Genomic DNA, 115,343 nt, shown 5'->3' with positions numbered 1-115,343 from the left:
TGGGTGGGCACTCGAATCCTCAACCACCGCCTCTCAAAGTGCTCGAAGACCGGACTGGAACGCTACCGAGACAGGCACCAGGCTCGCGATGGGGCGAGGGCGATCTGCGCAGGTGCGACGCGGAAGCGAGCAAGCGTCTTCGCGTGTCCCGACTGTCAGGGGTTTCACCTGGAGGTGTCCTTTCCCGTACATGATGATGGGGCTGCCGAGCAGCTGGGCTACAACACGCCGCGTAACGGTAGTACTTCGCGGCGGTACGTCCTCGTCGACGTCGAGAACATAACCCACGGGGCAGTGGTGGATGGTGCGCAGTTGCGGCGAATCTGGGCGAAATTGGAGAAGGAGCTCGGCGGTCTCACCCCTAACGACCACGTCGTCATCGGCGCATCCAGGGGGGTCGCGGTCCGCTACAGGAAAGAGCTCGCTCACGTGAATGCCAAGTGGGTTATCGGTGCGAACGCGCCGGATGCGGCTGACGCGGCGCTGCTGAGGGCGATCGACATGCGCAGGGTACCCGGTGAGTTTGATGAACTGGTGATTGTTTCAGGGGACCACGCATTTGCGGGACTGGCGCGCCTCGCATCGGACCGCGGGCTGGAGGTGCATGCGGTCGTTGTTGAGCGGGTGGGTTTCCGTTCTCCGCTTTCAGGGGAGCTGCGACGGGCAGCTGCTCGGGTTTCCCGGATCGCTTGGCCTGCGGGGCAGATGGGCGTGGTTGCGGCGTCCTCGGGCTGTGAAGTTGAGAAGGGCGGTCCTGTGCCCGAGTGCCCGGGCGGGAGTGTCCCCGGTGTCGGGTCGCTGATCGCAGCGGCGTAGAAGTCAACGACGATTTTGAGAGGAGGTGAAATGCATGTCTAAGTCAAAGTCATCCCGGAGCAGCGGTTCAGGTAAGTCCTCAAGCCGCGGTGTGAGCGCAAGCCGACTTCACCAGAAGTCGGGCGCGAGCAACTCGTTTGGCGGGTACACGAAGGTCCAGAACTCGAATGGATCGTTCCGTATGCGTCCCAGCGGTAAGTAGGGCCTGAAGGCACCCCGTCCCCAGCTAACGTGTGGGGGCGGGGTGTTTTGGCAATCTCCGTGGCTGCTCCCGCGGTCAGGAAGACTATCGAGAGGCAGGCGTGTTGAAGGGGGTGACCGCCGGTCATGGGTGGGTGCGATGGAGAATTCGGACGTTTGCCGTCTATAAACACTATATACAGTATCTATCAGCGTGTCGCACCACTATATGTTGGATCTATCGCTAAGTTAGTCCCGGTTCCCACGAGCGGAACGCGTGTTGAAAGGAGGTGAAGATGGCTAAAGGTAGCTACCGGTCTGCGAAGACCGGTCGATACGTGACCCGGAAGTATGGAAAGGGCCACCCTGACACCACAGTCAAGGAATCAAAGTAGCGCTTGGATTCTGTTGTCAGTGGTATGGGCGGCCCCGTGGCTGTAACTATAGCTGCGGGGCCGCCGTGCGGAGGCCGTAATGCGTCGCAGGTTGCCCGTTTTTCTCGCATGAGCACGTTGGGAAGCCCAGCGGATCGCTGACGATCTGCGCCATTCCGATGTGAAGAAAGGATAGGCACCTCCCTGCATCCAGGTGGCAAACGCAATGGTCCACTCAAGTGAACTGGTGGTTCGCACCACGCATACAACCGAACAGGTGTATGAATGAGGGATCAGTTCCATCGTCGCGATATCTTCCAAAGGTGATGCCGAATGCCGAATGAGCAAGCAAAGAAGTCCAAAAAGTCCCTGTGGTGGTTGGTTGCGCTAGTGGCGATTGCGCTAGCAGTTGGCGGTGGGGTGCTCTGGTACACGCAGGTAAAGGTGCCCCACGACTTGGAAGTAGCCGAACACGAAGCGGCCGTGGCAGAGTTCAATTCTGCGGCCGAGGGACTGGAAGCGAAGAATGATGCGCTGGCCAAGAGCATTAGTGAGCTCGAGGCTACGATTAACTCCGAGAATCCTCCGCTGGATCCCGAGCTGATCCAGAGCTCTGGGGCCCTGATCGGACAGGCTCAGGCGGAGTTGGTCTCCGTGCCGGCGATGCCAGCGGAGACTGACGAGATTCTGGCCGCTGCCTCGAAGATGAACGAAGTCCCGCCGTTTGATACGCAGATCGCCAAGCTCGAGGAAGCACTCGATGTATTTGAGCAGAGCGTGGCTCAGATGGAGCAGGTGACAAACCCTCCAGAACAGTTCGTCATCGAGCGCATCACAGGTCTACCGAACATAGTTGGCGTGCAGGCAGCAACCGAGGAGAACGATCCCAACGGGAAACTTAACAAGCAAGGCGGATACACCGCAGCCGTGTTCTTCACCTCCGACTTGGTGGACCGCAGCCTGATCTACGAGGAAGGGGATATTGTCTCCGTTGGAACTGAAGGCGGAGGGGCCGTTGAGGTGTTCTCAACAGTCGAGGATGCTGAGAGTAGAAATGAGTACTTGGCAGCGTTTGACGGCACGATTCTTGGGCCGGGATCCCATTCGGTCGTTGGGACCTGCATTATTCGCACATCTGATCATCTGACTGCATCTCAACAAGAGGCATTGACAGCGTCGATTCGGGACTCACTGGTGCGATTGGACTGAGCGGACCTAGAGGTGGCCGTCTACCTGCGTCCTCGTTCATCCAGTCTAGAAGTCTCCGGGTGCCACCTGGAAACAGGTCAGTCCGTTGCGGCGCCACATATCGACGACTTTCTGGCGATCGTCCAAGACGCCCACGACCTCGTACCGCGGGAGTAGTTGAACGTCGAGGATTTCTTCCTTGATCATCTGGTCGGGTCGGTTGTCTCCGGTTGGCCGCATATGCAGCTCGTTGAAGGGGATGCCATGATCTTCCAACCAATCTAAGGTCACCTTGCGTGAGTGTTCCTGGCGACCTGAGACAACCACGATCGCGTCAACATCCGGGTGGCAAGCGAGTGCGCGGACGACCTGGATTACTGGCTGATTGGGGACGTCATCGTTCAGTGCGACCGTTTCGTAGGGGTCGCGCCCATTTAGGAGCGCGAGTGTCCCATCGACGTCGACGATCCAGCATGTTGGCTTCTGGGGTCCTGCGATCGTGTCTCCGTTGCCTCGGTACTTTGGTGACTTCACGGGACTAGTCGGTTTCTGGGTGGATGGCTCGTAGCCATGCGAGGCACCGTTCCACTGTAGGTTCGTCCTCTTCATTTGAGGGCTCCTGCCGGAAGTGCATAAGGTTGTTTCGTACGTCTACGACCTTCAGAAGACTTCCTATGCAGACTGAGCGGTCGAGCTCTAGCCCCAGGATCTCCCAGTTTTTGGTGCCGAGAATACTGACGTAATCACTGAGGGATAAGTCTCTGACACCTGTGTAGTCGTTGCGTGCGTGTTCGGGAAGGCACTTGATAACGTTCTGATCATCTAGTTTGTAGACTAGGGATCTCAGGCGCCCTTCGATCTCAGCCAGTGAGAGGAAAATGCCCGTTGCGGATCGAAACGATGCCGCGAGATCACTCGCAGTTGCGATACCCACGATGAAGCCATGGGCGTTTCGATAGTAGATGAACTCATCTTTGAGGATATGGGGAACGAGATCCATGAGATCGTCAGAAGACTGTGCAATATAGCCTCCCGGTATCATCCATTTCTTGGCTTCTGTCGACTTTGTGTGACCCATACGGCTGGCGATCGACTGCCACGTTATGCTACCTAGCAGCTCTTTTCCGTTGGAGGCGATCACGGGAATTTGAGAGAAGTTGTACTTTAGCATCAAGGTTCGGGCTTTTGTGATGGTCTCGTTCGGCAGAACTGAGGTGAAGACCAAGTCCTCATCACTCAACGCGGATACAGGTAGACGGACAGTTTGCGCTTGCTCGGGAGTCCACTGGCCCTTGGACCGGAGTGTGATCTCACCCCAACGGTCCGCGCTCTCGAAGGGAGGGGTGGGGATGATGTCGCGCCGCTCCAGCTCCTCAGCAACACGGGCCTTGATCCGCCGACCGCGTTTCTTGTGTCCGAAGTAGTGCAGGAGATCGCCAACTGGCAATTTCGCGGTTGAACCGCCCTGAACTTCAGCCAGAATTCTTTCGACGCGCTCGCGGAGCTCCTCATCGGACTCGAGGCTTGGTTCGTTCGAAGTGGGTGAATCCTGTGCGCTGTCGGTCGCGCTAAGGGGATCGTACTCGTCCACGTGCTGGTCTACGGTCATGCGAGGTGTTCCTTGTCTTGCGGGATCCCACGGTTGACTTCTGTGGCAACGTGAGTGTCGCTGAATACCACTCTAGTTGTTGGGTGGTGTGGGTGTTGGGAGACAAGTGGGCTAGCTACTGTCCGTGGCATTCGCTACGCCAAAGGGGATGTGCACGCTGGGGATCTCTTCTGCGGCCTCAATCAAGTTCTTTGTCTGGTCGTCAAAGAAGATGTGGGGGAGCAGAACCTTCAAGAATGGGCCTTTGTCGATCCCGCCGAGGAACTCGGAAAGTCGGCCTGCCGGCAACGGCTCATACAGGTTGACGCTCTCGTGCGCCCTGAATGCATCGAGGCCCTCGTTTTGCATGATTCGCTCAGACGAGTCATCGGCGAGTACACCGTCGGAGTCGAACGCAATGCGTAAATCGGTACCTTTTGCATCTGCTGCCGGGTTTCCCAAGACCTGCCCAGCCGCGAAGCCCAGGTTGGTCGCGGTGCGAGAGGTTCATCAATCAGCTTGGCTTGGTACTCCCGATATGGGTCTTCACCCTTGTCACGAAAGACTCGATCGGAGTCTGTCAGGTCAAAGAGAGCGCTTGATGCGATGCCAACAACCAATCCCTGACGGTGCTGCGCCATTTCGAAATCTCCATCTCGTGATCGTCCTTGATCCTATGGTCATCCTTGCACTGTTGGCCGGAGACCGTGGAAGCTTGTAACTTGGAGGCCGGTGGTGAATCTGACTGAATGAGAGAAAGAGTCAATGTGAACCCAAAAATTCGCCACTTCCTCCCTACCTACGACCATCATGAGGATGGACTCTGAGGGTGCGCGAGCCCCGGACTCTCTGGTACGCCCGCGTGCTCGGATGCCTATCGTGGCTGCCTGCTCAGGGTGTTATATCCCCGAAGTTGTCGCCGAACTCCACTGTCACCTCGGCGTCAGGAACGATGCCTTGGATCAGCGAGGTGTAGTAGTTGGTGGTCTGGTCCTTGAGGAGGTCAACGTTCTTGACAACAAGTTCCTGCTGGGAGTCGTCGCTGAGGATTTCGGTGGCGACAGCCGCCGTATCGACCTCGGGTGTTACCCACGAGAGCACTCCGTTCTGATCCACTGCGGTCTGAAAACTAACGTTGCTGTGACCGATGAAGATGAACTCCGGGACCTCAACGGTGAAGGCATTCTCTCCCGTTTCTTTCAGGACCACGTCCTCGCCATTTACCCCAAGCTTCGCGTCGAAGTTGTATTGGAGGAAACGTGTGCGGGTTGTGCCTGGGATGGTGAACCCGAAGACCTGTGATTGGCCGTTCGTTTCGGCGATACCTTGGATGGAGACGCTCAAGAGGGCGATCTCTTCCTTACGTTCGATAGCCTTGACGACCTGCGTGTTTGTCGTCTCTGCCGAGGCGCCAAAGATGGGGGTCCCTAGGATTGCCGAGCTGCCCCAGATTGCGGCACCAGCAATCACCAACACGCCAGCGACTGCCGCGACGATTTTCATGAGGAGCTTCATGTTGTTCCCTCCCAAGGGACTGCGCGCCGCATTCAGGACCACGCAATAAAAACGGTTTTCAAATAACCATAGAGTTATATTTGCTTCCGTGCGCAGGCTTGGGAGCCTGATTTATACGTCCTTGGCCCGACCTAACCACTCTCGGTGAGGCCGGCCTGCTAAGCATGGACCAAGGACCCAAACTGCTGGCGGCTCCCTGTTTGGGTCCGTCTATAACGAGATCAGAGTTTCTGACATGGTGTGCTGTCCACGCGGCTGTAACAAGCTCCGATGGAGATAGGGAGAACTGAGGAAACATGGAACCTGCCCATGTTCCCACGATCACTGGGATGGTCAATTACCCTCTCACAGCGGGCGGTTCGGGTGGCAGAAGGTCTCCGTGTCGGGGGTGTCGGATGCAATCTCTCTTAGGAGCGTGAGCCTATCTTTGGAAACCTGTTCTTGGTAGTCGAGCAAGTCGCTGAGCTGCACGCGGCGGTGTATCCATTGATCATGAACACAGTCTGACAACTAATCGAAATAGTCGAAAGGTGTCAACAAGGGTCGATGGCTGGATTCTGCGCGCCTCGTCTTGGGTCTACTGGTTGCAGGAGGTGTAGGTATGAATCAGGCTCAGGTGGGGAACCGATAGTTGCTGCACGGAAGTTGGATGGTCTGGACCAGGTGATCCTTGCGGAGCTCTCGTCGACAAGTGCTCGCACACCCAGTGTGGGCTGCCTTGCTAGCGCGCGGGGCCGACGGGGGCGCCCTCGCTCAGGTTTCGAATGAACAGTTGGATGCTGCTTTGCAACTCGGGGTATGCGCCGGGCAGAGCTACCTCGTCACTGTTTGCGCGTGCCAACTGGTCAAGGGTTTCATCGATGATGGCTTGGGGGTCTGGCAACCGCCAAGCTCTGAACTCTTCGATCAGGTCTGTGCGTGTGATGTCGCGATGACGGTATTTGCCGTTGACAGCCATCGCTAAACGCCCATCGTTTGGCATGTGAGCTTGCGGAACGACGTCGTAGCTGGGAGCCAGTTCGATTGTTCCATCACGGTGATGGAGTAGGGCGAGGTTCTTTGTGTGCATGTCCAGGTCACCGAGGGCGACGCACGTGACGACCCGCCGTGCGAAAGTGCGCAGATCCGCGTTCGTTGTGAAAACTTTGAGGGCGTCTGCGACCCGGGGGAGGCTAACGACACCGCCAAGTTCCTGGTACTTCTGGTTTCGTGATGCCCCTAATGCCTGACTGAAGTCCTCCTGGTGGATCCGGTCCCCATTGCCGCGATCGTACCTTTCAACGACGAGCGTTGGAAGGCCATCGAAGACGTCGATCTGGGTTGCATAGTTCGATAGGCCAAGGAGGCGAGCAAGGCGTGCGCCGTATTCCTCGTCGAAGATGGTGGTGCTCCGTGGACCAGGAAGTTTTGGTTTCAGAATGTGTGTCGTCGGGTAGCCGCCCAACGATTGGGCCCACCCCTTTTCGGTGCGGACCAGGACGATCTTGGGTTGCACGCCGCCAAGTGAAGACTTGCCGAGGCCCGGTTCGTTCGCTAAGGGAAAGTTGATGGGGTCCTGTAGTAACCCGCGAACTTCTGTGTTGCTTCGGGGTCGCAGGTCAGGTGTGAGGGGCTCGGTTGGATCATCCTGATCCCAGATCTGCAGTGCACCGGCCACGTCGCGCCCATACCGGGCAAGGAACGCAGGGGTGTCACCCCGGCGAAGTCCTGCTTGAGCAAGCATGTACTCGTATTGATCACCTTCCGGAAGCAGCTCCTCAAACCAGTTGCGCCTGCGTGCCGCCCGGTGACGGACCTGCTGGTGGGTGAGCGGGATCGCCACTGAGAGGATATTGCTGTTTGCTCCGAAGTGGTTAAGTGCATCATCGGTCGGCGTGAAGTCGAAGCTCCGCGCGTCCCCTTCGAGAGTGCCAACCACCGTGGCATAGAGTTCAACTGCGAGGAGCATCAGCGCCGTCCCAGGAGGCAGTCAGCTCAAGGCCAAGTTCGCGTGACATTGCAAGGATCCTGCGTAGGTAGATAGTGGAGCTGCCGTTTTCAATTGTGCTGACTGTGCTTTGTGTCAGGCCCAGGTTGTGGGCCAGCTCCGCTTGGGTCATGCCGCGCTCTAGGCGAGCCTGTTGGATCGCAAGCCCAACGTCCGCTGGAACTCTGAGCCGCGCCGTTCGCTTCGCCATAGGACCTCCTTTATGTAAATATCAAGATACCAAATCGGTATCTGAATATCTAGATGGCGGCTAGCTTCATGCAAGAACCCGCGACACCTTGCGCAAGATTGAGTCCGGGAACCCGGGCGTGGGTTTCGGCAATGTCGCCCAGGTCCTGCGTGCCCTAGGCGTACTCGATTTGGTAGTTACTGCGGCTGATCCTCTTGAGAGTGATATTGGCCGATTGTGTGCGCGCGAACGGGATTGCTTTACACGAAATCACGATGATGACGGCGTCGATAGGTCCCAGGCTGGGCCCGGCAACAGAGTTCTCGGCCACAACAATGGTTAGGCCTATCGAACCAAGAATATGCACCATGTTGCGTATTGGATGATTTTAGCTTCCTAAACGCTTACGTACTAGATTGATATGCAGTATATTGCGATCTAGGTACAGGCGGTGCTATTCCGGGTGTCAAACGTGCATTGCATGCAATATGTTGCGGGAGGTGTGGGCGTGAATCAGGCTCAGGTGGGGGAAGCGATAGTTGCTGCACGGAAGTTGGATGCTCTGGACCAGGTGACGCTTGCGGAGCTCTCGTCGATTAGTGCGCGCACTCTCAGTGACTTGGAAAGGGGGAGCGGGAACCCTACGCTGGCCTCACTACTCAGGGTGCTGGACACATTGGGATTGGAGTTGACGGTCAAGTGAGCCCCTCCAAGTCCGTGGTCGACCTCGACGGTATCCGCAAGACGAAGGTTGCGAATGTCTTCAAAGGTGGCCTTCTTGCAGGGACACTGCGCAGAACTAGTTCTGGAGTTGTGGAGTTTCGCTATGACGAGAGCTACGTGAGTGCGGGCGTCCCCATTGCTTTCTCTTTGCCTATAACCCCAGAGCCTGTAATCACCCCGGGCGGAGGAGTCCCAGCCTTCTTCGCCGGTCTATTGCCAGAAGGGTACCGGTTAACGTCTCTTCGTGAGCGGCTCAAGGTCAGTGCAAGTGATGAGCTTTCGCTGCTATTGGCCGTGGGTGCGGACACTCCGGGAGATATCCAGATACTTCCCGAGGGAGTGTCTGTTTCCCATGCCGACGCTGTGGAGGCTCCGGTCATTGTGGATGAGGAGGGCGCCCTCGACTTCTCCGGCCTGCATAGCGCCTTGGATCTGCATGCCTTACCTGGGGTGCAAGACAAAGTCAGTTCGCAGATGATCACGGCTCCCGTGGGAGGTCGCCTGCCGCAGTCCATTCTCAAACTGAACCCGCCTCGCTACCCGGGGCTGGTTGAGAATGAGTTCGCCCATCTGAATGCCGCAAGCGCCCTCGGCCTGCCAGTGGCGAGTGCCAAACTCCTGCGGGATAGGCACGGCGAAGCCGGGCTTTTGGTGCGGCGGTTCGATCGAGTGGACCACGGTGAAAACGGCGGCGTCACTCGCCTTGCCCTCGAGGACGCGACCCAAATCATGGGGCTCACCCCGGCTCAGAAATACAATGTCGCGGCGGAAGAAGTCGTCCATGCGCTTGCAGAACATTGCGCGGCTGGGATGGTGGTGAGGCGGAATCTGTTCATGCAGTTTCTCTTCGCTTGGCTTACAGGCAACGGTGATCTGCATGCCAAGAATGTGGCGTTGCTGCAGGCGGGGGACCGTTGGCAAGTTTCGCCGATGTACGACGTGGCGAGCACTCTTGTTTATGGGGACACCACGATGGCGCTAGATATCGACGGGCGCAGGAACAAGTTGAGGTGGAGGAACTGGATGCATTTTGGCGAGAGCATCGGCCTTCCGGAACGTGCAGTGTTGTCCGCTGCCAAGAAGGCGGGCGATGCTGCGGCCGGAGTGGATTGGGAAGACCTGCCATTCGAAGGGTCGCCGCGCAATGGGGCGCTGCGGGAACTTCGCTTCCGGCGGGCGCAGTTGCCGACGGCCTGACGGGCGAGGGCATTCGGTTGGCTCAGATTGAGTCGATCGTGGCTGCTTGCTCAGACAGATGTGTCCGCGTCCTCGCCCGGACCGGGTCCATCGCTGGTGTCGACCTCGTCCTCGTCGGGTCCCGCCAGCGCTGCTGCCTTGGCCGATACCTTGCGCAGGAAGGCGGAGCGGCTGACGCGGGCTTTGCCTTGTGTTTCCTCGCCGAACTCCTTGAGGGTCTGGGCGTGGTCGAGCGTGGTGTCCACAACCGCATCTTTGGCTTCTGCGACAGCTTGCAACCATCGCTTGGCGTCGATGGCTTCGCGGCTCAACTCCGCGCCGAGCAGGCGTTGGAAGTCGATGATCTGCTCGGCCGAATCGTTGGCAGGCACAATCACCGCCTTCGCCTGGATGGGTTGCAGGAGCACCCGGGTGTTGGCTTTCCTAGCAGTCGCTTCAATCTGGGTCAGAAGGCTGGTGGTGGTGTGCATGATGAGGGCACGACGCTTCTCCCGGGCAGCCCGCAAGCCGGTCTTGTGCTGTTCGAGCTCTTCAAGGGAGGCATCCATAGCCCTGTCCAACTCAAGAATGCCGATTGCGTCTTGCAGTTGGTCGCACTGGGCGAGGACGGCCAACCACTCCTGAATCGCAGTGCGGATCTTGGGGGCGTTCTTCGCGAGGTCACCCAGCCGGGCCTTCTTGGTGACCTTCTCGGAGATCGCATCCAGTTGACGGAGCGCGTAGGCCTGGGTTGTGGCGATCGGGAGACCAGCATTTTGGATCTTGGACCAAGAGACCTCGGAGACATTCCCGGTGTGGGAGCGAATCGTCATGGCCTCGTCGAGGACCAGGGCGACGCCGATCATCTCGGCTAGGGCGGAGTCCTTTTGGGCGCGTAGGACGTCCTCGACCTTCTCATCAATCGCGGCGAGGTAGTCGGCTATCTCCTTCAGGCTCTGCTCAAGCGCCAGTTGGAACATCATTCCAGACATTCCCGCCAGCATTGCAGGGTTCGCTAGTTCGACTGCTGCCGTTGGAACGAACTGGAGGTTCTTGGCGAACTTGCCATCAGCTGCGCGCAGTATTGCGTGCGAGGCGCCCGACGTGGAGTTCATGACCATTGGGAGCGTCTTCGCTGCCTCTGCAGACTCCACGGTGAGCTTCATCCAGCGGCCCGAATTTGCGGCCAGTTCTGAGCCTTGTGCCAGGACACCAGCGGAAGTGTTGAGGTTAGTGCTGAGCTTGGGGAGATCGAGGTCGGTTCCCGGAACGCCCTCTAGCCCATATGCGGTCAGGAAGCTTGCTACTAGATCCGTATTTCCGAGGACCGCGAGGCCGTCTTCGGTTTGAACCAGCTCGATTTCGTCATGCATCGTTGCGCCCTTAATACGTGGTGGAGTTACTTCCAGACTACCGCGGAGCGGTGCGGGCCGCCTGACTTGATGGAAGCGGCGGTGGCCTACGTATCAAGAAATCGGACCTCCCGGGGCTGACGAAAGAGGGGGTCTACCTGGCCGCTCCGCAGAAATGCTACTTATGGAGCCGATGGACAAGCAGAATGCATCAGAATAAGCGCCGAGAGGTAGTTATTCTGCGGGGCAGTGCTCGGCACGTTTGTGTTTGGGGCTCGAGAGGTAGTTATTCTGCTGGAGACTGCTGATCTCGCGGGGGGCCGGAGGATGCCTGACGTTGCGGGTGGGGTCTGGGACGATGGCGGCATGACTCATCTCAACGTTGTCCTGGGCGATATTACGACGCAGCATGTTGACGCGATTGTCAATGCTGCCAACCGGCAGATGCGCGGGGGCGGTGGAGTTGATGGGGCGATTCACGCGGCTCTTACCGTAACTGCTTGCGGGTCGGGGCCGAGGGTTAGAACGTGGCAACATCCTTACGATGACAACCTCACTTACCCACAAAACTGCGCAGCGTATCCAGGAGGACACCGGTCATGCCACGTTCGTCGCCGATCGTCTCCCTGCTCGCCAGCGCCCAGTCTGGATGATCAGTGATCATCGCGTCGATGTGCCGCTCCAGATATTCCCGCTGAGGTTCCATCTCATTCACCGTCCAAACGAAGAATCCCAGGCCGGTGCCGGAGACGTCTTGCTGGAAGTCCGTGCTTGCGCTTTCCTCTTCGATCACGATGAAATCGGCGGTAGTCTCCGGGGCGCCTTCCCCGGCGACGGGCATGATGTATCCGACTGTCAGGCCGGGTCGCATTGCCTTTAGCTTCTTGGCGGAATCTGCATCAAGCGTGTGGTAAATGTTGTTTTCGAGGGCGCCCAGGCGTTCCATTTCTGCCACGAACAGTTCCACATGGTCGTCAGAATCTAACCCGCCCATCTTGATTTCCATCAGGAGTGGTAGGTCGAGTTCCTGTGCTTTCGTCACGTACTCTTCTAGCGAGGGGATCGCGCCTTCATGTCCGCGCTCATCGTGAACGGTCATCGCAGTTGGTTCCTCTTGAGTGAGGTCCTTGACGTTGACGTCCTGCCCGGAGAGGCGCTCCAGGTTGGGGTCATGCATGACGATGAACTTCCCGTCCTTGGTCTGCATGACATCCATCTCGACCAGGTCGGTTCCCACAGCCTTGGCTGCCTCCAGGGCCTCGATTGTGTTTTCTACTCCGCCATCAACGAAACCGCGGTGGCTAGTGACGAGGGTCGTTGGATGCTCGTTCATTGCCTGCATCACGGGAACCCAAGTTATCCCGAGGACGACCGCGGCTACTGTGCTGAGGCCGACCAGTGTCCAGCCGGTCTTCCTGTGACGTTCGGGGGTCTTCGTCGCTAAGTCAGGCACTGTGGTCCCAGCGAACTTTTCCGTCAGAACAAGCAGCAGTGCCACCAATAGTGCGGTGGCGGCGGCTGCGCCAAAGACAACCAGAACTTCCCCGGCTCCCGCGGTGAGCCCCGCGACAGTGGCTGATGCTCCTGGCGTGAATCGGTCCGATAGCGCCGTCGGAACCAACAGGAGAGCAGCGCCGACAACAGTGGCCGCGAACATCTGCACAGCGATCAGCAGCACGCCACCCAATACGATCAACCAGTTCCAACCAGCAGTGAGGCGCCAGCTGGTCTTCATTGCGTCCCACCCAGATTCGGACGTGCGCACGAAGACTGCAACAGCCAAAGAAAGGCGTAAAGCCACGTAAAGGGCGATGAGGTGGAGAGCCCTGATAATCAACGCCAGGGCCGGTGTCTTCATGAGCTCACCGGTGATGAATGGGGGAATGGCGATTCCCAGTTCCAAGACAGAGATAAGACCCGCACCCAGCAGCGGAAGAAGAATCAGCAGGTATGCGAGCAGCGCATAGGAAGATGGCTTCCAGAGCCGTTTCCAAGCATCCTTGAGGGGTGCGGCCAGGGCGCGCAGGTGGATGGCCCCGGTTTCCTGAATCTGGCGGAGCGCCAGGGTGACCAAAGCCAGCTGAATCGCGACGACCCATGCCGCAACCAACATGAGGACCAGTAGCAAGACGCCGGTTAGCACAAGTGACGGACCCAGCCGGATCGTTTGAATGTCTAGGGTGACCATTCCGGCACTGCGAAGGGCCTCTTCGAAAATCCAGTTGAGTACCGGCATCACGATGAGCATTATCAGAGCATTGAACGCCAAGATCAACGCAAACAGTGGGGCTCCGGCGCGTATTACCAGCCGCCATGGGTTCGGGAATCTCTCCGGGTGTTACCTTGGCTGTGTATGAGGACATGGCCGGGAAGATATTCTCTGTGGGTGAGGCCTTTGTTCTTCTTGGCTTTGCTTCCATCCTCATCCCCATATTCATGGCTGAGCCCGGAGTCCGTGGTTGGTTTGCCCGTACCAACAACCGCTTGGCTGAGCTGGTCGGGCTGCCCGTGGTGGCCAGCAATTGGCAGCTCTCGATGAGAAAAGCCCAGCCGGTGATCCGGGTTGCGTTGGGCGCCGTCTTTACTGCTCTGATCATGTTCCTGCCCATCCATATTTGGGGGATGATCGGGATCGTTGTGGGTGGGCTGCTGGTGTGGTGGGTGACCGCAATCCTGGAAACTAATCCAACGTCCGTAGAGATCCGCGTTGACATTGATGCAGCGAACGTCGGGACGGACCCGGCATTTGCGGGATAAGAGGCGCTGCTAAGGTGTGCGCGAAGTGGCTCTCTTCGCTTCGGCTGGAGGCGCCACTTGCGTCACAATCCCGCTGGTTATGAGGTCGCTCGAGGACGGAACCAGCGAGATTGCGCCGATCAAGCTTGCCGACCCCCAGACAGTAGTTCTGAATGGGGGTGGCGGCGCGCCTGTACAATCTGAAAGTGGAGCGACGTGATTGCGTCTCGCCTTTAGAGAGTAGGAGGTCGTATGGCAACCCGCCTGACCCCACAAGCGCGCCGCGCGTACATCCTCACAAGAACCCGAGAGATGATCGCACGGGAAGGTCCAGAAGGCCTGAGCATGCGCAAGGTGGCTCGAGAGTGTGAGATGACTGCGCCCGGAGTTATGCACCACTTCGAGACGCTAGAAGATCTGATGACAGAAGTCCTCACCGTGCGTCGGGAAGAGGAGGCCAGCCGTTATCAGGAGCTTCTCCTTGAGGTTGGAGCGGGGGCAACGTTGCGCGATCTGACAGATATTACGGTCCGCGTTGCTTCGGAAAACCCGGTTGAGGCGCAGAATTTTGATCGACTCGAAGCTCTAGCACGGGTCGATCCGACCCATCCCGCGCACAGGTACTACAAAGGAAACTCGGTGGTGGGCGAGGTTGGTCCGCTTAGCTCGTACCTGGCGCAACTTGAGTACCGTGAGCCGTTAGCAGTCCTGAATGTGCTCAGTCTTGTCGCCGAAGGGCTACGTGCCAGATGGACGCGATCTGAAGCGGTGCCCGATTTTGAAGCCGATTGGCTTGCTGTTGCCGACGACGTCTTTGCTGGATTCGAGCATTTGCGCAGGGATCCAGACAGTTCCTGAGGCACGGCCACGATGGGCCATACGGGTCACAAAGTCCGCTGCGATACTTGGTCTCCAAGTCCCCTGAAAGTTACCAGGCTGTCAAAGTGCTGCTGGATGCACACAGTCGCATGGTCGACGCTGTCCACGCTGGGAACAAAGATGCCGAAGTTGGCGTGACAATTTCGATGCAAGAGCATGTCGCAGAGCCCGGTGGGGAAGAGTTCGCCAAGGCAGCAAACGAGAAGCTGAACTTGAGCTGGCTACGCTCGGCGGGAGCCGTCGGCGATTTTGTCGCTGTGCAAAATTACACGAGGCACCGTTACAACTCCCAGGGGCGCATTACTGAAACTGAGAACATGGAGGACGCCGGCTACACCATGGCTCCAGGGTCTCTCGGTGCCACAGTACGTCTGGCGCATGATGTGACCGGGAAGCCGATCTGGGTCACCGAACACGGAGCCGACTTGCCCACAGCCCGGGACGCGGAACGGGCCGCATTTATTACCGCTTCACTAGGCGGGTTGCACGACGCTATTAGCGATGGGGTGCCAGTTACAGGCTATGTGCACTGGTCCTTGACCGACAACTGGGAGTGGGGAGGCAGGCGCCGCAGCGCGTACGCCCAATCCAACCTCTCCTGCTCCAAACGCAGTGCCGGGGCGTAGCGCCCGGTGACAAGGTCCTCGTACAGTGCGGCCTCGTCCTCGTCCAAATGGGGAAGATACGCGCTGGTCGGAGAGGGTTCACTACCCCAGCGGGCCTCGTGACGCAGCAGTGTCTCCCGGTCCATCAACACCGACCGCACGCCGGGCAGGTGCGAGCGCACGCGGTTCAAAATCGCGAACCCGTGCGTGTCCAAATCACCCCAGTAGAGGACATCGCCACGCGCGGCCACCTCGGCCAACCAGGTCAGGGAAGCGGGCGTGGAGGCATCAAACCCCTTGCCCCAAATCACCATGCCCCCGGCAGGCACTGGAGCGCTGAGGTACGTCACCTCATTCTCAATGATCAGGGCCTGTTTGATACGAGGGCGTAGGGCCGCCAGTTCGGTGGTGCGCAGCGATGCCTCAGTAATGCCTGCCGGGAAACCGAGAACCTGCGGGTCAAAACGCAGGCGCACGAACGTGGGTTTGTGAGCCAAGCCCAGGTCGGCCGCAAACGCTGCCTCACCGGGGCGAACCCCCAGCAAGCTAGCGAGCACAGACCGGTGGCGTTCCACGAACTTTGTATCGACACCGGGCTCATCTATTTCCCGCAGATACCGGGCTGAGTCGCGGTTGCGCTCCAACCACTCCAGCGCTGCCAGGATAGTAGGCCACTGTTCGGCTAGGCCCAATGCGGTTAGAGGGTGTGCCACCACCCAGTCCCACACCTGCGGCACATGGCTTGATGCCGCCAAGACCTCGTCAAAACGCTGCACCTGCGGCGCCTTGCCCAAGAGGTAGATGGCCTGGTCAAACGTCTCGATCATCGCGCGCGCCGGCAGCTCTGTCCTGCCCAGATGGCGCCCACCCACACTCTTGGTGTGGATCCGGAAGGCTCTGCCGTCTTTACTGGCGCGGTCGAGTGTCGCCACCCAACCGCGAGCCTCCTCAAGGTGCTCGGCCAGGTCGGCGGCCTTCGGGCCGCGGAGCGGAACCGCGATCGGCTCGAAGGGCTCCCCGGAGGCGCGCCCTCGCAAGAGTGCGCCGTTGTCCCACCGCTTGGCAACGCGTGCGGTAATAGCCGCGGGGGTGGTCCACGCCGCAGGCCGGGGCGCCGTGGCGGGTGTCACGACCTGCGCTCCCGGAACTCCTCCACGGTCAGAGTATGAACGCGTGAGGCCGAGCCATCCGGATTATCCACGTAACCAATCGAGGAAACGTAAGGCTCAATGACATGCACCTTCTGCAGCGGGGTGATGATCAGCAACTGCAATCCCAGTTTCGCAAACAGCTCCAGCGCATACCGCGTCGACTGGTCCGAACCGCGCCCGAAAGCCTCATCAATGACGGCGAAGCGGAAGTCCTTCGACTTCTCCACACCCCATTCCAAACCAAACTGGTACGCGAGCGAGGCCGCCAGGATCGTGTACGCCAACTTTTCCTTCTGCCCGCCTGATTTCCCATCAGAGTCGGTGTAGTGCTCGTACTCCTCCCCGCTGTCCCGGTCGCGTTCCGAGGCCGCGAAACTGTACCAGTTGCGAACGTCGGTGACCCGCGCCGTCCAGGTCTTATCCGCCTCGCTGCTGCCCTCGCGACCGCGGAACCGGCTGATGATCTGCCGCACCCGCTCGAAGCGCTCATTCTTATCGTCGGAGTCACCAAGCAGGTCCCCGGTTGCGGCCCGCATCTGCCTACGAAACTCCTTGATGTCAGTGTTAGGGGTGGGTTCAGCAACCAGCTCGATGATGCGCCCGGGGTTGTAGTCAATGGCGCTGAGCGCCTCATTGATGGTGGCGACGCGCCCGCGGATCTGCTCAGACTGCTGACCCAACCACTGGTTGAACCCAGCCAACTCCTTGATTGTCTCCGAGTTTAACTGGCGCTTGAATTCGGCATCAAACCGCGGGAGATCATCAGTTTTCACCCGTTCGTGAAGAGTGCGGAACTCGCCGATTGAGCCGATACTGGCATCCATTTCCGAAGTGAACTCCGGCCAACGCCGCAGCACCTCACCCATCTGCTGCACAGTCGCGGTGGTGTAACCATTGGCCTCGCGTTGGGCGCCCTCGATCGCATTCGTCAACTCATCGCCCAGGGTGGCCCGCAGCCGGTCCAGCTCATCAGCGCTACCAGTTGGGCGCCTGCCGATGCGCGCTGTAATCGGTTGGGATTGTTCGAGGGCGGCCGCCCGCTCCTCCCGCGAGGCTGCTGCCACGGTCTCCGCTTCCCGGTCGGCACGCTGGGTCAAGGCATCGGCCTCGCTCTCCAAACGCCCGATCTTCTTCACCGCGGCCTCGTACTCAACATCGAGTTGCCTCTGCTGCGAGGCCAGTTCACCCAGGCGGCGGTCAATCTCTGCCAAGTGCGTTGACCCCGCCAGTATCCGGTCCCGCTCACGCACCAGTTCCGCCCTCAGTTTGGCAGCGGAATCGCGATCAATTTCCGTCCACGAAGAATACTCCTCCACGCGACCCAACGCAGCAGCCCGACCCCGCAGTGCATCCATTTTTCGGTCGAGGGCGGCCAGGTCAGCCTCGAGGGCTGAGATGCGCTCCGCATGCTCCGTGGCCTCGCTGCTGAGAGCCTGTATCTTCCTCCTGGTTGAACGGCCAAGAATCCAGTGCCTCGCGTCGTTCACCTCGTGCCTGTCGTCCTTGACGTGCCGATCCCGGTCACGCACCAGGCCCTCGCGGGTGACGGCGCGCTCCTCGCGGGCCAATTCCTTCGGACCTGCAACCAGGTGGTGTTCGGCGCGTCGCGCCAGCTCTGCTACCAGGTACCTCTCGAAGGGGCCGGGCTCAATCTGCAAGATGTCGCGCAGACGCAACACCCCTGGGGAGTCCAGTGGGCTGGCTTGCACGCGCCGCTCAGAGACACGCAAATACACCAGTCGGGCTCGGAGGTGATGCGCGTTCACCCACGCTGTGACCTGCGGGTAGTGAACCTCAGGGACCAGCAGACTGGTTGCAAAAGGGCCAAGAACGCGCTCTGCGGCCCCACGCCACTGTGCGTGGCGTTCATCCACCTCAAGGAGTTCGGCGGCAAACGGCAGATCGTCCTCGGACAAACCCAACTCCGAACACAGGTTGGCGCGCACCTCCACCAGCTGTGGCGGCAAGTTGTTGCGACGGCCCTGCAGGCTGCTAATCTCTGCTGCCAACCTGCGGGCCTGTTGCTTCTCGGCGCCCAGTTCGAGGACGAGGGGGTCGCGTTGCGTGGCGAGGGTGATCCGCTCAGCCTCAACCACGGGTTGAGCGGCGCGCGCCGAGCCGACCCTGTCACGGAACTCCTCCTCCGTCTTCACGCCAGGAAGGCCGGCAGCCGCCAGGTGCGCCACGAAACGCCCGTACTTGTCAGAACGTAACTGCACGGCGCTGGAAGCCTCGATGATCTCCCTGTCAATCTGGCTGATGCGGTCGCCGCCGGCAGCGCGACGTTCATCTTGGAGGGCGTCACGCGCCGCCACAAGATTGGCGCGGCCGCTATCCAAGGTCGCCCTGGCCTGTATCGCCTCATGGACGCGGGCCTCCATTTCGCGGCGGGCATCCTCCAAGACCCGTTGCGTACGCTCGGCGAAGTAGAGGGGCAGTGCGCCGCGTTCGCCCTCGTACTGTCTGCGACGCGAGGTGGCGTCCTCGTACTTGTTGGCGCTAGCCACCAGAGGGTCAAGAAGCGACAGCTGCTCTTTCGCGCGCTGCACCGCCTCATACGAGCGCGTCAGATTCTCAAAGTGGTCGACAATCTTCGCTACGCGACCTGTCGCATCGGCCGGTTCCAACATGTGGCTGCGAACAAAATCGTTGAGATTCCCCACCGACTTCAAGGAAACCGTCTGGTGGAACAACTCCATCGCCTGCGCCGACGTGATCCCCAGCAGGCGGCGCATGTGGCGAGCGTACTCGGGGAAAGCCGTATAAATGCCGAACCCGCGCTTCCTCAGGCGGGCGCGCAACGCCTTGAGATCATCCCCAAAATCACTGAAATCCGCTGCAATACTGAGGCGCTCGGAACTGGTGACATAGAAGCGCTCCGGCTGCCCGACGCGGTCCTTCTGGTGGAAAACCTGCGCCACCGTCACCGTCTCCCCAAACCCCTCATTGACGAAAACCCCCAGAATCACCGAGTATGAACGGTCATCCCGCAACGCCACGGGGCGGGAATCGCCAGTCGCCTCGTTGCGCTCCGAACGGTAGTGCCCCTCAACGTAACTGCGCAGCGTCCGCTCCCGCGTCGCCGCCCCCGCAGCCTTGTTGTAAGAAATCTTGTGGGCAGGAAGCAGCAGGGTCGTAATCGCATCAACCAGTGTCGACTTCCCACTGCCTATATCCCCGGTTAGCAGCGCGGTCGTCCCCGCCGGGTTCAACTCCCAGACGTGACGGTCAAACGTGCCCCAGTTGTAAACCTCAAGAGTGTGCAAGCGGTAGCCCGAACGCGTCGAGGACGGAACATCAAGTTCGAGGGCGGAAAACAACGCGTCACTCATCGCCGGCCTCCACTGCAGCGTAGGCAGCGAGCTTGCGCGCAAAATCCGCCATCGTCTCCGCGTCAACGTACGCCTTGATGATGCGCTTCACCTCCCAGGACGGCTGGTGAGCGCCGCGCAGTTCCTCCAAGAAACCCAACTTCACCACCTGCGTAATTGAAGCATCCACGCGCTTGACAATGCGGACCTCATCTGTGGAATCAGGGAGGAAGAGACGCAGCATCTCCGTGATGGCATCCCGCTCCAAAACCAGTTTGCCCTCCTCACCCCCGGCCTCGAACTCCGCGAGACGCTTGCGGAGAAGCAGCAGAAGGAGGCTCGCGTTGTAGGAAAGTTCGCGGCGTTGAACCAGGCGGGGGAGGGGATCCTCGCCCTCCTCCGGAGCACTGGTTTTCAGGTAGGCGTAGCCCTCGACCTCGTCGATGATGACCCGCACGCCGATTCTGGCGAAGTGGTCCAGAACCGGGGCGCCATTGCGCTCCAGGGTGCGCCAGACGTCCTCGTTCGTCTCCCTGTAGATGACACCCTGCATGAGTTTGATGATGGCGGTCGAGGACGCCTGCTCCTCCGGGGTCCTCATTTGCGGGCCACCGTGGTGTGGGGCAGGCGGACGCGGCGCATGGTGCCGGCCGGGTCCTTGTAGTCCATCGTCATCTCTTGATCATCGTCCATTTCAACGTCGATTTCCTCCCCGGAAAGAGAGAGGTAGCCGAGGATCTCGGCGACGCCGTCCTCGACCGGGAACAGGGTGAGAATTTCGGCAAGGTCGACCCGGGACCTGGGTGGGACGACGGCGCGAATGTTGCTGGCCAGGGCGGCGGTGTCGATGAAGCGCTGGGAGAAGAGGGCCTCGTAGTCGGCGGGTTCGACCTCGGCGGGAGCGATCAGGCTGTCGACTCGGGCGGGAGGCTGTGAACTGTGAAGCGGGCGTTCGAAAGGCAAGTTGATCGGCAATCCCGGCAGATCAATTGTCAGGAAGAGGTCTGGTGGGTTGGAGCGGACGCGCAGAGCCGCCTGCTCGACGGTGCGGACCAGGTCGAGGACGCGCCGGTTCTCAATCCACGCCTTATCTTCCAGGAAGCGGCGCAGCTGTTCACTCAGGTTGCGGACAGTTTGCTGGGTGCGTTCGGCCGCGTCCGCCCAGTCATGGTGGATGTAACGCAGTCGCTTGTCGGCCATGACCGCGGGCATGGCTTGGACGGCGGCGACCAGGTTTGCGAGGTCTGTCTGCTGTGTTTCTGAAAGGAGGAAATCGTAGAAGGCCTGGAAGCTGCGGCCCTGGTCAGAAGAAGAAATGTCGGTGCGGCTGGCGACCAGGGCGTCCAAGAGTTCGCCTTTACTGCCGTCCCACCCGGCGATTTGTTCGCGTGCGGAACGGTCAAGGCTGCGGAAGTTCTCCTCGACCTCCCGGAAGTCAGAGATCAGTTCGCGGGCGTTGGAAGAGAAGTGTTGGTAGCGGTCGCGCAGGGCGGTTTCATCAAGGAGTTCGGCGCGGCCCTCGAGGACGGCCTCGATCTCTAAGTCGATCTCGTCGCGGCGGCGCTGCAGTTCGGCGATGCGGGCGTCGGGGTCCGTCTCACTACCGTGAACGATTTGGCGCAGCAGCTCAAGGAGGGTGTGGAGGCGGGATTCGGTGCCGACAAAACTGCGTTGCTGGAGGCTCTCAACCCAGCGGTAGGCCTTCTCAACGGCGGGGGTTGCGTCATAGTGCACCTCGTCCGCATCGACGGGGTAGAACTTGCGCAGCCAGCCGCGAGCCGGATCCGCCCAGTCATCCAGGTAGGCCCGGGGCTCGCGCGCGTACGCGTCAGGGTCGGAGAGTCGCACCGTATAGAGGTGGTCGTCGAGGGCGTCGATGAGGACGCTTGCGGGGGTTGCGCCCTGGTTGTCCTCAATGAAGTGCTTGCCCAGAAAAGACAGGATCAGGGGTGCATTGTCGGCACGCAACAGCTTCCACGCCGGGCTGAGGTCGCGCAAGGAGACGATTGTGTCGAGGTCCACGGGGACAGCCTAGGCGATGTGGAGGTCCTGGTTGGATTCTCAGGAAATCTGGAGAAAGTGATCTAGGCCGTAACCATTTCGTTATAAAGCATTGTGGTTTAGGCTGTGCGGTGACTGAATATCCGGCGTGCGCTCTGGTGGGCGCGCGCCGCAGACTAGGCGAGTATGCAGAGGATCGGACCAGAGTAGATGAGAGTATCCCAAGCGACCCGGATGGCGGCCACCCTAATTGGCGGTGTCGTCGGGGTTGGAGCTCTAGTAGGAGTCTCCGCACCGCAGGTTTACAACGACCCGTCCTCGTCATCCCTGGAACGCAGGGCCACTTCAATCCTCAAGGACGCTACGCGCGGCACTGCCACCATCGTCTCACTGGATGTGCCGTGGGAGCCGGGGGACACGGTTGGGGCCGTCGCCGAGGCGCCGGTCGCCGCAACTGTGGATGAGGGCGCTCCTGCTAGCGAGGCGACAGCATCACGCAGCGCCAGTGTGGCAGCGGCGGGGGTCGGGCAGTGCGGGACGGGCGATACGTGGCCGAACCAGGTGCGCTCCATGATTACCTCACAGTTTGGCATCAGCGACATCGGCGGGTACCGGCCGGGAGATCCGGGAGATCACGGGAGCGGGCTGGCGCTTGACGTGATGGTGCCTGGTAACTCTGGTCTGGGCGACAGTGTTGCTGCATGGGCCGTTGCCAACAGGGGCAGTTTGAACGTGTCGTACGTGATCTGGAAGCAGCAAATCAACATGGGTGGCGGATGGTCAGGCATGGAAGACCGGGGGAGCATCACGGCAAACCACTACGACCACGTACACATCAGCCTCAACCCCGGGTGGGGATCCTGCGGTTAGGGTGAGGCTTCGAGCCCTGCGGCTGGGTTGGGGCTTCGAGTCCTGCGGCTAGGTTGCACCCACGTCCTGCGAGGTCTTTGGTTGCTGAGTAGGCTTGATCCATGCCTACTCCAAGAGAAATTGCTGCAGCGGCGCAGCGCGAAACTCCTCTTCCCAACGTCCCCCAGGATATTGACACCCTGCTAACTTCGGCTGCGGCCTTCCTGGTTGTCTCCATCAAAGATGGGCCTGAGAATGTGGCGGCCGTGCAGGCTACCCTCGGCGACGTGGCCAACCTAGTCAAGGCGGTGGCGTTCCGTGACCTCACCGCGCAGGTGAGTTGCAGCGCGGCCGTTGGATCGCGTGTGTGGGATGAAGTCATGGCACCCGCCGTTACCCCTGGCGCGGTCCCAGCAGAGCTGAAGCCCTTCACAGAGATTAAAGGCAGCAAACACACCGCTATCTCCACTCCGGGAGACCTCCTTTTCCACATTAGGGCCAACCGCCCCGACCTCGTCTTCGAACTGGAGAAGCTCATCGTTGATTCGCTGGGCTCCTCTGTGACCGTCGAGGACGAGGTAAGTGGGTTCCGCTACTTCGATGACAGGGACCTGCTGGGCTTTGTCGACGGCACGGCAAACCCCGTGGGCGCGCACCTGACCCAAGCGAGCCTTGTCGGCCCGGAAGATCCCGAGTTCGCCGGGGGTGCCTACGTGGTTGTGCAGAACTACCAGCACAACCTGGGGGCCTGGAACCGACTCACTGTCGAGAACCAGGAGGCCATTGTCGGTCACCGCAAGCTCGACAACGTTGAGCTCCCCGACGCCGTCGAGGGGCAAAAATCCCACAAGACTCTCAACACCATAACGCTAGATGGGGTGGAGTTCGACATCCTGCGCGACAACATGCCCTTCGGCGCACCGGGTGAGGCGCTGTACGGCACGTACTTCATTGGCTACACCAGGTACCTGTGGGTGCTAGAGAAGATGCTTGAGAACATGTACCTGGGGGACCCGCCTCCGCTGTACGACAAGATCCTCGACTTCTCGACGCCGACGACGGGGACGACGTTCTTCGCGCCTCCGGCGTCCATGTTGGCGGCGTTGGGGGACTAGGCGGGGCATGTCCCGGATGCTACCGGTGCTAACTACACTGTTGTGGCTCACAAAATGCTGTTACGGACGGCTTTTCGTGCCACAACAGTGAAGTTAGCCTAGGCAGAGGCCACCGAGTACGTCACACTCATCGCGTGCTGCTCGCCAGGTGCCAGCGTGACGGCGTTGGCGTGCGCATTGCCGCTTTCAACGCAGACGAACTGCTTCCATTCGCACGTCGACAAATCGGGGAGGTCATGCGACGCGGCCTCACCCGGATTCCACACGATTGTGGAGGCCGCATTCTCCGGGTCAATGCGGATGGCTCTGCCCAGCGTGGGGTCGACAATCCGCGGCCGGGCCGGGGTGGAGTAGACACGGTCAACCATCCCGTCAAAACGCAGCGGGACATGCTCCGTCTCCACCTCAGGCGAGGGCGGGGCCGCGTTGAGGTACTCGATACCCTTCAAACCTTCGATGCGGATCTGTGTAACATCCCCGACTCGGAAATAGGTGTGAAGTGCGGTTTCGTAGCGGAAGGCCTCGGGCCCGGTGTTAACAACCCGGAACTGTAGCCGCAACGTATCGCCTGTGTAGTCGACCTGGTAGAACGCCTCGAACGGATGAACGAGGGCGACGCTTGCGGGCACGTCCTCGCCCGTCAGGCGGTAGGTCGCGGTGCCGCCGTCGTCGTCTTGGTTCCCGAGGATCCGGGCCCAGGGGAGAAGGTTCGCGAAGCCGTGCTTGGCGTCGCCGGCGTCGGAGGCGAGGAAGGGTGGCGTGGTGGCCTCGTTGCCACCGGGCAGGCCCGCCGGGGAGCCTTCGGGGGCTTCACTGTGATCGCCGGATAAGGTGGCGCTGGGGTTTTCGGAGAGGGCGGCGAGGGCGCCCGTGCGCAGGTCAGGGGCCACTCCGAACCAGGGGAAGCAAATGGGGATACCGCCGTGGGGGCACTTACCGACGGCGTAATCAGCGTTCTCGGGACTGAAGATCAGGGAGCCAAACCGGGCAGAGTCCCACTGGGAGATCTGCGCGCCACCACGGTGGATGCTCAGGGTTGTCACGCTGTCTGTCATGGTGTCACTTTCGTCAGGAGGGCCTGGGAGCAATCCTTCCATGCCAGTCGCCCGAGGGCGCGCCGAGCCAGCGCAATTTTCGGGCCCCAAACGCGCCGAGCCGACGTGATTCTCGGGCCCCAACGCGAAATGTATACGTGGGGACGACGGATGCGTCTGGGGTAGGGACCCCAGAGGCACATTTCGCCCCCACGTATACATTTCAGCGGGTGGTTGCTTGCAGTGGGTGGGTGCCGGCAGCGGGTGGGTGCCGGCAGTGGGTGGGTGCTACTTCCTTGTTGCCGCGTCCTTCGCCGCCAGGTGCCCGAACACCAAACCCTGGGAGATGGTTGCCCCCGCACCCGGGTAGACATGCCCGAAGGTGTTGCCAGCCGTGTTACCGATCGCGTAGAGCCCGGGGATAACCTCCCCGTCCTCGCGCTGCACGCGCGCCGCACCGTCCGCCATCAGCCCGCCACAAGTTCCCAGGTCAGACAGGGAAACGTGAACGGCGTACAACTTGCCCTCGATGGGACGCAAGTTGGGGTTGGGCTTCACGGTGGGGTCACCGTAGTAGCGGTCGTACGCGGAATCCCCGCGGTGGAAGTCGCCGTCGATGCCAGCCTCAGCCATCTGGTTGAACTCGCGCAGTTCAGTCGTGAAGGCCTGCACCGGCACGCCCATCTTCTCAGCAAGCTCACGCGGGTTGTCGCCACGCACCACAATCCCCGCGTCGTACCACTCCTTGGGGAACGGCATGGTCGGGAACACGGCCCCGGCAAAGACGTAGCGGTTGCGGTACTTCTGGTCCATGACCAGCCACATGTCATTGATCTCGCGGCCATTCGCCCTGTTCTCGAGGACGGTCTGCCCGAAGCCCATGTAGCCGGTGGCTTCGTTCACGAAGCGCGTGCCGGTCTCGTCAACAATAATCGAGCCGGGAAGGGCGCGCTCCGACAGCAGCACCATGGGTGCCCCGCCCTCGGTGAGCGGCGTGACCGACGGGAACCACCATGCTTCGTGCATGAGGCGCAGTCCCGCGCCGACCTTCTCAGCCGCAACAATCGCGTCGCCTTCGTTCGTTTCCGCACCGAGGGAGATGTCCTTCTTGAGGGTTTCCGACTGGTACTTGCGACGCATCTCCATGTTGTGGTCGAAGCCGCCTGCCGCCAGCACCACGCCCTTGCGGGCCTTGACGGTAACGCGCTTGCCGTCCTGTTCAAGGATGGCGCCCTTGACTTCGCCGTCTTCCTCGATGAGTTCGACCAGCTTCGTCGTCGTCCAAATCGGGATGCCTGCGTCGATTGTGCCGGCAAAGAGACCCGCGGCGAGCGCCTGGCCGCCCGCGGTGTACTCACGCTTGATCGCCAGTCCACCGACGCCCTGGACGACACGTTTGATGATCTTGGGGAATGAAGTCAGCGGCGTGCGGGTCATCAGGTTCATCCACTTGTAGTCCGCGCCGGTGACGGGCATTGGAATCGGTGCGGCCATGCTGGTTGCGCGCAGACGACCTCGTTCTTCGCCGAGGACGGAGGCATCAAGCGGCTTGGACTCGCAGGTGCGGCCGATTGCGGCACCACCTGGGTTTTCGGGATGGTAGTCCGAGTAGCCTTCCGCCCAGAAGAACTCCAGGGGAGTGGTGCGCTCTACCATCGCGATGGCTTCGGGGCCGTTCTCAAGGAAGGAGTTCCAGCGGTCGGTGGGGGAATCCTCAACGATTGCGCCCAGGTATTCGCGTCCGCTTTCCACGGTGTCTTTGAAGCCGTCACGGATCAGCGCGGGGTTCGCCGGAACCCAGTAGGCGCCGCCGGAAAGTGCGGTGGAACCCCCAATGACGTTCGCCTTTTCTGCGACGAGGACGTCCAGTCCCAGCTCCTCGGCGGACAGGGCTGCTGCTAGGCCAGTTCCTGATCCGATGACTAGTAGGTCGACTTCGGTGTCATGTGCAACCGGGCCGGCTGGGATTTCTGCTTTGCTCATTCTTTGGCTCCAGATGTGTAGTGAGAGGTTGGTGGCGGTCGTCTTCGACGCCCTCATCTATTCTGACGCCTTACTAGCCAATCGGCAAGTAGGGAAGATAGGTTGTGACCATGAGCCAGAGAATGCCGTGTAGGTTGTCACCATGAGTCGAGGAAAATCGAGCCCCGTCCAGATCACGAGCGCAGCCCTGAGGCTCTTTGGTGAGTATGGAGTGCACGGCACTTCGTTGCAGATGATTGCCGACGAGCTCGGCGTAAGTAAGGCCGCGGTCTACTATCACTTTCGCTCCAAGCACGACATTGTTGCCGCGGTACTGAAGCCAGCCATGGACGGTCTGGCCGACCTAGTGGTGTCGGCGCGTGAATGCGCTGATCAGCAGTGCCGGGTTGAGACCGTTGTCGAGGGGCTCGCGGATGGCGCCATCGCACACCGTGAGGTGTATTCCGTGGTGCTTCGAGATGTGGCGGCGCTGTCGGTGGTCAGCGCAGAGGGGGATTTGCTGGGGGAACTGCACTCCCACCTGCTTGGGGACAGTGAAGATCCGGTGCGGCAGATGAAGGTGGCGATGTTCCTCTCCGGACTGGTTGCGCCCGCGGTCGACCAGAATGTCAGTCGCATGGCGGATGGGGAGATGCGCGACGCGATTGTTGCGGTGGGGATGGAGTTGGCCGGGTAGCCTATTCAAGGCATTTTGAACACGAGGAGACCTGGCATGCAGATATGGCTTCCGCCCTCTGAAAGTAAGGCGGCGGCGACGGTAGGTCCGCGGCTCGAGTTGGGTACGCTGGTGTTTCCCGAGTTGGCGGGCGCTCGGTCCGCCGTGATCGCGGCGCTTCAAGAGTTGGGAGCGGGGGAGGACGCTGCGCGGGTCCTTAAGCTGGGCGCCAAATCTGCCGCCGATGCTGATGCGAATCTCCGGTTGTTCGAGGACGGCTGCGCGCCCGCCCTCGACCTCTATACGGGAGTGCTTTTTGAGGCGTTGGATGTGGGTTCTCTGACTGATACGCAGGCGCGAAAACTCAACAGTGTCACGCTGGTCTCTTCGGGCCTGTTTGGGTTTGTTCGTCCCGGGGACTTTATTCCGGGTCACCGGCTGGCAATGGGGGTGAACCTACCGCCGTTGGGGCCGCTGGCGACGTGGTGGCGTCCTCGGCTTGAGGCTGCGGTGGGGGACTTGGCCGGTGAAGTGGTGTTTGATGTCCGCTCAGGTCCCTACCGGGCAGCGTGTCCTGCGAAGTCCGCCAGCGTCGTGGAGTTGGGGGTTGTGAGGGAGAGCGGCGGAGAGCGCAAAGTTGTCAGCCACATGGCGAAGAAGTGGCGGGGTCTGGCGGTGCGGCACCTGGTGCGTGACCGGTTGGTGACGGAGGACGCGGACTTGGCCGAGGTGCTGACCTCCCTGGAGGTTTTGGGCGCGAACTTGGAGGGGCGGCTCGAAGTTGATGCTCCGGTGGCCAGCCGAGGGGGCGGGGCCGTCACGCGGGCAACGCTGGTCTTTCCCTCAGCGTGAACCCCAGATGTCGGAGGTGGCAAGTAGGCTGTGAGGTATGACAGACGACACTTTCGACGAACTCGACCTCGTACGCAACTTGCGTCGCGACCTCGACGCAGACACGCCAATGCACCTGCTCTACTCGGCTGCCATGATCTCGGAAATGGCGGAGTCTGGGGAAGAGCCGAACGTCAGGGTTAGAGATCTGGCGAACTCGATGATTGAGGTTGCGGAACCTGAGACGGACGCGCTGCTCCTGGTGTGGGCCGAAATGCTGGGTGATGATCTGCTGAAGAGGCGCATCCATCGGGTCGTGAAGCCCAGAGCGGAAGTGCTGCCCGCGTGGCTGGCTGAAATCGCGCGGCTGCGACCCGTGAAGGCAGTGTCGCTACGCAGTCCGGTGGATACTGAAGAGACGATCGTGGTTGAGGTGCGGGGGCCTCGGGGGCATTTTTCGATCATGGCGGGCCTGGATCTGATGGGCATTCCCTTTCTTGAAGATGCGTACCCTTTGGAGGACGACATTGAGCAGATCAGGGCTCGGGTCCACGCCATGGCGATCCCGGCAGGGTTGCGTCCGAGGATCGTTGAGTTGAGTTTGGCGGATGCCCGCGCGCGTTTAGACTCTGCCGTTGAACATGCCGGACGCATGTTTCCCCCCGTTGAAACCGATACGTGGCCGGCCATGCAGCCGCTCTTGGAATGGCAGTTGAGGCTCATGCCGACTGGTGGCAGGAGTTTTGAATTGGATGAGTGGGACGATGAGCGAAGGGATGCGCTGGAGCAGACGTTCCTAGATTCCCCTCACGCTGCTGGCCTTGATGCTGAGAGTGCGAGCATGCATGTCTCCTTACTTATCGACTTCGCATGTAACTACGGTACGGGTGACCCCAGGCAGTGGAGCAACGTGTTGGTTCAGAGGATGCTCTTGGAGCTCATCCCTCGCAAGGTCCTTTATCCATTCGAAGATATGGTGGGGATCCCGGCGACCATGTCAAGATTCATCGACTTTGCCCACGGGGAGCTTGGTGTGCCACCAGACTTCACCGAGCACACCCAGCATGCCCTGGAGGAGGCAGCGCCTCAGTATCTCAGTGCAATCGCCCGGGACGCCAATGCTCAATCTGAGAGGGGCCAGCGGATGCGGCTTGTGTCTGAGATGTGGCCGGAGGGGTTCGAGGTGGCTGGACAAGCTGCCTCCGGGTTTCCTGAGCCAACGTATGAAGAGCTGGCACTGCGCACTCGCGAAGGTATGGCTGTCGAGGTTGGGGGCGTGGAAGCCTTTGAGAGCCTCGGTGTGGAGCCTTTGCCCAGCGGGGAAGACGTTGCGCTGGAGCTGGTTAGTGATGACATTGTCGAGCGGGTGAAGGCAGTCGCACAAATGATTACCGACGTGGCAGGCGACTTTTTCCAAGACCCGGAGATGGTCACGGCAAGCCTGCGCACGCTCACTCTGGTTGCGGCAAGTAACCCGGCTAGCATTCTCAGGGGTGCAAACGATGCCAATACTGCCGCAACCGTGTGTTGGATCAGTGGTCGGAACAATGAATGGTTTGACCGCAGTGTCAAGGGCCGCACCATCAATGCAATGAAGGAAGCATTTGGAACCAGAGCGGACCTGCCCGCCCGTGCAGTGACGATGCTGAAGTACTACGATACGGCGCTAAACACCACTCACAGGCTGGCGCTGGGGGATCCCCAGCTGCTTACCTCGACCCGCAGGATGATGCTGGTGGACTGGCGGGAGAAGTCAGATTTGTTGCTGTCTCTCTCCAGGCAAGCAGACGGGGAGCAGCGGTAGCGGCCCGCAGGGGCTACCGGGGGCGTGGGTCTGCGATGGAGCCCCGTTCTACCGGGGGCGTAGGTCTGCGACAGAGCCGCGCTCGACGAGGGGCATGGGGATGAGGAACTCGGGGTCGGCCTCGGGGTTAGCTTTGGCGCTGGCACGGCCATCGCCGACGGGGTTGGCTCCGGGCTCGCCCTCGCCCTCGCCTTCGTCCTCGTCGTTGGGTTCTGAGGCTTTGTGCCGCGCCGACACCTGCTCGCCGACCCAGTTGGCGGCGAACCGTCCCATCTCTTCATACGGGAGGCGCATTGTGGTGAGATCCAGGTACTCCGCCAACTGTTCGTCGTCAAAGGACATGATCGAAAGGTCTTTCGGGACACTCAAGCCCAGCTCAGTTGCGGCCTGGTAGACACCAAAGGCAAGGCGATCATTTGCGGTCACCACCGCGGTTAGTTCGGTCGTGCGCAGCAGTTCTAGGGCTGCGATCCTGCCGGGAGCAGGGTCCCAGTAGCGGACATGCTGTTCGGCTACGAAAGAGAGGCCGGCTTGCGCCATCGCGTCGTCGAGGCCGGCGAAGCGGCGCCCAATAGACACCGACCGGGTCGGATCCAGAAGGTCCTCATGGCGGCCAATCAACCCGATACGGGTGTGGCCGTGGTCAATAAGGTATTGGGCGGCGTCGCGGCCGGCCGCGAACTCGTCGGGAAGTACGGACGCTAGTCCGTCACTTGATCCATTGACGATGATGGCGGGAACAGACTTGGCCGAGGGTGGAAGCTCGATACGGCGCGCTGCCATCAAGCCGACAAGTAGGCCATCGACCCGCCGGTTGAGCAGGTCGGCGAGGGCTTCGTCTCGACTTTCGGCGTGGCCTGCCGATTCACTGATGAGGACGACGCGCCCGTCTGCCTGAGCTTGATTGACCGCGCCGGCGATCATGGCGGAGGCGTACCTGGTGATGGTGACCTCATCCGAGATGAAGCCCAGAGTTTCACTGCGCCCCGTACGTAACGATCGTGCCCTAGGGTCTGCTGAGTACCCCATCTCGGCAGCGGTCGCGCGGATCTTCTCGGCGGTAGCTTCGGCAATGCGCGTGCCGGGGCGGTCCGCAAGGACAAGGGAGACAGTGGTTGGTGAGTAGCCGGAACGTTTTGCAACCTGGGCAAGGGTGACGCGCTTCTTCATTGCTTTGCCCGCCTCTCGGTAAAACGCCTACTTGGGACAACATCCTATGCGCACGAGGCGTGTGGAGCCGTAGCGCGCGATCGCCACCGCACTCGCTCTACCACCGCCCCCGCCGCAGCTCCAGCCGTCTCTTCATCGCTCCCGCCGTGAAATGTTCACGTTGGGATCAAATACATGCTTGGGGTCGATACCCGCGACCCACCTTGCGCCCCAACGTATACATTTCGTGCTTGGGGGTGGGGCGGCTGCCTGCAAGCGCGGGTTGCCAGGCTCTTTGGAGTCGGTGGGTTGTTGTTGGCTTGTTGTTGAGGTTGGTACCGGCGCTACCCGTGTCATAAGGGAGCGAGTTATGCCTAACGGAGCGGGTTTGGCGTGCATAACACTGTGATTCCAAGGAAAATGGGACCAAACTCGCTCCGTTAGGCATTACTCGCTCCGTAAGGCGTAACCGGCACCGTACGGCGTAGCAGTCATCGCTTCCCATTTCCCAACCCAGGCTCACAGGCAGCTTGACACAGGCGGTCTTGAGGGTACTTGTGGTGGTTTTTGGCTCGTTTGCCGTTCCAGAAGTAGCAAATTTGCGAAAGGTGGCGTGAGACCGAGGCGCAAGACGTGACCTCAAGCCCCGCAACGGTGAACCGCATAGGACCAAAGGGCCTCCCGAGGTCGCGAGAGCCGCTCGTAGCACACGAGTGTGACCTACTGCACACAAATGCATGTTGAGAAGCTGTTGGAACGGGGCTCCGAGCGCCATTCTGAAAGCGCAAAAACGATTTAGCAAATAACTTCTGAATCCTTGATCCTTCAGTCGGGCTTTCGGATCCAGGGGTTGCGGGCTTTCACAACATAGGCGTTAGAAGAGACACCTCAACAAGGAGAGGGGCAAAGATGGCCCAGATAGCGTCCAACCTCAAGAACAGGTCCTACCTGCAGAACTCGGTAGCGATTCTGCTGTTTTTCGCATCGTGGGGGATCTGGTGGTCCTTCTTCCAGCTCTGGCTCACCAAACCCGCAGCCGAAGGCGGCCTAGGTTTCGACGGCGGCCAGGTCGGCACGATCTACTCCATTAACTCGGCCGCAACCCTGGTCATCATGTTCTTCTACGGGACCATGCAGGACCGCCTAGGAACTAAGCGCCACCTGGCAATCCTCCTCGGAGTGATCGCCACTTGCATCGGCCCCTTCGTCAACTTCGTGTACCGCCCTCTCCTTGAGTCCAACTTCTGGCTCGGTACCATCGTCGGTGCGATCGTCCTCTCCGCCGGGTTTATGGCAGGCGCGGGCCTCATGGAAGCCATTGCAGAACGCATGAGCCGCCTGCACAACTTCGAGTACGGCCAAGCCCGCATGTGGGGTTCGTTCGGCTACGCCCTCGTCGCTCTCGTTGCAGGATTCCTCTTCGTGGTGAACCCTGCCCTCAACTTCTGGGTTGGTTCCGCATTCGGTTTGGCGCTGCTTCTCGTCCAACTGCTGTGGAAGGTGAAGGAACCCGTCCACGTTGTGGATGGCATCGAAGAAGCCCCCTCCGTTCCTGGCATCCGGGAAATGCTCGGCCTGCTGAAGATGCCGACACTGTGGGCAGTGATCCTCTTCGTCATCGGGTCGTGGACGTTCTACAACCTCTTTGACCAGCAGATGTTCCCCGACTTCTACACCGGCCTCTTCGAAAGCAAGGCCCGCGGCGAGCAGGTCTACGGCATCCTCAACTCCGTGCAGGTCTTCGCTGAAGCGATCATGATGGGTCTGATCCCCATCCTCATGCGCAAAGTTGGCGTCAAGACCTCCCTGATGATGGGTGTAACCGTCATGGCGCTGCGCATCCTGGGTTGCGCGGTGTTCACGGACCCGGTCATCGTCTCCGGCGTCAAGATGCTCCACGCCATCGAGGTCCCGCTGTTCATCCTGCCGATCTTCCGCTACTTCACCTTGCACTTCAACCCGCTGCTGTCCGCGACCCTCTACATGGTTGGCTTCCAAATCGCCTCGCAGATCGGCTCTGTAATCCTCTCCCCGCCCATGGGTGCGTTACGTGACTCCATTGGCTACCAGCCCACCTTCTTTGTCATCTCCGCAATCGTTGCCGTTGCAGGCGTGTACGCCTTCTTCGTCCTCAAACCGGATGACAAAGACGTCCTCGGCGACCCGTTCATTCGGGATGGCGCCAAGACCGACCCCGTCACGATCGCAGTCAACTAACTCCACTCAACGAAGAAGGGAAACGCCATGAAAGAACAGATCGAAAAAGCCGAGGCCGCAGTTCACGAGCTACTTGAGAACAGGAAGGACCGCTGGTACCCGAACTTCCACATCGCACCCCTCGCCGGGTGGATGAATGACCCCAACGGCCTGTCATTCTTCAACGACCGCTACCAGGTGTACTTCCAGCACAACCCGTACTCACCGGTTTGGGGGCCGATGCACTGGGGTCATGTCTCCTCTTCCGACTTGGTGACGTGGCGCCGCGAACCGATCGCGTTTGCGCCCTCGGTCGAAGAGGATAAGGACGGCGTCTTCTCCGGCTCCGCCGTCGTCAATGACGACAAGCTCTACACCTATTACACCGGCCACCGCTGGCGCAACGGTGTGAACGAGGACGAGGGCAACCTTCAAGTCCAGATGATGGCCACCTCCAAAGACGGCATCACCTTTGACGACAAGAAGATGATCGTTGACTCGCCGGAGGGTCTGCTGCACTTCCGCGACCCTAAGGTGTGGAAGATGGGTGAGACCTGGTACATGGTCTTTGGTGCCTGTTCTGCGGAGAATCGTGGTCAGGTGTGGCTATACGCCTCCGATGACATGGAGAAATGGAGTTTTGACAGGATCCTTTTCCAGGATCCCGATCCCAAGGTCTTCATGCTGGAGTGCCCCGACCTCTTCCCCGTCGGTGACAAGTGGATCCTCATGTACGGGCCGATGGGGCCCGACCCCGTTGGTTATGGTTCCCGCAACGGCCACAACGCCGGCTACGTCGTTGGGAACTGGGCGCCGGGGGAGGACTTTGAGCCCCTCACCAACTACCGCCCCGGGGACTGGGGGCACAACTTCTACGCCCCGCAGTCTTTTGAGGCCCCCGATGGGCGGCGGATTCTGTTCGGGTGGATGGGCGCCTTCACGCTTCCCATCGTTTCCCAGAACGAGGACGGATGGAGCGGCCAGCTAACCGTTCCACGCGAGGTGTCACTGAATGAGGACCTGACCTGGAACACCAAGCCAATCGCTGAACTTGAGTCGCTGCGGGTCAGTACCGAGGACTTGGGTTCCTTCGTCGTCCCGACCAACACCACCCAGATTCTCGTCGAGGACGCGGGGCCCATGGAGATTGAACTGCAGGTCGACCTCGAACAAACCACTTCGGAACGCGTTGGTCTGCTGATCCACAAGACCGAGTCTGGCGCCCACACCTTTGTCGGGTACGACGACCTCGCCCAGCGTGTCTTCATCGACAGGCGCCTCGCCGGCCATTGTGACCGTGGCTACCGCGCCGCGCCGTACCGTGGTGGACGCAAGCTGAACCTGCGGATTTTTGTCGACAACGGTTCGATTGAGGTGTTCGTGGATGGGGGAGTCGAGGCCGTGACCTCTTTCAGTTTCCCCCTCGATGGGCCGCGCTCCCTGGAGATCTCTAGCGAGTCGGGTCCGATCCAAGTTGACTCGTTGAAGATTCACCGTCTGCGCTCAATCTGGGAGACGCCAGACAAGTAAGTACGAGGGCGGAGCGCCGTGGCTGCACGTTGTTGTGGCCACGGCGTTCCCCGTTTAAGGGCGTCCCGCTTCCTGCATTGTCACCCGCAGCGACTGCTCTAGGAGCTCCCGCAAAACCTCCCGATCGACTTTTTCGAGACGCGTGATGTACAGGCAGGCTTTGCTCGCCCTGTGGGGGCCGAGGGCGGCAAGGAGCTCCGGCCACCGCTCTGCGAACCCGCTGACTAGGTAGATGGTGTGGTTGCTGGGCCCGGGCGCGAATGCCAGCAGGGGAGCGGTGCCGCCATGACCGCTGGGGTAGCGGTATTCGTACTCACCGAAGCCAATGATGCGGCCAGCCCAAACCCGGGGCTCTTCTCCGGTGATCTGTTGGTGCAGGGCTATCAACTCGTCGACCTCGGCGCGTCTGGGACCGCTGGCCCGGTCGGCCACGTCCTCGACAGACATGTTGGAGGGAACCATTGCAGGTGCTTTCTTTGCCATCATTTCCTCCCGAGTTGAGTTCAGCTCGCCCCTGTTCAGCGCGTCGCCGCGTGTCACAAGGTTAGTTGTAATGCCACGTGAGGGTCGCCGCGTCGTACAAGTGGCCGCGCAACCCCCGATGGGGCGCCGTAGACTTGATACTGGTGGCATTGGGGCCCCACGAGTGAGCGGAGTAGTGGTGAAACGCAACAGGCAGTCAACGGGTATGCCGCAGTTCGCCACGGCAGCTTTTGCGGATGCCGCAACGGAGAACCGGCGGCGCTTTGGACGCTTCAACCTGGGGATTGTGGGTGAGACCGGAGTGGGGAAATCCTCCCTGGTCAACGCAGTGTTTGGGGAGGCCCGGGCGAGGGTCGGAGTTGGCCTACCGGTGACGCGAGGAGTGAACTATTATCACGAGGGCGCCCTCGGAATCTGGGACTTCGAAGGGTTCGAAATCGGTGGCGGCGCGCCCCAACTGCTCCGGGAAAACCTGCGGAAAATCGCTGAACGCCCCGCTGACGAGCAGATCTCAGTTGTTTGGTACTGCGTCCTCTCGAGCGCCGGAAGGCTCACCCGTACCGACATCGCGATGATCAACGAACTGGAGGCCGCGGGCCTGCCCGTCATCATCGTCCTCACCAAAGTCGATTGGGACCGCAACCCGGTGACCGGCAAGATGGCGCCCTCGTACGCTGCAGAAACACTGAAGCAGTGGATTGAGAATCCGCGGGACGAGGTCGGAAGACCCATCACCATACACAATCGGGGAGTCGTCCTGACCTCCGCCGTGAACAGCAAGGGGAAGGGCGTGGGGTACGGCCTCAGTGATCTCGTAGAAAGAACGCTGGAGCTTTCGCCCGCAAGCGAGAAGGATGCCTTTCGCATCGTCCAAACGCTCAACCTGGGGTGGAAAAGGGACATGGCGCGGCGCGATGTCACAGCCGCTACAGCGAGTGCTGCAGCTGCGGCCGCGGTTCCCATTCCCATCGCGACGGCCGCGGTCCTAGCACCCATCCAGTTGGCGATGATGGGGCGGGTTGCGGTGGTTTACAACCTCGAACTCAGGTCGGTGTTTTCCGTATCCGCCCTCGCGCAACTGGCGACCCAGATGACGGGGAGGGCGCTTGCGGCGAGTCTGGTCAAGTTCATCCCCGGGGCGGGCAGCGTCATTGACGCGGCAGTGGCCTCCGCGCTGACGGCGGCGACGGGTGAGGGGTGGACCCGGTTCTGCGAAGCGATCTACACCGGGAAGGTGGACCTGCGTTCAGCCGAGGCCGTGTGGCAACGGTACGCACCGACTGCGGCCAGTGTGTTCGCGCAGTGGGCGGCAGCGAAGCGGACGAAGGCGGCGCGGCAGTAGATCTGGGGCAACCCGGAGAGCTACCGGTTGGCGGTCTAGTCCTCCCGGTCGATGAGCGCAGTCTCGAGGCGTTCGATCTTGTTGTCGATTTCGCCCTCGTACCCGGGGCGGATGTCAGCTTTGAGGACCAGGGAAACGCGGCTGCCAAACGGTTCTACGGCTTCGGTGGCGGCCTTGACGACGGCGAAGACTTCGTCCCAGGTGCCCTCCAGCTCTGTGAACATGCTGGTGGTGCGGTTGAGCAGGCCCGAATCCCGGACCACCTGCACGGCTGCTGCGACGGCGTCGTGGACGGAGGCGTCCTTGCGGCCGGTTCCTGACGGGGCGACCGAGAATGCGACGATCATGTTGTGGGGCCTTTCGGGTGGGGTGCGGTTCTTACCACCAGGGTAGCTGGAGGCGCCAGGAGCTGTGGCAATCGGACTTTCTAGAGCGCGACGTTCCCGTTTATTCAATAGGGCCGCTCGCACCTGGGCGGCATACTCGCGCATTGCGTCCTCATCGTCCAGGAACTCTTGTGCAACCACAGCGTCAAGACGGTTTCCGTGTGTTCCTTTACCTTCGTATGTAGGCAGTGAGGTAATGATATTGGAGGACTTCAATGCAATGGAGCTGGTGTTGCGGAAGCTGTCCGGCAGCTCACTTGGGTGATTGACGCGATCGCCGTGCAGGATCCCATCCCGAAGGAGAGTCGAAAGCTGTAGAGCCGCTTCGCTGGTGGGCTCGATGTACTTCCAGTTGTTACGGCTCAGGACGTCCGCTACCAGGACGATCTCGTCGTAGATCCAGTTCACTCTCGTCAGTTTCTGCTTCGCAGCCATCACGCACACTGTCCCTTGATCTCTATCGGGCGAGTCTTTCCCCGCCGCGCTAACTCCTAGGACCCCTTGGCTCCGCCCCGAGTTTCTTGAGAGTCTGGGGACCGCGAAGTGCCAACCTCCGGTCCTGGGACCTCAACTGGAAACCGTAATTGTCGGAACCATGATTCACAATGTTGAGGACAAGCCCCGCTCACGCGGGGAGCAGCTTTCTTCTGTATCTTCCGTATCTGAGTAACGGATCATCCCGACCGGAGGTCGGCATACTCGAGAGTCTAGCTTCTGGACTCTGGCAAATCCGCTGTCGTTGATTTGGTCGCTTACATATCTTAGTAAGTTGCAGATTCTGAGTACCACGTGTACTCTCCTAGTCAGCAGCCGGCTTTGGTTTTTCGGACGGTTACAGGAAATAGGTTTACGCTTAAAAAGTTGGCGTGTTGCTACGCCAGCCAACTGAACGAAGAGGTTCATTGAAATGAAGGAACAGGCGGCTCCCCAGGATCGCTTAGTGCGCGCGGCGTGGGCGAAATCGGATCGTTTGACCGATGACTGGTACCCGCTCTGGGCTCACCTGCAGGACGCCGCAGCGGTGGCAGACCTGTTGTTCCCACAGTTTCTTTCGGAGTCTCAACGTACACTTCTTGCCGAGACGTTCGGGTCGGAGGAACGTGCCCGCAAGCTAGCGGTGTGGCTTGGGGCAGTTCACGATACTGGTAAAGCCACATCGGCCTTCGCTATGCAGGTGGACCCACTTCGCACTCGAATGGAAGAAGCTGGGTTTGAGTTCCCTAATGATCCTAGCCCACAAGAGCGTCGATCTTACCCGCACGGTCTCGCTGGGCAGCGGGCAATTGTGCAGTATCTTGCCCCCTGGGTTGAAGAGTCTCGCAGCAATCGGACGAAGATTCGAGCTCTTGCGGAGATTGTCGGAGGACACCACGGTGTCTTTCCGCAGCAGACGGTAATTCCCCCTGCTTTTGACTTATGGGAGCCGCCCCAGTGGTCGCCGGTCCGCAAAGCGCTGCTGCAACGAGCGGATCAGCTGGCTGAGCTCGACGAGGACGATTGGGTGCAGATCCTTGCTGCCAGGATCACCGAACCAGTCCAGGCCCTACTTGGCGGGTTTCTTATTGTGTGCGATTGGATTGCCTCAGACACCAGATTCTTCCCTACGTCGCCACTGGGGGCGGAGCCGGGCTACTCACCGCTGGTGAGCGCCCAGCGAGCAGTACAGACTTTGAACTTTGGAGAGGGTTGGGCTCCAGCACTTGTCGCTGACTATTCCGACTACTACGAAGATCGTTTTGCGATTGCTACACCTCATCCCGTACAGACGGATGCACTAAGGGTCGTGAATGATCTACGCGAGCCATCCCTGGTGCTCGTCGAAGCCCCGACGGGGGAAGGAAAGACTGAGATCGGTCTGTCGTGCGCAGAAGCGATGGCTCAGCAGTTTGGAATGAACGGTCTACTAGTAGTGCTGCCAACGAGGGCGACCACCAACGCAATGTTCGGAAGGGTTCTGACCTGGCTGAAGCGCACGATTCCCGAGGGTGGATCCGCCACCGCAACGCTAGCCCATGGCAAGGCTGAGTTCGATGAGGACTTCCAAGAACTTCGGCGAGCGGGATACCGGGCGCAGATGTTTGACGAGGACGGAAGCCCACGCGGTGTTCATGATCCTGGCAATGCCAGCGTGACAGCCAACCAGTGGTTTCAAGGCCGCAAGAAGAACGTGTTCTCAAACTTTGTGGTCGGCACCGTCGACCAACTGCTCTTCACCGCACTCAAGTCGAAGCACCTCACGCTGCGCCATCTCGGGTTCGGCTCAAAGGTAGTGGTCATTGATGAGGTTCACGCTGCTGATACCTTTATGCAGACCTACCTGCATCGCACCCTGGAATGGCTTGGTGCCTATGGAGTCCCAGTGGTGGCACTCTCAGCAACACTGCCGCCGATGCAGCGTCAAGCACTGCTTGCCTCCTATCGGCGTGGCGCAAGAACCCGAATGGGTCAGCGCCCCACCGACGAACAGTCGACTGCGCAGATCGTGGGCGCAGCCAAAGCACCGCAGTATCCTCTGCTCACGGCGATTGGGGCCACTCGCCTGGCGCAGGTTGCTCCTGAGCAATCGGGGCGCGTGACGACCTACCGGATCTCAGAGGTCGATGAGGATGACCGTGTGGACGCAGTTATCCGGGCGGCAGGCCGTGGCGGCTGCATTGCAGTCGTCCTCGACACCGTTGACAGAGCACAGAGAACCTTCGAGGAGTTGGCGCTGCGAAGTGGATGCGAGGTCGAGTTGTTCCATTCCCGCTTCACTGCAGAGTCGAGAGGCATCCGCGAAAAGGAGCTGGTGCGCAGACTTGGCAAGGACGCGAGCGACCGTCCCAAAGCAATGATTGTGGTCGCCACACAAGTTATCGAAGCTTCGCTGGATGTCGACTTCGACATGATGTTCACAGATTTTGCACCCACTGATCTCTTGCTACAGCGCATAGGCCGAGTCCATCGTCACGCTCGAGCCTCAAGTCAGCGCCCCGCGAACATGGGTGAGGCACAGATCGTCTTGACCGGTGGGAGCGGCATCCTTCACGGCGAAGAAGCGCCGAAGTTTGAGAAGGGCGTGCGTAGCGTATATGGGGACTCTCTTTTACTCCGCTCAGCTGCAGTCCTGCGCGCGCTGTTTGCCGAGAGGGGAGAGCAGGTGGTCTCCATCCCCCAGGATGTTGCGAACCTAATCCGTGCCACGTACGAAGAGGAAAGCGATGTTCCCCCCGCCTGGCAGGAGGTCTTCGAGCAGGCTGAAGAGAAACGCGCGGCCAAAGACTCCGACCAGAAGAAACGGAGTGCGGCCTTCTCGATCGCGGCACCTGGAACCGGACATATCGCTGCCTGGAGCGCCGCCGGATACGACGAGGCCTCCGAAGAGCGGGGAGCTGCGCAGGTGCGTGATGCTGAGCTATCGGTCGAGGTCGTCCTCGTGCAACAGAGGGACGGGAATGTCTATCCGCTTCCATGGCTCGCCCCAGAGTTTCGAGACGTTGCTGTGGACTCAATGACAGGGGTCGATGAGAGGGTCGCGCGTGAGGTCGCGAAGTGCACGGTCTCGCTTCCATCGTGGTTGATGAGAGGCTCAGGGCTGGACCGCACTCTCGATGACCTCGAGAACTGCGGGTTTGAGGGGTGGCAGCGGTCGTACTGGCTGAAGGGGGTCCTGCCGCTAGTGCTCGACGAAGAACTGCGCGCGGTCATTGGAGGCCAGCGACTGCGCTACGACGAGGAAGTCGGATTGGTAGTTGAAGGAAAGGAGTTGGCATGACTGAAGAGAATGATCAAACCAGGGAGTTCAACCTCATCGATGAGGCGTGGATTCCCGTCATAGACAAAGAAGGGAGCCCACGGGAAGTATCTATTCGCGAAGCACTGCTCAATGCTCATGAGTACCGCGACTTAGGTGGAGAACTTGCAACAACCCGGTTTGCCATCGCGCGATTGCTTCTCGCAATCATCTACCGCGCACTGGATACGGATCGGCTCGCGAACCGGTGGGAGGAAGACCCCAAGGAAATTTGGGAGGAACTGTGGCACGCTGAAACGCTCCCTAGCGAACCAATCCAGCGGTACCTAGACCAGCACGCTCCACGCTTCAATCTGACTGATGCCACTGAGCCGTTTATGCAGGTGCCCAATCTTGAGACAGCCAAGGGCGAATGGAGGCCAGTCGACCTCATCATGGCCGATGTAGATGTCGACCGTCCACTCTTCACCATGCGGTCGCAGATCGAAACCATGACTCTTCCTGAAGCAGCACGCTGGCTGATCCACGCCAACGCCTATGACTACTCCGGTATCAAGTCAGGGGTGATAGGTGATGAGAGAGTGAAGAATGGGAAGAGCTACCCAATGGGCGTAGGGTGGTGCGGCTGGCTCGGCGGAGTGTTGCTCACCGGCACTGACCTGCGTGAAACTCTCCTACTCAACTACGTTGCTGATCGTCCGGAAATTGATGACAAGGACGTCCCCATATGGGAACAACCTCCGTTGCAGCCACGCGAGCGTAAGACAAGCGAAATAGGGTCCGTGGGGCCGATCGCGCTCATGACTTGGCCCCAGCGACGCTTTCGGCTCAAGTTCAAAGATGACGTAGTGGATGGCGTTCTGGTTTCGAACGGAGACGCACTCGACTACACCATCCAGCATCAGACAGAACTAATGTCGGGCTGGCGCTTTAGTCAACCACAGAGCCAAAAGGCCAAATCGGTCAGATACATGCCGCAGACCTGGACCCCCGGGAGGTCCCTGTGGCGAGGACTTGGAACTCTACTGCCGTATGGGGACCAAGCAAAGTTACCGGAAAAGATCACCAAGCGATGGAACGTAACAGCAGCTGCCCTACCTCCTGCCAACATCAAGTGGCTGAAGGACTTGGTGGACGATGAGATTCTCCCGCCTGAGTACGTAGTAGAGGTGACGACAGTCGGTGTTGAATACGGAGCGCAGATGGCAAGCTTCGCTGAAGTCATCTCCGACAGGCTTGGATTTGCCGCAGCGCTTGCGGACACGGCCAAATATGCTGACCTTCTCCAAGTAGCGCAGGCAGCGGTTACCAACGCAGAAGCCGCGGTGCGGGCAGTTGGTGGCTTCGCTCGCGACCTTGACAAGGCTTCCGGGGGAAGCGGTGACGATGTCGCTGAGGACCCTCAAGCTAACCTCTACGCACACCTAGATCAGGTCTACAGGCAGTGGCTGCTACGCATTACTCCTGGGTGCGATGGTCTTGGACTTCTCTCCACGTGGAAGGAGATCGTGAGGCGTATGGCTCGTGAAGAGGTGGACGCCATGCTCCAAACCGTGTCGCCAAGCGCGTGGACCGGGCGAATCAACTCAGTCACGGGCCGTCCGGTCTCCGTCGCAACGGCGCTACGTACGTTCGAGTACCAGATCCGCACCGCCCTCGGGGACAGTCCTGCACACCAGGACAGGCGAACAGAAACACCATCCAACCAGGACAGACAGGAGGTCGCTCATGACTGAGAAACCTGAAAATGATCGCGAACCACGCCCTCGAAATGCGCAAAGCTACGCGGGCCAAGTGGTCTCGCAACTCCAGGGCACTTACCAAAGTGGGGTTCCCTCCGCGCGTGCCACGATGGCGCAACTCCGCAGACTCGACCCCGCCACCGACGAGGGTGTTCTTGAGGTAATGAGCATCGCCTTCGCGGACCCTCCCGAAGAGATCTTGGGAAGGGGAGATAGCGCTTCTCGGGAGGAGATTGCCGTGGCTTCCGCCCTCGTCCTCTACTCCATCCACCAGCAGTCGAAGAGTCAACCTATGCACGTTCCTGGGGTGGGCCTTGGGGCCGCGGTGCGCAGGCTCGCGAACCCGGGTGATGCGGATAGCCGCGAGAAGCCGGTGATGCGAAGGTTCCAGTCGCTCAACACGGCCACCGACATCAAAGAGGTCCTTTATCACCTGCGTGGTTTGGTCCAGCAGTTCAGGGCCAATGATGTGCCCTTGGATTACTCCCGCCTGACCCGTGACTTGTTGCGGTTGCAGCAACCTCGGTCAGTCACGAGCGTGCGCCTCGGGTGGGCGCGCGACCTCAGTAGAACTGCCAAGAGGGAAGAGGACGGCCCTGCGGCCGAGTGACGAACGCTCACAATTTCAGAATCCACAACAGAAAAACACTTCTCAACTAGGAGGAAAAATGACCCATTCCAGTAATCTCTTCGTCGACGTACACGTACTGCAGACCGTCCCTCCGTCGCTGATTAACCGCGATGACACAGGTTCTCCCAAGTCCGCCGTCTACGGCGGCGTGACGCGGTCACGGGTGTCGAGTCAGGCATGGAAGCGTGCCACCCGGCGAGAGTTTAACGACCACCTTAACCTTGATGAGCTCGGCGAACGCACACTGCGAGTAGTCGAACGCATCGCCAAAAGGATTCAACACCTCAATGGAGAGGTTGATGAGGAGACCGCACTCGAGAAGGCTAAGAGTGTCCTCACTGCAACAAAAATCACGGTTAAGACCGTCAAACCAAAAGCGAATGCTGAAGACCAAACTGAACGTCAGAACACCGGGTACTTGGTGTTCCTGTCTCGTGGACAGATTAACGCGCTCGCCGAGTTGGCTCTGCGCGGGATTAATGGTGAGAGTATCACCAAGAGCAAAGCCCAGAAGGCCCTGACTGATGGTAACTCCGTTGATGTTGCCCTGTTTGGTCGCATGATTGCAGAGGCTCCCGAACTAAACGTGGATGCAGCCTGCCAGGTCGCGCACGCAATCAGTGTTCATGAGGCGGTCACCGAGTACGACTACTTCACGGCCGTTGATGACAACGCACCCGAAGACAACGCGGGTGCCGGAATGATTGGCACCGTGGAGTTCACGTCCTCGACGCTCTATCGTTACGCGACCATCGACGTTAAGAGGCTTGCCGAGAACCTTGGCTCAGAAGAAGCTGCTTTGAGGGCGATCGAAGCGTTTACGCGATCTTTTGTGGTCTCCATGCCCACCGGCAAGCAGAACACTTTCGCTAACAGGACTAGGCCCGGCTTCGTCATGCTTGAGGTACGCAACGACCAGCCGGTGAACCTGGTGGGAGCATTTGAGAATCCGGTCCGGTCGACCAGTGGCGTCTTGCCACAGGCCGCTCAGGAGCTGACGCGATTCGCGGTTGCGGGTGAAGTCGCCTACGGATCGAAGCCGGTCAGGCGTGAGGTCGTGGTGGCAGACCCCAATGCAGAGGAGGCTGTTGCGGCCTTCGAGGGTGCCGTGAACGAAGATAACTTCGAAGACGCCGTGAAAGCCACGATCGAGGCCGTGCGGACCACGCTGGCGGGGGACCGATGAGCACGCTCGTACTCGAGCTTTCTGGACCACTTCAATCCTGGGGTGACGCTAGTCGCTTCGTACGAAGGTCAACGCGTGCGCTCCCGAGCAAGAGTGGCGTGATCGGGCTTCTTGCGGCGGCGCAGGGACGGCGGCGTGCCGATCCGCTTGAAGACCTGGCGAGTTTGAGGTTTGGGGTGCGTCAAGATCAGGCGGGCGCCCTCGTACGCGATTTCCAGACAGCGATCGACTGGCGCACTGGTAAGTCAATGCCACTGTCTCAGCGCTACTACCTTAGTGACGCGAAGTATCTGGCAATGGTCGAGGGCGATCAGGACCTACTCGAGGGATTGGCGGAAGCAGTTCGTTCACCCGTGTTTCCGCTGTACCTGGGTCGGCGCAGTTGCCCGCCCGATCGCCCTCTTGTACTTGGTGTGCGTGAAGGATCGGTAAGGGATGCGATCGCGGATGAGCCTTGGGTTGCGAGTAGTTGGTGGAAGAAGCGCCAGCCGCAGAAGGTGAGGCTTCTCTGGTCTCGGGATGCGGTACCGACGGAAAGTCCCGATGAGAGTCTTCATGACGTGCCCGTCAGCTTTGATCCTCGCCACCGCGAGTATGTTTGGCGCGATGTCGTGCACGGCTGGTTGACAGTGGAGAACCCGGAGGGAAGGAAAATGGCAGAGCACGATCCATTTGCACTATTGGGAGGAGATGCCTGATGTACTTGACGCGAATGAGGTTGAACCCCCGGAGGCGGCAGACCATTCGGTTCCGTAATGACGCACAGGCGATGCATGCAGCTGTCGAGTCATCTTTCCCTCCGAGCAATGTGCCGGACCGCAACCTCTGGCGGCTCGACGGCAGTCGTGAAGAGCCAGCGCTGCTCATTCTTTCGGAGAGAGTTCCGTCCCTGGAGCACCTCCAGGAGCAGGCGGGATGGGAGACCGAGCGAACCTGGGAGACGAAGTCGTATGATCCGCTACTGAGCCGTATCAAGACCGGGCAGCAGTATGCGTTCCGCCTCACTGCCAACCCAACAGGGATTGTTACGGGTGACGATGGCAGAAAGAGACGGCGTGCCCACGTCAGTGCCCAGTACCAGCTCGAGTGGTTAATCGGCAAAGGCGAGCAGATCGGAGCGAGCTTCTACTCAGCAGACTCCACAAACGAGTCTGAGTCATCGTGGAATCCAGTGGTGGTGCAGCGCGAGACTCAACGGTTCAAGCGTGGCGGCTCTCAAGTGACGATCGTCAGAGCGACCTTCCAAGGCGTCCTCGAAGTCACTTCCGCAGACGCCCTTCGAGAGGCCCTGGTGAATGGTGTTGGCCGCGCTAAGGCGTACGGATGTGGGTTACTCACGTTGGCGCCTGTGGCTCGGGGGCGCGACTAGCCATGGCATCTATATCCGGCGTTGAGCCGTCGAGGCCGTCGGAGCTCGCTCGTGTGGAGGACCGCATTAGTTTCGTCTATCTTGAGCACGCTGTAATCGCGCGGGATGCGAATGCTTTGACGGCAACGACGGAAGAGGGGATCATGCATATCCCTAGTGCCGGCTTGCTTGTGCTGCTTCTGGGCCCAGGCACCAACGTGACCCACCAGGCGATGACGGTACTGGCTGATAGCGGTGCCGCCATCGTCTGGGTTGGGGAGCGCGGGGTGCGGTATTACGCAGGTGGTCGACCGTTGGCCAGGTCTTCACGTTTGCTGTTGAAGCAGGCATCCATTGTTTCGAATGGTCGTCGCCGTCTCGCCCTCGCACGCAGAATGTATGAAATGCGGTTTGAAGGCGAAGACACCAGAGCACTCACTATGCAGCAGCTACGTGGACGAGAGGGTGCGCGGATTCGCAACGTGTATCGGGACTGGTCGAAACGCACGGCTGTCGAGTGGGACAAGCGGGACTACAACCCGGATGACTTTGCCGGGGGAGACCCGATTAACCAGGCACTATCCGCGGCGAACGCTTGTCTCTATGGTGTCGTGCATGCGGCGGTTGTGGCAATTGGCTGTTCGCCGGGACTTGGGATTGTCCATACCGGTCACGACCTGAGCTTCGTGTACGACATCGCGGACCTGTACAAAGCAGAGTTTTCCATTCCTGTGGCGTTTGAGATCGTTTCCTCAATAGAGAAGGGTGAAATCGAGCGTGAGAATGCAGACCTGCCACAGCTTGTGAGGCGCGAGATGAGGGATCGTATTCGCGAATCACGGCTGATTGAGAGGATTGTGCGGGATGTCAAGGGTCTCCTTGAGAAGGATGAACTAGAGGGCGAGGTCGAATCTGGTGAGGATAGACATCGCCTGTGGGACCCGAAGGGTGACGTTGAGGCTGGTGCGAATTATGGGGGAGAGGCTCGATGGTTGTCCTGATTCTGACTTCTTGCCCGGCAGGGCTTCGTGGTCACCTTACGAGGTGGCTCATGGAGGTCAGCGCCGGCGTGTTCGTGGGTCGCTTGAACCCCAAGTTGCGCGATCATGTTTGGGACCTGGTGCTTGAGGCCGCGCGTGGGCATGCTCTGATGGTGTTTACTGATCGGGAGCGAGAACAGGGTTTTGGGTTCCGTACTAATGATCACGACTGGGTGCCAACCGACGTCGACGGTGTGACCCTTATGCTGCGACCAGGATTGCGCCGCACCACCAGTTTGCGGAAAGGGTGGTCAAACGCTTCCCGATACCGCAGGAGAAGTTCCAGCAGAGGGGGAATGGCGAAAGTGAATGGGAATCAGCCCTCAGTGGGATAGAGTTGCAGATCAGGAAGTGTGCTCCCCGCGTGAGCGGGGATGATCCGTGAATTCGGCTAGTTTGGTGACGGCGGTTTGAGTGCTCCCCGCGTGAGCGGGGATGATCCCGGCACCACATACCGTGGGTTCCTGGGGTTCCCGTGCTCCCCGCGTGAGCGGGGATGATCCCTCGGTTTCCGCCGCGTCGTCCCCCTGGTTGACGTGCTCCCCGCGTGAGTGGGGATGATCCCCTCAGTCGTAGTCTCCATACCCCAATCATAACGTGCTCCCCGCGTGAGCGGGGATGATCCCGTCAACATGCGCGGATAACCAACCTCCAGGCGGTGCTCCCCGCGTGAGCGGGGATGATCCCACGGCTTCACGTTTTTTCTGCTTCGCTGGCAGGTGCTCCCCGCGTGAGCGGGGATGATCCCCGACCCGCCCGATGATTGGGCAGAAACCGAACGTGCTCCCCGCGTGAGCGGGGATGATCCCTCGGCCCCGGTACCCTCAAGTTCGGGCCCGTAGTGCTCCCCGCGTGAGCGGGGATGATCCCTCGACTACGGAGTATTCGCGGGCGCGGACTTTGTGCTCCCCGCGTGAGCGGGGATGATCCGCACTGTCGAAGTTACCGCAGTGCAGACGGACCGTGCTCCCCGCGTGAGCGGGGATGATCCGCCAAGACGCTAGATCTCGACTTCCTCACCGAGGTGCTCCCCGCGTGAGCGGGGATGATCCGCATGAGTGAGGCGGGCACGCCGAAGAGGCGGGGTGCTCCCCGCGTGAGCGGGGATGATCCCGGTTAAGGGCAGTGATGGACCGCTCGAGATCGGTGCTCCCCGCGTGAGCGGGGATGATCCCCGGTCATGGAAGTCCGGCACCACCGTGCAAAAGTGCTCCCCGCGTGAGCGGGGATGATCCTGTTTACACCGCTTCGGGTCCTTCACTAAGTGAGTGCTCCCCGCGTGAGCGGGGATGATCCGGGGCCGAATGCGACCACATCACCCCCGGCGACGTGCTCCCCGCGTGAGCGGGGATGATCCCCACTCCTCAACCCCGGCCAAACCGTCAGCCACGTGCTCCCCGCGTGAGCGGGGATGATCCGTGTGAACCGCCACCTGGGGGAGCGGTTACGCGGTGCTCCCCGCGTGAGCGGGGATGATCCTCGTCACCCCCACTGCCATGAAAACGGCGGGCAGTGCTCCCCGCGTGAGCGGGGATGATCCTAGTCCTGAACTCACAGGCCCCGCCCTCTATCTGTGCTCCCCGCGTGAGCGGGGATGATCCTGGCCTGGTCCACCAGCACCCGAGCCAAGAGGCGTGCTCCCCGCGTGAGCGGGGATGATCCGTGGCGGTTACATCTTCCGGTTCCAGCCAGACGGTGCTCCCCGCGTGAGCGGGGATGATCCCTCCACGTCACCCGCCACAAGCCCAACAAACCCGTGCTCCCCGCGTGAGCGGGGATGATCCCCAGAGCACGTCGCCAAGTTCAGCGAGCATCTGGTGCTCCCCGCGTGAGCGGGGATGATCCTAGTGGCATCATAGGTTTCCACTACCGTGTCCCGTGCTCCCCGCGTGAGCGGGGATGATCCTCTAGGGGGCCGGGTCTTGGATTATCAGGCCATGTGCTCCCCGCGTGAGCGGGGATGATCCGGAGACAATACGGTGGCACTAGTCATTCCTATTGTGCTCCCCGCGTGAGCGGGGATGATCCGACACGGGCGGCGCCGGTAGTAAACGGGCTGTTGTGCTCCCCGCGTGAGCGGGGATGATCCACGCGCGTTCGGTTATGTCGGACCCTACTTTTATGTGCTCCCCGCGTGAGCGGGGATGATCCTAGAACGCGGAGCTGCCGATGCTGGTGGCCACCGTGCTCCCCGCGTGAGCGGGGATGATCCCGGGCGAACCACTCGAGGCCATCGTGCACCAAAGTGCTCCCCGCGTGAGCGGGGATGATCCGCATTGACGGCTTCTAGCGGGATGTCGATGGTGGTGCTCCCCGCGTGAGCGGGGATGATCCGGAGGGGCTAATGCATAGCCTAGACAAAAACCAGTGCTCCCCGCGTGAGCGGGGATGATCCCTCAACGCTGATGACCTGATCAGTGGCCCCGTAGTGCTCCCCGCGTGAGCGGGGATGATCCGTCCCGCACTGTAGGACACGTAGTCAATCCATTCGTGCTCCCCGCGTGAGCGGGGATGATCCCGAGGATGGTCTCGCCCTCCCACTCACTGACCTGTGCTCCCCGCGTGAGCGGGGATGATCCCGCGAGCGGGTCAAATGACAGTTGGCCAACGAGGTGCTCCCCGCGTGAGCGGGGATGATCCCAAAACGCGCACGTATGCACACCCGAAGGGACACGTGCTCCCCGCGTGAGCGGGGATGATCCCTCAACGCGACAGTTGAGGAGAAGGAAGCTGCGGTGCTCCCCGCGTGAGCGGGGATGATCCCTTGACCAGACGGGCGTGCATTTCCACAGTCTCGTGCTCCCCGCGTGAGCGGGGATGATCCCTCTCTCAGGGCTAGTTACCGGTGATTGGTCGAGTGCTCCCCGCGTGAGCGGGGATGATCCGGCGGCACAGACACGCTCGACAACGTGCGCATCGTGCTCCCCGCGTGAGCGGGGATGATCCGTGCAGCGCCGTATCGGTGGTGAGGCGCTGTGAGTGCTCCCCGCGTGAGCGGGGATGATCCGGCAAAGGCGACACTGCGTTCATCATCAACGCGGTGCTCCCCGCGTGAGCGGGGATGATCCGCGTTAATCGCGTTGTCCCCGCATTTGAATCAGGTGCTCCCCGCGTGAGCGGGGATGATCCTACCACCATTGGAAGGTGTAGACGGCGAACACTGTGCTCCCCGCGTGAGCGGGGATGATCCGGGGTTCAACGAAGGCGCGGGCGGCACCGGTGGGTGCTCCCCGCGTGAGCGGGGATGATCCCTGTTACATTGTTGTTTCAGCAAATGTTGCTTCGTGCTCCCCGCGTGAGCGGGGATGATCCTAGTCGACACTCCACGCCCGCTGAGCCACATCAGTGCTCCCCGCGTGAGCGGGGATGATCCCTGCGGGAGCCCTGTGACCGTCGTTGCTGCCGCGTGCTCCCCGCGTGAGCGGGGATGATCCCAAGGGACACCGCCACCACTTCCGAGAGCACGTGTGCTCCCCGCGTGAGCGGGGATGATCCCGTCACTCATGATGTTTGTCCTTAAAATGGCGCGTGCTCCCCGCGTGAGCGGGGATGATCCGCCTGCGGTGATCGCGGCGGGTGAGTCCGCAGTGTGCTCCCCGCGTGAGCGGGGATGATCCTGGGACGAATGGGCCGAAGATTTGCACACCACCGTGCTCCCCGCGTGAGCGGGGATGATCCGAACCCGATACGGAGTAGGAGAAACTTATGCCAGTGCTCCCCGCGTGAGCGGGGATGATCCCTGGCCACACGTCAAACGTCGGCGCAATATAGCGTGCTCCCCGCGTGAGCGGGGATGATCCCTGGTGGGGGCACGCGTACAACCTGGATCAATCGTGCTCCCCGCGTGAGCGGGGATGATCCCGTAGACCAGTGCCAGCCAAAACATTCACTAGCGTGCTCCCCGCGTGAGCGGGGATGATCCGACCAATCGCATCAAACGCCTGCGACAAACCCGGTGCTCCCCGCGTGAGCGGGGATGATCCCTGTTGGGTTCCGGCCAAATGCGGTGACCCGCAGTGCTCCCCGCGTGAGCGGGGATGATCCCGTAAGGACTACTTACCCCATCCTGGATTCGCTGGTGCTCCCCGCGTGAGCGGGGATGATCCTTGTGCCAGATAAAGCCACCTAGCCCACCCCCCGTGCTCCCCGCGTGAGCGGGGATGATCCGCGGGGGGATCAAAACTCACGGCCATCAACGAGGTGCTCCCCGCGTGAGCGGGGATGATCCTCTGGAATGTACTGACCAGGCGTGGCTTGACCGGTGCTCCCCGCGTGAGCGGGGATGATCCCACACGGGAACCAACCACGCGCCACCAGCCAGTGTGCTCCCCGCGTGAGCGGGGATGATCCGGCTGGTTGAACGCCACCCAGAGGTGCCCGGAAGTGCTCCCCGCGTGAGCGGGGATGATCCGAATTGGCTGCGCGGGTGGCACGAACACGACACGTGCTCCCCGCGTGAGCGGGGATGATCCTATGGTTGCCGTCCGGGTCACGGTGCAAAAACAGTGCTCCCCGCGTGAGCGGGGATGATCCGTCAGCAACCACTACGAGGCCGACGCCTGGGACGTGCTCCCCGCGTGAGCGGGGATGATCCCAAACCCGAACCCGAGGAAGACCACCAACCGAGGTGCTCCCCGCGTGAGCGGGGATGATCCTCGGTGAGGACAGGGGTCCCAGGGACGATCCACGTGCTCCCCGCGTGAGCGGGGATGATCCCCCTGCCAGGCGTCAAACAACCTCTGAGCCATGGTGCTCCCCGCGTGAGCGGGGATGATCCCAGGTTCGCCTTCTGAGACACACCTTGTGCCAGGTGCTCCCCGCGTGAGCGGGGATGATCCGCACTGGACCAACGAACCGGAGAGCGCCAACAAGTGCTCCCCGCGTGAGCGGGGATGATCCGCCCTGCATCGCGGACCTGGAGCGGTTCAATCCGTGCTCCCCGCGTGAGCGGGGATGATCCCCGGAAAAACACGGTGATCGGCAGCTCTGGAGGGTGCTCCCCGCGTGAGCGGGGATGATCCCGGGGGTGCGGGTACGTTCACCGTAGGACAGGGGTGCTCCCCGCGTGAGCGGGGATGATCCGGGTTGCGCTCCACCTCCAGGCTGTCATCGTTTGTGCTCCCCGCGTGAGCGGGGATGATCCCGGGTCGATTGACACACTCTGGCTCGATGGGCCGTGCTCCCCGCGTGAGCGGGGATGATCCGCTAAGCAGGGCGTTTTCGCGTCGGCTGTGGACGTGCTCCCCGCGTGAGCGGGGATGATCCCACGTATCAGGCAACCTCGCAGCCTTTCCCCAGGTGCTCCCCGCGTGAGCGGGGATGATCCCCTCAGAGCCGCCACCCTCCAACGCGACGGCAAGTGCTCCCCGCGTGAGCGGGGATGATCCTGGGGAGAAGAAAGAGTCTGCGTTGTGGCATTAGTGCTCCCCGCGTGAGCGGGGATGATCCCATCACCGGACTCATGGACTGCCTCGCCCAAAGGTGCTCCCCGCGTGAGCGGGGATGATCCGCAAGCCGGGGTCGATTTGATGAAGTGTGCATGGTGCTCCCCGCGTGAGCGGGGATGATCCCTAGTTTGACTGACCCCCGTATCCTCAAAGCCAGTGCTCCCCGCGTGAGCGGGGATGATCCCTCGTCTTTCCCCCTCACCCGTGGGAACACCAGGTGCTCCCCGCGTGAGCGGGGATGATCCGACAGGGTCACCCCCCGCGTGCTGTTGCGCACCGTGCTCCCCGCGTGAGCGGGGATGATCCCCCGACGGATACGACGGCGCAGACCGCGTACGAGTGCTCCCCGCGTGAGCGGGGATGATCCGTCCGGGTCTAGAGTGTGGTGTGTGTTGTCGGGGTGCTCCCCGCGTGAGCGGGGATGATCCGGCGCCGGGAAGCTAGCAGGTCTCGGCCTGGACGTGCTCCCCGCGTGAGCGGGGATGATCCTGAGGGGGTCCCACACTTGATCAGCGGGAATACGTGCTCCCCGCGTGAGCGGGGATGATCCGCGGCGCCGGAAAGTCGTCCGCTCCAAGCAGTAGTGCTCCCCGCGTGAGCGGGGATGATCCCGCAGCGACCTATTCAACGAAGCACACGACATCGTGCTCCCCGCGTGAGCGGGGATGATCCGTCCACCGTCCGGAAGAACTCCTCCAAGAAGTAGTGCTCCCCGCGTGAGCGGGGATGATCCTGAGGGTATAACGAAAGGGGCAAACGCCATGACGTGCTCCCCGCGTGAGCGGGGATGATCCTGGGTGGAGGATGTGGCTCCCGGCGAACTCTTGGTGCTCCCCGCGTGAGCGGGGATGATCCCCTGGGCCGAACAAGATCCTCGCCGAACGGTTCGTGCTCCCCGCGTGAGCGGGGATGATCCTGATGGCCGACACTGAAGAGACCCCCGGGCAGGGTGCTCCCCGCGTGAGCGGGGATGATCCTGGTCGTTTGCGTGTGGGTCGTGCTGGGTTGGCGTGCTCCCCGCGTGAGCGGGGATGATCCCCCACCGCTCCATGAGGTTTTTTGGATGGTGCCGTGCTCCCCGCGTGAGCGGGGATGATCCCCAAACAAAAGTGTGCCGCCCCCGTAGCGATCCGTGCTCCCCGCGTGAGCGGGGATGATCCGGAGAAGGCAGCATGAGTGACTACGCGGTTCTTGTGCTCCCCGCGTGAGCGGGGATGATCCCTACCCGAAGCCAGACGCCACGCGCTCCAGTCAGTGCTCCCCGCGTGAGCGGGGATGATCCCTGGAGGGTGCGCAACCCTCGTCTGGGAGGCAGGTGCTCCCCGCGTGAGCGGGGATGATCCCTCCACATCCTTATCGTCGAGAAGTGTGAACCGGTGCTCCCCGCGTGAGCGGGGATGATCCTGTGGCGATTGCTCGGACTACGGGCACGGATGAGTGCTCCCCGCGTGAGCGGGGATGATCCCCCCAAGAATTCACGCCAAGCGAATACATGGGTGTGCTCCCCGCGTGAGCGGGGATGATCCGTGGGTCCCCGTCGATGACGGCGAGTTTGGTGAGTGCTCCCCGCGTGAGCGGGGATGATCCCAATGGGCCTCGACACGTACAAGCTATGGAAGCGTGCTCCCCGCGTGAGCGGGGATGATCCCGCCGCCGACCTCTCGCAGTTCACCCCCAACGAGTGCTCCCCGCGTGAGCGGGGATGATCCCTCAGAAGCACGCCTCTAAACGAATGTTGGACAGTGCTCCCCGCGTGAGCGGGGATGATCCCGGGCCGGGCTCTCAGAGCGGTGGACCGGCTTCGTGCTCCCCGCGTGAGCGGGGATGATCCTGGCATGTAGACACTGCAGAACGATCGCCATTAGTGCTCCCCGCGTGAGCGGGGATGATCCGAGGCGATGATCCGGTCTTCGTCCTTCAAAATAGTGCTCCCCGCGTGAGCGGGGATGATCCGCGGGGCCCCGCTTCTGCTTCCTCCAATACCCTGTGCTCCCCGCGTGAGCGGGGATGATCCCACGATCACCGAGGAAGCCCTACGCGCTGAAACGTGCTCCCCGCGTGAGCGGGGATGATCCCCCTTCTCGTGTGCGTTCCGCAGTTTGCGGAGCGTGCTCCCCGCGTGAGCGGGGATGATCCCTCCAACACCGCCTTGTTTTGCGGCGTGTAACGGTGCTCCCCGCGTGAGCGGGGATGATCCCAGAAAGCCATAGCGCAACTGCTGGGATTGAGCGTGCTCCCCGCGTGAGCGGGGATGATCCCGCTCGTCTTAATTCGATTCAAAGAGGCGATGAGTGCTCCCCGCGTGAGCGGGGATGATCCCGCTGGTTGGCCTGTTTATACCCTGCTGGGTCGGTGCTCCCCGCGTGAGCGGGGATGATCCGTACCGGCGGGGAGATCAGACCACCCGGTGAGGGTGCTCCCCGCGTGAGCGGGGATGATCCGCGTGAAGATCACGGTGTGGCAACTCTCCGAACGTGCTCCCCGCGTGAGCGGGGATGATCCAAATACGTTGCTCCACATCGTGGAAGCGATTGGTGCTCCCCGCGTGAGCGGGGATGATCCGTACACGGTGGGAAAGGTCTTGGACCTCATGGAGTGCTCCCCGCGTGAGCGGGGATGATCCGCCTCGGTGGGCGTCGGTCATTACTCGGGAGTTGTGCTCCCCGCGTGAGCGGGGATGATCCGGCCAACCAGCGTTAGGGGTCGCAATCTTCGAGGTGCTCCCCGCGTGAGCGGGGATGATCCGAAAGTGTTAGCCAGACTCACCGGCAACCACGCGTGCTCCCCGCGTGAGCGGGGATGATCCTCCGGCCGCTGCGCTCGCCTCGGTCACGGTCCCGTGCTCCCCGCGTGAGCGGGGATGATCCCGGGGGAAGGGCGGCGGCGCATAACACCGACCGGTGCTCCCCGCGTGAGCGGGGATGATCCCGTGACCCCACGGGGAAGCTTGGAAGCACTCGAAGTGCTCCCCGCGTGAGCGGGGATGATCCCCGAACTCACGTCGGGACTCGCGGAGAAGCAACGTGCTCCCCGCGTGAGCGGGGATGATCCCGCCGGAGCCGAAACCGTGGGAGAAGGCGCAACGTGCTCCCCGCGTGAGCGGGGATGATCCTGCGGCTTTCATGCTTCAGGACGAAGAAATCTAGTGCTCCCCGCGTGAGCGGGGATGATCCCCTCACGGTAGAGGGAGAGGGGGACTGATGATTGTGCTCCCCGCGTGAGCGGGGATGATCCCCTCACGGTAGAGGGAGAGGGGGACTGATGATTGTGCTCCCCGCGTGAGCGGGGATGATCCCAACTGTATCCGGCGGATACAAGTCACCACCAAGTGCTCCCCGCGTGAGCGGGGATGATCCCAGTGACAGTAGAGACGTGACAGCACCCACCAGGTGCTCCCCGCGTGAGCGGGGATGATCCCGATCGAGCGACGCACATCAGCGGCAGATGCAAGTGCTCCCCGCGTGAGCGGGGATGATCCCCGTGGGAAGCGGACTACCAGTTTTGAGCCAGGGTGCTCCCCGCGTGAGCGGGGATGATCCGCAGGATGCGGGCGATTACGCGACGCGGGATGAGTGCTCCCCGCGTGAGCGGGGATGATCCTCGCCGGTGGCACCGGCAACTGGCCGTGCTCCAGTGCTCCCCGCGTGAGCGGGGATGATCCGTCGACACTTGCAACGGCGTGAACTTGGTGAGGGTGCTCCCCGCGTGAGCGGGGATGATCCGGTGTGGTAGCCGTCGGAAATGTTGTCGGTGTCGTGCTCCCCGCGTGAGCGGGGATGATCCTGTCCCTGCGGAGCTGCTGCACTTCGTCGTTGAGTGCTCCCCGCGTGAGCGGGGATGATCCTATCCGTTGGCAATCCTCAACACGCTCACCACAGTGCTCCCCGCGTGAGCGGGGATGATCCTCCACATGGCGTGTCTCCTTAGAATGGCGCGGTGTGCTCCCCGCGTGAGCGGGGATGATCCCGGATCAAGCACCGTATCTTCAGGGACCGTGGAGTGCTCCCCGCGTGAGCGGGGATGATCCCCACGCACAAACCGGGCCAACCTGCCCCAACGGGTGCTCCCCGCGTGAGCGGGGATGATCCTACCCTCTAGGTCTAAGCGGACTAGGGCCTCGGGTGCTCCCCGCGTGAGCGGGGATGATCCCTCTGGGTTGAAGGTCGCGGTCACATGCGAACCGTGCTCCCCGCGTGAGCGGGGATGATCCCCCACTCAAATCTGGTGTAGAAGGGATAGTGGGGTGCTCCCCGCGTGAGCGGGGATGATCCCACTACACCCCCCGTATGCGTAATAAGAACTTCGTGCTCCCCGCGTGAGCGGGGATGATCCCGGCTGGGAACCCGGCACCACCGGCTCACAATGGTGCTCCCCGCGTGAGCGGGGATGATCCCGAAGATGCCGTCTACGTGTTTGACGAACGAGAGTGCTCCCCGCGTGAGCGGAGATGATCCCTCGGACTGAAACCCGAAACCGTCGCCAGACACGTGCTCCCCGCGTGAGCGGGGATGATCCGCCACCAGGTCACCAACACCCGACAACCCCACGGTGCTCCCCGCGTGAGCGGGGATGATCCCCCCATATTTGTGGGGACTCGATGACCATGCCCGTGCTCCCCGCGTGAGCGGGGATGATCCCAGGGACGCTAACTCCCCGACTTCCCCAGCCAGGTGCTCCCCGCGTGAGCGGGGATGATCCCACACCTACAATCAGTGTTATGAGACGCAAACTGTGCTCCCCGCGTGAGCGGGGATGATCCTATCGTGGGGGATCTAGCGCCAAGCCATATGATGTGCTCCCCGCGTGAGCGGGGATGATCCTGAAAGGGCCGCCCGTGGCTTTCCCAAGACCAAGTGCTCCCCGCGTGAGCGGGGATGATCCGGATCCGACGCGGTGTAAGCATTGCCGCATCGTGTGCTCCCCGCGTGAGCGGGGATGATCCACCTCGTCGAGGGCGGGGTAACGGTGGGCTAGGAGTGCTCCCCGCGTGAGCGGGGATGATCCCTAGCCCGGAGAGAGTTTGGAAGATACCTGTAATGGTGCTCCCCGCGTGAGCGGGGATGATCCCCCGGTAGCAGGCTACATAGCCTCCCGGAACCGGTGCTCCCCGCGTGAGCGGGGATGATCCCAAGCCATGCAGGATATTGACCTGATCCTCTCGGTGCTCCCCGCGTGAGCGGGGATGATCCTCTGTGGAAGGCCGCTGTCGGATGGTCGGGAGGGTGCTCCCCGCGTGAGCGGGGATGATCCCCAGCCGCCACCGAAACAGTCTTCTCCGTCTGAGTGCTCCCCGCGTGAGCGGGGATGATCCCCCCACCACCGCCTGGAAGAGGGTCCGGACCACGTGCTCCCCGCGTGAGCGGGGATGATCCCCGGCAAGCGGCCAGTGTGACCAACGCCACAATGTGCTCCCCGCGTGAGCGGGGATGATCCGCTGGGCTTCTTGGCGGGGTCATCCCAATAGTGGTGCTCCCCGCGTGAGCGGGGATGATCCCCCCACCACCGCCTGGAAGAGGGTCCGGACCACGTGCTCCCCGCGTGAGCGGGGATGATCCCAGGTTTGTGGTTTGTTGCCGACGACTTGTTGGGTGCTCCCCGCGTGAGCGGGGATGATCCCTGCCACCCTCACGCTGCCCGCGCTCATGCGCCGTGCTCCCCGCGTGAGCGGGGATGATCCTAACAGGCACTGTTCCTCCTTGAGTGTTGAGCGGTGCTCCCCGCGTGAGCGGGGATGATCCGTAGTAAGGGGCTTGCGGACGAGGCAGCCCCACGTGCTCCCCGCGTGAGCGGGGATGATCCCTGATGATCCATACGACGGAAACCATCCGTCATGTGCTCCCCGCGTGAGCGGGGATGATCCGCCATACGCCAAACACAGGTCGGTGAGATTATTGTGCTCCCCGCGTGAGCGGGGATGATCCAAGCGCGTGAGGCACCCACCGCTTGACGGGGGCGTGCTCCCCGCGTGAGCGGGGATGATCCGATGACGAGGATGGCGGTGAAGCCGCCGCCGAGGTGCTCCCCGCGTGAGCGGGGATGATCCGGTTTGGCGCGGAGATTGGGCCTTTTTGGAACCGTGCTCCCCGCGTGAGCGGGGATGATCCTTACGTCCCCCACTTGGGCGGGGATCGCCAACCGTGCTCCCCGCGTGAGCGGGGATGATCCTGACCGCTGCCAGCGCCAGTACAACAACCAAGGGTGCTCCCCGCGTGAGCGGGGATGATCCGTCGCCGGGCTTCAAGTTCGCGAGTCCCGTGAAGTGCTCCCCGCGTGAGCGGGGATGATCCGAACCCCTGGATTGAAGCGTTGGAGTAGCGGCCGTGCTCCCCGCGTGAGCGGGGATGATCCCACCTACAACACCTCGCCTACTGGATGTGGACCGTGCTCCCCGCGTGAGCGGGGATGATCCGCCCAATGATTCCAAGGGCTTCATCGAGACACGGTGCTCCCCGCGTGAGCGGGGATGATCCGATCAACTAATGCGATAGGAGGGAATCGAACCCGTGCTCCCCGCGTGAGCGGGGATGATCCTGAGTGGGGACCCGGGCCTGACGATCTTTATGGGTGCTCCCCGCGTGAGCGGGGATGATCCCCAAGATTTTCCTTCCCGGCCTCATCAGTGACAGTGCTCCCCGCGTGAGCGGGGATGATCCGTGCGTGAGGGGGGAGTGAACCCCCAAGTTTTGTGCTACCCGCGTGAGCGGGGATGATCCCGGCTTGGACGACAGCGGTCATGGGTGGCGTGTGTGTCCTGCATAGTTTAGGTAGGCCGTGTTGCAGTGGTATTCCGGCCGTGTTGCAAACTAAAATCCTGCCACTTTGGTGTGGTGGGTGCGGGCCTTAGTACTTCCAGGTGCGGTTGCGCAGGGGCCTTTCAGGTGGGGTGCGGTTCTTACCACGAGGGTAGCTGTCTTCCCCTAAGCAAGAATCGGGACACAATGGGGTATGGACCTTTCTCAAATGAGCGACATCGAAATCATGCTTTCTGGCTTGCCTTACGACCCGACCATGCCGGGGCTAGTTGAACAACAGACGGCGGCGCTTGAGCGGCTCTATGACTACAACGCCACGCGTCCCAGTGAAGGCGCGCTTCGCGAGGAGCTCCTCCAGCAAATGTTCGCAAGCATCGGCCCCGGTTGCTACATCGAGCCGCCCTTGCACGCGAACTGGGGCGGAGCGAATGTTCACCTGGGCAACTCGATTTATGCCAACTTCGGACTGACCCTTGTCGATGATGGCGAGATCTTTGTCGGCGACCACGTCATGTTTGGCCCGAACGTTGTAATCGCCACTGCGGGGCACCCGGTTACGCCAGAGCCACGGAGTCGCGGCATTCAGTTTAACCTTCCGGTTCACATTGGACGCAACGTCTGGCTCGGCGCCAGCGCGTGCGTCATGCCCGGCGTGACTATTGGTGACAACACCGTGATCGGAGCGGGCAGCGTGGTTACTGCGGACATCCCAGCAACCGTTGTTGCTGTTGGAAACCCCTGCAGGGTGCTGCGCGAGATCAGCGATCGTGACAAAGAGTTCTACTGGCGTGATCAACGTTTCCCGGACGCAGGCGACGCATAGTCGGGTGGGGAGCCAATCATCGCCAACCCGGCGCGTCCCCCCAGCAACCCCCGTGCCGCGAGATCGCTTAACTTCGCCAGTTTCGGCGACGATAACAGTGTTACGTGGCGGAGTTAAGCGATCTCGCGGGGCAGAGGCTTATGCGTCGCGGTAGGGGTGGGGTGGGAGCAGTGAAATCGCCCGTGGGCTGGGGCCTAATCCCAGGGCCACGCCCTCTCTTGGTCCAGGTCCGCATCATTGCCGATGTCGGCCAAGGTGTCGCCGCCAGCCCGGATGCACAGCCACTTCATCGGTGTCCCGCTGGTGGGGGTGCAGCGCACCGCACGCCAAACTCCCTGGCCAACGCGGACAACAGTGCCGGGGCCGACGTCGATGACGTTGTCATCCAACGCCATCTGGCCCTCGCCCTCTAAGAACACGTAGATCTCTTCGATCTTGTGGTGAACATGCCAGAAGGGGGAGGTGTCACCCGGTTCCGTTGAGTTAATCGACAAGCCAATGAACTCGTTGCCAAGGGCGCCCTCGACAAACTCCTTACCTGGTGCCACCCCACTGAGGGAGCCCCACGCGTCCAACGGTCCGACCTCGGTCACTTTGTAGTTAGTCATAACAACACAGTAACCGGGGTCACACTGGACTTCAACGTATTACGGCCCCGTCGGCGAAACCGCGTTGTCTGGTTCGGGAACGTCATCCACGTTGGGGACGACGCCATACTGGGCCAAAAGCACACCGGCCTCATTCCCCTCAACAAACTTGGCGATGAACCGCGGCAGCTTCAGCTCTTTGCCATCGCGCAGGAAGTGGGTGGACTTCAGCAGCTGACGCACGTCGTAAACCGACGCGAATACCTCGGGGACACCGCGGTCCACGTCGGCCAACTGGTAGACACCCTCCATGGCGGTTCGGACCGAATACTCCGTGGTGAACACCGTGTCCCGTGAAGTCTCCACAAACTGGCCGAGAAAAGCGAAGTTCGTGACGCCTTCGGGCACCACCTTCGGGCGGTCTGTGCCATTGCGGGGCATGAAGAACGCGGTGATGAACGGCATCATGCAAGGCCGAGTGATGACGTTCTCTTCCTGGGCGAGTTCACCAATCTCCGCCTCAGGAACCCCGAGGTACCAGAGCCATTCCTGGGTGATCTCCTCACCCGTGCACTCGCGAAGGGGCTTCTTGACGAAGTTTCCCACCTCATCACCAAGCAGACCGTAGAACCACACCACCGTCTGGTCGTCAGGCTGATTCGTGAACTGACCTTGGCGGTTGATCGTCCAAGACAACAGCCAGTTCGAGTCCGTCGCCGTCACGATGCCGCCGGTGACCGTGTGACCCGTGTTCGTAGCGCGCTGTGAGATGCGCTCAATGTAGTCGCGGATCCGCTGATCCTTCACGGTGATGGTTGCTGACTCCCAGTACGTTTCCTCCGGCGACGTGCAGAAGTTGTTCGGGTCGCCGAAACTGGGATCCTGCTTGGCAATGTTGCGCCACAGTGCCCACGATCCGCCCTCGTGAATCTCCGCGTCGAAGACCGGGGGAGTGTGGTGGTCGCCCCACGTCGAGTTCTCTACCAGCGACCCGTTGGTGACGAAGACGAGGTCGTTTGCGGTCAGATCGATGGTCGCTTCAGCGCCTCCGCGGATCCACGTCAGCTTCTCTGCCTGCTTGACGTCCTTGGAAATATTGAACTGAACGTCCACCACCTTCGTGTCATTCTGGAAGACGACACCGCAGTCGATCAGCCACTTCTTCAGCGGTAACACCAGGGATTCGTACTGGTTGTAGCGGGTGAACTTCAGGGAAGAGAAGTCTGCCAGCCCCGCAATGTGGTGAATGTAGCGCTGGACGTACAGCTTGAGTTCGAGGGCGGAATGCCACTCTTCAAACGCGAACATGGTGCGCCAGTAGAGCCAGAAGTTGGATTTGAAGAACTGCTTCGAAACGACCTCGTTGATCTTCTTGTCGTACAGGTCTTCATGGCGGGCCATCACAAGCTTCAGTAGGTCGGCCTGCCCGTGCTTGCCGAGGGTGAAGTTGTGGTCGACGCCGCCCAGTTTCCCGTGCTTGCTTGTGGTGCGGTTATAGGAGAAGTTGGGGTCCTCTTTATTGAGCCAGTAGAACTCATCCAGGATTGACCCGTCGACCTCGAGCGAAGGGACAGAGCGGAACAGATCCCACAGGCACTCAAAATGGTCTTCCATCTCACGGCCGCCGCGCAGCAGCCAGCCCGTGAGCTCATCTCCTGCGCCGTCGAGGGCGCCACCGTCAACGTTCGACGCCTCCAGAATCGTGATGTTACTTCCCGGCATTTGTGCGTCGCGCACCAGGAACCCTGCCGCCGCCATTCCAGCGAGGCCGCCGCCGACGATCCAAGCCTTCTTGTTGTCGATTCCCTCGGGCTTCTTCGGACGAGCGAAGGCCTCAAAATTTCCGCTGGAGTAGTACATAGAGACATCCTTTACTGGCGTGATTCCGTGCAGATCCAAGCCTAGTGCCGCGATGGGAGAGGCGCCCGTTGAAAGAACCTGCGTGCTGGGCGTCCTCCTTACACCAGGTCCCTCTTCTGCATGACGCGCAGCGCAAGCCATCCGATCGGCACCTGAATGTAGAAGGTGACAAGCCTGAAGACAACGGCGGTTGAGAGGGCGACTGCGGCGGTGATGCCTGCAAGCGTGAGGCCACCGGTTAGTGCCGCCTCAACCGGGCCGATGCCGCCGGGAGTGGGGATCACTGAACCAGCCGTGTTCGAAAGCAGGAATGTCACGGCAAGCGCAGGGAAGCTCAGGGAATGACCGAACGCAGCAAGCGACGCCCCAAACGCCCCGATGAAGCCTGCGTTGACAATGATGATGCCGACGAATGCCGCCACCATCTCACGTGGGTTGGCGAGCACCCGGGTCAGTTCCGGGGCGATCTGCGTCCAGATTGGTGAAACCTTCCCCCACACCCATTTGCGTACCTTCGGTATGGCGAAGAGAGCAGCGAGAAGGGCAATAACCCCCGCTGCGACCCAGAGGATCGTCATGGCATCAAAAGAGAAGGACGCCACGGACGTGCCGCTGATGACCACAATTAATAGGAGCAGGGTGATGGTGGTGATGAAGTGGTAGACCTGCAGGACAGTCACTGTTGCCACAGCAACCGGCATCGTCATGCCCTGGCGGGTCAGGAACCTCAGGTTCAGGCCTGCCGGCCCAATACCGGCGGGCGCTGCAACCCCGACGAACGAGGCCGCCACCTGCGCCAAGGTTGCATCCCAAAGCTTGATCTTCACCCCGGAGAAAGCCTTCAAGGATAAGGCCGAACCAAACCACGGGGTCAATCCGATCACGAAGGCCGCCAGAATCCACCACGGATTGGCGTCTGCCAGAGCCTTACCGATTGAGTCAATGTTGAGGGAGCCGAGGACGGACACCACAACGATCACCAGCATCACCGCGATGAGGACGCTCTTCGGGCTGAAGCGTTGCAGGCGCAGGGGTTCCAGCTGCTCGGGGGCGGTGTTCGCCGAGGACGCGAGTTGTTCACGCAAGTCACTAAGCAACGGCCCGCGCCCGATGCTCCTACGAACGCTGGGTGGCAGAATTGCCTTCTGCAAAGCCATGGCTGTGGCGGCCAGTTGCGGGGCAGAAAGGTGTTTCTGCGCGGAAGCAACCGCGCGCTGCGGCCCAACGGAGAGTGCCAGGCACGTGAGGAGCTGGGCGCAGTCAACCTGGCGACTCAGCAGGGAGCTTCCCACGTCGCCCTGATCCCAACCGACGATCCACAGGCGGGCGTCCTCGTCCACCAGGAGTCGCGTCCCATCAAGGTTCTGGTGCGAGACGCCACGACTATGCGCAGCATTCAGTTGGGTCCACGCCTGGTCTAACAGGTCATCTGCTGCGTCCTCGTCCAAGATGCTGGCCACTGGCGGCAGGGACTGCCACACCAAAACCGTTGACCCCGCGGCCTCACTGAGGGCAACTGGGCGTCGGGACCGCGTGCCTGCCTCCATCGCCGTCTTCGTAGTGAGAACTGTTCGTTCCGCGTGAGCCTTCACCGACGGGGAAGTCCAACGCCCAAGTCCCGAGAGGCGGAAGGTGGACCACAGCTCTGCGAGGGTGTTGGTGATGCCACGCTCCGGGTCGAGGACGTCGAGGTCGTAAACCACCCCGTCAGTGCTGACAAGCCGATAGCGCCGATCAGCGCCAATGGTCACGGTGCCTTGCCGAGTCGGCTGGATGGAAGCGTCCGAGGTCGGGGCCTGTCCCTGTTCGGCGGCATGCAGGGGGAGTACGACATCTCCATAGGCAAAGTCATCTTGCTCCGCGACCTGCCAGGTGTAAAGGATTGAACTGTCGCCCTCTGGCAGCTCGCGGCTGATACTTGCCGGAATGATTCCGATGTTGAGGACGGCTTCAACTAGCTCCGAGGGTGATGCTCGCAGGTCGCCAAACCCGAAAGCCCAGCGGGCCACCTCACCAATCATTCGTCCAAAAAGGAACGTGAGGAAAAGCGTGGTCAGAGTGCCGTTGTCCTGCAGCACCTCCAAAACCAAGAGGAACCACACCCCGTACCAGGACAGACGGATCGCCCTCGAAGACGCTCCCGTGCCTGCGATTGTCAGCCCGGCAATCAACGCAACTAATCCGATGTCCGGGGTTGTCAGGGTTGCCTGGACGACCTCGGGCAAATGGGGCAGCGCCAGGGCCAAACCCCACGTGATGAGCCCGGCAACTAGCGCTGTCGTGGCAACTGCAATAAGCGAATCAAAGCGGCGCTTGCGGGCTAGGGCAACCGTGACCGCAATCGGACTGGCAAGGAGGAACAGCCCTTCAGCCAGCCGCAGGGGAATAAGGAGCAGGTTGCGAAGGTGATCGCCGAAGACGGCCTTAACTTCCTCAGTGGTGGCGTGACCAGTTCCCATCAGCGCGAAACTCAGCACTGTCAGCAGTAGCACGAGGGCGAGCAGCGCTCCCCCCAAGTCTTCCTTGCGGTGAACCCGTGACGGCTTGGAATCGGTGACCATCACGTTACCGGCTAGTCGTGGCTTCGGCGGGGGAGGTCCATCCACTCTGGCGACCTTGTCATTCTGCTTCTGCTCCATAACGACTACTATGGTTGGGGTCGTGGCCCACAGGGTGGAAGTCTCACACTATTAGAGCGGTCACTAGAGGCCGAATTGTCCGTGTTTGGTGAGGATTGCGGTGATAGGCTTCCCGCGTAATAGAACACTGTTCAGAGGGGACCACCACTTTGGAACTTCAGGACTACCTGAGAATATTCCGTAAGAACTGGGTGTTGATCCTGGTGTCGACCCTCATCATCACGGGCGCCGCGGCAGCGTGGTCCATGATCCAAACCCCCAAGTATCAGGCCACCTCACAACTGTACGTGTCGGTGCGGACGGGTGACGCATCCGTTGGCGATCTCAGCCAAGGCACAAACTTCGTACGTTCAGCAGTGACCAGTTACGTGGATGTGGTTGGCACAGCGATCGTCATGGATCAGGTGTCAGAGGAACTTGGCGGGGCACTATCTCCGACTGAACTGGCGTCAGCGGTGTCTGCGTCCTCTCCCACGAACACCGTCCTCATCAACATCTCTGCGACAGATTCCGATCCGGAGCAGGCAGCTTTGGTTGCGAACACCACAAGCGCAGTCTTTGCCGACGTGGTGACCAACCAGTTGGAACGTCCCAGTGAGGGTGCTCCTGCACGGGTTCAAGTTGATGTGGTGCAGCCTGCTCAGGTTCCCGCCGGAGCGATCAGCCCCAACGTGACGCGGAATCTTGCCTTGGGATTCATGCTGGGCCTGATGCTCGGTCTGGGGCTTGCAGTTTTGCGTTCCGTACTTGATACAAAAATTCGCACCCGTCAGGACGTCGCGTCGATTACGGATGACCCGGTCCTGGGTCGCATCGTTTTCGACCCCGATGCCGCGACCCGCCCGCTGCTAGTACAAGATGACCCCACCAGTCCGAGGGCGGAAGCGTTCCGCGCATTCCGTACCAACTTGCAGTTCCTCAAGGTTGAGGGCAACCCGCGCAGCTTCGTGTTGACCTCTGCTGGACCGGCCGAGGGTAAGTCGACAACTGCCGCAAACCTAGCCATCGCAATTGCGCAAGCCGGGTCAACAGTGTGTCTGGTGGACGGAGACTTGCGTAAGCCACGTGTTGCCGACCTAATGGGTGTCGAGGGCGCGGTTGGTGTTACCGACATCCTTATTGGCCGCGTCACCCTCGCTGAAGCACTGCAAGGATGGGGTCAGCCCAACCTGGTTGTTCTCCCGGCCGGGCACCGCCCGCCAAACCCCTCGGAGCTGCTTGGCTCCCAGGAAATGGGGGACCTGATCTCAAACCTCAAAGCACAGTTTGACTACGTCATTGTTGACGCGCCGCCCGTGTTGGTTGTTACTGACGCAGCACTGATCGCCAAGGATGTTGGCGGGGCGCTGATGGTGACGGCCGTGGGTGAGGCTCGTAAGGATGCGCTGGGTGATGCGCTGGGCACGATGGAACGCATCGACGCTCGCGTCCTCGGAATCGTCATGACCAAAGTACCGACCAAGGGTGATGACTCATACGTCTACGCCGCATACACTTACGGATCTCCCGCTCATGAAGAGGTCGCGAAGGCAAATGCTCGCTCTGGGACTCGGTGGCAGAAGCCAGGTAGTGCCACGGCTGGAGGAGCAGGCACGATCGTTGGGAACAAGCGACAGCGCTAGGCACCATGTTTCGAGTACTGACAGTTTGCACCGGAAACATCTGCCGGTCACCTCTTGCTGAGTCTCTGCTACGTGAAGACCTTCCAGCAGAGTTTTTTACGGCTTCAAGCGCCGGAATTATGGCTGTTCCCAACCGTCAGGTCCCCAAACCTCAAGTGAGGATTGGGGAGGCGATGGGCATCAAAGATCTTCCATTGCACAGGGCCCAGATGCTCACAGAGGGGAAGCTGGGTGTTTCCGACCTCGTTCTTGCATTGTCGCGTGGGCATCGCAAGCGTATTGTTCGCATGGACCCCCAGGTGGTGCGGAAGACCTTCACATTGCGTGAGTTCGCACATCTGGCTTCTCATGTCACCCCAGCGGACGTTGAGGAATGCATTCCTGAGAATGCCAGTACGCTCCACGCGGCCGTCGAAGCCGTGGCGAGAATGCGCGGAATGGTGCCACCCCCGGGTTCCATGGAGGACTTTGACGTTATTGACCCGTTCCGCCAGTCCCGCGCCATCTACAAGCTATCGTGTGACCAGCTGGTCCCCGCAGCGGAAACTACGGCGGCGTACCTTAACGGCATCATCGATGTATTCGGCCCGGGTGAGTTCACGGGCGAGCGCAGGGAAATGACGGAACCTGACATCGTTAGTCAGGGGATCCCGAAAGTCCCCGCAATGCCGAAGCGGGCGGAGCTGCGGCGCTGGACAAAGTTCGGGCGGGCGAAAGTCTAGGTTGCGCCAGCACGTCCTCGTCGGGTCGTGGAGTGGTTGATGATTTGTAGGACTCCAACGCCCGCAAGCAGTCCAAGCCAGCCACCCAGTGAGTTTGCCGCCAAATCTGAAACAGTGGGGTAGCGGCTGGGAAGAAACAGAAACTGGCTTGCCTCAATAAGCCCTGACATGAGTGGCAGCGCGATGATGCCCAGCCAGAGTCGCGCGCCTGGAAGCGCCAGGGCGAGGAAGAAGCCCAGTGGCGTAAACATAATGATGTTTGCGGTGAACTCCCACTCGACCTCGCCAAAACTGGCGGGTACTCCAATAGCGTGAAGGGCATCGAGCAGGGCTTTGGCGACGGCGCCGTGTGCTGAGCCCCCGGACTGGGGCGTCAGTGTGATGAGGGCGACCAGGACGGTTGTGAAAGCGAAACCGACTTGCCCAACCCGCCTCGTGGTGCTCATTGACTTAGCCTAGCGTGGTCATCTGCGGGTAACGTGAGGGAACGGGGATCGTCCTCGAACATGGGTGATGAGAGGAAACACGATGAGGCTTGCGATGGCAATACTTGCTGACGCTGCGAATATCCGGGAGGGGATGCTCAACGTACTCTCCGCGGGGGTGAGCGAGATGTGGCGTAAGGACTTTCCCGCACCCTTCGGCGCAGTTCTTCCACTACTGATTGAGCTGGATGAAAAAGACGACTTCGAGGTTCTCGTCGTTGAGGCACACCTGATGCATCGCGGCGACGACGGCCGCGATGAACAAATTGGTGTCATGTCCGGGCAGATAAAGCGGCAAGGGGAGCCGGGGCCGACAACGAATGTCCCGTCAGTCCTCGGCTGGGGCGACGTCATGCTACCCGGGCCGGGGGAGTACTACGTGCGGGTCAACGTCGGCGGCGTGGTGTGGACAGACGTGCCATTTCGGGTGCATCAGCTCCCGCAGGGAGGCTAGGTTGCACTTTAGTGCAGGTCTTGGAGGACGTTCTGGCACGTTTTCGCACGAAGATGTGGTGGTTGCGTGACCTGTCGCCATCTGCGCCCTCAATCGCGTTGCAAGCGTTGCGCGCGCACTGTAGGTTAGCTAGTCCAATCTTCTCCTCAAATCGGGGAGAAGTGTGGAAAGTCGGGAGGGGCGATGGTGGCATCGTTACCCCCGGCCTTTTTGTTTAATTACAACATGTGGGCATAGACGCCCACATTGTCGAAGGAGACAGAATGCGATTAGTTTCGCGGTGGTCTTCCGTATTAGCAGCAACGGCTTTGGTGGGTACTTCATTCACCCTTGCCGGCCCTGCTCTTGCGGTGGATCTTCCAGAAGGTGACCCTGAGGTCGCCGTGACGGAGCCAGCAGGGGAAGTGGCTCCAGACGAAAACCCCGAAGAAGGTAGCCCAGGGGAAGAGGCTCCCGAACAAGACGCGCCAGCAGAAGAGGCGCCAGTACAGGTGCCAGGCACCTCAGATATTGCGCCGCTGGATGTGTCAGCGAATCCGACGATCGCGGAAGTTCGCGCTGGCGCTGATGGCGAAACTGTCACAACCGAAGGCTGGGTCACCGCCGCTTACCCGACGGGTGGCCTGAACGGATTTGTGATCCAGACGGCCGGTTCCGGTGGTGCTTACAACTTAGCCACAGAATCAGACGCAATTTTCGTTTACACCAACCACAGTAACAACGTGGCGCCAACTCCCGAAGTTGGTAAATACGTGAAGGTTACCGGTTTGGTTGCGACCTTCAATGGTCTGCGTCAGCTCAACATCGGCCCGGAGGCAAGTGCCCCCTCCAAGATTGAGGTCGTAGCGGACACGACCGGTATTGCGCCGGCCACACCCGCCACGGGAGCTTGGCCGAAGACAGCTGAGGGCCGCACAGCGATCCAGTCGATGCTCTACACCCCGTCCTCGGACGCGGGGTTCGCAGTTACCGACAACTACAACGCCAACTCTTACGGAACGCTCGGGATTTCGGTAACGGGTGAGCCGCTGCGCCAGCCGTCAGACGTGACCGCGGACACGGCCAAGCGTGCAGAAATCGCAACCGCTAACGCTGCCAACCTCTTCGTCCTCGATGATGGCGCAACAACGCGTTTCGCGGGGGGCAATGCCACTAACAACAAGTTGGTGCCGCCCTACGTCGACGTCAACGGAAACACGCGTGTGGGGGCCACCGTCACGTTCGTGGATCCTCTTATTGTTGACTACCGCAACAATGCCTGGACATTGAACCCAACCGCTCCCATCGAGACCAGCGCAACGGGTGTCGTCTCTGACCTGCCGGCCACGTTCTCCGCAACGCGACCCGGGAGTATCTCAGTCACTGGCGACGTTGTCGTTGGTGGATTCAACCTTGAGAACTACTTCCCAACTCAGTTGGGCCAAGCGTGGGCGAACGTCTGTGAACCCTACACGGACAACTCCGGTGCGCCAGTTACGGTAAAGAGCTGCAACAACGTCACCAGCGGCACGGTAACAACAGGTGGCCCGCGAGGTGCTTGGAACGCGACCATGCTTGCCTTCCAGACGGACAGGCTCGTGAAGGCGATCAACACTCTTGACGCTGCTGCACTGGGCGTTATGGAACTCGAGAACTCGTTCAAGTTGACGTTCGGTACCGCGGCCAAGTCAGGTGACTCCGCAAAATATCTGGTCAATGCGCTCAACAAAGCCTCTACCTCAGGCAAGTGGGCTTACATTGACCCGACACCATTGCGTCAGCAGGCAGTTGCCTCTCAGGACGTCATGTACCCGGGTATCATTTACCAGCCCGCGAAGGTTACACCCCTGATCAACGGACAGCTCACCCTGACCAACCAGTCAGGCGCAGGTCAGCCGTTTGCGAACGCACGCGCTCCATTTGGTCAAGCATTCACTCCCGTTGGTGGCGGTGAACCGTTCTTCTTGGTTGCGAACCACTTCAAGTCCAAGTCAAGTCCCGGTGCCGGTGCTGAGGCAGACCTCGGCGAGGGCGGCTGGAATACTTCCCGCACCGCTCAGGCCAAGGCTCTGGCCGATTGGGTGAATGGTCCAGCGTTGAACACGCTTGCCACGAACACAGGCGTCGCGGTCAAGGATGTCGTCCTCGTAGGTGACTTCAATGCGTACACGTATGAGACGCCAATGACCACGCTCTACAATGCTGGGTTCACCAACGTCAATATCGACCCGGTGACCGGTGAACCCCGTAAGGCCTCGTACAGCTACAGTGGGCTCAACGGTTCCCTTGACCACGTTCTGGTGTCGAAGTCCATTGTCGATAGCCAGCGCAACCAGGGGTCAGCAATCTGGAACATCAATGCCCCGGAACAAATCGGCCTCCACTACAGCCGCTACAACAACACCGGTGGCGACTTCGTTCAGCAGATGGAAGGCACCTACTACAGGGGTTCTGACCACGACCCCGCAATAGTGGGTCTGAAGTCAGGTAAGACCACCGATACGAAGGATGTTTCCATCTTCAACATCAACGACTTCCACGGTCGTATTGATGGGACACTCAACAGCAACCAGAATGGTCTCAACACCTCCAATGTCGGTACCTATGACACCATGCAGTTCGTCTACACGCTGGAAGCGCTGCGTAAGCAGATGGGCGGAGACGCCAACACGGTGTTCCTCTCAGCAGGTGACAATGTGGGAGCCTCGCTGTTTGCGTCCTCGCTTCAGGCAGATCAGCCGACAATCGATCTGTTGAACAAGCTGGGCCTTGGAGTGACCGCAGTGGGCAACCACGAGTTCGACCAGGGATACACGGACCTGACCGGCCGGTTAGACGACGAATTTGATGGACCACTCATCGCCGCGAACGTCTACGTGGACGAAACCGGGAAGTCACTTCTTCCGCGATACGCCTTTGTTGAGGCGAACGGGCTCAAGATCGCGGTAACAGGTGCGGTAACACAGGAGACCCCGACACTGGTCAGCCCCAACAACGTTGCAGGTTTGACGTTCAAGGACCCGGTTGATTCGGTTAACGAGGTCGTTGATGAGCTTGAGAAACTACCTGCCGGTGAAAAGCCCGACCTGATTGTTGCGGAGTACCACGAGGGTGCTGCAACCGGTGTTCCCGCAGGAACTCTGGAGCAGCAGGTCAAGGACGTGCCGGTCTTCGCGAAGATCGTCAACGAAACTTCTCCGGCTGTGGACGTGATCTTCAACGGGCACACACACCAGGTTTACGCCTGGGATGGTCCAGTACCTGGAAGCACGGACGGCAAGACACGTCCTATCGTCTCCACGGGTTCCTACGGTGCAAACATTGGTCAGGTCACACTGACAGTCAACGACACTGGTGATGTAGAAAGCTACCTAGCGGTGAACGTTCCCACAGCAGGTACAGCCGCATCGCCTGGCTTTGCGGCAGGGGTTCCGATGGAAACCATGCAGAACTTCAATGCCACGTCGAAGGATGCATACAAGATCATTGTTGATGCCCTGAAGGTTGCGACCGCTGAAGGCTCAAAGCCGGCCGCTAAGCTCACCGCTCCGATTTCGCGGGCTTACACCGAAGGCGCCTATGAGAATGGTGTCTGGGTGAAGACCGAGAAGTCCGGTGAGGACAGGGGTGGAGCTTCTCCTCTGGGAACCATTGTCGGCAATATGCTCCTTGATGGGCAGCTGTCTCAGATTGCTAACAAGCCAGACTTCGGTGTCACAAACCCCGGTGGTTTGCGCACGGATCTGATCCCAGACAAGGACGGCGTGATCACGGTCGCGCAAGCACGGTCTGTGCTGCCCTTCAACAATGAGCTGGCAACGGTGAAGATGACGGGTGCTCAGATTGTCACGATGCTTGAGCAGCAGTGGCAGCGCACCGCCACTGGCGCCGTGCCCAGCCGGTCTTACTTGCAGCTGGGTCTGTCAGATAACTTCCAGTACACATTCCACCAGGTTGACGATCCGGCACATCCGGGTTACAAGCTCGGCGTAATTGACTCTGTGACGTTGAATGGCGAGCCGCTCGACCTCGAGAAGACATACACGGCTGGGACCATGACCTTCCTGGCGGCTGGCGGGGACAACTTCCACGTCTTTGCCAAGGGAGAGGTCAACTCCAGCTACGGACTCCTTGATTGGGAGTCTTGGCTTGGCTACCTCGCGACGGAGAGTGGTCTCAAGGACGGCGTATTCTCCTCTGCGATTGAGCCGAACTGGGCCCGCCAGGGTGTCGAAGTTGTTCTTCCTGAAGACGGCCTCGTAAGTGGAGCCACTGCGAAGATCACCTACAAGAATGCCAACATTCACGCCATTGGAGCACCTGCGAACACTAAGGTGACTATCAAAGCCGGAACTGAAACGCTGGGTTCCGCGGATGTGGTGAACGCGCAGCAAGGTACCTTGTGGAGTGATTCTGCAACGGTGAGTATCACTGTTCCGGGTTCGGGAGACCTTGACCTCCAGGCTTCATTCGACCCAACCAAGACAACTGCTAACTCGGCGGTGCAAGCCACTGAACGGCAGCTTGAGATCCGTAGGCTGGGTGGAAGCACTCGTTATGGGACCAACCTGGCCGTCAATGACGCCCTCGACCACGAAAAGGGTGGAGTGGTGTTTGTTGCGACAGGTTTGGACTTTGCAGACGCATTGTCCGTGGCTCCAGCGGCAGCAGTGAGCGACGGCGCGTTGTTCCTGACGCCTGCTGGTGCGATGCCTGCGGACACCCTTGCAAAGATCAAGAACCTGGAACCAAGCAAGGTGTATGTCATCGGTGGGCAGGGAGTTGTCTCGTCGAATGTTGTCGCACAGCTGCGCAATGCGACTAATGTGTTCCCGCTCCGTATCTATGGCGAGACGCGCTACGAGACCAGTGCGAAGGTCTTCCAGACCTTCTTCAGTGGCCGAGATGTCGATCGGGCGTTCATTGCGACCGGTCTGTCATACCCGGATGGTCTGTCTGCTTCGGCAGCTGCGGGTGCGTTCGATGCTCCGGTACTGCTGGTCAACGGCAGTTCGGGTTCGAACCTCATGTCGGAATCCACGGCGCTTCTGAAGCGTCTCGGAGCCGAGACTGTTGTGATCGCGGGCGGTCCAGGTGCAGTCAATACCAAGATTGAGTCGAACTTGAAGAAGAACTTCTCGACCGTCACCCGCGTATCAGGTGCGGATAGGTATGCAACCAACATTGCTGTGAACAACTATGTGAGCGCAAATGTTGGAGACACTGCCATGACTGGTGTCTGGGTAGCAACGGGCTTGGACTTCCCGGATGCTCTCTCTGCTGCTCCCGCTGCAGGTGACCCGACACAGCGTCTGGTTCTCACCAATGGGAAGTGCATCCCGAAGCCAGTGGTCTCTGAGTGGATCGATGGCAGTGGGTCTCGGGTTGGCACTGTCACTCTCGTTGGCGGTTCAGGCGTGCTTTCGGATGCTCTCATGAAGCTTCCGGAGTGCAAGTAGAGCCTTTGGAACATCTAAAGGTAGGAGGTTGGGGGCTGCCAACTGCTCAGGGGTGAGGCTCAGATAATGAGCACCGCCAGTGGGTGGGAATCGCCAAGAGGCGAGAGGTAGTCACGAACCAGTAGTCGGTGAGCCGGCGGTCAGACTCGGAAGGGTCGGGCCGCCGGTCGCTGTTTAAGGGACCAATGCGCGCACGCCTGGGATACCGGCCATTATTGGGGGGATGCGGCCATTATTGGGGGAGGACGCGGTCATTATTGGTGTCTAAACTCCAGGGTTTCGCGTTCGCCACGGGGGCATCGTTCCTAACGACACTGATGAGGCAGGTCTTCACCGCGTTCCCCACACCCTCCCAAACCTAAGGTCGCCGCAGAAGAGTCTGTGGGTATCCTTCGCGCCTCTCCGACAGCGCACCGTTGCCGTCTCTACCCGCCTCAAACCGCGAGATCGAATAGTATCGACACATAACACCGTTATTGGACCCGAGACTGTCGATACTATTCGATCTCGCGGAGGCGTGGGCGGGCGTGGGTGCCGCGGATTTGGGTGGGGCGCCCCCGACGTGGGTGGGGCGCCCCAAGTGCAAGGCGCCCGCGGGGTTCCTCAGCATTGCGGAGCCGGTTAGGGCATAGGGAGCCGATTAGGCTCACTCACCCCCGAATCACACCGTTATGCAAGCCTAGCGGGCTCGCTATGGATTAACCGGCTCCGTATGCCCTGCTCGGCTCGCTACGGCGTAGCCGGCTCCGTATGCCCTGACCGGTTCGCCAAAGCCCGACCGGCTCCTCGACCACCTCCGCGGCATGGCCCTCGGATTTCGGAACCTGCAAACCTACATCCACCACAGCCTCCTCCACACCGGAGGATTCAAACCCCACCTACAGGCCCTCTTATGAAGAGCAACCTTAGGTTGCCGGTATCACCTAAGGTTGCCTATATCCTTGCGAATTACGGGCAACCTTAGGCGACTGCGGCAACCTTAGGGGACCCCGGCAACCTTAGGCGAGCACGCTGTCCCCGCAGACAATGATCTACAAGCCCAATGGGCAGGCGTGACGTGTTGCGTACCAGCGTGTGCTTACTCTGTTGGAGGCCACGGGTAGACTGGTCGCAGTATTTCTGCAGAGTGAAAGAGGCAACGTGGCGTACGAAAATCGGTCAAATGACCAGGGCCGCCCACGCGGTGACAGGCGGGACAACAACGCTGGCCGCGGCGGACAAGGTGGAAGCCGGGCGCCGCGTTCCGATGATCGTGATCGGAACCAGCGGGATGATCGGCGTGATAACCGTTCCTATGGTGATCGTGATCGGAATCAGCGGGATGATCGCCGGGATAACCGTTCTTATGGTGATCGGGATCGGAACCAGCGTGATGATCGCCGAGATAGCCGCGGGCAGCGGGATGATCGGCGGGATAACCGTTCTTATGGTGATCGTGATCGGAATCAGCGGGATGATCGTCGGGACAATCGTTCGTATGGTGATCGTGATCGGAACCAGCGTGATGATCGGCGTGACAATCGTGGGCAGCGGGATGATCGGCGGGACAACCGTTCTTATGGTGATCGGGATCGGAACCAGCGGGATGATCTTCGGGATAACCGTGGGCAGCGTGATGATCGTCGGGATAACCGTGGGCAGCGGGATGATCGTCGGGATAACCGTTCTTATGGTGATCGTGATCGGAATCAGCGTGATGATCGTCGGGACAACCGTGGGCAGCGCGATGATCGTCGGGACAATCGTTCCTATGGTGACCGGGATCGCGATCGGAACCAGCGGGACAACCGCGGTCGTCGGGATGATCGCCGGGATGACCGTCGCGACAACCGAAGGGGCGATAGTCGGGATAGGCGCGACGAGCAGCCACGGTTTGCCGGGCAGCGCTCAGACGGGCGTAGCCAAGATCGCCGCGATGACAGATTTGGTAGCAAGAAGCCGAAGTCACACCAGGCTGAGTACCGTTCAGCAGACCCTAACGAGCCCGTAATTCCCGCAGGTGTCGTGGCAGATGAGATCGGGGAAGAAGTTCTCAATGCGCTGGACACCCTTGCCGGTGCCAACAAGGAAATTGTGGCTCGCCACCTGGTGATGGCTGGCCAGCTGCTGGATGTCGATGCCGACAAGGCATATGAACACGCACAGGCCGCAGTGAAGCGCGCGGGTCGAGTCGATGTGGTTCGCGAAGCGGCTGCACTGACCGCATACGCCACCGGGCGCTACGAAGAAGCTCTTCGTGAGGTGCGCGCTGTCCGACGGATGCGGGGCGACGAGTCCCTCCGCGCCATTGAGGCAGATAGTGAGCGCGGGCTGGGACGCCCAGAGAAAGCCCTTGAAGTCATTGAGGCTGCGGACACCTCCAAGATGCCTCTTGACGAGCAGGTTGAAGTTATCTTGGTTGCAGCAGGAGCTCGTCAAGACCTAGGTCAGACCGAACTGAGTCTGGTCCTGGTTGAAGATGCACTTCGCGCCATTCCCGCCGAAGGCGTTGATGAGCAGCGCGCTCGGCTCATGAGCATGCAAGCCGACCTGTTGCGCGTCCTCGGACGTGAAGAAGAAGCCGTCGCAGTTGAAGAGGCTATGCCGGTTGAGGAAGAGGTCATGGAGATCACCGACCTTGGTGAACTTCTTGATGCGGACGTTGACCACACGCGAACCCCACTTCGAGGAAGCACGCAGGCACTGTCTGAGATCTACGACGCCCTGGTGCTTGACCTGGACGGTGTTTGCTTCGAGGGAGCGAACCCAATCGAGCACGCCTCCGAAGTCCTCAACGAAGTTGCAGACGATGGCGTGAGCCTGTCCTACGCGACAAACAATGCCTCGCGATCGGCCCAAGAGGTTGTTGAGAAGTTGGCTGGATTCGGTATTCCCGCAGAGGCTCCGCACATCATGACCTCGGCTATGGACTGTGTCTACCTCATCAAAGAGCAGCTTGAGCCGGGCTCTACCGTCCTCGTCGTTGGATCTCAGCCACTTGAAGATCTGGTGAAAGAGGCAGGGTTTGTCGCCGTCCGCGATGCTAAGGGAGAAGTTGACGCCGTGGTGCAGGGTTACGCGGCCAATGTGGGTTGGGCGGAGCTTTCTGAAGCGGCCTACGCCATCAATAATGGGGCACGGTTCTACGCGACCAACCTGGACACGACGCTCCCAACCGAGCGCGGCATGGCGCTTGGTAACGGTTCACTTGTAGCCGCAGTATCGAGGGCGACAAACCGCCGCGCAGAGGCAACGGGCAAGCCACATCCTGAAATCATGATTCGCGCTGCAGCAACTGTCAAAGCTGAGAATCCGCTTAGCGTTGGTGACCGCTTGGAAACGGATACCGCAGCTGCGTTCGCGGCTCGCATGCCTTCCCTGCATGTCCTCACAGGCGTCAGTAGCGCAGCAGACGTTGTACGCGCCAAGCGTGGTGAACGTCCCGCTTACCTAGCGCTTGACCTGCGTGGTCTTCAGGAGACGCATCCGCAACCCAAACACCACAGGGATGGAACGTGGACTGCAGGTGTCTCCCAGCCTGTGTCATTTACCCGCTGGGGGTACATGGTTGTCGACGGTATTGAACTTCGTTCTGACGGTGATCCTGTCACCATCAACCTTGATACCTACCGCGCGGCAGCAGCCGCCGGATGGGAAGCCACGGATGCCGACCACAAGGTGCGCATTCCAGAACTGATCGTTGTGGACAACGCCGATCTTGCCGGAATCATCACCGAACCCAACTTCAAGGAGCCTGAGCCGGAAGAAGAAACGCCCGGCGAAGACGCAGTACTTGAGGAAGCCATCGCTGACGAGGCCGCAGCCGAGGACGCGTTGGTTGAAGAGGCCGAGGTCGTTGAAGAGGCCGAGGTCGTTGAAGAGGCCGAGGCGATTGCTGACGAGGCCGCGGAAGCCGTCAAAGACACTGTCGAGGACGGCGACGGTAGCGATGACTGAAAACAGCCTCGCTGAAGCGCTGGAGAATCCGCTGCCTGTCGAAGCGCTTCGTGCGCCTGAAGGCACGGATGTTCTGCAGCGCCTCAACAGTGAGCTGGGAGGTCTGCGCGCCCTTGAGAAAGAGCTGCGTGAAGAACTCGCGTCGCTGAAGGTGCAATGACCAGACGCCGGCTAGATGCAGAACTGGTGCGCCGCCACCTCGCAGAGTCGAGGACGGTTGCGCAGCAGTTGATTGCGTCTGGCCGCGTCACAGTCGCCGGGATGACCGCAACGAAACCGGCCACACAGGTTGAGGACTCCGTTGCACTCGAAGTAGTTGCTGCCCCCGAACAGGATTGGGTTTCCAGGGGGGCGCACAAACTACTGGGTGCCCTCGACGCATTTGAGGGAATACTGCCGCCACTTGACGGGCAACGCTGTTTGGATGCTGGAGCATCCACCGGCGGTTTCACCGAAGTGCTGCTGAGCCGGGGCGTGCAGTCCGTGGTTGCAATCGACGTGGGTTACGGGCAACTAGCGTGGAAACTGCGTGAAGACCCCCGGGTGGAAGTCTTCGAGCGCACAAATATTCGCCACCTCACCCCCGAACAGGTGCTGTCCGAAAGCGGCGCTGCCCCCACCCTGGTGGTTTCAGACCTGTCGTTCATTTCCCTGACTAAAGTGATCGACAACCTGGCCCGATGCGCCCCCGATGCGCTGCAGGTCCTCATGGTGAAACCCCAGTTCGAGGTCGGGAAAGGCCGTGTTGGTTCCGGGGGAGTGGTCCGTGACCCAGAACTACGCATCGAGGCAGTGACCCAGGTCGCAGAGTTTGCCGAGGGCGTTGGCCTGCACGTGGTGGGGGTAGCGCCATCGCCACTGCCAGGTCCCGCCGGCAACGTGGAATACTTTCTGGCATTAGCCCCCGATACGGTAGTCAAACGCGGTTCGCTGACGCCAATAAGCGGAAGTGACCTTGCAGATGCGATCCGCGCGGCCGTGGAAAATGGGCCCCAAGAAGGGATTGAGTCGACACAATGAGGATCCTTGTTGTTCGCCATATGCACCGCGACGATGTCCGCAAGGCCGCGAAGCGGCTGCATCGCCACGCCGAAGAACTAGACATCGAACTGATCGATGTTGCCGACATCATGGATGGTGACGCCAACTTTGACGCCCTCGTCCTTGAGGAAAAGCCAGACCTCATCTTGACGCTTGGTGGGGATGGGACGCTACTGAAAGCCGCTGAGATTGCTTACCGGGAGGACGTCCCCCTGCTGGGCATCAACTTTGGGCACATGGGTTTCCTCACCGAAACTACTGCTGACTCAATCGGGTTCGTCTTGCGGCAGATTGCCGCCGGTGACTACGGAATTGACCCTCGGATGACCTTGGAAGTGCGGATAGTCAGCCCGGACGGAACCGTCCGCGATGACTGGGCGCTCAACGACGCCGTTGTTCTGCATTCCGATAACGCCCACCCCGCAGAGTTCGCCTTCGTGGTCGACGGACAGGTCGTTTCCACCTACGCCGCGGACGGCATCATTTTGGCGACGCCAACGGGCTCAACAGCTTACGCGTTCTCTTCCGGTGGTCCCGTGGTTTGGCCTGAAACGCAGGCAATCGTCATGGCTCCGCTTGCCGCTCACGGGTTGTTTACGAGGCCGCTGGTTGTCGCCCCGACCTCACACTTGGAGGTGGGCGTCCTCGAATCCAACCGCGTTGCCCCAACCGTGTGGTTGGACGGGCGTCGCGAAGTGGTCGCCCCACCCGGGTCACGTATTGAAGTCACCGCGGGATCACAGCCCATCAAGCTGGTGCGCCTCGACGACACACCTTTCGCCGCTCGCCTCGTCAGCAAGTTCAACCTTCCGGTCGTCGGCTGGCGCGCCGAGGGCGTGGCGACGATGGGAAGTGAGGAAGCGGCAGAGGAACATCTCAATGCTGACTGATCTGCGCGTGTCTGGTTTGGCGTTACTTGAAGACTGCGAACTGGAACTGGGGGGCGGACTCACTGCAATAACGGGTGAAACCGGTGCGGGGAAGACCATGCTCCTCACGGCCCTTCGCCTCCTCACGGGCGGGCGCGCCGAACCCAGAATCATCAAGACGGGGCGCGGCCGCACTGAAGTTGACGCAGTAATCTCCGTTCCCACCGCTGTTGCAAACGACTTGGAGGAAGCGGGATTCCAGGTCGACGAGGGCGAAGTGGCCTTCGCGCGCACTGTCACCCCCTCGCGTTCACGCGCTGCAATTTCCGGACGACCCGTCCCAGCCAGGGCCCTGGCCGACACGGCAGGGAGCCTAATCACGATCCACGGGCAGGCCGACCAGTGGCGCCTCAAATCACCAACCCACCAGAGGGAGCTGCTGGACCGCTATGCCCCGCCACCACACGACCAGCTGTTGGTCGACTATCAGCGGCAGTGGGCGACAGTCACAAACCTGCGGGCCCGCATAGCACAACTGGAAGCCGATGAGGATCGCCTGGAAGTGGAACTGCGCTACCTGCGTGAAGTCACCGACGAGGTCACAGCATTGGATCCGTCCCCGGATGAAGAGGTGCAGCTGGATTCAGCAATCGACAGGCTGTCAAACGTTGAACAGTTGCGGTCCGCATCGAGTGGGGCACTTGCGACACTGACGGGTGAGGGATTTGGATCCGAACCGGCCGTGGCTGACCTTCTGGGTTCCGTTGTTGACGTTCTCCTCAAGGCCTCCTACCTCGATCCGCAACTGGAGGAATACAGTAGGAGGGCGCAGTCCATGGACGCGGAGATCAATGACCTGATCTCTGATTTACGCGACTACGGCGAGGCCCTCTTTGATGATCCAGACGAACTTGCTCGCCTTCATGAACGTCGCGCAACCCTCACGGAACTGTGCCGAGGGCGCGCGCGCGACGCGGCGGAACTGCTTGCCTGGTGCGAAACCGCCAAGACGCGCATTGGTGAACTCGAGGGGGTCGAAGGGGATCCGCAGGCCGCCCGCCTTGCCCTAGAAGCGGCTGAGCAGGAGCTTCAAAAACTCGCTGAAAACCTGTCGGCATCAAGGCAGCTTGCCGCCGAAGACCTCGGGAAGAAGGTCAACGGGGAACTTGCTGCACTGGCACTCGCCAATGCTCGCGTCATTGTTGAAGTCAGCACGACTGAACTTTCCGCTTCGGGGCAAGACCGCGTACAGATGCTGCTGCAGCCCCACCCCAATGCTCCAGCAACTCCTCTGGACGAGGGCGCCTCCGGCGGGGAACTGTCACGCATCATGCTTGCCATCGAGGTCGTCCTCGCCACCGATCAAACACCACAAACCATGGTGTTTGACGAGGTGGATGCCGGAATCGGTGGCCTGACAGCAAACCAGGTTGGGGCGCGACTTAAGGCCCTAGCTGATTTTCATCAGGTCATCGTCGTCACGCACCTGGCCCAGGTGGCAGCCCTCGCCGACGCCAACTTCGTCGTTGAAAAGCGTGATGGAACCGCAAGGGTGCGCCCCGTCAGCAATGAAGACAAGACCGATGAGATTGTGCGAATGCTGGGCGGTGACGACAAGGAGGGCGCGGCACGCCGACACGCCCTCAAACTGGAAAGAGCAGGCAACGTGGAAGAATCGACATCGTGACTACGGCATCCCCCCAATCGTTCTCTGCCCGCGCTCAGGTCGCCGACCGCCACGGACGCTTCCTCCAAGCGCCCCGACCCGGCACGATCCTCATCGTCGACGCACCCGACTTAGACTTTGAAGCCGCACACACACTCCTCTCTTACAACCCAGGTGCCGTCCTCAATGCGGCGAAGGGGTCAACGGGGCGCGCCCTCGCAACAGGGACCGCAGCCCTCCTAGACCGCGGAGTCACGGTCATTGACGACCTCGGCAATGACATTTTGGATGTCCGGGATGGAGCCGTCCTCGACATCACAGATGCGGACGTCTCAACGAAGGAGGGCCTACTCGCTTCCGGAAGACGGGTCAGCACTCGCGACGCAAACGAGGACGCAACAGGCGTGCAAGAGCGGCTCGTGAGCAAAGTTGGCGCCTACGCCCTATCTGCATCACGCGACTTCGCATCCGAACAGCCCCTGATTGTTGACGGAGTGGGGCTACCTTCATCCCGAGTCAAGATGGAGGGAAGGATTGCCCTGATCGCCACCCCCACATCCGACCTCACCGCTCAAAAGACACCGCTACGCCAGTTCGTTGGCGACCACAACCCCGTCATCATCGCTGTTGGAACGGGAGCAAATGCGCTGGCGCAGGTAGGTTTGAAACCAACGGTCCTGGTTGGTGACCCAAGGGACGTTGAGGCGCGCCTCCTGAAAAAGGTCCGTCAAGTAGTGGTACCCAGCACGGACGAAGTCGTTCCGGCACGAGAAATGCTGAAACGACACTCCGTTGACTTCGACGCGGTTCTCACGGGCCTGTCAGGCACCGACGTCGCGATGCTGTTCGCAGCCAGCAACGGTGCAGCGGCGGTCGTGGACTGCTCCGCGCCGCGCACCCTCACCCAGTTCATCGACCGAAGCGGCCTGGAAACCACGGGCAGCGTGCTTGTCGCAGCGCAGCTGCGGGACCGACTCCTCTCCCTCGACGCACTGCTTGCCGTCTACCGTCCTCGTCTGTCCGGATGGTGGCTTGCACTGCTGCTTGTTGCCGCCCTCCTGGCCGGGGTCGCAGCCTTCCTGTTTACCCCACTTGGCTCGGGACTGATCGGGGTCGCCGGCGCAGGCGTCCTTCCAATGTTGGGCCGTTCTCTCCTATCTCCGCGGGTGATGGCAGGCCTGCACGGCCGCGACAGCCAGCCCCAAACCACGAAAGTCACCGCTCGGAAGGTCCGCTCATGATCAACTTTCGCTACCATCTGGTTTCACTGATTGGCGTGTTCTTGGCGCTTGCAGTTGGGGTTGTCCTTGGGGCTGGCCCACTACAGAATGCCATTAGCAACGTCGGCTCAGATGAGGCGGCTGTGGCCTCGGTTGCCGATCTTCAAGAGGAACTGGCAGCGGCCTCGGCGGAAGGTGAGGCCGGGCAGGAGCTTGCTTCTGCTCTGGCCGAGCAGGTCCTCCCGGGGACCATGTCTGGCAAGAACATCGCAGTGGTTGTCCTCCCGGACGCGACCAGCGCAGATGTGGATGTTGCAACAAGTGCACTCGAGCAGGCTGGCGCGCAAGTGTTGGGTCCCGTTGAACTTACGGAGGCCTTTGTCTCTCAAGATGCCAACACCTACCGGGAGACTCTGGCGTCTCCAGTCTCTTCGTACCTAGCAGGGCGGCCCGCGGATCCGTCTCCAGCCGCCGTGCTCGCGACAGGTTTGGTAGAAACGTTGACAGTGGACAGCCCCGACGCGGAACTCATTGGTGGGATGCTGACCGATGAGGCCACGCCCCTGGTTGTCGCCCTGCCGACCGAGCTCGCGGATGGGCTCATGCTGGTGGGAGCCGGAATCGAACGCCCTGCCGGGGTTGATCAAACTCAGTCAGGGAACGAGGCCGGTGGGGATGCGGCCGTCTCTGTGGCGCCCCTGACCCGTGACGGGTGGATCGCCCTCGGCACCGCATTTGCTGACGCGAGTGTGCAGGCGGTAGCTGTGGGACAGGCCGCCACGGCAGACCAGTTCATCGCAGTTCTCCGCGAAGCGGGTTCCCCGCTGGCGACAGCTGATAGGGGTGGCAGTCCAATGGGCGCCCTCAACGCTGTCCTGGCCCTAGCTTCGGGTGCTACGGGATCATATGGAACGCAATCTGGCGCGCTCGAAGTGCTAGCACCTCTTCCATAGTCGCCACAACGTGACGGACTGGGCTTGAAGCGAGTCGTTTTGCCCCCTGGTCACAGCGTAGAATTAGGGTCCATGGTCAATGACTCTCCCCGGCCCTCCAACGGGCTTTCTTCAGGCAATAATCACGTCACAAAACAGATTTTTGTTACCGGGGGTGTTGTTTCCTCCCTGGGTAAGGGACTCACTGCCTCATCTTTAGGTATGCTTCTTCGCGCCCGTGGCCAGCACGTGGTGATGCAGAAACTTGACCCATACCTCAATGTTGATCCCGGACTCATGGACCCCTTCCAGCACGGTGAAGTATTTGTGACCGAGGACGGGTCTGAAACCGACCTCGACATCGGCCACTACGAACGTTTCCTCAACGTCTCACTGTCCGGGGGAGCCAACGCGACGACGGGGAAGGTTTACTCTTCCGTCCTCGCCAATGACCGACGCGGATTCTATGGGGGAGAGACCGTGCAGGTCATTCCTCACGTCACCAATGAGATTGCCCGCCGTATGCGTATCCAGGCTGAGCCCACCGACGGGAGCCCAGCCCCCGACGTCATCATTACGGAGATTGGTGGAACGGTCGGCGACATTGAGGAGGCGCCCTACCTTGAGGCGGCCCGCCAGGTGCGACGTGAACTAGGTCGCGACAACTGCATGTTCATCCACGTTTCCCTGCTGCCGTACGTGCAGGCTGCGGGAGAGATCAAGACAAAGCCCACCCAGCATTCCGTCGCGACACTACGGTCCGTGGGTATCCAGCCGGACGTCATCGTGTTGCGTACCGAGGTTGAGGTTCCAGATTCCATCAAGCGCAAAGTCTCAATGATGTGCGACGTCGACCTTGAGGGCGTCATCCTCTGCCCGGATGCTTCGTCCCTGTACGCGGTCCCCAAGGTTCTGCACCGGCAGGGTCTGGATGCGTTTGTGGTGCGACGCCTTGACCTGCTCTTCCACGACGTCGACTGGACACGCTGGGATGACCTGTTGCGACGCGTCAACTCACCCCTGCATCAGGTAGAGATTGCCCTGGTTGGCAAGTACACCGAACTTCAAGATGCCTACCTGTCCGCTACGGAAGCGCTCAAGGCTGGCGGTTTTGCGAATGACTGCCGCGTGAAGACCCGGTGGATCCGCGCCGACAAGTGCGCTACCCCAGAAGCTGCTGCGAAGGCGCTGGCTGATGTTGACGGCATCCTCCTTCCCGGAACATTCGGGAATGAAAAGATCGGGGGCGTCCTCGGCGCGTTGGAGTGGGCGCGAAAGAACAACGTTCCTGTTCTGGGGATTGGGCTTGGCGCTCAGTGCATGGTCATTGATGCTGCGAAGGGAGTTCTGGCTGACGTTCCGGTTTCGGGAGATGCAGCAGACCACCCGCTCATCATTGAGAACGAAGTGGTTGTCCAGCAGGCTGAGGACGGCACCAACCGGAAGACGGGGATGAGGGCGGGAGCCTATCCGGCTGCCCTTGTTGAAGGTTCGCGCGTGCAGCGCATTTACGGTGAGACTTTGATCAGCGAACGGCACCACCAGAGTGCTGAAATCAACCGGGAGTACGAGGACGCCCTAGCTGGCGTTGGCCTGCGCTTCAGCGGCTTCTCTCCGGATGGCTCGCTGGTTGAGTTCGTGGAGATGGATGAAGAGCAGCATCCTTTCTACATTGGAACCCAGGCGCGCCCGGAGTTTAAGTCGCGTCCTACTAGCCCGCATCCACTATTTACGGAATTTGTGAAGGCCGCCATAAAGCGGCAGGCTTCCGCCCTCGAAAGCCCGGCCAAGGCGGAGTAATCCGCATGGTTCCGCGGTCCTGAGTCAGAGGTCCCTTGCCACAATGTGGTCAAACGTGAGGTTTTGCCAATAGCTGTGTTTCGAAAATCGGCTAGACTGTTTCGGAAGCCTACACAGCGGTCTTAGATGACTGCATCCTGTGGTGGCTTGGCAGAACGATTGCGCGAACGGGGGCCATGATGGGTGAAGACTCGACTACAAAGACCCGCGATGCAGCCCGGGACACGGGCACGAGGCAAATGGTCCGCAACCTGGTGATTGAGAACGGGCCAGTTACGGCTGGAGCCATCTCAAGGTTCCTCGGGCTCACCACGGCTGCCGTGCGCAGGCACATCACGTCGTTGGAAGAGTCCGGGGAGATTCGCGAACACGAAGTTGCTTCCCTCTCGAAGCGTGGACGAGGGCGCCCTGCGCGCCACTACGTGGCAACCGACGGGGGACGGGAATGCCTCCAAGATGGCTACATGGAACTAGCCACGAAGGCCCTGTCGTACATGTCGAAGGCCGCTGGGGAAGAGCTGATTGACGGTTTTGCGGCATCTCGTTCCCGTGAGATTGAGCGGCGCTACACCCCTGTGGTTCGCGCTGCTGGAACCAATCCACGCCTGCGGGCAGAGGCGCTTGCTTCGGCCCTCACCGAGGACGGGTATGCCGCAAGCATCCGCCCCATCGGTAGCGGCGACTTTGCGATCCAACTATGCCAGGGGCACTGCCCGATTGAGCATGTTGCAGCTGACTTCCCGCAAATGTGCGACGCAGAACTGGCCGCATTCAGCCGCATCCTTGACGTCCACGTCCAGAGACTGTCGACCCTGGCCCAGGGCGGACATGTCTGCACAACACACATTCCGATCGGCATGCCGGCGGCTCGCCCTCGGAAAAACATGGCATTGAGGCAAACGTGAACCTCAAGAGACGACTTGGGTAACTGAAACAGAATCGAAAAGAAGGAATCTATGACGCAGTCAATCGAGACCCTCGCTCCTAAGGCGCCGCTGTCTGATGATGAGATCATCGACAGTATTGGCGCTTACGAGTACGGGTGGCGCGACAGTGACGACTACTCTCAGGGCGTTCCCAAGGGAATCAATGAGGGCATTGTCCGCTACATTTCGGAGACCAAGGGTGAGCCTGAATGGATGCTGGAGCGGCGTCTGAAGGCTCTCAATCTCTTCGAGCGCAAGCCAATGCCGACATGGGGTCCCGACCTCAGCAGCATCAACTTTGACGACTTCAAGTACTTTGTGCGTTCAACGGACCGTCAGGTGCAGTCCTGGGAAGACCTTCCTGAGGACATTCGCAACACCTACGACCGCCTGGGGATCCCGGACGCTGAGAAGAAGCGCCTGGTCGCGGGCGTTGCCGCCCAGTATGAGTCCGAGGTCGTTTACCAGCAGATTCAGGAAGACCTCGAAGCCCAGGGCGTTATCTTCCTCGATACCGACAGTGGTCTTCGTGAGTACCCGGAACTGTTCCAGAAGTACTTTGGCAAGTCGGTTCCAGCAGGTGACAACAAGTTTGCCTCGCTGAACACCGCAGCCTGGTCGGGTGGCTCCTTTATCTATGTGCCGCCGGGCGTGCACGTTGAGATCCCGCTTCAGGCCTACTTCCGTATCAACACGGAAGCCATGGGGCAGTTTGAGCGCACACTGATCATCGCGGATGAGGGCTCGTACGTTCACTACGTTGAGGGTTGTACCGCGCCGATCTACGACACGAACTCGCTGCACTCCGCAATCGTGGAGATCTTCGTTTTGAAGGATGCACGCGTTCGTTACACCACCATCCAAAACTGGTCGAACAACGTCCTCAACCTGGTGACACAGCGCGCCATTGTGGAAGAGGGCGGAACCATGGAGTGGATTGATGGCAACATCGGGTCCGCTATCACCATGAAGTACCCGGCCTGCTACCTGATGGGAGAGAATGCCCGCGGGGAAACCCTGTCCATCGGTTTTGCCGGCACCGGTCAGCACCAGGACACGGGCGCGAAGATGGTTCACATGGCGCCCAAGACGTCCTCGTCCATTGTTGCCAAGTCCGTTTCCCGCGCTGGGGGACGAACTTCGTACCGCGGTTTGGTTGAGGTGCATTCGCGTGCCACCAAGTCGAAGTCGAACGTGCTTTGCGACGCGCTGCTTGTCGACAAGATTTCCCGCACCGACACCTACCCTTACGTCGACGTTCGTACCGAGGACGTCGAAATGGGGCACGAGGCAACGGTTTCTAAGGTGAACGAAGACCAGCTGTTCTACCTGATGAGCCGCGGTCTGGACGAAAACGAAGCGATGGCCACCATTGTGCGTGGCTTCATTGAGCCGATTGCTAAGCACCTGCCGATGGAATATGCGCTTGAACTAAACCGCCTGATCGAACTGCAGATGGAAGGGTCCGTCGGCTGATATGACAACTCAGAAGCAATCAACAAACGTCCTGGAGCCCTCGAAGGTTTCGCGTGCGGACCGTTTCACCTCTTTCGCGAGTGCTGACTTTGGTCGCCCCCAGGGTCGTGAAGAGGAATGGCGTTTCACCCCGATGCGACGAATCCGCCCCCTGTTCGAGGCCGACGCATACGCGGGCGCGCCGCAGATTGATGTTCGGGGCCCGGAAAACGTCATCGTCGCAACGGTGAGCCGGGAAGAACTGGTGGATCCTGTCGTTCTAGCGCCCGGTGACTACCTGGCTGCTTTGGCGTGGGAAAAGTTTGAGGAGACGACAGAGGTCATCATCCCCCGAGAGGTCGAGCTGGATGAGCCCGTCTACGTCACTGTCACGGCAGGTCCGGAACTGAAGGCCGGGCGCATTGTCGTCAAGGCTGAGACCATGTCGAAGGGCACGGTTGTGATCCTTCATAACGGCCCCGCACTCTTTGATGAGACAGTAGAGATTGAGGCGGGCGAGGGCGCGCAGCTCTCCATTGTCGCAGTTCACGAGTGGGATCGCGATGGTGTGCACGCGTCCTCGCACCGCGTTCGGGCGGCCCGTAACGCAACGCTTCAGCACATGATTGTCACGCTTGGTGGCGACACCGTGCGGATCAACGTCGACACGGACTTCACCGGACCCGGCGCCGACATCCGCCTCAACGGACTGTACTTTGTGGATCGCGGCCAGCACCTCGAGCACCGCGTGTTTGTTTACCATTCGCAGCCCGACTGCTACTCGCGTGTTGCCTACAAGGGTGCACTGCAGGGTAAAGATGCGCGTTCCGTTTGGATTGGCGACTGCCTGATAGGCGTGGATGCAGACAACACAGATACCTATGAACTGAACCGCAACCTGATTCTCACCGAGGGCGCGAAGGCCGACTCCGTCCCCAACCTGGAGATTGAGAACGGGGAGATCGAGGGCGCGGGACACGCATCTGCGACCGGTCGTTTTGATGACGAGCAGCTGTTCTACCTGATGAGCCGTGGCGTTCCGCCACTGGAGGCGCGCCGCCTGGTGATCCGCGGATTCTTCGCGGAGATCCTCAACTCCGTGGGTATCCCGGAGTTGCAGGACCGGCTGATTGGCCAGATTGAGCAAGAACTGAAGGACTACGACTACGCACCGGATCAGTCGGCTGATTCGAAGTGAAACTCACTGAAAAGAACGGAAAAATGAGCGAAGCAAAAGAACTGGTTATCAGGAACCTCCACGTCACAGTGGGAACGCCAGATGGTCCCAAGCAGATCCTCAAGGGTGTTGACCTGACAATCAAGCCCGGTGAGATTCACGCGGTTATGGGTCCGAATGGTTCGGGCAAGTCGACGCTGGCCTACGCTTTAGCCGGTCACCCAAACTATGAGGTAACAGAGGGTGAAGTGCTGCTTGACGGCGAGGACGTCCTCGCCATGAGCGTTGACCAACGCGCCCAGGCGGGCCTGTTCCTGGCCATGCAGTACCCGGTTGAGGTTGCGGGTGTGTCCGTGTCCAACCTGCTGCGCACCGCGAAGACCGCCATTGATGGGAAGGCTCCGGCTATTCGCCACTGGGTCAAAGAGGTCAAGGCAGCAATGGAACGTCTGCGTATGCCCGCTGACTTTGCTGAACGTGACGTCAATGTTGGATTCTCCGGTGGTGAGAAGAAGCGCCTGGAGATCCTGCAGATGGAACTGCTGGAGCCCGCTTACGCGATCCTTGACGAAACGGACTCGGGCCTTGACGTTGATGCGCTACGCATTGTCTCCGAGGGCGTCAACCGGGCTCATACGAAGGATCACATGGGCATCCTCCTGATCACCCACTACACGCGCATCCTGCGCTACATCAAGCCGGATTTCGTTCACGTCTTTGTTGATGGTCGCATCGCTGACCAGGGCGGGCCGGAACTGGCTGACAAGCTGGAAGAAGAAGGCTACGACAGCTACTTGGCTCCCGTAGCGTCTTGATCCGTTGGGGAGCCACCCGGGTGGGTAGGCTCCCCAAGGAATCGTGTTCTCTGAGTGTGGGCCGCGGGGGACCGCGCCCGCGCCGAGCAGGAAAGGAGAGGGAATCGTGGACGAAGTTACAGATTTCTCCGCGGCGGAACTGAGTGCAATCCGTCGCGACTTTCCTGTGCTCGAAAAGGTTGGTCGTGGTGGTCGACCCATTGTCTACTTGGACTCTGGGGCAACCAGCCAGAAGCCCTCGTGCGTGATTGATGCCGAGGCCGAGTTCTACCGCGACTCCAACGGTGCGGTGCACCGCAACACCCACCTGCTGGGTGACCAGGCAACCGTGCAGTTTGAAGATGCTCGGGAGACGCTTGCCGACTTTGTTGGGGCTCGCGCCGAAGAGATCGTTTGGACCAAGAACGCCACCGAGGCGCTCAACCTGGTGGCTAGCGCCTTCACTAATGCCAGTGCGGGGATAATGCCTGATGGATCGGCGTCCGCCCTCGGGTCTGCGCACTTGGACAACCCCGTAAGCACGCAGGGTGCAGCGAACCCGGGCCACACACTGGACCCCGCGTCACGTTTCCGGCTTCGCCCCGGTGATCGCATTGTTGTGACGCGCGCTGAGCACCACTCCAACCTGGTGCCGTGGCAACAGTTGGCCGCCAAGACGGGGGCGAGCCTAGCGTGGCTTGACCTGACTCCCGATGGACGCATCGACCTCGACACCCTAGACGTGATTGACGATGCCACCAAGGTTGTCGCATTCACGCACGCGTCCAATGTCACCGGCGCCATTTCACCCGTCGAGCAGATAGTGGAGGCCGCGAACCGGGTCGGCGCGATCACGGTCTTGGACACCTGCCAGTCGAGTGCTCACACGCCAGTCGACGTTGCTGCGCTGGACGTTGATTTTGCCGTGTTCTCTTCCCACAAGATGCTTGGCCCAACAGGGATTGGGGCACTGTGGGGCAGGGCGGAACTATTGGAGGCCATGCCTCCCGTCCTCACCGGCGGATCTGTGGTGGCCGACGTCGACATGGAGACCACCAAGTACCTGCCGCCACCCGCCAAGTTTGAGGCGGGTTCTCAGCCGGTTGCTCAGGCTGTGGCCTGGGCGGTCGCCCTTGACTACTTGAGAGAGTTGGGAATGGACCGCGTTGCCCTCCACGAAGAAGCAATGACAAAGCTGTTGCTTGAGCGGATGGCGGGGATCGATGGCGTGCGGGTCCTCGGGCCGACAGACATGGCCCACCGCCTTGGCGTTGTGGCTTTTGAGGTCGAGGGCGTCCACCCTCACGATGTTGGCCAAGTCCTGGATTTTGAGGATGTTGCGATCAGGGTTGGCCACCACTGCGCCATCCCGTTGCACCGCTTCTTTGGTGTGAAGGCGTCCTCGCGCGTTACCGTGGCGCTGACAACCACGGCAGAAGAAATCGAACAGTTTATCGAAGGACTGCACAAGGTCCAGAAGTATTTTGGGGGCGCCAGTGAGCGGGCTTGATGCTCTTTACCAACAGGTCATCCTAGATCACGCGAAGCTCCGCACCGGTGCGGGGCCAATTGACGGCTTCGACCTCACCTCATTTCAGGCGAACCCAACCTGTGGTGATGAGGTGACGTTGGGTGTGGAAGTTGACGACGCCGGGCACATTCACGCGCTTGCTTGGGATGGCAGTGGCTGCTCTATCTCACAGGCATCGCTGTCGATTATGAGTGAGATGGTCGACGGACAGGACCTTGACCTGGTGCGACGTAAGTTCGCCGCGATGGAAGAAATGATGCACTCGCGTGGCAAAGGTGTGGATGAGGAAGTCCTTGATGAACTTGAGGACGCTGCCGCACTCGAGGGAACCTCAATGTTTGCCAACCGGGTGAAGTGCTCACTTCTTGGCTGGTACGCGCTGCGCGATGCTTTGGCGCAAGCAGGAATCGATCTGACAGCAAGTGGTGGCGAGGCCGGATCTGAAGAAGCAGAATCCACGGCCGCGCACGAGCAGACTCAAACAACGAACTGAGACGGAGGCGAAAATGTCCGACTACAACGCCGCCAACAACCCCATGGCAGCACGTCCGATCCCGCAAGAGGAGCAACCTGTTCAGCAGTTCAAACCCTTTGAACCGCAGCCGAGCCCGGATCAAGCAGGCGTGACGGTTATTGAGAATGGCACGTATCCTGCCGAAGACGTTGTCGAGTCGCTCAAGGATGTCATTGACCCGGAACTGGGGATCAATATCGTTGACTTGGGCCTGCTTTATGGCGTGAAGATCAACGAGGACAACTCCGTAGACATCGACATGACGCTGACATCAGCGGCATGTCCTCTTACTGACGTTATTGAACGTCAGGCGCAAATGGTTTTGGGATCGTTCACGGATGAGGTCCGCATCAACTGGGTGTGGCTGCCGCCGTGGGGCCCGGAGTGCATTACGCCCGATGGTCGTGACCAGTTGCGGGCAATCGGCTTCAACATTTAGAACCCCGCGGCAGCCGGGCACCCCCGGCGCGCGTGCCCGGCACCCCCGCCTGCACCAAACCAAGCCAACGTCGCCGATGTCGACACCAAACCAAGCCAACGTCGCCGATGTCGACACAGGTCGCCGTTGTTTGGGCGAATTGTCGGCGACCTACGCTGACTTTGGCGACCTTGGGCATCGGGGGCCGCAACATCGGCGACCTAGCGCGCGTAGGGCCGCAACATCGGCGACCTACCGTGCGCGTTCTAGACGCCGCGGCCGTAGAACGTCCCCAGCATCTCCTCGCGAAAGTCCCCTAGGCGACCGTCGACGAGGGCGGTGCGGATCGCGTCAACCAGACGCACGGTGAACCACTCGTTATGAATGGTCGCGAGGGTTGCCGCCAGGATCTCCTTGGCCTTGAAGAGGTGACGCACATACGCCCTCGTGAAATTCTGGCAGGTATAGCACCCACATCCCTCAACGAGTGGGGCAAAGTCACGGGCGTAGCGAGCATTCGTCAGGTTGAAGCGACCCTGCGGCGTGTAGATTGCGGCGTTGCGGGCTACTCGGGATGGGTTCACACAGTCAAATGTGTCGATCCCGGCGTCAACGGCCTCGAACAAATCGAAGGGTTCCGAAATGCCCAGCAGGTGGCGTCCCTTGTTGTCGGGGAGTTCCGAGGTCGCCCAGGAAACGATCTCGCCCAACTGGTCCTTTCGTAGTGCCCCACCGATGCCGAAGCCGTCAAAGCTCTGACCGTCCTCTTCCATTTCCCCAAGGGTCCTGGCGGCGCGGATCCGCAAGTCCTGATAGTCGGCACCCTGGATGACGCCCCACAACTGCTGGTAGGGACGGTGAGTCCGAGCCTCAGTTAGAGCCTTGTGTTCGACTAGGCAGCGGCGAGCCCACGCTTCCGTGCGGTCCAGCGACTCCAACTGGTAGGAACGCGGATGAGACAGGGATGTGAGCTCGTCAAACGCGAACATGATGTCGGCGCCCAGTTGATGCTGGATACGCAGGGAAACCTCCGGGTTGAAGCGGTGTTTGCTGCCGTCAATGTGGGAAGAGAAGACAACCCCATCATCGTCAACTACGGCTTTGGACTGCTTCACGGCCTCGCGTTGACGTCGCACAAACTCGGCGGGAACCTGCCCTTGTCCACCGTTGCCGGCGAGGGCGGAAGCCCCCTCGGAGCTCATCGAACCGCCGGCGAACTCCGCGGTGAGGACTTTCTTGAAGCCCGCCCCCATAGACAGAACTTGGAACCCTCCGGAGTCCGTGAACGTTGGTCCGGGCCAATGCATGAAGGCGCCGAACCCTCCGGCCTCGTCCACAATGTCCGAGCCGGGCTGCAGGTATAGGTGATACGCGTTGGCGAGGACGGCTTGAGCGCCGGTGCCAGCAATCATTTCGGGGACAAGCCCCTTCACGTCCGCTTTGGTGCCAACCGGGATGAATGCCGGGGTGCGGATGTCGCCGTGCGCCGTGTGGATTACGCCTGCTCGGCCAAGCCCGCGGCCTTCGTGTGAGGTTGCTTCGATGTCGAATCCGCGGTCCGGTCGGGACGACGCGTCAGGCGCCGGGCCCTGCTGAGAAGCGCCGGTGTCGGCAGCGGAGTGTTGCCCAGGAAATGGGGCGAGAGGGTCCGGCCAGCCTCGGGAAGGAACCTGGTCAACGGGTTTGGAAATCCACTCAGGCAACTTGGGCCCTTTCATCGAGGCGGCGCACTCTTGCGATCACAAAGTAGGAAACCGGGATCAGAATCACTTCGAAGGTCATCTTGTAAACGAATCCCACCAGGACATAGTTCCAGAAGTTGGCGCCGGTTAGCACGCCGAGGAAAGCAACTGTGCAAAATACTATTGTGTCCGCGGCTTCCCCCACGACACTCGAGCCGAGCAGGCGGACCCAGAGACGCTTCGGACCGTAGCGTTCCTTGATTTTGACGAGGACGTATGCGTTGAGTAGTTGCCCAACTAAGAACGCCAGTAGGGAAGCGGCCACGATTCGGGGGACGAAGCCGAGGACGGCCTCGAACGCCTCCTGGTTGGCGTACTCTTCGGCGGGCGGCATGGCCTGAACGATCAGGAAGACACCGGCGGCCAGGACTGACGCGGCAAACCCCATGAGGATGACCATGCGCGCTTTCGCAAACCCGTAGACCTCGGCGAGGACGTCACCCAGAACATACGTGAAGGGGAACAGCAGCGCGCCGCCATCAAAGATGAAATGGGCTGGCCCAACGGTGATCCCGAACAGTTTGGTCGCCGCGATATTAGAGATCAAGAGCATCGCAACAAAGGTGACTGCGATGATTGTGAACGCATCTGCGGTGGTCATCTTGGAGTGAGTTTCTTCTTGCACGTGTCCCATTGTGCCTGGTTCCACCATGGAACCAACAAGGGCTGTGAGGGAAGACGCGTCTGAACGGCCACATGTCTTCGGTAGAATCACGTGGTGATAAGCGTCCAAGATTTTTCTCTCCGTATTGGTGCTAGAGAACTGATTAATCAGGTCTCTTTTTCTGTGGGCGCTGGTGCACGGGTTGGCCTGGTGGGTCGAAATGGCGCAGGAAAAACCACCATGATGCGCCTTCTTGCGGGTGAACCGGACAACGGGTCGGCTGAGTCGACAGGGAAAATCAGTCGCACAGGTGAGATCGGCTACTTGCCCCAGGACACAACTGAGGGTGACCTGGAGCAAACCGCCCAGGAACGTATTCTCTCCGTCCGAGGCATTGACGCACTTCTGAACCGTATCCGCAAGGCTGAACGTGAAATGTCCACAGCCACCGGCGCCAAACAGGTCAAGGCAATGGAACGCTACGTGCGCCTTGACGAGGAGTTCACCCAAAAGGGCGGTTGGGCAGCCAACGCTCAAGCGGCCCAAATCGCTTCTGCCCTCAAGCTGGATGAACGCATCCTTGCCCAGCCCCTCCACACTCTTTCCGGCGGACAGCGCCGCCGCGTTGAACTGTCACGGGTGCTCTTTTCTGAAGCAGACACGTTGCTTCTAGATGAGCCAACCAACCACTTGGATCACGACTCCATCATCTGGCTGCGGGACTGGCTGAAAACATACTCGGGTGCACTTATTGTCATCAGTCACGACGTCGGTTTGGTTAGAGACGTCGTCAATCAGGTGTTTTACCTGGATGCTAACCGCGCGGAGATTGAGATCTACCGGATGGGCTGGGACGCCTACCTGAAGACGAGGGCGGACGATGAGCGCCGCCGCCGTAAAGAACGCCAGAATGCACTGCGAAAGGCAGAGGTACTGGAAGCTCAGGGCACCAAGATGCGGGCTAAAGCCACTAAGGCTGTGGCCGCCCAGCAGATGTTGCGCAGAGCTGCTGAACTTCGCGAGGCAGCCGGGCAGGAACGGGCAGCTGAGAAGGTTGCGAGGCTTCGCTTCCCAGACCCTGCCCCCTGTGGCAAGGTGCCTTTGACGGCGGAACACCTCTCGAAGTCTTACGGCTCCCTAGAGGTTTTCACCGACGTTGACCTGGCGATTGACCGCGGGGCGAAAGTCGTTATCCTCGGTGAGAACGGCGCGGGTAAAACCACACTTCTGCGCATTCTTGCCGGCCTTGAAACCCCTGATTTGGGCGAGGTCGTGCCCGGGTACGGGTTGAAGCTTGGGTATTACGCTCAGGAGCATGAAACCCTGGATCCGCAGCGGACCGTGGAAGAAAACATGCGTTCTGCGGCCCCCGAGCTGGATGACACGCAGTTGCGGTCCGTCCTGGGGCAGTTCCTCTTCGCCGCCGACGACATCCAGAAACCGGTAGGGGTTCTCTCCGGTGGGGAGAAGACACGGCTTGCGCTTGCCACCCTGGTTGTTTCAGCCGCCAACGTACTCCTGCTTGATGAGCCGACCAACAACCTGGATCCCGCATCACGCGAAGAGGTGCTTGCTGCGCTGGATTCGTTCGAGGGCGCAGTTGTCCTCGTCAGCCACGACCCTGGAGCGGTGTCGGCGCTGCACCCGGACCGTGTCCTGCTTCTGCCGGATGGCGACGAAGACCTGTGGGATGACAGCTACCTGGAACTGGTGGAGGTGCGCTAGAGCGTTTCGTCCTCGTCCAGTCCTATTCCGGTGGACTTCGACTCTAGTGGCTGCTGGGAAGCCAGGAACTCCGCGAGCGGCCTTGTGCTCTGCGGAAAGTCACGGTAGCCCAGATACTTCTCTAGGGTGACGCGGTGTTCATCGCAGGTCAACCAGTTTTTGGGGCGCCCGAACGGTAGCGTGGGGTTAGACCAGGTGATCGCAAAGGTTGCCGCATTTTCGCATCCCCGATTAGAGCACACCAGGTCTTTTGGTCCACGGCCCAGAGCCATCGCGCACTTCCTTCCCAACGGATGCCAACCACTACAATAGCGTCATGTCCACACACAGAGTCGTTATAGTTCGCCACGCAAAAGCCGTTTCCTATTCTCCAGGAACAGACGCCAAACGCCCACTCGCAGATTCGGGGCGTGCCCAGGCCCAGGAACTGGGACGCAAGTTATCCGCAGTGATCAAGGCGGCAGACACGGTGTTCGTTTCCCCTGCCCTCAGGGCGCAGGAAACCTGGCAGAACATGGCCAAGGGCGCCGGGCTCACGGAAGAAACGATGCCGGAAGTTATCACGGATGAAGTCATTTATAGTGGCTCATCAATGCAGATGATGGAAGCGGTGCGCATGGGGTCGAACGGGACCACTTCCATCCTGGTTGGCCACGAGCCAACCGTGTCATCGCTTGCGGTGTTACTTACGAAGGAGGGGCAGGCGTCCGAGGTTGAGATGGGGATGCCGACCGGTTCAGCGGCTGTTGTGGAGTGGGAGCGCGATTGGAAAGAGTGGCATTCCCACTGTGCGATCCTGGCGGACTTCGTCCACGTCCGCCACTAGGGAAGACTGTGGCCCAGAAGCCCGACCACTGCATCGAGTCTTCGCAGGTCAAGCCTGCTTGAAGTCGCTTCACGCACGGCCGGTTTCGCGCAAAACGCAACACCCACTCCCGCACTCCGAAGCATGGCAATATCGTTCGAGCCATCCCCGGCCGCGACCACAAGTCCGGGCTGCCCGCCACTCCAGGTGTTGAGTGCGTCAACTTTGGCCCGCGCATCTACCACCGGGCCAACAGTGCGTCCGGTCAGCACACCGCCGTGAACCTCAAGGCGGTTGGCCAGGAGGAAATCGATGCCGAGGGCATCAGCCAGAGGGCCCAACACCTCCGCGAAGCCACCCGAGACTACACCGAATTTTGCGCCCACCTCATGTGCCCAGATAATCAGGTCACCGGCCCCGGGCATAAGGGAGAGACTTGCCCCGACGTCCTCGATCGCTGTTGCAGGCAATCCGGCCAGCAGATTGACACGTCGGCGCAAAGACTGGGAAAAGTCGATTTCGCCGCGCATTGCCGCAGCGGTGATTGCTTCGACCTCGTCGCGTACCCCGGCAAGTTCCGCCAACTCATCGATGACCTCACCCTCAAGGAGGGTCGAGTCCGCATCTGTCATGACCAGGGTCGGGAAGGTATTTGCCAGTTTGGGCCCAACACACGAGCGCCCGACCGGTTCCAGCCGTTCAGCGGGGACGTGGATTTGTTCGAGGGCGGATGCCTCAACAGACCACCAGCCTCGCCCCGTGGCGGCGACCTTAGAAAGTGCAAGAGGAACTTCGCCCTCGTACAAAAGCCAGGACTGGGGGCAAGGAAAAGCGGCCGCCCCGCTATGTGCTGCGGGAACGACCGCTTCTTGTGGACTCATGGTCCTAGGTTACAAAGTTCAACTGATTATGCGGTGACGATGGCATCCTTCGGGACGACTGTGATGCCGGACTCAGTAACGGTGAACCCGCGGCTCAGGTCCAGTTCCCGGTCGAATCCGATCGACGCATTCTCTTCGACCACAACATTCTTGTCCACAATGGCGCGGTTGATGCGTGCCCTGCGGTTGATGATGGTGTTGTGCATGATCACCGAGTCGGAGACCTGCGCCCACGAATGGACAGCCACCTTGGGGGAGAGCACCGAACGGGAGACTTCGGCGCCCGAGACGATTACGGCCTCGGAAACCAGCGAGTCGACAGCGTGACCCATGCGTGAACCCTGGTCGCCGTGAACAAACTTTGCCGGTGGCAACGCGTCGGCTTGGCCGGTTAGCAATGGCCAGTCGTAGTTGTAGAGGTTGAAGATTGGGACGACACTGATGAGGTCCATATTTGCGTCGTAGTAGGCGTCCAGTGTGCCGACGTCACGCCAGTAGCTGCGGTCGCGCTCTGTTGACCCGGGCACCACGTTGTCCTTGAAGTCGTAGACAGCGCATTCGCCACGGTCGACGAAGTAGGGGACGATGTCCCCGCCCATGTCGTGCTTTGAGTCGGGGTTTGCGGCATCTTTCCGCAGTGCCTCAATCAACGCCGAAGTGTTGAAGACATAGTTGCCCATGGATGCGAGGACGACACTGGGGTCGTCCTCTAGGCCCTCAGCGTTCTTCGGCTTCTCCAGGAACTCATCGACCATGCCATCTTTCTCTTTGATGACACCAAACTGATCGGCAAGTTCGATGGGCTGGCGGATCCCCGCAATCGTGGCGGGTGCGCCGGAAGCAATGTGGTACTCCACCATCTGGCTGAAGTCCATACGGTAGATGTTGTCGGCGCCGGTGATAACGACGTAGTCGGGGCGCTCATCGTAAACAATGTTCAAGGACTGGTAAATCGCGTCCGCTGAGCCGAGGTACCAGTGGGGCCCGCGTCTTTGCTGGGCCGGCATTGGTGCCACAAAGTTACCCAGCAGGCCCGACAGGCGCCACGAGCGCGCGATGTGAGTGTCTAGGGAGTGGGATTTGTACTGCGTGAGGACCACTATCTTCAGATAGCCGGAGTTGACCATATTTGAAAGAGAGAAGTCAATGAGGCGGTAGCTACCGCCAAAGGGGACCGCTGGTTTCGCGCGGTCCTCAGTAAGGGGCATCAGCCGTTTGCCTTCGCCGCCTGCCAACACAATTGCCAGAGTTCGCTTCATCGCCATGCGTCATAGCCTACCGTCTGTTTCAGACCTGGGAGCTATTTTTGCAGTGTCGCAAGACTTCTTGACCCCATTTCCTTCGCAACTCGGCATTTCTTCTTTCGCGGCTCGGTATTTCACGGTTTCGAGGGCGGCGCTAGGTATGCTGGTAGCTGGGCCCAAGGGTGTGGCCCGTCCCGCCGGATTAAGGATTTCAGCAATGCGCGTAGACTTGTTAACCCGTGAGTATCCCCCCTTTGTTTACGGCGGTGCAGGTGTGCACGTCGAAGAGTTGGCACGTGTTCTTCGCAACCTTGTCGACCTACGTGTGGAGGCCTTCGATGGACCGCGCACCCCGGGTGAGGTCGGGTCGGAAGCGGGGGTAATCGGGTATGCCAACCTTCCTGAACTCTCGGAAGCCAATGCCGCTATCCAGACTCTCGGGGTGAACCTTGAAATGCTCGAGGGCGTGGAGGGCTCGGACCTGGTCCACGCTCACACGTGGTATGCCTGCATGGCCGGATATCTTTCCAAACTCCTCTACGACATCCCCTTGGTGATTTCGGCCCACTCCTTGGAGCCACTGCGGCCGTGGAAAATTGAACAGTTGGGTGGCGGGTATCGCGTTTCCTCCTTTGTTGAGAGGGTCGCGTATGAGAATGCTGATGCTATCGTCGCGGTTTCTAACGGCATGAAGGCTGACATTCTCAAGTCGTACCCGGAGGTTGAGGAGAGCCGTGTCCATGTCATCCACAACGGAATCGATTTGAACAAGTGGCACAGGCCCGTGGGCGAGGAAGCACTTGAACGGGCAGCCGCGATTCGGGAGAAGCACGGGATGGACCCGGACCGTCCCACTGTGGTTTTCGTTGGGCGGATAACAAGGCAGAAGGGACTGCCCGGCTTCCTTCGTGCATGCGAACTACTGCCCGATGGCGTGCAGATCGTCCTTCTTGCAGGGGCCCCGGACACCCCGGAAATTGCCGCGGAGGTCGACGGCCTCGTCAAGAAGCTGCAGGAGAAGCGCACGGGCGTCATCAACATTTCCGAAATGCTGCCCAATGAGGAAGTAAAAGCGATCCTCTCCGGGTCTGATGTCTTCGCAACGCCCTCGATCTATGAACCCTTAGGGATCGTCAATCTTGAGGCCATGGCGATGGAGCTCCCCGTGGTGGGGACCGCGACGGGTGGTATCCCCGATGTGATCGTGGACGGTGAAACGGGGTACCTTGTACCTATCGAACAGATGCAGGATGGGACGGGAACACCGCTTAATCCGCAAAAGTTTGAGGCGGATTTTGCTGAGAAACTGACGGAACTCCTCGAGAATCCCGCCCTTGCCAAGAAGATGGGGCAGGCGGGACTGGAGCGGGCCAGAGAGAAGTTCTCCTGGCAGGCCATCGGCGAACAAACTGTAGAACTGTACAAGACGCTAGTGAAATAGGTGGTTTCACCAAATATGCAGCCCCTCATCGATCTTCGGGAAGTCTCTTTCAAGCGGGGTCGAACCGAAATCCTCAATAACGTAAGTTTCAAGGTGGAACCCGGTGAGAACTGGGTGCTGCTGGGGCCAAACGGCGCGGGTAAGACAACGTTGGCTCGCCTAGTCGCGGCTCGTGATTATCCAACCACTGGCTCCGCGAGCGTCCTCGGCGTTGATACTTCGGGTGAAGATGCAACGTACATCGCGTCTCGCGTTGGGGTCGCTTCACAAGAGACCCGCGACCGAGTCTCAGGGGCTGATACCGCCGCCGACATTGTTTTGGCCGCGGGTTGGGGCCAGACGGTCCAGTTTGGGGAAGAGTACGAGGACGCTGATCGGCAACGTGCGAACGATCTGTTGGCTGCGCTTGGGGTCGGCAATCTTGCTGACCGTCGATTTAGCACGCTGTCCGAGGGCGAGAGGCAGAGGGTGTCGATTGCTCGAGCTCTGATGCCGGACCCAGAGATTGTCATTCTTGACGAACCAACCGCGGGCCTTGATCTGGGAGCGCGTGAGACATTGGTCTTGGCCCTGTCTGAGATCATGGCGGGGCGCAACGCCCCGTCGGTCTTGCTCATCACCCATGAGATTGAAGAGATTGCGCCGGGCTTCACCCACGCCGCCCTCATCGTTGGTGGGGAAGTCATGAAAGCCGGTCCGATCAGTGAGGTCTTGACGTCGCAGGGGCTTTCTGAGGCGTTTGGTTTGCCCCTTGAGGTGACGCACGAGGACGAACGGTGGTGGGCCCGCGCCCGCTAGGCGTCTTTTCGGGTGCGGTAGGCTAAGGAGAGTACGTTCAACGCACGGTGAGGGGTAGGCATGGGCTGGTTAATCTGGATTGGTGCAGCACTTCTCCTTGGGATCGTTGAGTTGGCAACGGTTGACTTGTTCTTCCTCACCTTGGCTTTGGCGGCTCTCGCAGCTGGTGGTGCGGGGGCAGTAGGTGGTTCATTCTGGATACAGCTTGGCGTTTTCGTCGGCGTTTCTATTCTGCTCCTTGCTTTTGTGAGGCCGTGGGCGCGTAATCTGCTCCAGAAGTCAACTCCAAACATAGCAACAAACGCCCAGGGCTTGGTTGGCAAGCGTGCGGTTGTGACGGCTCCACTTATGGGCAGTGAGGGGCGAGTTCGCCTCGAGGGTGGCATCTGGTCGGCTCGAAGCTTGGACGGGAGAGTGTTCCCGGTTGGCAGCCAGGTGACCGTAGTTGGCATCGAGGGTGCTACCGCGGTTGTTGGGCCCTCTGACGAACCTGTCCCAACCCCTCCGGACCGCGAGCCCCCCAACGATTAACTAGCGGCGGGGTTTTTCCCTGCCGTGTCTAAGTTGCAGCGTTCACAGTGAGCGCGGAAGGAAAAAATGGACTCATCACTTTGGGTAACCATCGTTCTACTACTACTCATTCTCCTGGTCGTCGTCGTCGTTGTCCGGGCGATCCAGGTAGTTCCTCAGTCGAGGGCACTTGTGGTTGAACGCCTCGGGAAGTTCCACTCTGTCATGTATGCGGGACTGCACCTGCTGATCCCATTCGTGGACCGGGTTGCCGCACGCGTTGATCTACGCGAACAGGTGACAACCTTTCAGCCACAGCCGGTCATCACCGCGGACAACGTCGTGGTGTCGATCGACTCGGTGATCTACTACCAGGTCAATGACCCGATGGCCGCCACCTACGAAATCGCTGATTACATTACTGCGATCGAGCAGCTGACGATCACCACCCTGCGTAACGTCATTGGTTCAATGGATCTGGAACAGACTTTGACCAGCCGTGATGAGATCAACGCGCGGTTACGTGGCGTCCTTGATGAGGCGACGGGCAAGTGGGGGATTCGCATCAACCGTGTTGAGCTGAAGTCCATTGATCCGCCTCCAACCATTCAGCAAGCCATGGAGCAGCAGTTGCGCGCCGATCGCGACAAGCGAGCCACCATCTTGCAGGCCGAGGGCGTGCGCCAGTCGCAGATTCTGCGCGCAGAAGGTGAGAAGCAGTCGGCTATCCTTCAGGCCCAAGGCGCTGCCGAAGCGGCCGTGACCCGGGCAGACGGTGAAGCGAAAGCTATTGACACAGTGTTTACGGCAATCCATGAGGGCAGGCCCACCCCGGATCTGTTGTCATATGAGTACCTGAGGGTACTGCCCAACATTGCCAACGGTACGGCCTCGAAGATTTGGGTTCTCCCAACGGAGCTCACCGCGGCGCTGAATGCGGTGACTGAGGGGTTCAGCGGTAAGACAAAGTCGGAGTAGCACTTACTTCCGAGTGATGTGGGGGTTGTGTTGAGCATTTTCTTGGTCAACACAACCCCCACGTTTGTCTGGTTTAGAGAACTTTGGAGAAGAACTCCTGGGTGCGGGCCTCGCGAGGGTTATCGATGACCTGTTCGGGCGTGCCGCGCTCAACGATGACGCCCTCGTCCATGAACACCACCTGGTCGGCGACTTGGCGTGCAAACCCGACCTCGTGGGTGACGACAACCATGGTCATTCCTGATTGAGCCAGATCCTGGATAACCGCCAGAACTTCGCCAACAAGTTCTGGGTCGAGGGCGGAGGTGGGTTCGTCGAACAGCATCAGTTCAGGATCCATCGCCATTGCGCGAGCAATTGCCACGCGTTGCTGTTGTCCACCTGAAAGCTGGCTTGGGTAGTGGTCGCTCCGGTCGGAAAGGCCAACGCGTTCCAGGAGTTCGGAAGCGCGCTTCCTGGCAGCCTTCTTGGGCACCTTCTTGACGTTGATCGGTGCTTCGGTGACATTTTCGAGGGCGGTGCGGTGCGGGAACAGGTTGAAGCGCTGGAAAACCATGCCGATGCGACTGCGTTGCTTGGCGATGGTTGAGTCCTTGAGACGGTGCAGGATTTCCTGCCCCTCTCTGCCAGTGGTGGTGCGGAATCCCATCAACTCGCCATCTACCCAGATGCGGCCGGCTGAGATGGTTTCAAGCTCGTTGATGCAGCGCAGAAGTGTGGATTTGCCGGACCCTGAGGGACCCAGGATGACGCACACTTCGCCCGGCTTAACGGTGAGGTCGACGCCCCTGAGGACGTGCAGGTCCCCAAAGAACTTGTGCACGCCGCGTGCCTTCACCATGGGTTCGCCGTCTGGTGCCTTTGTCATGGTGTCACGTCCAGGAACATGTTGGATTGGCCGGGATCGGCCTCGGAAATTGACTTCTGCTTGGCGGTGAGCTTCTTTTCACCGGTTTCGAAATCAAATCCGCGACCGTAGTAGGACTCAATGTAGTGCTGCACAACCATGAGGATGGAAGTGATCACCAGATACCAGATCGCCGCGCTCACAAGCAGTGGGATGGGGGCAAAGAGGCGTTGGCCAATGTTTGAAGCCTGGTAGGTCAGTTCCAACGTGAAGGGGATAGCGGAGACCAGGGAGGTGGTCTTGAGCATCGAGATCGTTTCGTTGCCAAGCGGCGGCATGATCACGCGCATGGCTTGAGGGAGGATGATGCGCGCCATGATTTGGGCGTTGGACATTCCCAGGGCCTGCGCTGCTTCACGTTGCCCCTTGTCAACGGAGTTGATGCCCGCGCGAATGATCTCTGCTAGGTAGGCGCCCTCGTTGAAACCGAGGCCGAGGACGGCCATCCACAGGGGAGTGATGAGGGTCAGCGTGTTGAACTGAACGAACTCATAGCCGAAGGGAATACCTATGGAGAGTTGCGGGTAGAGGACGGGAAGCAGCGACCAGAAGATTAGTTGCGTGTAGACCGGGGTGCCACGGAAGAACCAGATGTAGAAGGTTGCGACATAGCGCAGGATGGGGTTCGTGGACTGGCGCATCACGGCCATGGTGATTGCAAGGACTGTGCCAAGTAGCATGGCGCCGACGGTGAGTAGCAGGGTGTAGAGAACACCCGTCATGATGGACTTTGAGAAGATCCACTGGCCAACTAGGTGCCATTGCCAGGCGGGGTTTGTGATGAGGGCGTTGATCGCCATCGCCACTAGGACAGCGACAACGGCTGCTCCCAGCCAGCGACCCGGCCGGGGGACCGGCCGGGCGTGGATGAGGTCAACGGGTCCGGTTGAGGGGCTCATTGAATAGATGCTTTCTAAACCTCAGGGTTGACTCGGGCCTGGGTGAGGGCTGAGCCTTCAGCGCCGTAGACGGCGAGGATCTGCGCAAGGTAGCCCTCATCCATCAGGTGCTGCATTGCTGCTTGGATGGCTGCGGTGAGCTGCTCGTCAGACTTTGCAATGGCGATTCCCTGGGGTGCGGACTCGATGACGTCGCCGATCTGCTCGATCTTGCCACCGGATTGCACGGATGCGAACCCAATGACGGGGGCATCTGCGAAGGTTGCGTCATACTGACCGCCGACAACCTTGGTGGTGATGTCAGACTGAAGCGAGAGGGGCTGGATGGTGATTGCTTCCTTGCCTTCTGCTTCGCACTGGGCGGAGAGTTCTTCAGCGTACTCCTGCTGGAAAGTGCCGTTCTGCACGCCGATTGAGAAGCCGCAGGGATCCTCGGGGGTGAAGTTGTTGGGGTTGCCTGTCGCCACGCCGAATGCCGAACCGACCTCGAGGTAAGAAACCATGTTGGCCTGCTCGATGCGTTCGGGCGTGATCGTGAACGAGGACGCACCAATGTCAAATTTGGTGCCCAGCGCAGGAATGATGGTGGGGAACTCGGCGGTGTTGGTCACGCCATCGGAGAGACCCATGACTGCGGCAAGCGCCTTGACGATGTCAATGTCGTAGCCGGTTGGGGTCTTGCCATCTGCTAGGAGGAACTCACCGGGTGGGTAGTCGGTTGACGCGCCGTTGGTCAGTTGGTCGGCGGTGACTAGGGTGTCGGGCACCATCGCTGCGATGTCGGCTACGGGCTCGATTGTCGTGACGTCGAAGCCTTCGACTGCCGCGCCGGACTCGGGGGTTGTGGTGTCTTCTTCGGGTGCTGAGGTGCCAGGGTCGGAGCAGGCTGCAAGGGCCAGGGCTGCGACAGCAGCGGTAGCGGTCAGCGAGAGGAACTTGCGCATTGGGTGCCTCCAAGGTGTTGCGCGTCGGTAGTTGAACTACAAGAACAAATGAAAGTATGCACGAGGTTGAATAATATACATAATCGGGTCTCACTATATGGGTGTGGGAAGGGGAACACTGGCCGCGCCCACCGCGCCACGGCTGGCCCTCCAAAACACTAGAGGACCCCCGCATACGCGAGGGTCCTCTTGCTACTCAACTGCTTGGTGACGGAAGGCCGAACTACCCGCGAAGTGCCTTCCGGTTTGCACGCGTGTTCGTGGGATCAACACCCTTGGGAATCGGAATGCCGCGGTTACCGATCGCAGTGAGGCGGTTGGCAACAGCCGGCACCTCCTGCTTTGTGAGAACCTTCTTCAAGCTATTGATCTTGCGGTTGAGCTTGGGTAGAGGCACCTGACCTTCATCCCTGCCAACCTCAATGAAGATGATTGGAACGTTAGATATGGAACGGCTAATGCGCCGCTTCTCGGTAACTAACAACTGGTGGACGCGGCTGGACGGTCCTTCGGAGATAAGAACAATTCCAGGTCGCCCTACGATCCGCCAAACGACGTCTTGGGACTTATTGGCAGCAACCGGCTCTTCCTCGATAATCCATCCACGGCGAATCTGACTGATTACCGCGTAAACCGAACCAACGCGGCCATCCAACTGCCGGTACATTGCGGGACGAATCAGGTACGCAAGAAGGACCATGTCCAAAGTACCTGCAAGAAGGACCGCAGTGATTGGAAGAAAGATCGGCCGGTCCCAGAGGATTCCGAAGAGGACGCCAAGCCCAATAATGATGATGGGCAGTCCAATGAGTGCGATGCCTATCCACGAGTAGGTTCGCTTGACGACTTTATACGCGTCTACGAGCGTATGGTAGAAGCGCTTCTTCTTGGGGGCGCCAGCAGCTTTCGGCGTCTTTTCTTTCTTTGCCATAATGAACCAATCCTACAAGGTGATTAGGCGACCCGGTCCCGCCCTGATGTTGACGATTTTAGTTTAAGTATCAGTCCTATTACACCCGCAACAAGAATGACTCCTGCGCTGAGGAGGAATGTGTTGTGTGAACCAGAGGATTCGGCAACTCTGCCGCCGATTGCGGCTCCAAGAGAGACCCCAACGGTGACAGATGACGACATGAGGGTCATGGCCACAGCCACTCCGCCCTCGGGCGTGAGCTTTTCGGCCAGGGTAAACGCAGTGACTAGCGTCGGTCCGACAAATGCGCCGGCGACGAACAGGGCTAGGGCAGTCAGAGGCAGAGACGGCGCGTACGACGTGATTATGGTGAGCGCGCTGACCGCTACAGAGAACGTGATGAAGCGGGCATACAGCTTGAATCGATCAGGGAGGACAACGACCAGCAACGCCATTAACGCAGAAGAGATTCCCATGGCCGCGTATACCAGGCCGGCGCTGCCCGCACTGCCTAGTTCCTCCGCGCGCACTGTCACGGCTGCCTGGGATGAGCCGAAGAATGCTCCCACGGAAATCAGAGCAATGATGGCTGGGCTAACTGCGACGAGGATCTTTCCAATCGACGGGCGGGAAGTTCCTGGCGCGTCGCCAGACACCGCATCGAGCGGTTCGGTGGGAGCAGTGAACGCAAATGGAAATCCCGCTAGAACAAGAACGATGAAGGCGATGAGAAGTGGGGCCGATGGGGCCGCGGCTGTGGCGGCAATGCCCACGAATGCGGGTCCGAGGACGAAGACGAACTCATCTGCCATTGATTCGTAAGAGAAGGCTGCCATCAGAGTGCGTGGCTTGGGGTGCATCGCCACCCACCGGGCCCTTGTGAATGAGCCGATGGGCGAGGCCGTAAGCCCCGCAAGCAAGCAGATTAGGTAGATGGTTGCTGTGGAAGGACTATTGAGGGCAGCCCAGTAGAGAGCAAGGAGTGCTACCGCGTTGATCGGCATGATTGTGAGCAGAACCCTGCGTTGACCCCAGATGTCAGCCGCACGTCCGATGAGTGGTGAGCAGGTTGCGACCGCAATGGAGAAGAAGGCGGTCGCGAGGCCGCCAACTGCGATGTCCCCGGTAGAGAATGTAAAGGCCGTCATGATGCCGAGAGGCAGCATGGCAAAAGGAGCGCGGGCTAGAGCCGCGGAGATCATTTTGCCTGTTCCGAAAGCAGGGGGAAGGTCACGGTAGTCGCGCAGCGCGCGAAAAGGGTTCTGAGACAAGGTGTTCCTTGAGTGAGTGCTTGCCTACAGGGGCCGCTCTCTAAAGAGTCTGGCGGCGCAGCAGGCGGGCGTCAAAGGACGCCGAAGACATTCTAGTTGGCACTTTTGCCCTGAGGAAGCCTCGTGAGCTGTGAGTTTCAAGCCATTGGGTATCCCCAATGCGCGAGAAGCGGCGTTGTCCACAGTTTGGCTCGCGCCGTGAGGCGCGCGGTGTGCAACGTAGTCATGATTGGAGCATGTTTGGAGAGGAGGTGGTTCGTGAACCCTACGCGGTTACCCCGGTCGGGGTCGTCTGGGTCCGGATAGGCATTCGTGGGGAACGTGCCACCGGGAAGGCGGATTTCGAGAGGTGGCTTGAGTTTCCGCCAGTCCGGTCTGGTTCTTCTCAGTCCTCCTCGCACACACTCGGCGTCTGGGAGGCACTCTCAGACTTGAAATGTCCCCCGGGTAGTGAGTTTGGGCTGGCCCGCATCCGTTTTGACACTGAAACACGAGCTGGGTGGGTCTCTCCACTTCTTCACTTCCCGAGTGGGCGGCACAGACCTCCCACACGGCAGGAAGTCCATGACTGGGGTGGTTCGATCAGAGCTCTGTTTGATGGGGCTGGAGTACCGGGAACTCTCGTTGTGAGTTGGGCAGTGGCCGAGGTCCCGGCTGGACCGCCGGTCCTGCTCCTGTCGCCAGTGCCCCTTTCGCCTCCAGCCTGGGGTCACACCCCGGAAGACTGGGGGACCGTGGGCCGAACTGGGAGTCGGAGCGAGCCCGTAGGAGTAGCGGGAGCTCGAACTGAGAACGAGGGCGGACCGGAGGTGGACAGGGGCGCTGGCGGTTCGGAGTCGGACAAGAGCGCTGGCGGGTCGGTAGAAGTTGAGGAGAGCCAGCGTGATGTTGACACGATCGAGCTGCCGAAGATAAGGCTCGGGAGGGGGAGACAGACCAGGGGCCGCCTGCGAGGACGCCCGATACTGGTCGCCACCACTCTTACAGCGCTCCTGCTGGTTCTTGTCGGGGCATTGCACTCAGCGGTGGACCCAGTCTTAGACAATGCGTTTGGGTCTCGCGGTGCTGAACCGCAAAGTGCGTCGAAACCTGTCGAGGATGCTCCGCCATGTCCTTCACTAGAAGAGACAGCCACCCTGGTTGCCGACCTGTTGCACGCTCGTGGAGAGGCCCTCGAACAGGGGGCGTTCACTGAGTTGGTGCGCGTCCAGAGGTGGGACTTGGCTCTGATTGATGCGGCCGACATTGTTCGACGAACTGAAACGGGTGAAGAGTTTACTTCCCCGACCTACCTGGTTGAAGTCAACTCTCTACGCTGCGTCGAAGACGTTGTATCGGTAGTTGCCACAGTCGCGGCGGTTCCCCAGGAGGCGGGGGAGTCGCCGCGAGTTCTGACTCCCGCTGTCGTCCACCTCGATGTGCAAACGGCTCCGCCTCGGATCCTCTCTGTCGAGGGAGGATGATGAAGTAGCTGGGGGCACACGCGTATGTGGTGTGCAGCGGTCCGGATACACAGCGGGCCGGTACACAAAATAAGTTGTGTACCGGCCCCGTATGTTATGTCACCGATTGAGTCATCAGAATCAACCGGCCCACGCTCTCACTACCCAAGTTGCAGGTCAGGCAGAAAGTTGCCCTCTTCGAGACGCTTCTTCACAGAGGTGAGGAAACGGGAAGCGTCGGCACCATCAACCAGCCTGTGGTCGTAAGTGATTGACAGGTAGACCATCGAGCGGATCGCAACCGACTCTCCACCATCGCTGTCCTTGACCACGACCGGGCGCTTGACGATTGTGCCAACCCCCATGATCCCAGTCTCTGGCATGTTCAACACGGGGGTGTCGAACAGTGCGCCACCAGAACCCGTGTTGGTTATCGTGAATGTTGAACCCGTCAACTGATCAGGGCCAACAGTTCCATTGCGAACATCGGAAGCCAACGTGTTGATCGATTCTGCGATCTGAGCTATCGACTGTTCACCGGCGTTCTTGATGACCGGGACCATCAGGCCCTTCGGAGCGTCAACGGCAATTCCTACGTTCTCATGGTCAAAGTAGGTGACTTCGTTGCCGTTGATTGTTGCGTTCAACTTTGGATGTGCAGCAAGTGCTTCTGTAGCTGCTTTGACGAAGAACGGAAGGAAGGTGAGGCGAGTGCCGTGTACCTGCTCAAACTGGCCCTTGTACTTCGCGCGCAAGTTCCAGATACGGGTTACATCAACCTCGAAGACCGTGGTGAGTTGTGCAGATGACTGCAGAGACTCAAGCATGCGACGTGCGATGGTCTGCCGTAGGCGTGACATCTTCTCAGTTGTGCCCCGCAGCGCGGCTGCTTCAGGAGAGATTTCAATCTTCCCTGAGACACCGGCATCTACCACCGGTGCTGATGGTGCTTCAGTGGGTGCTGCTGTAGCTGCGGCCTCTGCGGCGGCAACCACATCTTCCTTGCGGATCCTTCCGCCGATGCCTGTCCCCGTCACAGTCGCCAAGTCCACGCCCTTGTCTTTGGCGAACTTACGAACAATTGGGGTGACATAGCCAGCACCTGCGGGTGTACCCGGAGCGTCCGGCACGACGGTTCCTGAACTTGCTGCGCGGGTCAGCGCGTCACTTGGGCGTTCCGCAGCATCAACGGGCGCTGGCGGAGCGGGAGCGGGAGCCGGTGCCGGTGCAGGAGGGGCCGGAGGTGCTGGGGGAGCCGGAGGAGCAGGAGGGGCAGGTGGACGCTGCGCCATGGGTGCTGGTGGCGCAGAAGGAGCAACAGGTGCTGCCGGAGCTGCCTGAGCGACCGGAGCCGCAGCCTTTGCAGGTGCTGCCGGCGCCGAGCCGCCAGGTGTCGAAGAGATACGAGCGATGACGGTGCCGACCTCAACCGTATCGTCCTCGTCAGCAAGCACTTCTACCAAGTATCCCTCTACTGGCGAAGGAACTTCTGAATCCACCTTGTCAGTTGCAACCTCAACGATAGGCTCATCAGCATCAACCTTGTCACCGACCTCCTTGAGCCAGGCGGACACAGTGCCTTCGGTAACAGATTCGCCAAGAGCGGGCATCTTTACCTCGGTGATGTCCCCAGTCGACTCGACTGAAGAGCCAGCTTGTGGAGCTGAAGTCTCCTCAGTCGCTGCGGGTTCGGGCGTCGAGACCGCAGCAGGTTCTGGCGCTGCCGCGGGTTCCGAAGTGTCACCCGAACCGGCCTCGTCTGGGCTTCCGACACGTGCGATCTCTGTTCCGACCTCTACCGTGTCGTCCTCCTGAACAAGAATCTCAAGGAGGACACCCGCGATGGGGGATGGAACTTCCGAATCGACCTTGTCAGTTGCAACCTCAACAATCGGCTCATCGGCTTCGACAGTGTCGCCCACGTTCTTAAGCCACGCCGAGACGGTACCTTCGGTGACTGATTCACCTAGCGCCGGCATTTTGATGGACTGTGCCATTTCTATCCTTTTCCTCTTTGTGTCTCTAGTCGTGTGCGTGCAGAGGCTTGCCGGCAAGAGCCATTGCGGCTTCGCCAATCGCCTCATTCTGTGTTGGGTGTGCGTGAATGAGCTTCGCAACGTCTTCAGGATAGGCTTCCCATCCGACAATCAGCTCACCCTCACCGATCTGCTCGGATACGCGTGAACCAATAGCGTGGAAACCAACGATCGGACCGTCCTCGACACCCACAAGCTTAATGAGACCCGCAGTGCCAAGAATGTTGGACTTTCCGTTTCCGGCCAGGTTGTAATCAACGGTCTTGATCTTGTCGGCGCCGTACTGCTCTTTTGCCTGTGCCTCTGTGAGACCGACCGAAGCAATTTCAGGCTCGGTGAAAGTGACGCGCGGAATGGTGTTCTCATCAACCGGTTCAGGGTTCAAACCCGCGATTTCTTCTGCCACCATGATGCCCTGCACAAAGCCGCGATGAGCCAACTGCAGTCCGGGAACAATATCGCCAACTGCGTAGACGCCAGGAACGCCGGTGCGGCACTTGTCATCTGTGATGACAAAGCCACGATCCAGAGTTACCCCGATCGCTTCGAAGCCCAGATCCTGGGTGACGGGACCGCGACCAATGGCAACGAGGAGGAGGTCGCCATCAATGGTCTTCCCGTCTTCGGTCGAGACATGCACACCGCCCTCGTCCTGGGTTACACCAGCAAAACGGGTGTTGAGGTGGAACTTGATGCCGCGCTTGCGGAATGCGCGCTCTAGGTTCTTCGAAATGATCTCATCCTCATTAGGGACAAGGTGGGGAAGGCCCTCAACGATTGTCACTTCGGAGCCAAAGGATTTCCATGCCGAAGCAAACTCCGAACCGATGACACCGCCACCCAGGATGATTGCGTGAGAGGGGATCCATTCCATCTGCAGCGCCTGCTCGGACGTGATGACTCGCCCTTCAATGGGAAGCGTCGGAAGTGTGCGGGAGTACGAACCGGTTGCGAGGATCAGGTTCTTTCCCGTGATGGTCTCACCGTTGACCTCTACAGTGGTCGGGCTGGTTACGCGCCCCCACCCGATGATGACCTCAACTTTGCGGGAACCCAGCAGGCCTTCAACACCGCGGTACAGCTTGTTGACGACGCCATCGCGGTACTCACCCACCTTGACCATGTCGATACCGTTCAGTGTCGCATCGATCCCGATTGGTGCAGATTCGCGGATTGCATCTGCTGTTTCAGCAACGTGCAGGTAGGCCTTCGTTGGGATACAGCCGCGGTGCAGGCATGTGCCGCCGACCTTGTCCCCTTCGATCAAAGCTACCTTGAGGCCCAGCTGAGCGGCCCGCAGTGCTGCTGCGTAGCCTCCCGATCCGGCCCCTAGGATTACAACGTCGTAGATTGACTCACTCAAGTGCTCTCAACTCCTTGGCATCGCCTTTCAACCGCCATGGTTGTTGATCCCTATTGTTCCACGCTACGACGTCCTCGCGAAGGAAAGAGGCTGCAAGACCAGACACGTTTTCTGGGACATGGGTCCTAGGGGTGTCTTCAGGGCTATGGAAGACGAGGACGTATCATTGCGATCCTTGGGAACTCTTTCGAAAGTAGACTGGCGTAATGACTGACCATGCATCAGGTGTCCCCAGTTTGGGTGATGACGACCTTGTGAGCGACATCGAGTCGGATCACGCATTGTCCGGCAGTGTGTCGACGGCGCCGCCACGGTTGGCCGATAATCGGGGAGCTTCCCACGGGTTGGGACGTCTTGTCATGGCTGCATTCTGGCTAGCGGGGATCGGCTGTGTTGGTATTGGTCTGTTTCAACTATTTGGTGACTCTACGCCGCCGCTTGGGCCACGGTTGGTAACGGTGTTTGCCGGGGCGGTCTACGTGGGTGCAGCGGTGGGATTGACTCACAACGGGCGACGGATGCGCAAGGTAGCGTGGGCGTGCATCAGCGTGTCCCTGGCGGGGCCGGTAATCGTTGGTCTGCTGGGGGTGGGGAGTCAGCGAGGTCCCGCGCTGTGGTCCCCCTGGGAAGGGTTTGGGGTAGAGGCTTGGTTTATCCCCTTGGTGCTGCCGATAGTTGGCTTTGTGTGGATGTGGTGGTCAAATCCGCGGCGAATCGTTGAACTTGCCGAAGGAATTGAAAAGGCCTCACGTCGTAGCCTCTAGTTGGGTCTCTACTTGCCCCCGGTGAAACCGAGTTGGCGCCACGCCTCGTAAGTTGCAATTGAGGCTGCATTCGCGAGGTTCAGAGAGCGCGCACCTTCCAGCATATTGATGCGGACGAGGGCGTGGATACGTTCGTCTTCCATGACCCACCCAGGTAGGCCATCCGGTTCGGGGCCGAAGAGGAGGCAGTCACCGTCCTCGTACTTCGCATCCGTGTACGTGCGTGTTGTTCGACCGGTAAAAGCCCACGTGCGACCGGGTACTTCAGCCAAAAGAGAGTCGAGGTCAGGATGGGTTTTGACGTGGGCAAGATCGTGGTAATCAAGTCCGGCACGTCGCAGCTTTGTGTCTTCCATGTCGAAACCTAGGGGTTCAACCAGGTGCAGCATGGCGCCAGTACAGGCGGCTAGTCGTATGGCGGCACCGGTGTTTCCCGGAATGCGGGGTTCAAAGAAGGCAATGTGGAGCACCGCGCCATTCTTCCACCTCGTGGTTGGGGACGAGGACGTCCGGAGAGTTTTTCGGGGGTGAGATTCGCGGCACTTCACGGATTTCTCAGAGGGGGTCGCAGATGTCGGAGGGGACCTTTATGATCGAACATATGTTCGACTAAGGGGTGGGTTGTGGCAAAGATAGCGGTGCAGCAAGAAGAAAGGTTACGTCGTGCCTGGGCGGTTTTGACGCAGGTAGAGATGCGTCAGGATGTGGCAGGTTTTGCTGCAAACATCAGTGATAGCAGTGGTTTAGGACGCGGGGTCTACCACACGGACGGAACTATTGAAGGTGTGGTCAGGGCGCTTGCCAAGTTGATGAAACCGGAGCAGTTTGTTGCGGTAGTTGGGGTTCAAGATATTGCGTGGGAAGGTGCTGAAGCTCTTGGGGTTGATCTCAGTCGTATCGTCCTCATCCGTTCCGTGGGCGAATGGGGATTGAAGGTCATTGGCAGCTTGGTAGAGGGGTTTTCGTTTGTTGCGGTTGGGGATGTAGAGGTGGCGCCGCGACATCAGCGTGCTTTGGCGGCCCGGGCTCGCGCTGTTGAAGCAACGATTTTGACCATGCACCCCTGGTTGACGGTCAGTGCTCCCCTTACAGATTTTGACCTGGGTGAATCCGTGGAAGAAACGCGGGGTGGGTCGGTTCTTTCCACGCCACCTTCTCCTTTGAGGAAGCGAAAGGAAGCATCGTGAGTGGTGGAATATCTGTGGATTCTCCTCGCTACGTTGCCCTGTGGGTACCGAACTGGGAGCTAAGTTCCCTGGTGGTAGAGGTCCCTCCCGGAGCTCCGGCGGCTGTTGTGGACCGTTTCCGGGTTCAAGTTGTCACGCCTGCAGCGCAAGATTGTGGCGTAAAAGTGGGGATGAGCCAGGTGATGGCTCAGTACTGCTGTCCCGAATTGCTGGTTTTTCCTCCTGATCCGGGCCGGGAAACCGTGGCGTTTGAAGCAATCTTGCAGGTGGTGGATGATTTCATTCCGGAAGTGATTGTGGTTAGGCCGGGATTGGCGTTCGCCCCTGTGCGGGGTCCAGCAAAATGGGCCGGTGGGGAAGTTGAGCTGGCCGGCGAGCTCATTGAGCAAGTTGTTCTTCAAACTAGTGCGGAATGCCAAGTAGGGATCGCAGATACCCTCACGGGGGTTCTATTGGCGTGTCGGCGGGGACTGATTATCCCTTCGGAGGGAACGCGCGCATTCCTAGATTCACACGTGTTAGAAGAGGTAGTTGAAGACCTTCCGCCTCGCTCCAAAGCAAGTGTTGTCAAAGAGCTACCAATCCTTAAGGCCCTGGGTGTGCGTGATGTAGGCGATCTGCGTGACCTGGGGGCGTCCGCGGTTATCACCAGATTTGGGGCCAGCGGACAGATTTTATGGGATCTCATTTGTGGAACCGGGATGATGCCGCAGGCTTCCTCCCGAACTGGTGGTGAGGTGGTGGCAGAAGTGGAACTTGATCCGCCGGCCCTCACAGTGGAGCAAAGCGTCGTGGCAGTTCGCAGGGTTGCCAATAGTCTTTCTGATGCCCTGGTGCACCAGGGTTTGTACTCCTCAACCATTAGGGTCACGGTGGAAAAAGTGGGGGGTGGTATTTATGAGAGGACATGGACACTACTTGATGCAATGTCGCCCTCGCAGGTAGGAAAGAGGATCACGTGGCAATTGAGAGGAATGTCAGGCAGGTTAACGT

Annotated in this window: 91 protein-coding genes, 1 pseudogene and 1 CRISPR repeat array (2 of these 93 only partly in view); of the genes and pseudogenes, 56 read left to right on the top strand and 36 right to left on the bottom strand. The window is 60.2% G+C overall.

Features of this window, described 5'->3' with window-relative positions:
* The 3 genes from IDL90_RS03025 to IDL90_RS03015 all read left to right on the top strand — a co-directional run.
* Window positions 1-816, top strand: the 3' portion of a protein-coding gene (locus IDL90_RS03025; RefSeq protein ID WP_187994279.1) for an NYN domain-containing protein. The gene continues 48 nt to the left of window position 1, outside the view; only the last 816 of its 864 coding nucleotides appear in the window; its start codon lies off the left edge, out of view; the stop codon is at window positions 814-816.
* A 34-nt stretch (window positions 817-850) separates the two neighbouring features.
* Window positions 851-1,018 (top strand): hypothetical protein, encoded by a 168-nt coding sequence (locus IDL90_RS03020; RefSeq protein WP_187994278.1) that lies wholly within the window; start codon window positions 851-853, stop codon window positions 1,016-1,018.
* A 685-nt stretch (window positions 1,019-1,703) separates the two neighbouring features.
* Window positions 1,704-2,579 carry a hypothetical protein gene (locus IDL90_RS03015; RefSeq protein WP_187994277.1) on the top strand — a complete coding sequence of 292 codons (876 nt, stop codon included), beginning with the start codon at window positions 1,704-1,706 and terminating at the stop codon, window positions 2,577-2,579.
* A gap of 45 nt (window positions 2,580-2,624) precedes the next feature.
* Here the strand turns inward: IDL90_RS03015 and IDL90_RS03010 are convergent, their stop codons facing one another.
* From IDL90_RS03010 to IDL90_RS02980, 8 genes and pseudogenes are all read right to left on the bottom strand, one after another.
* Complete coding sequence (locus tag IDL90_RS03010; RefSeq protein ID WP_223175118.1) at window positions 2,625-3,092, bottom strand: hypothetical protein; 468 nt, start codon at window positions 3,090-3,092, stop codon at window positions 2,625-2,627.
* Window positions 3,093-3,096: 4 nt separating this feature from the next.
* Window positions 3,097-4,167 carry a CBS domain-containing protein gene (locus IDL90_RS03005; RefSeq protein ID WP_187994276.1) on the bottom strand — a complete coding sequence of 357 codons (1,071 nt, stop codon included), beginning with the start codon at window positions 4,165-4,167 and terminating at the stop codon, window positions 3,097-3,099.
* 111 nt (window positions 4,168-4,278) lie between these two features.
* Window positions 4,279-4,608: a 5'-nucleotidase gene (locus IDL90_RS11670; RefSeq protein WP_316930268.1), complete on the bottom strand. Its 330-nt coding sequence runs from the start codon at window positions 4,606-4,608 to the stop codon at window positions 4,279-4,281.
* Window positions 4,609-4,659: 51 nt separating this feature from the next.
* Window positions 4,660-4,787: pseudogene (locus IDL90_RS11800) on the bottom strand (5'-nucleotidase); the annotation flags it as partial.
* Window positions 4,788-5,037: 250 nt separating this feature from the next.
* The gene (locus IDL90_RS02995) at window positions 5,038-5,661 is read right to left on the bottom strand and encodes a hypothetical protein (protein WP_187994275.1); all 624 of its coding nucleotides are present in this window, start codon (window positions 5,659-5,661) and stop codon (window positions 5,038-5,040) included.
* A gap of 721 nt (window positions 5,662-6,382) precedes the next feature.
* Window positions 6,383-7,609: a type II toxin-antitoxin system HipA family toxin gene (locus IDL90_RS02990; protein ID WP_187994274.1), complete on the bottom strand. Its 1,227-nt coding sequence runs from the start codon at window positions 7,607-7,609 to the stop codon at window positions 6,383-6,385.
* Window positions 7,593-7,838, bottom strand: a complete 246-nt coding sequence (locus IDL90_RS02985) for a helix-turn-helix transcriptional regulator (RefSeq protein ID WP_182142425.1) — start codon at window positions 7,836-7,838, stop codon at window positions 7,593-7,595. The genes IDL90_RS02990 and IDL90_RS02985 overlap by 17 nt, the downstream gene beginning before the upstream one ends.
* Before the next feature lie 154 nt (window positions 7,839-7,992).
* Window positions 7,993-8,187, bottom strand: coding sequence for a hypothetical protein (locus IDL90_RS02980; RefSeq protein ID WP_182142426.1), 195 nt, complete (start codon window positions 8,185-8,187; stop codon window positions 7,993-7,995).
* Between the two features lie 138 nt (window positions 8,188-8,325).
* Here IDL90_RS02980 and IDL90_RS02975 point away from each other — a divergent pair, with 138 nt between their 5' ends.
* Together IDL90_RS02975 and IDL90_RS11665 are read left to right on the top strand one after the other, a co-directional pair.
* Window positions 8,326-8,520 carry a helix-turn-helix domain-containing protein gene (locus IDL90_RS02975; protein ID WP_223175117.1) on the top strand — a complete coding sequence of 65 codons (195 nt, stop codon included), beginning with the start codon at window positions 8,326-8,328 and terminating at the stop codon, window positions 8,518-8,520.
* Window positions 8,517-9,737, top strand: coding sequence for a HipA domain-containing protein (locus IDL90_RS11665; protein ID WP_316930267.1), 1,221 nt, complete (start codon window positions 8,517-8,519; stop codon window positions 9,735-9,737). The genes IDL90_RS02975 and IDL90_RS11665 overlap by 4 nt, the downstream gene beginning before the upstream one ends.
* 50 nt (window positions 9,738-9,787) lie before the next feature.
* On the opposite strand, the gene IDL90_RS02965 is transcribed toward IDL90_RS11665, so the two are convergent.
* Window positions 9,788-11,089, bottom strand: coding sequence for a hypothetical protein (locus IDL90_RS02965; protein WP_187994273.1), 1,302 nt, complete (start codon window positions 11,087-11,089; stop codon window positions 9,788-9,790).
* 306 nt (window positions 11,090-11,395) lie between these two features.
* On the opposite strand from IDL90_RS02965, the gene IDL90_RS11795 reads away from it, so the two are divergent.
* Window positions 11,396-11,728, top strand: a complete 333-nt coding sequence (locus IDL90_RS11795) for a macro domain-containing protein (protein ID WP_398401441.1) — start codon at window positions 11,396-11,398, stop codon at window positions 11,726-11,728.
* Here the strand turns inward: IDL90_RS11795 and IDL90_RS02960 are convergent.
* Window positions 11,622-13,337 (bottom strand): glycerophosphoryl diester phosphodiesterase membrane domain-containing protein, encoded by a 1,716-nt coding sequence (locus tag IDL90_RS02960; protein ID WP_259349580.1) that lies wholly within the window; start codon window positions 13,335-13,337, stop codon window positions 11,622-11,624. The two genes, IDL90_RS11795 and IDL90_RS02960, sit on opposite strands and share 107 nt — an antisense overlap.
* Before the next feature lie 92 nt (window positions 13,338-13,429).
* Here IDL90_RS02960 and IDL90_RS02955 point away from each other — a divergent pair, with 92 nt between their 5' ends.
* The 3 genes from IDL90_RS02955 to IDL90_RS02945 all read left to right on the top strand — a co-directional run bounded on the left by IDL90_RS02955 (window position 13,430) and on the right by IDL90_RS02945 (window position 15,309).
* A complete protein-coding gene (locus IDL90_RS02955; RefSeq protein ID WP_187994272.1) occupies window positions 13,430-13,825 on the top strand; it encodes a hypothetical protein in 396 nt (131 codons plus the stop codon).
* A 231-nt stretch (window positions 13,826-14,056) separates the two neighbouring features.
* On the top strand, window positions 14,057-14,662 hold the full coding sequence (locus IDL90_RS02950; protein WP_187994271.1) for a TetR/AcrR family transcriptional regulator: 606 nt from the start codon (window positions 14,057-14,059) through the stop codon (window positions 14,660-14,662).
* An 86-nt stretch (window positions 14,663-14,748) separates the two neighbouring features.
* Entirely contained in the window at window positions 14,749-15,309 is a 561-nt protein-coding gene (locus tag IDL90_RS02945) for a family 1 glycosylhydrolase (protein WP_187994270.1), read from the top strand.
* Here IDL90_RS02945 and IDL90_RS11660 read toward each other — a convergent pair.
* The 4 genes from IDL90_RS11660 to IDL90_RS02925 are packed head-to-tail and all read right to left on the bottom strand — an operon-like array spanning window position 15,204 to window position 21,772.
* The gene (locus IDL90_RS11660; RefSeq protein ID WP_187994269.1) at window positions 15,204-16,418 is read right to left on the bottom strand and encodes a DUF3322 domain-containing protein; all 1,215 of its coding nucleotides are present in this window, start codon (window positions 16,416-16,418) and stop codon (window positions 15,204-15,206) included. The genes IDL90_RS02945 and IDL90_RS11660 overlap by 106 nt on opposite strands.
* Window positions 16,415-19,771, bottom strand: coding sequence for an ATP-binding protein (locus tag IDL90_RS02935; RefSeq protein WP_187994268.1), 3,357 nt, complete (start codon window positions 19,769-19,771; stop codon window positions 16,415-16,417). Before IDL90_RS02935 ends, IDL90_RS11660 begins: the two co-directional genes overlap by 4 nt.
* Window positions 19,764-20,351: a DUF4194 domain-containing protein gene (locus IDL90_RS02930; protein WP_187994267.1), complete on the bottom strand. Its 588-nt coding sequence runs from the start codon at window positions 20,349-20,351 to the stop codon at window positions 19,764-19,766. Before IDL90_RS02930 ends, IDL90_RS02935 begins: the two co-directional genes overlap by 8 nt.
* Complete coding sequence (locus IDL90_RS02925) at window positions 20,348-21,772, bottom strand: DUF3375 domain-containing protein (RefSeq protein ID WP_187994266.1); 1,425 nt, start codon at window positions 21,770-21,772, stop codon at window positions 20,348-20,350. The genes IDL90_RS02930 and IDL90_RS02925 overlap by 4 nt, the downstream gene beginning before the upstream one ends.
* Before the next feature lie 189 nt (window positions 21,773-21,961).
* On the opposite strand from IDL90_RS02925, the gene IDL90_RS02920 reads away from it, so the two are divergent.
* Together IDL90_RS02920 and IDL90_RS02915 are read left to right on the top strand one after the other, a co-directional pair.
* The gene (locus IDL90_RS02920) at window positions 21,962-22,621 is read left to right on the top strand and encodes a hypothetical protein (RefSeq protein ID WP_187994265.1); all 660 of its coding nucleotides are present in this window, start codon (window positions 21,962-21,964) and stop codon (window positions 22,619-22,621) included.
* 101 nt (window positions 22,622-22,722) lie between these two features.
* Window positions 22,723-23,715 carry a Dyp-type peroxidase gene (locus IDL90_RS02915; protein WP_187994264.1) on the top strand — a complete coding sequence of 331 codons (993 nt, stop codon included), beginning with the start codon at window positions 22,723-22,725 and terminating at the stop codon, window positions 23,713-23,715.
* A 98-nt stretch (window positions 23,716-23,813) separates the two neighbouring features.
* On the opposite strand, the gene IDL90_RS02910 is transcribed toward IDL90_RS02915, so the two are convergent.
* Together IDL90_RS02910 and IDL90_RS02905 are read right to left on the bottom strand one after the other, a co-directional pair.
* Window positions 23,814-24,770 (bottom strand): hypothetical protein, encoded by a 957-nt coding sequence (locus tag IDL90_RS02910; protein WP_187994263.1) that lies wholly within the window; start codon window positions 24,768-24,770, stop codon window positions 23,814-23,816.
* A gap of 267 nt (window positions 24,771-25,037) precedes the next feature.
* On the bottom strand, window positions 25,038-26,732 hold the full coding sequence (locus tag IDL90_RS02905) for a 3-ketosteroid-delta-1-dehydrogenase (protein ID WP_187994262.1): 1,695 nt from the start codon (window positions 26,730-26,732) through the stop codon (window positions 25,038-25,040).
* Between the two features lie 142 nt (window positions 26,733-26,874).
* Here IDL90_RS02905 and IDL90_RS02900 point away from each other — a divergent pair, with 142 nt between their 5' ends.
* Genes IDL90_RS02900 through IDL90_RS02890 form a run of 3 tightly spaced genes read left to right on the top strand, consistent with a single transcriptional unit; the run spans window position 26,875 to window position 30,022 of the window.
* Window positions 26,875-27,408: a TetR/AcrR family transcriptional regulator gene (locus tag IDL90_RS02900; protein ID WP_187994261.1), complete on the top strand. Its 534-nt coding sequence runs from the start codon at window positions 26,875-26,877 to the stop codon at window positions 27,406-27,408.
* A 36-nt stretch (window positions 27,409-27,444) separates the two neighbouring features.
* Entirely contained in the window at window positions 27,445-28,239 is a 795-nt protein-coding gene (locus tag IDL90_RS02895) for a YaaA family protein (protein WP_187994260.1), read from the top strand.
* 37 nt (window positions 28,240-28,276) lie between these two features.
* Entirely contained in the window at window positions 28,277-30,022 is a 1,746-nt protein-coding gene (locus IDL90_RS02890; protein ID WP_187994259.1) for a hypothetical protein, read from the top strand.
* 48 nt (window positions 30,023-30,070) lie between these two features.
* Here the strand turns inward: IDL90_RS02890 and IDL90_RS02885 are convergent, their stop codons facing one another.
* Window positions 30,071-31,192 carry a LacI family DNA-binding transcriptional regulator gene (locus tag IDL90_RS02885; RefSeq protein ID WP_187994258.1) on the bottom strand — a complete coding sequence of 374 codons (1,122 nt, stop codon included), beginning with the start codon at window positions 31,190-31,192 and terminating at the stop codon, window positions 30,071-30,073.
* A gap of 888 nt (window positions 31,193-32,080) precedes the next feature.
* Here IDL90_RS02885 and IDL90_RS02880 point away from each other — a divergent pair.
* On the top strand, window positions 32,081-33,388 hold the full coding sequence (locus IDL90_RS02880; protein WP_187994257.1) for an MFS transporter: 1,308 nt from the start codon (window positions 32,081-32,083) through the stop codon (window positions 33,386-33,388).
* Window positions 33,389-33,415: 27 nt separating this feature from the next.
* On the top strand, window positions 33,416-34,897 hold the full coding sequence (locus IDL90_RS02875; RefSeq protein ID WP_187994256.1) for a glycoside hydrolase family 32 protein: 1,482 nt from the start codon (window positions 33,416-33,418) through the stop codon (window positions 34,895-34,897).
* 54 nt (window positions 34,898-34,951) lie between these two features.
* On the opposite strand, the gene IDL90_RS02870 is transcribed toward IDL90_RS02875, so the two are convergent.
* Entirely contained in the window at window positions 34,952-35,380 is a 429-nt protein-coding gene (locus IDL90_RS02870; RefSeq protein ID WP_187994255.1) for a DUF1801 domain-containing protein, read from the bottom strand.
* A gap of 178 nt (window positions 35,381-35,558) precedes the next feature.
* Here IDL90_RS02870 and IDL90_RS02865 point away from each other — a divergent pair, with 178 nt between their 5' ends.
* Window positions 35,559-36,722, top strand: a complete 1,164-nt coding sequence (locus IDL90_RS02865) for a GTPase family protein (protein ID WP_223175116.1) — start codon at window positions 35,559-35,561, stop codon at window positions 36,720-36,722.
* A gap of 35 nt (window positions 36,723-36,757) precedes the next feature.
* Here IDL90_RS02865 and IDL90_RS02860 read toward each other — a convergent pair whose 3' ends face one another.
* Window positions 36,758-37,069 (bottom strand): thiamine-binding protein, encoded by a 312-nt coding sequence (locus tag IDL90_RS02860; RefSeq protein WP_187994320.1) that lies wholly within the window; start codon window positions 37,067-37,069, stop codon window positions 36,758-36,760.
* Between the two features lie 946 nt (window positions 37,070-38,015).
* Between IDL90_RS02860 and cas3 the strand changes: the two genes are divergently transcribed.
* The 9 genes from cas3 (at window position 38,016) to IDL90_RS02815 (ending at window position 59,810) form a co-directional block, all read left to right on the top strand.
* Window positions 38,016-40,862 (top strand): CRISPR-associated helicase Cas3', encoded by a 2,847-nt coding sequence (gene cas3, locus IDL90_RS02855; RefSeq protein WP_187994254.1) that lies wholly within the window; start codon window positions 38,016-38,018, stop codon window positions 40,860-40,862.
* Window positions 40,859-42,577 (top strand): type I-E CRISPR-associated protein Cse1/CasA, encoded by a 1,719-nt coding sequence (gene casA / locus IDL90_RS02850; protein WP_187994253.1) that lies wholly within the window; start codon window positions 40,859-40,861, stop codon window positions 42,575-42,577. The genes cas3 and casA overlap by 4 nt, the downstream gene beginning before the upstream one ends.
* Window positions 42,570-43,193, top strand: coding sequence for a type I-E CRISPR-associated protein Cse2/CasB (casB, locus tag IDL90_RS02845; RefSeq protein ID WP_187994252.1), 624 nt, complete (start codon window positions 42,570-42,572; stop codon window positions 43,191-43,193). The genes casA and casB overlap by 8 nt, the downstream gene beginning before the upstream one ends.
* Before the next feature lie 58 nt (window positions 43,194-43,251).
* Entirely contained in the window at window positions 43,252-44,400 is a 1,149-nt protein-coding gene (cas7e, locus tag IDL90_RS02840; RefSeq protein ID WP_187994251.1) for a type I-E CRISPR-associated protein Cas7/Cse4/CasC, read from the top strand.
* Window positions 44,397-45,098 carry a type I-E CRISPR-associated protein Cas5/CasD gene (gene cas5e, locus IDL90_RS02835; RefSeq protein ID WP_187994250.1) on the top strand — a complete coding sequence of 234 codons (702 nt, stop codon included), beginning with the start codon at window positions 44,397-44,399 and terminating at the stop codon, window positions 45,096-45,098. Before cas7e ends, cas5e begins: the two co-directional genes overlap by 4 nt.
* Entirely contained in the window at window positions 45,098-45,769 is a 672-nt protein-coding gene (cas6e, locus tag IDL90_RS02830; RefSeq protein WP_187994249.1) for a type I-E CRISPR-associated protein Cas6/Cse3/CasE, read from the top strand. The genes cas5e and cas6e overlap by 1 nt, the downstream gene beginning before the upstream one ends.
* Before the next feature lie 2 nt (window positions 45,770-45,771).
* Window positions 45,772-46,749: a type I-E CRISPR-associated endonuclease Cas1e gene (cas1e, locus tag IDL90_RS02825; protein WP_187994248.1), complete on the top strand. Its 978-nt coding sequence runs from the start codon at window positions 45,772-45,774 to the stop codon at window positions 46,747-46,749.
* Complete coding sequence (cas2e, locus tag IDL90_RS02820; RefSeq protein ID WP_187994247.1) at window positions 46,737-47,123, top strand: type I-E CRISPR-associated endoribonuclease Cas2e; 387 nt, start codon at window positions 46,737-46,739, stop codon at window positions 47,121-47,123. The genes cas1e and cas2e overlap by 13 nt, the downstream gene beginning before the upstream one ends.
* Before the next feature lie 18 nt (window positions 47,124-47,141).
* Window positions 47,142-58,948: direct repeats of the CRISPR family, unit length 28 nt; unit sequence GTGCTCCCCGCGTGAGCGGGGATGATCC.
* A gap of 247 nt (window positions 58,949-59,195) precedes the next feature.
* Complete coding sequence (locus IDL90_RS02815; RefSeq protein ID WP_187994246.1) at window positions 59,196-59,810, top strand: sugar O-acetyltransferase; 615 nt, start codon at window positions 59,196-59,198, stop codon at window positions 59,808-59,810.
* Window positions 59,811-60,004: 194 nt separating this feature from the next.
* Here the strand turns inward: IDL90_RS02815 and IDL90_RS02810 are convergent, their stop codons facing one another.
* From IDL90_RS02810 to IDL90_RS02800, 3 genes are all read right to left on the bottom strand, one after another.
* On the bottom strand, window positions 60,005-60,418 hold the full coding sequence (locus IDL90_RS02810) for a cupin domain-containing protein (RefSeq protein WP_187994245.1): 414 nt from the start codon (window positions 60,416-60,418) through the stop codon (window positions 60,005-60,007).
* Between the two features lie 39 nt (window positions 60,419-60,457).
* A complete protein-coding gene (locus IDL90_RS02805) occupies window positions 60,458-62,257 on the bottom strand; it encodes an oleate hydratase (protein WP_187994244.1) in 1,800 nt (599 codons plus the stop codon).
* A 98-nt stretch (window positions 62,258-62,355) separates the two neighbouring features.
* Window positions 62,356-64,896, bottom strand: coding sequence for a lysylphosphatidylglycerol synthase transmembrane domain-containing protein (locus IDL90_RS02800; RefSeq protein WP_187994243.1), 2,541 nt, complete (start codon window positions 64,894-64,896; stop codon window positions 62,356-62,358).
* Window positions 64,897-65,045: 149 nt separating this feature from the next.
* Between IDL90_RS02800 and IDL90_RS02795 the strand changes: the two genes are divergently transcribed.
* On the top strand, window positions 65,046-66,518 hold the full coding sequence (locus IDL90_RS02795) for a polysaccharide biosynthesis tyrosine autokinase (RefSeq protein ID WP_187994242.1): 1,473 nt from the start codon (window positions 65,046-65,048) through the stop codon (window positions 66,516-66,518).
* 5 nt (window positions 66,519-66,523) lie between these two features.
* Window positions 66,524-67,240: a low molecular weight phosphatase family protein gene (locus IDL90_RS02790; protein ID WP_187994241.1), complete on the top strand. Its 717-nt coding sequence runs from the start codon at window positions 66,524-66,526 to the stop codon at window positions 67,238-67,240.
* On the opposite strand, the gene IDL90_RS02785 is transcribed toward IDL90_RS02790, so the two are convergent.
* Window positions 67,237-67,686: a VanZ family protein gene (locus IDL90_RS02785; RefSeq protein WP_187994240.1), complete on the bottom strand. Its 450-nt coding sequence runs from the start codon at window positions 67,684-67,686 to the stop codon at window positions 67,237-67,239. The two genes, IDL90_RS02790 and IDL90_RS02785, sit on opposite strands and share 4 nt — an antisense overlap.
* A gap of 82 nt (window positions 67,687-67,768) precedes the next feature.
* Between IDL90_RS02785 and IDL90_RS02780 the strand changes: the two genes are divergently transcribed.
* The 18 genes from IDL90_RS02780 (at window position 67,769) to IDL90_RS02695 (ending at window position 91,917) form a co-directional block, all read left to right on the top strand.
* Window positions 67,769-68,179 (top strand): DUF6941 family protein, encoded by a 411-nt coding sequence (locus IDL90_RS02780; RefSeq protein ID WP_182142454.1) that lies wholly within the window; start codon window positions 67,769-67,771, stop codon window positions 68,177-68,179.
* 263 nt (window positions 68,180-68,442) lie between these two features.
* Complete coding sequence (locus IDL90_RS02775) at window positions 68,443-73,617, top strand: ExeM/NucH family extracellular endonuclease (protein ID WP_187994239.1); 5,175 nt, start codon at window positions 68,443-68,445, stop codon at window positions 73,615-73,617.
* Window positions 73,618-74,779: 1,162 nt separating this feature from the next.
* Window positions 74,780-75,607 (top strand): hypothetical protein, encoded by an 828-nt coding sequence (locus IDL90_RS02770; RefSeq protein ID WP_187994238.1) that lies wholly within the window; start codon window positions 74,780-74,782, stop codon window positions 75,605-75,607.
* Between the two features lie 14 nt (window positions 75,608-75,621).
* Complete coding sequence (locus IDL90_RS02765; RefSeq protein WP_316930265.1) at window positions 75,622-77,553, top strand: HAD-IIA family hydrolase; 1,932 nt, start codon at window positions 75,622-75,624, stop codon at window positions 77,551-77,553.
* Window positions 77,546-77,713: a hypothetical protein gene (locus IDL90_RS02760; RefSeq protein ID WP_182142458.1), complete on the top strand. Its 168-nt coding sequence runs from the start codon at window positions 77,546-77,548 to the stop codon at window positions 77,711-77,713. The genes IDL90_RS02765 and IDL90_RS02760 overlap by 8 nt, the downstream gene beginning before the upstream one ends.
* Window positions 77,710-78,573 carry a TlyA family RNA methyltransferase gene (locus tag IDL90_RS02755; protein WP_187994237.1) on the top strand — a complete coding sequence of 288 codons (864 nt, stop codon included), beginning with the start codon at window positions 77,710-77,712 and terminating at the stop codon, window positions 78,571-78,573. Before IDL90_RS02760 ends, IDL90_RS02755 begins: the two co-directional genes overlap by 4 nt.
* Window positions 78,570-79,484: an NAD kinase gene (locus IDL90_RS02750; RefSeq protein ID WP_187994236.1), complete on the top strand. Its 915-nt coding sequence runs from the start codon at window positions 78,570-78,572 to the stop codon at window positions 79,482-79,484. Before IDL90_RS02755 ends, IDL90_RS02750 begins: the two co-directional genes overlap by 4 nt.
* Window positions 79,474-81,150, top strand: coding sequence for a DNA repair protein RecN (recN, locus tag IDL90_RS02745; RefSeq protein WP_187994235.1), 1,677 nt, complete (start codon window positions 79,474-79,476; stop codon window positions 81,148-81,150). Before IDL90_RS02750 ends, recN begins: the two co-directional genes overlap by 11 nt.
* Window positions 81,147-82,370: a putative cytokinetic ring protein SteA gene (steA, locus tag IDL90_RS02740; RefSeq protein ID WP_187994234.1), complete on the top strand. Its 1,224-nt coding sequence runs from the start codon at window positions 81,147-81,149 to the stop codon at window positions 82,368-82,370. Before recN ends, steA begins: the two co-directional genes overlap by 4 nt.
* Window positions 82,367-83,302 carry a copper transporter gene (locus IDL90_RS02735; RefSeq protein WP_187994233.1) on the top strand — a complete coding sequence of 312 codons (936 nt, stop codon included), beginning with the start codon at window positions 82,367-82,369 and terminating at the stop codon, window positions 83,300-83,302. Before steA ends, IDL90_RS02735 begins: the two co-directional genes overlap by 4 nt.
* Window positions 83,303-83,374: 72 nt before the next feature.
* Window positions 83,375-85,081, top strand: a complete 1,707-nt coding sequence (locus IDL90_RS02730) for a CTP synthase (RefSeq protein WP_187994232.1) — start codon at window positions 83,375-83,377, stop codon at window positions 85,079-85,081.
* Between the two features lie 176 nt (window positions 85,082-85,257).
* On the top strand, window positions 85,258-85,986 hold the full coding sequence (locus tag IDL90_RS02725) for a metalloregulator ArsR/SmtB family transcription factor (protein WP_262508956.1): 729 nt from the start codon (window positions 85,258-85,260) through the stop codon (window positions 85,984-85,986).
* A 51-nt stretch (window positions 85,987-86,037) separates the two neighbouring features.
* Window positions 86,038-87,483: a Fe-S cluster assembly protein SufB gene (sufB, locus tag IDL90_RS02720; protein ID WP_182142466.1), complete on the top strand. Its 1,446-nt coding sequence runs from the start codon at window positions 86,038-86,040 to the stop codon at window positions 87,481-87,483.
* A gap of 1 nt (window position 87,484) precedes the next feature.
* A complete protein-coding gene (gene sufD, locus IDL90_RS02715; RefSeq protein WP_187994231.1) occupies window positions 87,485-88,660 on the top strand; it encodes a Fe-S cluster assembly protein SufD in 1,176 nt (391 codons plus the stop codon).
* 23 nt (window positions 88,661-88,683) lie between these two features.
* Complete coding sequence (gene sufC, locus IDL90_RS02710) at window positions 88,684-89,454, top strand: Fe-S cluster assembly ATPase SufC (protein WP_187994230.1); 771 nt, start codon at window positions 88,684-88,686, stop codon at window positions 89,452-89,454.
* Window positions 89,455-89,560: 106 nt separating this feature from the next.
* Window positions 89,561-90,943 carry a SufS family cysteine desulfurase gene (locus IDL90_RS02705; RefSeq protein WP_187994229.1) on the top strand — a complete coding sequence of 461 codons (1,383 nt, stop codon included), beginning with the start codon at window positions 89,561-89,563 and terminating at the stop codon, window positions 90,941-90,943.
* Window positions 90,930-91,457, top strand: coding sequence for a Fe-S cluster assembly sulfur transfer protein SufU (gene sufU, locus IDL90_RS02700; RefSeq protein WP_182142470.1), 528 nt, complete (start codon window positions 90,930-90,932; stop codon window positions 91,455-91,457). The genes IDL90_RS02705 and sufU overlap by 14 nt, the downstream gene beginning before the upstream one ends.
* A 13-nt stretch (window positions 91,458-91,470) precedes the next feature.
* The gene (locus tag IDL90_RS02695) at window positions 91,471-91,917 is read left to right on the top strand and encodes a metal-sulfur cluster assembly factor (RefSeq protein WP_259349582.1); all 447 of its coding nucleotides are present in this window, start codon (window positions 91,471-91,473) and stop codon (window positions 91,915-91,917) included.
* A 245-nt stretch (window positions 91,918-92,162) separates the two neighbouring features.
* Here the strand turns inward: IDL90_RS02695 and tgt are convergent, their stop codons facing one another.
* A complete protein-coding gene (gene tgt / locus IDL90_RS02690) occupies window positions 92,163-93,599 on the bottom strand; it encodes a tRNA guanosine(34) transglycosylase Tgt (protein WP_262508955.1) in 1,437 nt (478 codons plus the stop codon).
* Window positions 93,592-94,239 carry a queuosine precursor transporter gene (locus IDL90_RS02685; protein WP_187994318.1) on the bottom strand — a complete coding sequence of 216 codons (648 nt, stop codon included), beginning with the start codon at window positions 94,237-94,239 and terminating at the stop codon, window positions 93,592-93,594. Before IDL90_RS02685 ends, tgt begins: the two co-directional genes overlap by 8 nt.
* Before the next feature lie 117 nt (window positions 94,240-94,356).
* Between IDL90_RS02685 and IDL90_RS02680 the strand changes: the two genes are divergently transcribed.
* Window positions 94,357-95,967, top strand: a complete 1,611-nt coding sequence (locus IDL90_RS02680; protein ID WP_182142474.1) for an ABC-F family ATP-binding cassette domain-containing protein — start codon at window positions 94,357-94,359, stop codon at window positions 95,965-95,967.
* Here the strand turns inward: IDL90_RS02680 and IDL90_RS02675 are convergent.
* On the bottom strand, window positions 95,964-96,239 hold the full coding sequence (locus tag IDL90_RS02675) for a hypothetical protein (protein WP_182142475.1): 276 nt from the start codon (window positions 96,237-96,239) through the stop codon (window positions 95,964-95,966). The two genes, IDL90_RS02680 and IDL90_RS02675, sit on opposite strands and share 4 nt — an antisense overlap.
* 44 nt (window positions 96,240-96,283) lie before the next feature.
* On the opposite strand from IDL90_RS02675, the gene IDL90_RS02670 reads away from it, so the two are divergent.
* Window positions 96,284-96,793 carry a histidine phosphatase family protein gene (locus IDL90_RS02670; protein WP_187994227.1) on the top strand — a complete coding sequence of 170 codons (510 nt, stop codon included), beginning with the start codon at window positions 96,284-96,286 and terminating at the stop codon, window positions 96,791-96,793.
* On the opposite strand, the gene serB is transcribed toward IDL90_RS02670, so the two are convergent.
* Window positions 96,790-97,653, bottom strand: a complete 864-nt coding sequence (gene serB / locus IDL90_RS02665; protein WP_262508954.1) for a phosphoserine phosphatase SerB — start codon at window positions 97,651-97,653, stop codon at window positions 96,790-96,792. The genes IDL90_RS02670 and serB overlap by 4 nt on opposite strands.
* Before the next feature lie 26 nt (window positions 97,654-97,679).
* On the bottom strand, window positions 97,680-98,918 hold the full coding sequence (gene glgC / locus IDL90_RS02660; RefSeq protein WP_182142477.1) for a glucose-1-phosphate adenylyltransferase: 1,239 nt from the start codon (window positions 98,916-98,918) through the stop codon (window positions 97,680-97,682).
* Window positions 98,919-99,114: 196 nt separating this feature from the next.
* On the opposite strand from glgC, the gene glgA reads away from it, so the two are divergent.
* From glgA to IDL90_RS02640, 4 genes are all read left to right on the top strand, one after another.
* Window positions 99,115-100,338, top strand: coding sequence for a glycogen synthase (gene glgA, locus IDL90_RS02655; RefSeq protein WP_187994316.1), 1,224 nt, complete (start codon window positions 99,115-99,117; stop codon window positions 100,336-100,338).
* Window positions 100,339-101,136, top strand: a complete 798-nt coding sequence (locus IDL90_RS02650) for an ABC transporter ATP-binding protein (RefSeq protein WP_259349584.1) — start codon at window positions 100,339-100,341, stop codon at window positions 101,134-101,136.
* Window positions 101,137-101,196: 60 nt separating this feature from the next.
* Window positions 101,197-101,667, top strand: a complete 471-nt coding sequence (locus tag IDL90_RS02645; RefSeq protein ID WP_187994226.1) for an NfeD family protein — start codon at window positions 101,197-101,199, stop codon at window positions 101,665-101,667.
* Between the two features lie 66 nt (window positions 101,668-101,733).
* Entirely contained in the window at window positions 101,734-102,624 is an 891-nt protein-coding gene (locus tag IDL90_RS02640) for an SPFH domain-containing protein (RefSeq protein ID WP_187994225.1), read from the top strand.
* Between the two features lie 73 nt (window positions 102,625-102,697).
* Here the strand turns inward: IDL90_RS02640 and IDL90_RS02635 are convergent, their stop codons facing one another.
* The 5 genes from IDL90_RS02635 to IDL90_RS02615 all read right to left on the bottom strand — a co-directional run bounded on the left by IDL90_RS02635 (window position 102,698) and on the right by IDL90_RS02615 (window position 107,558).
* Window positions 102,698-103,492: an amino acid ABC transporter ATP-binding protein gene (locus IDL90_RS02635; protein ID WP_310649246.1), complete on the bottom strand. Its 795-nt coding sequence runs from the start codon at window positions 103,490-103,492 to the stop codon at window positions 102,698-102,700.
* Window positions 103,489-104,430, bottom strand: a complete 942-nt coding sequence (locus IDL90_RS02630) for an amino acid ABC transporter permease (protein ID WP_182142481.1) — start codon at window positions 104,428-104,430, stop codon at window positions 103,489-103,491. Before IDL90_RS02630 ends, IDL90_RS02635 begins: the two co-directional genes overlap by 4 nt.
* Window positions 104,431-104,444: 14 nt before the next feature.
* The gene (locus IDL90_RS02625) at window positions 104,445-105,374 is read right to left on the bottom strand and encodes an ABC transporter substrate-binding protein (RefSeq protein WP_187994224.1); all 930 of its coding nucleotides are present in this window, start codon (window positions 105,372-105,374) and stop codon (window positions 104,445-104,447) included.
* 223 nt (window positions 105,375-105,597) lie between these two features.
* Window positions 105,598-106,305, bottom strand: coding sequence for a DUF4191 domain-containing protein (locus IDL90_RS02620; protein WP_187994223.1), 708 nt, complete (start codon window positions 106,303-106,305; stop codon window positions 105,598-105,600).
* Window positions 106,306-106,328: 23 nt separating this feature from the next.
* A complete protein-coding gene (locus tag IDL90_RS02615) occupies window positions 106,329-107,558 on the bottom strand; it encodes an MFS transporter (RefSeq protein WP_187994222.1) in 1,230 nt (409 codons plus the stop codon).
* A gap of 626 nt (window positions 107,559-108,184) precedes the next feature.
* On the opposite strand from IDL90_RS02615, the gene IDL90_RS02610 reads away from it, so the two are divergent.
* Complete coding sequence (locus IDL90_RS02610) at window positions 108,185-109,021, top strand: hypothetical protein (RefSeq protein ID WP_187994221.1); 837 nt, start codon at window positions 108,185-108,187, stop codon at window positions 109,019-109,021.
* A gap of 140 nt (window positions 109,022-109,161) precedes the next feature.
* On the opposite strand, the gene sucB is transcribed toward IDL90_RS02610, so the two are convergent.
* Window positions 109,162-110,997: a 2-oxoglutarate dehydrogenase, E2 component, dihydrolipoamide succinyltransferase gene (sucB, locus tag IDL90_RS02605; protein ID WP_182142486.1), complete on the bottom strand. Its 1,836-nt coding sequence runs from the start codon at window positions 110,995-110,997 to the stop codon at window positions 109,162-109,164.
* Between the two features lie 25 nt (window positions 110,998-111,022).
* Entirely contained in the window at window positions 111,023-112,399 is a 1,377-nt protein-coding gene (lpdA, locus tag IDL90_RS02600) for a dihydrolipoyl dehydrogenase (RefSeq protein WP_182142487.1), read from the bottom strand.
* A gap of 206 nt (window positions 112,400-112,605) precedes the next feature.
* Here lpdA and IDL90_RS02595 point away from each other — a divergent pair, with 206 nt between their 5' ends.
* Window positions 112,606-113,163: a hypothetical protein gene (locus IDL90_RS02595; RefSeq protein ID WP_262508953.1), complete on the top strand. Its 558-nt coding sequence runs from the start codon at window positions 112,606-112,608 to the stop codon at window positions 113,161-113,163.
* A gap of 8 nt (window positions 113,164-113,171) precedes the next feature.
* Here IDL90_RS02595 and IDL90_RS02590 read toward each other — a convergent pair whose 3' ends face one another.
* Window positions 113,172-113,633 carry a tRNA (cytidine(34)-2'-O)-methyltransferase gene (locus tag IDL90_RS02590; RefSeq protein WP_187994220.1) on the bottom strand — a complete coding sequence of 154 codons (462 nt, stop codon included), beginning with the start codon at window positions 113,631-113,633 and terminating at the stop codon, window positions 113,172-113,174.
* 153 nt (window positions 113,634-113,786) lie between these two features.
* On the opposite strand from IDL90_RS02590, the gene IDL90_RS02585 reads away from it, so the two are divergent.
* A complete protein-coding gene (locus tag IDL90_RS02585) occupies window positions 113,787-114,350 on the top strand; it encodes a hypothetical protein (protein WP_187994219.1) in 564 nt (187 codons plus the stop codon).
* Window positions 114,347-115,343, top strand: partial view of a hypothetical protein gene (locus IDL90_RS02580; protein WP_187994218.1) — the 5' portion only. It continues 713 nt past the right edge of the window; 997 of the gene's 1,710 nt are visible here — the first part of the coding sequence; the start codon lies at window positions 114,347-114,349; its stop codon lies beyond the right edge, outside the window. The genes IDL90_RS02585 and IDL90_RS02580 overlap by 4 nt, the downstream gene beginning before the upstream one ends.

It is taken from the genome of Schaalia sp. JY-X159 (assembly GCF_014525425.1).
GTDB lineage: Bacteria > Actinomycetota > Actinomycetes > Actinomycetales > Actinomycetaceae > Scrofimicrobium.
The sequence above is the reverse complement of the archived record's forward strand: the minus strand, read 5'-3'. Positions and strand labels throughout refer to the sequence as shown.

What these genes read in the sequence shown, in the direction of transcription:
- IDL90_RS02915 (WP_187994264.1), top strand. Translation starts at nt 22,723, where the DNA reads ATGCCTACTCCAAGAGAAATTGCTGCAGCGGCGCAGCGCGAAACTCCT.
- IDL90_RS02995 (WP_187994275.1), bottom strand. Translation starts at nt 5,661, where the DNA reads ATGAAGCTCCTCATGAAAATCGTCGCGGCAGTCGCTGGCGTGTTGGTG.
- IDL90_RS02980 (WP_182142426.1), bottom strand. Translation starts at nt 8,187, where the DNA reads ATGGTGCATATTCTTGGTTCGATAGGCCTAACCATTGTTGTGGCCGAG.
- cas2e (WP_187994247.1), top strand. Translation starts at nt 46,737, where the DNA reads ATGGTTGTCCTGATTCTGACTTCTTGCCCGGCAGGGCTTCGTGGTCAC.
- IDL90_RS02875 (WP_187994256.1), top strand. Translation starts at nt 33,416, where the DNA reads ATGAAAGAACAGATCGAAAAAGCCGAGGCCGCAGTTCACGAGCTACTT.
- IDL90_RS02620 (WP_187994223.1), bottom strand. Translation starts at nt 106,305, where the DNA reads ATGGCAAAGAAAGAAAAGACGCCGAAAGCTGCTGGCGCCCCCAAGAAG.
- IDL90_RS02935 (WP_187994268.1), bottom strand. Translation starts at nt 19,771, where the DNA reads ATGAGTGACGCGTTGTTTTCCGCCCTCGAACTTGATGTTCCGTCCTCG.
- glgA (WP_187994316.1), top strand. Translation starts at nt 99,115, where the DNA reads ATGCGCGTAGACTTGTTAACCCGTGAGTATCCCCCCTTTGTTTACGGC.
- cas1e (WP_187994248.1), top strand. Translation starts at nt 45,772, where the DNA reads ATGGCATCTATATCCGGCGTTGAGCCGTCGAGGCCGTCGGAGCTCGCT.
- IDL90_RS02800 (WP_187994243.1), bottom strand. Translation starts at nt 64,896, where the DNA reads ATGGAGCAGAAGCAGAATGACAAGGTCGCCAGAGTGGATGGACCTCCC.
- casA (WP_187994253.1), top strand. Translation starts at nt 40,859, where the DNA reads ATGACTGAAGAGAATGATCAAACCAGGGAGTTCAACCTCATCGATGAG.
- IDL90_RS02790 (WP_187994241.1), top strand. Translation starts at nt 66,524, where the DNA reads ATGTTTCGAGTACTGACAGTTTGCACCGGAAACATCTGCCGGTCACCT.
- IDL90_RS02870 (WP_187994255.1), bottom strand. Translation starts at nt 35,380, where the DNA reads ATGGCAAAGAAAGCACCTGCAATGGTTCCCTCCAACATGTCTGTCGAG.
- IDL90_RS02910 (WP_187994263.1), bottom strand. Translation starts at nt 24,770, where the DNA reads ATGACAGACAGCGTGACAACCCTGAGCATCCACCGTGGTGGCGCGCAG.
- casB (WP_187994252.1), top strand. Translation starts at nt 42,570, where the DNA reads ATGACTGAGAAACCTGAAAATGATCGCGAACCACGCCCTCGAAATGCG.
- IDL90_RS02990 (WP_187994274.1), bottom strand. Translation starts at nt 7,609, where the DNA reads ATGCTCCTCGCAGTTGAACTCTATGCCACGGTGGTTGGCACTCTCGAA.
- IDL90_RS02775 (WP_187994239.1), top strand. Translation starts at nt 68,443, where the DNA reads ATGCGATTAGTTTCGCGGTGGTCTTCCGTATTAGCAGCAACGGCTTTG.
- IDL90_RS02985 (WP_182142425.1), bottom strand. Translation starts at nt 7,838, where the DNA reads ATGGCGAAGCGAACGGCGCGGCTCAGAGTTCCAGCGGACGTTGGGCTT.
- IDL90_RS02805 (WP_187994244.1), bottom strand. Translation starts at nt 62,257, where the DNA reads ATGTACTACTCCAGCGGAAATTTTGAGGCCTTCGCTCGTCCGAAGAAG.
- IDL90_RS02725 (WP_262508956.1), top strand. Translation starts at nt 85,258, where the DNA reads ATGATGGGTGAAGACTCGACTACAAAGACCCGCGATGCAGCCCGGGAC.
- IDL90_RS02755 (WP_187994237.1), top strand. Translation starts at nt 77,710, where the DNA reads ATGACCAGACGCCGGCTAGATGCAGAACTGGTGCGCCGCCACCTCGCA.
- IDL90_RS02890 (WP_187994259.1), top strand. Translation starts at nt 28,277, where the DNA reads ATGACAGACGACACTTTCGACGAACTCGACCTCGTACGCAACTTGCGT.
- IDL90_RS02685 (WP_187994318.1), bottom strand. Translation starts at nt 94,239, where the DNA reads ATGACCACCGCAGATGCGTTCACAATCATCGCAGTCACCTTTGTTGCG.
- IDL90_RS02645 (WP_187994226.1), top strand. Translation starts at nt 101,197, where the DNA reads ATGGGCTGGTTAATCTGGATTGGTGCAGCACTTCTCCTTGGGATCGTT.
- IDL90_RS02635 (WP_310649246.1), bottom strand. Translation starts at nt 103,492, where the DNA reads ATGACAAAGGCACCAGACGGCGAACCCATGGTGAAGGCACGCGGCGTG.
- IDL90_RS03005 (WP_187994276.1), bottom strand. Translation starts at nt 4,167, where the DNA reads ATGACCGTAGACCAGCACGTGGACGAGTACGATCCCCTTAGCGCGACC.
- IDL90_RS02625 (WP_187994224.1), bottom strand. Translation starts at nt 105,374, where the DNA reads ATGCGCAAGTTCCTCTCGCTGACCGCTACCGCTGCTGTCGCAGCCCTG.
- serB (WP_262508954.1), bottom strand. Translation starts at nt 97,653, where the DNA reads ATGAGTCCACAAGAAGCGGTCGTTCCCGCAGCACATAGCGGGGCGGCC.
- IDL90_RS02760 (WP_182142458.1), top strand. Translation starts at nt 77,546, where the DNA reads ATGACTGAAAACAGCCTCGCTGAAGCGCTGGAGAATCCGCTGCCTGTC.
- IDL90_RS02810 (WP_187994245.1), bottom strand. Translation starts at nt 60,418, where the DNA reads ATGACTAACTACAAAGTGACCGAGGTCGGACCGTTGGACGCGTGGGGC.
- IDL90_RS02860 (WP_187994320.1), bottom strand. Translation starts at nt 37,069, where the DNA reads ATGATCGTCGCATTCTCGGTCGCCCCGTCAGGAACCGGCCGCAAGGAC.
- cas3 (WP_187994254.1), top strand. Translation starts at nt 38,016, where the DNA reads ATGAAGGAACAGGCGGCTCCCCAGGATCGCTTAGTGCGCGCGGCGTGG.
- IDL90_RS02730 (WP_187994232.1), top strand. Translation starts at nt 83,375, where the DNA reads ATGGTCAATGACTCTCCCCGGCCCTCCAACGGGCTTTCTTCAGGCAAT.
- IDL90_RS02930 (WP_187994267.1), bottom strand. Translation starts at nt 20,351, where the DNA reads ATGAGGACCCCGGAGGAGCAGGCGTCCTCGACCGCCATCATCAAACTC.
- sufD (WP_187994231.1), top strand. Translation starts at nt 87,485, where the DNA reads ATGACAACTCAGAAGCAATCAACAAACGTCCTGGAGCCCTCGAAGGTT.
- IDL90_RS02880 (WP_187994257.1), top strand. Translation starts at nt 32,081, where the DNA reads ATGGCCCAGATAGCGTCCAACCTCAAGAACAGGTCCTACCTGCAGAAC.
- recN (WP_187994235.1), top strand. Translation starts at nt 79,474, where the DNA reads ATGCTGACTGATCTGCGCGTGTCTGGTTTGGCGTTACTTGAAGACTGC.
- IDL90_RS02695 (WP_259349582.1), top strand. Translation starts at nt 91,471, where the DNA reads ATGTCCGACTACAACGCCGCCAACAACCCCATGGCAGCACGTCCGATC.
- sufB (WP_182142466.1), top strand. Translation starts at nt 86,038, where the DNA reads ATGACGCAGTCAATCGAGACCCTCGCTCCTAAGGCGCCGCTGTCTGAT.
- sufC (WP_187994230.1), top strand. Translation starts at nt 88,684, where the DNA reads ATGAGCGAAGCAAAAGAACTGGTTATCAGGAACCTCCACGTCACAGTG.
- IDL90_RS02920 (WP_187994265.1), top strand. Translation starts at nt 21,962, where the DNA reads ATGAGAGTATCCCAAGCGACCCGGATGGCGGCCACCCTAATTGGCGGT.
- IDL90_RS02955 (WP_187994272.1), top strand. Translation starts at nt 13,430, where the DNA reads ATGGCCGGGAAGATATTCTCTGTGGGTGAGGCCTTTGTTCTTCTTGGC.
- IDL90_RS02770 (WP_187994238.1), top strand. Translation starts at nt 74,780, where the DNA reads ATGACCAGGGCCGCCCACGCGGTGACAGGCGGGACAACAACGCTGGCC.
- cas6e (WP_187994249.1), top strand. Translation starts at nt 45,098, where the DNA reads ATGTACTTGACGCGAATGAGGTTGAACCCCCGGAGGCGGCAGACCATT.
- IDL90_RS02785 (WP_187994240.1), bottom strand. Translation starts at nt 67,686, where the DNA reads ATGAGCACCACGAGGCGGGTTGGGCAAGTCGGTTTCGCTTTCACAACC.
- IDL90_RS03015 (WP_187994277.1), top strand. Translation starts at nt 1,704, where the DNA reads ATGCCGAATGAGCAAGCAAAGAAGTCCAAAAAGTCCCTGTGGTGGTTG.
- cas7e (WP_187994251.1), top strand. Translation starts at nt 43,252, where the DNA reads ATGACCCATTCCAGTAATCTCTTCGTCGACGTACACGTACTGCAGACC.
- sucB (WP_182142486.1), bottom strand. Translation starts at nt 110,997, where the DNA reads ATGGCACAGTCCATCAAAATGCCGGCGCTAGGTGAATCAGTCACCGAA.
- IDL90_RS02735 (WP_187994233.1), top strand. Translation starts at nt 82,367, where the DNA reads ATGATCAACTTTCGCTACCATCTGGTTTCACTGATTGGCGTGTTCTTG.
- IDL90_RS02815 (WP_187994246.1), top strand. Translation starts at nt 59,196, where the DNA reads ATGAGCGACATCGAAATCATGCTTTCTGGCTTGCCTTACGACCCGACC.
- IDL90_RS02630 (WP_182142481.1), bottom strand. Translation starts at nt 104,430, where the DNA reads ATGAGCCCCTCAACCGGACCCGTTGACCTCATCCACGCCCGGCCGGTC.
- IDL90_RS02965 (WP_187994273.1), bottom strand. Translation starts at nt 11,089, where the DNA reads ATGCATGACGAAATCGAGCTGGTTCAAACCGAAGACGGCCTCGCGGTC.
- IDL90_RS11795 (WP_398401441.1), top strand. Translation starts at nt 11,396, where the DNA reads ATGCCTGACGTTGCGGGTGGGGTCTGGGACGATGGCGGCATGACTCAT.
- IDL90_RS02905 (WP_187994262.1), bottom strand. Translation starts at nt 26,732, where the DNA reads ATGAGCAAAGCAGAAATCCCAGCCGGCCCGGTTGCACATGACACCGAA.
- IDL90_RS02595 (WP_262508953.1), top strand. Translation starts at nt 112,606, where the DNA reads ATGACTGACCATGCATCAGGTGTCCCCAGTTTGGGTGATGACGACCTT.
- IDL90_RS02670 (WP_187994227.1), top strand. Translation starts at nt 96,284, where the DNA reads ATGTCCACACACAGAGTCGTTATAGTTCGCCACGCAAAAGCCGTTTCC.
- IDL90_RS02885 (WP_187994258.1), bottom strand. Translation starts at nt 31,192, where the DNA reads ATGAAGAAGCGCGTCACCCTTGCCCAGGTTGCAAAACGTTCCGGCTAC.
- glgC (WP_182142477.1), bottom strand. Translation starts at nt 98,918, where the DNA reads ATGGCGATGAAGCGAACTCTGGCAATTGTGTTGGCAGGCGGCGAAGGC.
- IDL90_RS02900 (WP_187994261.1), top strand. Translation starts at nt 26,875, where the DNA reads ATGAGTCGAGGAAAATCGAGCCCCGTCCAGATCACGAGCGCAGCCCTG.
- IDL90_RS02675 (WP_182142475.1), bottom strand. Translation starts at nt 96,239, where the DNA reads ATGGCTCTGGGCCGTGGACCAAAAGACCTGGTGTGCTCTAATCGGGGA.
- cas5e (WP_187994250.1), top strand. Translation starts at nt 44,397, where the DNA reads ATGAGCACGCTCGTACTCGAGCTTTCTGGACCACTTCAATCCTGGGGT.
- IDL90_RS02780 (WP_182142454.1), top strand. Translation starts at nt 67,769, where the DNA reads ATGAGGCTTGCGATGGCAATACTTGCTGACGCTGCGAATATCCGGGAG.
- IDL90_RS02895 (WP_187994260.1), top strand. Translation starts at nt 27,445, where the DNA reads ATGCAGATATGGCTTCCGCCCTCTGAAAGTAAGGCGGCGGCGACGGTA.
- IDL90_RS02950 (WP_187994271.1), top strand. Translation starts at nt 14,057, where the DNA reads ATGGCAACCCGCCTGACCCCACAAGCGCGCCGCGCGTACATCCTCACA.
- IDL90_RS02640 (WP_187994225.1), top strand. Translation starts at nt 101,734, where the DNA reads ATGGACTCATCACTTTGGGTAACCATCGTTCTACTACTACTCATTCTC.
- IDL90_RS03020 (WP_187994278.1), top strand. Translation starts at nt 851, where the DNA reads ATGTCTAAGTCAAAGTCATCCCGGAGCAGCGGTTCAGGTAAGTCCTCA.
- IDL90_RS02750 (WP_187994236.1), top strand. Translation starts at nt 78,570, where the DNA reads ATGAGGATCCTTGTTGTTCGCCATATGCACCGCGACGATGTCCGCAAG.